Source organism: Clostridium sp. JNZ X4-2, assembly GCF_054889485.1.
The window spans coordinates 344,666-460,008 of the sequence record NZ_CM142685.1; the positions used below are offsets into that span (position 1 = coordinate 344,666).

Below are 115,343 nucleotides of genomic sequence, written 5' to 3' on the forward strand. Positions count from 1 at the left end.
TAAGAAGTCAAAATACAAGTCTCAGTGACATTTTAATTATCCATATGTCTGATTTTGTTATATAATTATATATAGAAATCATAGGATTTACTTAATACTAAAATTTTTATGGAAATTATAGATGTTTTTCGATAGAATGATATATGTAGTATAGTTTTTAGGGGTGATAAATTTTGATATATATTCAATTGCTTGAGAGCATGGCACTTATAGCTTTATCCGCATATATATACAATCAATCTCATGTTTTAAAAAATTTAATTAAGGATGATTTAAAGTTTATAGATAAAATTGCACTTATAGTATTTTTTAGTCTGCTGGGTATTATAGGCAACTATACCGGAGTGAATGTAGAGCCTTATGCAATAAGCAATATTAAACCAATAGGTTCTATGCAGGCAGGGTATATTGGATTGCATGATGCCATAGCCAACACCAGACCTATAGCGGCTATAGTCGGAGGCTATATAGGAGGACCTGTATTTGGAGTAATAGTTGGAATCATAGCTGGAACTCACAGGTATTTTTTAGGGGGATTTACAGCACTTGCATGTGGTATTGCTACTTTGATAGAGGGGCTGATTGGAGGACTTATAAAAAGATACTCGAAAGATGAAAGTTTTAATTTAAAAAGGGCATTTCTTGGAGCAGTAATTGCAGAATGCTGTCAGATGATTATAATTTTAATTATTTCGAGACCATTTAGTTCAGCTCTTAAGTTAGTGGAAATTATAGCAGTGCCTATGATTTTAATAAACTCTCTGGGTACGGTGATTTTTATAAATATAATAAAAAGTGCCAAGGAGGAATATAATAGAATTGGAGCCATAGAAGCACAAAGAGCACTGAATATTGCAAAGAAAACTGTAAATTACATGAGAAGAGGACTTGATGAAGAAACAGCAAAAAATGTTTCTGAAATAATATATGAGATGACTAATGCAGATGGAATAGTTATAGGGGATAAAAATGGATTCCTGGCTTACTCTGGAATTAGCATACATAAAGATGAACTAAAACAAAGAATAGAAAAATACAGCAAAGAGCCCGGCTATAAAATTATTGAGATGGGAAATAAGGGTAACCCCATGTTTTTTGTATGTGCTCCTTTTAAAATACAGAACTCGGGTTTTGAAGGAGTGCTGGGATTAGGGGTGAAATCAAAAAAAAATATCAATCCTTATTTTGTACAGTTTGGCAAGGAACTCAGTGATCTCTTATCCAATCAAATAGAATTATATAAGTTAAATAAATTGGCAAAAGAGGCATCCACAGCGGAATTCAGGGCTTTAAGAGCTCAGATAGAACCTCACTTTTTATTTAATGCGCTGAATACCATATCCTCCTTCTGCAGGACGAATCCTTTAAAAGCCAGGGAACTTATTATAGACTTGTCTAATTATTTCAGGCAAACTTTAAAAAGACAGGAGGATTTTGTGTATTTGAAAGATGAGATAGAATTTATCCAATCCTATCTTTCTATTGAGACGGCCAGATTTGGCAACAGACTGCATTTAATTATTGACATACCGGATGAAATGATGGATAAGAAAGTGCCGGTATTTGTACTTCAGCCAATTGTAGAAAATGCTATAAAGCATGGTATATTGCCCAAACCAGAAGGAGGGAAAGTATATCTTAAAGCATTTTTCGAAAATAATCAAATACATTTTTCCATAACTGATACAGGAGTGGGTATGAATGAAGAGAAATTAAATGAAGTTCTGACTGAATGGCCGGGAATAGGATTGAAAAATGTAAACGAGAGATTGAAATTATTATATGGAGAGGATCATGGGCTGGATATAAAAACTTCTGTAAATAATGGTACCAAAGTTAGTTTTTTAATATCAATGAGGGAGGTTTCGTCAATAAATGGATAAATTAAAATGTATTATCGTGGAAGATGAGAGACCTGCTGCTGAAGAGCTGAATTATATAATATCACAATATGAAAATATATCTGTGGAGGGAATTGCATATGATGGTGAAAGCGGTATGAAACTTGTAAAAGCAAAGAAACCTGATGCTGTGTTTCTAGACATAAATATGCCAGTGGAAAATGGAATTGAGGTGGCAAAAGATATTAGAAAGTTTGACAGGGATATTAATATAATATTTGTCACTGCATATGAGGAACATGCGGTAGAGGCATTTGAATTATATGCTTTGGATTATTTACTTAAGCCCTTTGATGAGAATAGAATAGAGATTACCATAAACAGGCTTATACGTAAATGCAGGGAGAAAAGTGAAGGAAATGAAAAGATACCTAAGGATATTCTAATTGAAATAATAGATAAAATGGATAAAGAAAAAAAACTGGTTAAAAAGATACCTTGTGAAAGGCAGGGAAAGATAATACTGGTAAATGTAAAGGATATCTATTACTGCTATATAAAAGATGATAAAACTTATGTAAAGGTTAAAGATAATAGTTATTTGGTAGGGTATACTCTAGGTCAAATAGAAGAACGAACAGACTTTTTTAGATCCCACAGGAGCTTTTTAGTCAATATAGACAACATTAAAGAATTGTACTCTTGGTTTAATGGAACTTATAAATTAGTTATGGATGACAAGGAAAAATCCGAAATACCAATAAGCCGAAATAATGTAAGAAAGTTAAAGGAACTGCTTAAGATATGATTTGAATATTTATTTTAATTTAATGTATTTTGTATGGGTGATCTATTATAGTATTGGCCTATATAGGAAAAACAAATGACATTTTTCCTATATAGGCTTTATACTTTAAACCTTAAGACAATTTACAGCATCTTTTCCCACATGCTGTATAGAGTGTCTATTTTATTTTGTGTATCTAAAACTTTTTTATTTATTTCACTGCTTTTTTTAGAATCAGAATAAACTTCCTCTAGACATAAACTTTCCTGTAACCTTAACAAAGAATCTTCTAACTTTGATATTTCTTCTTCAATGTGTTTTGTTTTAGCTTTTTCTTCATTCTTGACTTTTTCCAAGTCTCTCTTCTTTTTTTTCTCATGCTGTATCTGAGTTTTAGTTTTTCCGGCATTTTTTTCTTGCATTTCAAACCTTAATGGATTAGTCTTTTTTTCAACATAATAGGAGTAATTACCCAGGTATTCTTTCATGCCATTTTTGCTTAATTCATATATCTTATTTACAGATTTGTTTAAAAAATATCTGTCATGAGAAATTACAAGTAAAGTACCGTTATAGTTTGACAGGGCTTTTTCTAAAGCTTCCCGGGAAGTTATATCCAAATGGTTTGTAGGTTCATCTAAAAGTAAAAAGTTGGATTTGGATAATATTAGTTTTAATAAATTTATTCTGCATTTTTCACCACCGCTTAAAGATGAAATTTTTTTAAACACTTCATCTCCAGTGAAAAGAAAACTGGCCAATGAATTTCGTATTTCTGTAGCAGTTAATTTAGGAAATTTATCCCACACTTCATCTATAATGGTTTTTTCAGGATTCAGGTCAGACTGTTCCTGATCATAATAGCCTATTGACACATTTTTACCTAATGTACAAATACCATAGTCTTCTTTTAGTTTTCCCATAATTATTTTAAAAAGTGTGGTTTTGCCGCAGCCATTTTCACCAATAATTGCTGTCCTTTCACCCTTTTTTATTTCTAAATTTAAGTTTTCAAACAATAATTCATTATTGAAGCTTTTGCACAGATCTTCTATATGGAGTACATCATTCCCACTATTTAACTGGGCCTCAAATATTACATTCTTGATTTCCTTATCTTTGTCAGGAGGAGCTATTCTTTCTATTTTGTTCAACATCTTTTCTCTGCTTTCCGCTGCTTTTATACTTTTTTCCCTGTTAAAAGATCTGTATTTTTGAATAATTTCTTCCTGCTTTTTTATTTCCATCTGTTGTATGTTATATGCTTTTAATTGAATTTCATAATTCTTCTTTTTAAGTTCTAAAAATTTGGTATAATTGCCGCTATAGTGATTTACATGACCATTTATGAGTTCAATGGTGGAATGGGTTATGGCATCTAAAAAATATCTGTCATGGGATATTATTATAACAGTACCCTTATAGCCCTTCAAGTAGTCTTCCAGCCATTCTATGGCATCCAAGTCCAAATGATTGGTGGGCTCATCTAATAAAAGTATATCAGGCCTTGTTAAGAGCAGTTTGCAAAGGGCCACACGTGTCTTTTTGCCTCCGCTTATTACATTTATAGGCCTGTTGTATTCATCTTCAGAAAAACCCAGTCCTTTTAAAACCTTGTTTATTTCTGCTTTGTAAGTATATCCCCCTCTATTTGTATAAAGCTCTGAAAGAGTGGTATAATCATCAATTAATTTATTGTGATAATTTTCATTATGAAGATCATAAGGTTCATTCATCAAGGATTCCAGTTTGCTTAGCCTCTTTTCCAAATTAACCAGATCCTGAAATACAGTATACATTTCATCATAGATTGTATTTGAAGAATTTAAAGAGAGATGTTGGGTTAAATACCCCAATGTCTTAGATTTATCTATATACAAATCTCCATTATCATAATTTGATTTATTTGTTAAAATATCAAACAAGGTAGATTTGCCAGCTCCATTGGGACCTATCAATCCTACTCTTTCCCCCTCGTTTATATTGAAGGTTATATCTTCAAGTATAATTTTTATTCCATAGCTTTTATGGATATTTTTGCAACTTAAAACTATCATAAGTAAAACACCTTCCTTAATCATTAACATTTTACTATGTATGGTGACTTTTTTGTAGTATTATTTATATTATGACAAAATTATAATTATATTTTGTTAAAAATATATAAGCATATAAGAAGACAGTAAATAAAATAATAAAAAAGAAACTATTGACATATGTTATAATTAAATAATAGTATAAATGATAGAACTAGATCATATAAGATTAGTTGCTATAAATAAACATAGTAGTTGATACACTAAATTTTATAAATATGAGGTGCTTTATGGATAGAAAAAAGAATATATCAATGGCTGTTATAAAAAGATTACCGAAATACCATAGGTATTTAAGCGATTTGATGAGAAATGACGTAGATAGGATATCTTCAAAAGAATTAAGTGAAAAAATTGGATTTACAGCCTCCCAGATTAGGCAGGATTTAAATTGTTTTGGAGATTTCGGACAGCAGGGGTATGGATATAATGTAAGTGAATTGTATAGTCAGATATGCAACATACTTGGGCTTACAAAATTATATAGGACGGTAATAATAGGAGCAGGAAATATAGGTCAGGCCATAGCTAATTATACCAGATTTGAAAAATTAGGCTTTGAGTTAAAAGCTATATTTGATATAAATCCTAAACTCATAGGTATTAGGATTAGAGATATTGAAATAAATGATATAGATTATTTAGCTGACTATTTAAAAGAAAATGTTATAGATATAGCATCAATATGCGTACCAAGTAATAATGCTCAAAGAGTCTGCGACATTTTAGTGGAAAGCGGAGTAAGGGGCATTTGGAATTTTGCTCCGGTGGATCTTATTGTACCAGGGGATGTGAAAGTGGAAAACGTTCATTTAAGTGACAGTTTATTGACATTGAGCTGCCTTTTAAATGATGTAGAGTAAAAATGAATTAAAATAGAAAGCTTTAATTTTAGATAATTAAATTAGGCAGTTAAGTTTATTTATATTGAAATGTATAATTTTAAGGTATATAATAATAGACAAAGTAATTCCTTTACTTTACCTATTGTTATGTATATACTTGTGATATTATTAACAATAGTTTGTTAATAAACTGTTTAATTCTAATATAAATATATTTAAAATCTGGGGGGATTAATATGGAATATGGGAATATTATTCTTGAAAAACAGGGGAAATTGGCTTTAATCACAATAAATAGACCTAAGGCACTTAATGCTTTAAATTCGCAGACATTAAAAGAAATAGATAATGCCATAGATGACGTTGGGACGGATGACAGTGTATTAGCTGTAATACTTACGGGAGCAGGGAAATCCTTTGTGGCTGGAGCAGATATAACAGAGATGAAGGATCTTAATTCTGTTGAAGGAAGAAAATTTGGTATACTGGGCAATAAAGTTTTCAGAAAGCTGGAGAATTTGGAAAAACCAGTTATAGCAGCGGTAAATGGTTTTGCACTGGGCGGTGGATGTGAATTATCATTAGCTTGTGATATAAGAATAGCTTCATCCAAAGCTAAATTTGGACAACCAGAAGCAGGCCTTGGAATTACTCCGGGTTTTGGTGGAACTCAAAGACTTGCAAGAACAGTGGGGATTGGCATGGCTAAAGAACTCATATATACTGCAAAGATGATAAAAGCTGAAGAAGCTCTTAGAATAGGATTAATAAATAAAGTAATTGAACCGGAAAAATTACTGGAAGAAGCTAGGAATTTGGCAAACAGCATAGCTGATAATGCACCTGTAGCTGTTAGAATGTGTAAAGCTGCCATAAATAAAGGTATGCAATGTGATATGGATACAGCAATAGCCTATGAATCAGAAGTATTTGGAGAATGTTTTGCTACAGAAGATCAAAAAGAGGGAATGACAGCATTTGTAGAAAAGAGGGAAAAGTGTTTTAAAAATAAATAACTCGGCTGTATTATAGGGATCTTATTTTAAATGTTTACAAAAGCTATATTTTATAGCTTCAAAACTATTTAGGGGGTAAAATAAATGGATTTTGAATTAACAAGGGAACAAGAATTTGTAAAACAAATGGTAAAAGAATTTACCGAAAAAGAAGTTAGTCCAATAGCCGCTGAAATAGATGAAACCGAAAGATTTCCTCAAGAAACAGTGGATAAGATGGCTAAGTATGGCATGATGGGAATACCTTTTCCAGTTGAATACGGCGGGGCTGGCGGAGATACCTTGTCTTATATATTAGCAGTGGAGGAACTTTCCAAGGCCTGTGCCACTACTGGAGTTATATTATCAGCACATACTTCACTTTGTGCTTCATTAATCCAACAGTTTGGTACGGAGGATCAGAAAAGGAAGTATTTGATTCCATTGGCAAAGGGAGAAAAACTAGGCGCTTTTGGATTGACAGAACCTAATGCAGGTACTGATGCTTCAGGTCAGCAAAGTCAGGCTATACTTCAGGGAGATCACTATGTTTTAAATGGACAGAAGATATTTATAACAAACGGGGGAGTTGCGGATATATTTGTAGTATTTGCCATGACAGACAGAAGCAAGGGTACAAGAGGGATATCAGCATTTATTCTGGAAAAGGGAATGCCAGGTTTCTCCATAGGTAAAATTGAGAATAAAATGGGAATAAGAGCTTCTTCTACTGCAGAATTGGTATTTGAAGATTGTATAGTTCCAAAGGAAAATTTAGTGGGAAAAGAAGGAAAGGGTTTCGGAATAGCAATGAAGACTCTTGACGGCGGAAGAATTGGTATAGCCGCACAAGCACTTGGTATTGCAGAAGGTGCTTTAAATGAGGCCGTTGAATATATGAAAGAAAGAAAACAGTTTGGAAGGCAGCTGTTTAAATTTCAGGGTTTAGGCTGGGCAGTAGCGGATTTGGATACTAAAATAGAAGCTACAAAATATTTGGTGTATAAAGCAGCTTTAAATAAAGATAAAGGAGCTCCATATACAGTTGATGCTGCAAGGGCTAAATTAATTGCGGCAAATGTAGCCATGGAAGTAACAACTAAGGTAGTGCAGTTATTTGGCGGATATGGATATACTAAGGATTATCCCGTAGAAAGAATGATGAGAGATGCTAAGATAACTGAAATATATGAAGGAACTTCAGAAGTTCAAAAGATGGTTATTTCAGGAAATATATTTAAATAGGGGGGACACTTATAATGAATATAGTTGTTTGTTTAAAACAGGTACCAGATACCAATGAAGTTAAAATAGATCCTAAAACTGGAACATTAATAAGAGAGGGTGTTCCGTCAATAATAAATCCGGATGATAAAAATGCTCTTGAAGAGGCACTGGTTATAAAGGAAAAGGAAGGCGGAAAAGTTACAGTAATAAGTATGGGACCTCCACAGGCAGAAGCAGCACTGAGAGAAGCCTTGGCTATGGGAGCTGATGAAGCAATACTCATATCGGATAGAGCTTTTGCAGGTGCAGATACTTGTGCTACTTCCTATGCATTGTCAGGTGCACTTAAGAAATTGGACTATGATATAATTTTTGCAGGCAGGCAGGCAATAGACGGAGATACAGCTCAAGTAGGGCCTGAAATAGCAGAATTCCTTCAAATACCACAAGTTACTTATGTAGAAAAAGTTGATGTTGAAGGCGACAAGTTAAAAATCAAAAAGGCATGGGAGGATGGATATGAAACAGTAACGGTAAAAACTCCGGTACTTCTCACAGCCATAAAGGAATTAAATGAGCCCCGATATATGCATATGAAAAATATATTTAAAATTTTCAAAGAGGATGTAAAAGTATGGCATGCGGATGATATAGAGGTAGATAAATCCCTTCTTGGGCTTTCAGGTTCTCCAACGAGAGTCAGAAGATCAGCTACAAAGGAAGCAAAAGGACAAGGAGAAATAGTTAATAAGCCATATAAGGAAGCTGTAACGTATGCACTTTCGAAATTAAAGGAAAAACATTTAATTTAATTAGGGGGGATTTGTAATGAACATAACAGAGTATAAAGGTGTATGGGTATTTGCAGAACAAAGGGACGGAAACCTGCAAAAAGTTGCACTGGAGTTGCTTGGGAAAGGCAGGGAATTAGCAGATAAGTTGGGAGTGGAATTGACAGCTGTACTACTGGGCAGTCATATAGATAATATAGCTAAGGAATTAATTGCTTACGGTGCTGATAAAGTAGTGTATGCTGACAGTCCGCTTTTAAAACACTATACCACAGATGCCTATGCCAAGGTAATTTGTGATGTAATAAATGATAAAAAACCTGAAGCATTTCTTATAGGAGCAACATTTATAGGAAGAGATTTGGGACCAAGAGTGGCAGCAAGGCTTAAAACAGGACTTACAGCTGATTGTACAGGGCTTGATATCGATGCAGAGTCAAAAAATCTACTTATGACAAGGCCGGCATTTGGAGGAAATTTAATGGCTACTATAGAGTGTGCTGAACACAGGCCTCAAATGTCTACTGTAAGACCAGGAGTTTTTGAGAAGCTTAAAAAAGATGAAAACAGAACTGCCAATATAAATAAATTCACAGCTGATTTAAGATCTTCAGATATTAGACTGAAGGTAGATGAAGTGATAAAAATTGCTAAGGATGTAATGGATATAGGAGAAGCAGATGTAATAGTATCCGGAGGAAGGGGACTTGGAAGTAAAGAAGGTTTTAAAGTTCTAAAAGAGCTTGCAGATTTGTTGGGCGGAACAATAGCAGGTTCCCGTGCAACAATAGACAGTGGCTGGATTGACAAGGCATATCAGGTAGGACAAACAGGTAAAACCGTAAGACCTAAATTATATATAGCCTGTGGAATATCTGGAGCTATACAGCATTTGGCAGGAATGCAGGACAGTGATTTTATTGTGGCCATAAATAAAGATGATGGTGCACCTATGATGAAGGTGGCAGATCTGGCTTTAGTTGGAGATTATAGAAAGATCATACCTGAGATGGTGTCTCAAATTAAAGCTATAAAATAATATATTTTACAGTTGAGAATATTGAATTATTAAATCTTAGGGGAGGAATATAAATGAAAAAGGTATGTGTTCTTGGTGCTGGGACAATGGGTTCGGGAATAGCTCAAGCTTTTGCATCAAAAGGTATAGAGGTTATAGTGAGGGATATAAAAGATGAATTTGTTGAAAGAGGACTTTCAGGAATAAAAAAAGGATTTCAAAAGAGAATAGCTAAAGGTAAAATTACAGAAGCAGAAGCAGATGCTGTAATTGCCAGAATTAAAGGAACAGTTGACCTTAAATTGGCAGCTGATTGCGATCTGGTAGTAGAAGCAGCAGTTGAGAATATGAAAATAAAGAAGCAGATTTTTGCTGAATTGGATCAAATATGTAAACCAGATACTATTTTGTCTTCTAATACTTCCTCATTATCTATAACTGAGATAGCATCTGCCACAAATAGACCTGATAAAGTTATAGGCATGCACTTCTTTAATCCGGCACCTGTTATGAAGTTAATTGAAATAACAAAAGGAATGGCTACATCACAGGAGACTTTTGACAAAATCAAAGAAGTCTCTGTCAGTATAGGAAAAGATCCGGTAGAAATAGCAGAAGCTCCAGGATTTGTTGTAAATAGAATATTGATACCGCTGGTAAATGAAGGAGTCTGCATACTTGCTGAAGGGATAGCTTCTGCAGAAGATATAGATAAAGCCATGAGGCTTGGAGCAAATCATCCTATGGGACCTTTGGAATTAGGAGATCTTATAGGATTGGATGTATGCCTTGCCATTATGGATGTACTGTTTAAAGAAACAGGAGATCCTAAATATAGAGCTCATTCATTACTTAGAAAATATGTAAGAGCCGGATGGCTTGGAAGAAAAACCGGAAAAGGATTTTATGACTATAAGAAATAATTTATCTCAAGCTTGTTATTAGAGTCACTTGATAGTTCAAGCTAGAATCTTTAAAAGATCATTAAATTATTTCATAAGTGATTATGAAATTGATTTGATGGTCTTTTTAATTTATTTTGCTTTTTCAATTAAGATAATAGAAATATTTACAATATTCAGGTTATTAATTATGTACTTTTTGAAATAATATGATATAATTATAAAGAATTATTATAGGTCTAATATAAATAAGAGAGGGGTTAGTAACGTCAAAAAACGGAGATATGCAGGCATGTTTACTGATATGCAGGTATGTCGACATGTAGGGTAAACTGTATCCGAATTTACGCCCTTGGAGTGGATGACCAGACGAAAGTAGCTTTTATTGGCTAAATCGACACTATGAAAGGGGAATAGACATTTATTCTGTAGGAACCTATAGAATTTGAATGTTTTAAGTGGCGGAATGATATGTATAAAATAGTACAGAAAAGGGAATTAGCACCCAACATATTTTTAATGGACATAGAAGCACCAAGAGTTGCAAAATCCTGTCTGCCGGGACAATTTATTATAGTAAAAATAGATGAAAAAGGTGAAAGAATACCTTTGACTATCTGTGATTATGATTCAGAAAAAGGTACGGTTACAATAGTATTCCAGACAATGGGAGATTCAACAAAAAGAATGGCTGAGTACAATGTGGGACAATATTTTGAAGACTTTGTTGGACCACTGGGACAGCATTCTGAGTTTGTCAACGAAGATATTGAGCAGCTTAAGAAAAAGAATATAATATTTGTAGCAGGAGGCGTTGGTACTGCACCGGTGTACCCACAGGTAAAGTGGCTTCACAAGCATGGAATAAATGCAGATGTCATAGTGGGATGCAAATCAAAAAATTACCTGCTTTTTGAAGAAGAGCTAAAACCAATTTGTGATAATCTCTATATAGCTACTGATGATGGAAGTTATGGTTACAAAGGCTTTGTTACAGATCTTTTAAAGGAGCTTATTGATAAAAAAACTAAAGATTATGATTATGTAATTGCTATAGGACCTATGATAATGATGAAGTTCATAACCCAGCTCACTAAAAAATATGGAATTAAAACCATAGTAAGCTTGAATCCAATAATGGTAGATGGTACTGGAATGTGCGGGGCCTGCAGGGTTACCATAGGCGGAGAAGTAAAATTTGCCTGTGTGGACGGGCCAGAGTTTGATGGACACCTTATAGATTTTGATGAAGCTATGAGAAGACAGGCTATGTACAAGACTGAAGAGGGAAAGAAAATATTAAAGAAAGAAGAAGGAGATACTTTCGACAGAAAAGGCTGTGAATGTCATGCAGAGAAAATAGACAGGAAGAAAAGAGTTCCTATAAGGGAGCAGGATCCTAAAGTAAGGGCTGCCAATTTTGAAGAAGTATGTCTTGGATATACTGAAGAGGAAGCTGTAAAGGAAGCATCTAGGTGCCTTAACTGTAAAAAACCATTGTGCATAACTCAATGTCCTGTTTCTATAAGCATACCTAAGTTTATTGAACAGGTTAAGAATAAGAATTTTGAGGAAGCTGCTAAAATAATAGCTGAGTCCAGTGCACTTCCGGCAGTCTGTGGAAGAGTATGTCCCCAGGAAACTCAATGTGAGGGAAAATGTGTGCTTGGAATAAAGGGAGATGCTATTGCCATAGGAAAATTGGAAAGGTTTGTAGCAGACTGGTCTAGAAAAAACAATGTGGATTTATCCAATACCTTGCCGAAAAATGGGAAAAAAGTGGCTGTAATAGGCAGCGGGCCATCAGGACTTACTTGTGCAGGAGATTTGGCTAAGCTTGGATATGATGTTACCATATTTGAAGCATTACATAAGGCAGGTGGAGTTTTGGTATATGGTATTCCGGAATTCAGACTTCCTAAAGATACAGTAGTAGGACATGAAGTGGAAAATGTAAAAAAATTAGGGGTTAAAATAGAAACAGATGTAATAGTAGGGAGAACCATTACTATAGATGAACTTGTGGAAAAGGAAGGTTTTCAGGCAGTATTTATAGGTTCAGGAGCAGGACTGCCAAGATTTATGGGCATACCCGGGGAAAACCTCAATGGAGTGTTCTCTGCCAATGAGTTTTTGACAAGAAGCAATCTTATGAAGGCATTTAAAAAGGATTATGATACACCTATAAAGGTTGGCAAGAAGGTTGCTGTAGTAGGCGGAGGAAATGTTGCAATGGATTCTGCAAGAACAGCACTTAGACTGGGAGCAGAAGTATATATAATATACAGAAGATCCGAATCGGAAATTCCAGCAAGGGCAGAAGAAGTTCATCATGCTAAGGAAGAGGGAATAAATTTTCATCTTTTAACTAATCCGGTAGAAATATTAGGAGACGAAAAAGGCTGGGTTAAGGGAATACGATGTGCAAAGATGAAATTAGGTGAACCGGATGCATCCGGAAGGAGAAGACCTGTTAAAATAGAAGGTTCGGAATTTGACTTGGATGTGGATACAGTGATCATGGCCCTTGGAACTTCACCAAATCCACTTATAGCTTCTACTACAAAGGGGCTTGAAATGAACAAGCGCAAATGTTTGGTGGCACAAGAGGATACTGGACTTACTACAAGAGAAGGAATATATGCTGGAGGAGATGCAGTAACTGGAGCTGCAACTGTAATACTTGCCATGGGAGCAGGTAAAAAGGCAGCAAAGGCTATAGATGACTATTTGAAAAAATAATTAAAAAACTGTACTGGAATTTCCTAGTACAGTTTTTTTAGATATTTTGTGGAATAACATAAAGGAGCAGATATATGGATTTTAATTATATAGAGGATTTTAAAGATGGAGTTGTAATAAAGGATGTAAAAAATTTTGAATTACCTCATATATTTGATTGCGGGCAGTGTTTCAGATGGAAGAGAGAAGAAAATGAAAATTACATAGGGGTAGCTTTGGGAAAAGTCATTGAAGTGGAAAAAAGAAATAATGATGTATTATTGTATAATACATCTCAGAAGGATTTTAAAGAAATATGGGCGGATTATTTTGATCTGTATAGGGATTATGATGAAATAAAGAATATACTTGGTGAAGATCCAATCTTAAAAAAAGCTGTAGGGTTTGGAAGAGGAATTAGACTTTTAAAGCAGGATCCTCTTGAGCTTATTATTTCCTTTATAATATCTGCAAATAATAGAATACCAATGATAAAAAAGGATATAAAAAATATAAGTGAAAAATGGGGAGAACCTATAGAATATAAGGCAAAAACATATTATAGTTTTCCCAAACTGGAGAGCTTAAAAGAAGCAAGTCTAGAGGAACTTGCATCCTGTGGAACTGGTTTTAGAAATAAATATATTGTAGATACTGTACAGAAAATTTGTTGTAATGGTACTGCAGGTGAACAAAATTATGATGAATCATATGATATTGATTGGATTGGAAGGCAGGAGGCTGAAGTGTGCCATAAGGAATTGCAGAAGTTTATGGGTATAGGACCTAAAGTTGCAGATTGCATTATGCTTTTTTCCATGCAAAAGTATTCTGCATTTCCTGTAGATGTCTGGGTGAAGAGAGCCATGAATCACTTCTATTTAGCACCAGATGTGTCTTTGAAAAAGATAAGGGATTTTGGAATAGATAAATTTGGTCAGCTATCGGGATTTGCCCAGCAGTATTTGTTCTATTACGCAAGGGAAAATAATATAAAAATATAGTATTTGTTTATGCTTTTTTCATTATATATTAATAATTTACTGGTATATCAATCATTGTTTTGGTAATACTAAGTTTTGTAAATTTTATAAATTATAAATGAAAGGAGACTTATATTATGAATTCACCTAGAATGGAAGTCAAATGTGGTGTTGACTGCTGTAATTACTGGGAAAATAATTGCTGCAATGCTGATGAACTGGAGGTTAATCCCATGAGGGGCAAGAAACCTAATACCAGTGATGATACCTGTTGTACAACATTTAAACCATCTAAATAAAGTAATTCTTAGGTTCGAGTGGAATTTGCTCACAAGAAATGTTTAATCCATTGGAACCTTTTGAAAATTTACTTTGAGGCAGTTTTTTTATAAGGGAAGGGCAGTCCTGGGTTGAACATTGGATTGCTCTTCTTTTGCTGTACCCGGAAAAATACCTTTTAACTTATTTAGGCTTTATTTGCACCTGTACCATTTTTTACAGTTATACTGATACCAATTAAATTTAAAACTAGAACATTGTATACTCTTGCTAATTAAGAAACTAGAAAAATAAGCGCTAATTTTGTAAAACTGTTACATTTAAAACTACAATCTGTTATAATTTAAATAATGGAAAGCACATTATTAAATGTTATGGAGGATACTAGAATGGTAAATTTTGAAACCCCGTTAAAAAGATTAAAATATTTAGTGCTAAAGGAAGTTGCTTCTTTGGCTAGGGAAAATAAATTAAATAAAGAAGAATTGGAAAAGGTGCCATATAAAATAATTCAGGATGATGATAAAGCGGAATATAGATGTTGTGTATATAAAGAAAGAGCAGTTGTATATGAAAGAGCTCTGTTGGCTTCGGGATTTGTTCCTACTAGTAATATTACATTGGATTTAAAACATATTTCAGACAGGGATCATATAATGTATGTTCTTTCAGCTGCCTGTGACAGGTGCCCAATATATAAATACAGTGTAACAGAAGCCTGTAGGGGATGTATACAGCATAAATGTATGGAAGTGTGCCCGGCAAAGGCAATATCAAGAATTAACGGCAGATCACATATAGATCATGATATCTGCAAAGAATGCGGCATGTGTAAAAAGGTATGCCCTTATAATGCCATAGCAGAAGTAATGAGGCCTTGCAAAAGGTCCTGCCCAACGGGGGCACTGGAGATAAATTCAGATAGTAAGAAGGCAATGATAGACAAGAAGAATTGTATCAATTGCGGTGCCTGTATGGCAGCATGTCCATTTGGAGCTATATCAGATAGAAGTTATATTTCAGAAGTTATAAATGCTCTATATGAAAAAAAAGAAGTATATGCTGTAGTAGCTCCTGCTATAACAGGTCAATTTGGAGCTAAGGTTACAGTAGGACAAGCTAAGAGCGCATTGAGAAAACTTGGATTTAAGGATATGGTGGAAGCTGCCTGCGGGGCAGATGCAGTAACTGTAAATGAAGCAAATGAATTTGTGGAGAGAATGAAATCAGGAGATAAATACATGACAAATTCATGCTGTACAGGATTTATGAGTTATATTGAAAACAAATTTCCGGGGGAAGTGTCAAGCATATCCAGCACTGTTTCACCTATGATTGCCGCAGCTAGAATGATTAAAAAGGAAAATAAAAATGCAGTAGTAGTTTTTATAGGACCTTGTACTGCTAAGAAAAGTGAAATAAACAGGGAATCTGTAAAAGGTGCAGTGGATTATGTTCTGACATTTGAAGAAATATCGGCACTTATGGGGGTATTTGGTGCAGAACCTGAAGATTATGAGGATACATCTGTAGATGATGCATCTCTTTATGGAAGAGGATTCGCCCAGGAAGGGGGGCTTACAGCTGCCATAGAAAACTATATAAGTGACAAAAAATGTGACATTTCATTTAAACCTGTGAGGGTAAGCGGAAAAGATGAGATAAAAAAGGCTATGACCATGGCTAAATCAAAAAGGCTTCAGGGCAACTTTATAGAGGGAATGATGTGCCAGGGCGGATGTATTGGTGGATCGGCCGCAATGACGCAAATCATGAAGGCAAAACCACAGCTGGTGAAGTTTAGTAAACAGTCCAATAAGAAATCTGTACTTTCCAACGAAAATTTAAAAAGATTCAGAGAAATTAATTTAAATAGATAACTTAAAAGGGGCTGTGGCACAAGCTAATTGTGCGGCAGCTCTTTTTTATCTTTAAAATTTAATTGAAATTTAACTTAATAATGCAGGTGGTTTGTGTTAGAATTGCTATAAATCATATTTTAGTCCAGAGAAGTATATGATAAAATTAACTGGATATAATTAATATTAAAATACAAGTATGTTATCAGGTGATATAAGTTGAAAACTTATAGTGAAAAATTTAAAAAAAAAATAGCAGAATATAAATCCTATCTAGTATTAGGTGTGATACTGATTATATTGCTTGTTGCAGCTTATGAATATTATCATAAATATATTTATATATTCAGGGATCCTAATAAAATAAAAAATATAGTAATGTCCTATGGCAGATATGGCATATCGGTGTTTTTACTTATTCAAGTTTTACAGGTGGTAGCCTTTTTTATACCCGGGGAAATTATTCAAATTGCAGGAGGATATATATATGGTACTTTATTTGGAAGTATATTGTCCATTATAGGCATAACAGCGGGAAGTATACTCGGCTGTAGTGTGTCCAGAATTTATGGGAAACCTCTTGTAAATAAAATAATATCTAAAAGGCATTTAAGATTTTTTGATAAGATATTGCAGCTGGGAAGTGTGAATTCCATAGTATTTTTACTGTATTTAATTCCAGGTATACCTAAAGATATTCTAGCTTACATATGCGGCATATCCAGTATTAGTCTTAGAAATTTTGTATTATGTTCAACTCTTGGAAGATTGCCCGGAATAATCATTTCCACTTATTTTGGCTCAAATATATATTCGGGAAATAAAATAGTATTGATAATTATAGCTGTAATGATGACTTTATTATTTGTAATAGGTATATTGAAGGGAGAAAAAATAATAGCTAAAATGGTAAAAAAATTTCAATCAGATAGTAATAAGTAAATTTAAAACATTGCTTATTGCTTTTTGTTTAAATAAGTTTTAATTACTATGTATATGTAGGGCTAGTAGGAAAATAATAATATTGGTTTCTTTATGAAATATCTGCATATCAGTATATTTATGAAATTAATAGAAATAGGCTGAAATAGCTATTTAATTAAAGCATATTAGATGTTTTTTATGAAAAATAGTATAATATATGTCAAATTTAAATTTGATAATATAAATGGTATTCATTATTATAATAATTGTATTAGCACTCATAATTAATGAGTGCTAACAAGGAAAGCTAAAAAATAAATTAAAATAAATTTAAAGTATTTTGAAGGAGGGGTTTAGATGAAAATTAGACCACTTGGAGACAGGGTTGTAATTAAAAAAATTGAAGCAGAGGAAACTACAAAAAGTGGTATCGTTTTGCCAGGTACTGCTAAAGAAAAGCCACAGGAAGCAGAAGTTATAGCAGTAGGACCTGGTGGAATAGTTGATGGAAAGGAAGTCAAGATAGGAGTTAAAGTAGGAGAAAGAGTATTATTCTCCAAATATGCTGGAAATGAAGTGAAAATAGATGGTACAGAATATACCATCTTAAGGCAAGATGATATATTAGGTATAATTGAGTAGAAAAGTTGATTTTTAAAAATAAAAGGTATTTATTATGATAAGTAGTTGTAAGGAGGTTTTTTTATGGCAAAGAGTATTTTATTCAGTGAAGATGCAAGAGCAAAGATGCAAGAGGGCGTAAATAAATTAGCAAATACAGTAAAAATCACCCTGGGACCTAAGGGAAGAAATGTAATACTTGATAAAAAGTTCGGGTCACCACTTATTACAAATGATGGTGTTACCATAGCAAAAGAAATAGAATTGGAAGATCCTTATGAAAACATGGGAGCTCAGCTTGTAAAGGAAGTTGCTACAAAGACAAATGATGTAGCAGGAGATGGAACTACTACTGCAACTTTACTTGCTCAGGCTATAATAAGAGAAGGATTAAAAAATGTTACAGCCGGAGCTAATCCAATGCTTATAAGACAAGGTATAAAAATAGCTGTAGATAAGGCTGTAGAGGAAATAAAGAAGATTTCAAGAACTGTAAATGGAAAAGGAGATATAGCAAGAATTGCAGCTATATCAGCTTCTGATGAGGAAATTGGTAAATTAATAGCTGATGCTATGGAAAAAGTAGGCAATGAGGGTGTTATAACCGTTGAAGAATCTAAAACTATGGGAACTGAATTAGAAGTAGTTGAGGGTATGCAATTTGACAGAGGTTATTTAAGTGCGTATATGGTTACAGATACAGAAAAGATGGAAGCTGCACTAGAAGATCCGTATATTTTAATAACAGATAAAAAGCTATCAAATATTCAAGATATACTTCCATTACTTGAGAAGATAGTTCAACAAGGGAAAAAGTTACTTATAATAGCTGAAGATGTAGAGGGCGAAGCACTTACAACTTTAGTTGTAAATAAATTGAGAGGAACATTTACCTGCGTAGCAGTAAAAGCACCTGGTTTTGGAGACAGAAGAAAAGAAATGCTTCAAGATATAGCAGTACTTACTGGTGGTCAGGTGATTTCTGAAGAACTTGGAAGAGACTTGAAGGAAGTAACATTAGAGGATTTGGGAAGAGCTGAATCAGTAAAGATAGATAAAGAAAATACTACCATAGTAAATGGAAGAGGAGATAAAAAGGCTATTAAGGATAGAGTATCTCAAATCAAGGTACAGATAGAGGAGACTACTTCTGACTTTGATAAGGAAAAACTGCAGGAAAGACTTGCTAAACTTGCAGGCGGAGTAGCCGTAATAAAAGTTGGAGCAGCAACTGAAACTGAATTAAAAGAGAAAAAAATGAGAATAGAAGATGCTTTAGCAGCTACTAAGGCAGGAGTTGAAGAAGGTATGGGACCTGGCGGCGGAACTGCTTATATCAATGCAATTCCGGAAGTGGAAAAATTAACTTCTGATATACCAGATGTAAAAGTTGGTATAGATATAGTAAGAAAGGCATTGGAGGAACCAGTTAGACAAATAGCAGCTAATGCCGGTGCTGAAGGTTCTGTAATAATTGAAAAAGTTAGAAATAGTAAAGTTGGTATTGGCTACAACGTATTAAAGGATGAATATGTAGATATGGTTGAAAGCGGAATAGTAGATCCAACTAAAGTTACAAGATCAGCACTTCAAAATGCAGCATCTGTGGCAGCTACATTCTTGACTACAGAAGCAGCAGTAGCAGATATTCCAGAGAAGAATACTCCTTCTCCAGCACCTGGTGCACCTGGAATGGGCGGAATGGACGGAATGTACTAATTCTCAATTAAATATATATCAAGTAATTCTTAGATTCAAAAGGAATGCTTTTCGTATCTGAATCTTAGAAGAATTTATCTAAGGGCGTAGCAGTGTTCATCATACCCATGTTTTCAAGAGAACGGGGTACACTGGCAATGGTAGCCTTTGGGTAAAATGGCCTCATGTCATTAGATATGGGGTCATTTTATATAATAAATTTTGTGCTGCTTTTTGAAATAACATAAATTCACATTGACAAAAGCAAAAAAATTGAATAAAATAGTGTAAATAGTTAATAAGATAGATAGAAATATATCGAAAATAGAATTTTTCCAACTCATATATTTCCTGAATATGGCAGGGAGTATCTACCGGAAGCCGTAAATTTCCGACTATGAGTGGAATTATTATGGCACAACCATATTAATTTCATCATAAATGAATTTAGTATGGATTTTTTATTAAATTAAATAGTATTTTAAGAATTACTATTAATATATTATAATTTTAGGAGTGATTTTAATTGGCAAAGATTTTAAAAGCAGCTTATACTTTTGATGATGTACTCTTAGTACCAAACAAATCTGAAGTTCTACCCAGAGAAGTTTCACTAGCAACTAATCTAACTAAAAAAATCAAATTAAATATACCTCTTATGAGTTCCAGTATGGATACTGTCACTGATTCAAAAATGGCTATTGCTATGGCAAGAGAAGGGGGCATTGGAATAATACATAAAAATATGTCTATAGAACAGCAGTCTATAGAAGTAGACAAGGTGAAAAGACAGGAAAATGGAGTAATTACAGATCCCTTTTACCTTTCACCGGATAATACCATAAATGATGCACTTACACTTATGAGTAAATACAGAATATCCGGTATTCCAATCACTGTAGACGGAAAGTTAGTAGGTATAATCACAAATAGGGATATAGTTTTTGAAACTAATTATGATAATAAGATCTCTCAGGCGATGACCAGCAAGAATCTTATAACAGCACCTGAAAATACTACTATTGAAGAAGCCAAGGAAATATTGAAAACTCATAAAATAGAAAAACTGCCTTTGGTTGATGAAAATAATAATTTAAGGGGACTTATAACTATAAAAGATATAGAAAAGGTGAAGAAATTTCCACGAAGTGCTAAAGACAGTAAAGGAAGGCTTTTATGTGGCGCTGCTGTAGGTGTTACTAGAGATATGATGGATAGAGTGGATTCACTGGTTAAAGTAGGAGTTGATGTCATAACTGTAGATACAGCACATGGTCATTCAAAAGGAGTTTTAAAAGCCGTGGAGACTATAAAACAAAACTACCCTGAATTGCAAATTATTGCAGGAAATGTTGCAACGGCAGAAGCTACCAGAGATTTAATCAAAGCTGGAGCGGATTCAGTAAAAGTAGGTATCGGACCGGGATCCATATGTACAACCAGGGTAATATCAGGGGTGGGCGTACCACAGCTTACGGCAGTAATGGATTGTGTAGAAGAGGCTGATAAATTTGGTATCCCAGTTATTGCAGATGGTGGAATAAAGTATTCAGGAGATATAGTAAAAGCATTGGCGGCCGGAGCAAAGGTAGCTATGATGGGTTCTATGTTTGCAGGTTGTGATGAGGCTCCAGGTGAAACTGAAATATATAAAGGGAGAAGCTATAAGGTCTATAGGGGAATGGGTTCTTTAAGTGCTATGGCTTGTGGAAGCAAGGATAGATATTTTCAGGAGGGAAATAAAAAATTAGTGCCTGAAGGAGTAGAGGGAAGGGTACCTTATAAAGGACCTGTGGCGGATACTATATTTCAGCTTTTAGGAGGAGTACGTTCAGGAATGGGATATTTAGGAGCACCTACATTAAAGGATCTGCATGAAAAAGCTACTTTTGTAATCCAATCCTCGGCAGGTCTTAGAGAAAGTCATCCTCACGATATATCCATGACCAGGGAAGCTCCTAACTATAGTGTCAGACAGGAATAATGAAACCAAAGTATTCATTTTGTGTAATTGGTTTATGTACCATATGTGTTTTTGGGTGATATAATTAAATCAGTTAAAATTATGATAATTATTGCAATCATTTAGGTGGTTAGGAGGAAATTTATGAATAGGCAGATGGTCATTGTAATTGATTTTGGCGGACAATATAATCAACTTATAGCAAGAAGAGTCAGGGAAAATAATGTGTATTGTGAGATAGTTCCTTATACCTGTTCCTTAGATAGTATAATAGATAAAAATCCCAAGGGGATAATATTTACGGGTGGCCCTAAAAGTGTATACGGGAAAAACGCACCAAAAATAAGTGAGGATATTTTCAAACTGGGAATCCCAATTTTGGGTATATGCTATGGACATCAATTTATATGTGCTAATTTAGGTGGAGAGGTTAAGAGCGCTGCAGTCAGAGAATATGGAAAGGCAAATGTAATGTTGGATAACAACAGTGTTTTGTTCCGTGGCATAGATAAAGAGCAGAGCTGCTGGATGAGCCATACAGATGTGGTATCCCGTGCGCCAGAGGGTTTTAAAGTTATAGCTGCTACTGATGAATGTCCTGTGGCAGCTGTAGGAAATGATTCCAAAAAGATATATGGAGTTCAATTTCACCCGGAAGTTCAGCATACTCCTTTTGGTAGAAAAATGATTACAAATTTTTTACTTGAGATCTGCAACTTAAAAGGAGATTGGTCCATGTCTTCTTTTGTGGAGGAAAAAGTAGAGCTTATAAGGGAAAAAGTTGGGGATAAAAAAGTGATATGTGCCATGTCCGGAGGTGTGGATTCTTCCGTAGCGGCAGTTCTTGTACATAGAGCTGTGGGGAAAAAACTTACCTGTATTTTTGTGGATCATGGACTTCTTAGAAAAGATGAGGGAAATCAGGTAGAACATGTATTTAAAAAACAGTTTGATATGAATTTTATAAGAGTAAATGCCAGGGACAGATTTTTGGGAAAATTAAAGGGAATATCCGATCCTGAAAAAAAGAGAAAAATAATAGGAGAGGAATTTATAAGGGTATTTGAAGAAGAAGCTAAAAAACTGGGGGAAATAGCTTTCTTAGTTCAGGGAACTATATATCCTGATGTGGTTGAAAGTGGTCTTGGAACTTCCGATACTATAAAAAGTCACCATAATGTAGGGGGACTTCCAGAAAACATGGACTTTAAACTTATAGAACCTCTCAGGGAATTATTTAAAGATGAAGTTAGGGCTGTAGGAGAAAAACTTGGTATACCCCATAAGTTAGTTTGGAGGCAGCCATTTCCAGGACCTGGTCTTGCAATAAGAGTTTTGGGAGATATTACAGAGGAGAAACTTGAAATAACCAGAGAAGCAGATGCAATATTTAGAGAAGAAATAGCGAAGGCAGGATTGGATGAATCCATATGGCAGTACTTTGCATGCCTTCCCAATATACGTTCCGTAGGAGTAATGGGTGATGAGAGGACCTACTGCTACACCGTTGCCCTCAGAGCCGTCATATCCACGGATGCCATGACTTCGGACTGGGCGAGGATACCTTATCCTGTGCTAGATAAAATATCCAGAAGAATAGTAAATGAAGTCAAAGGTGTAAACAGAATTGTGTATGATATAACCAGCAAACCACCTGCTACTATCGAGTGGGAATAATCTAATCAAAGCCGGAAACCAGCATGAATACTGGGTTTCTGGCTTTAATTAGGGCGTACCTGGATTCGATTTACACAAATCCAGGTACGCCTTGTTTATATAGTTTGCCAGTGCGTGGACTTTTTTTATTCAATATTATTTAAACTGGCTTACGCCTTAAGGTTCTTATTTCAACTTCATGGGCACCGTACATTTCAAGTAGGGATTTGTTTGTTTCATTCAGTGCCTTTTAAAAGCTGTTTTAATATTTTATCAGCATCAGACATTATACTGATTCCCTTCTATAATTAAGATATGATTTTATATAGAATGAATATAATCACGTTTTCAAAAATCATGACATATTATAATCTTATAATAATATACAAGAAAGGAATGGTATGTATAATAATTATAGAAGACATCCATGCTATTACTATTATAACTCATATTTATGCCCTTATTTAGACAATATACCAAAAGGTGATTTGAATTATTGGAGAGGGTTTGATAATACAATTAGTTTCTGTGATAATAGGGTTAAGTATGATTCAAAATTTGACTCTGTAGAAATGGAAAGGGATAACAACTCAATTCAATTGAGAGATTATGGACCACAGCCCTTTGTAGTAAATATAAATGAAGCTACTGAGCAGAATAATAACTTTCGTACTGCATTATGGACAGGAAAACATCTTCAAGTCACATTAATGAGCATAAATGTTGGTGATGACATTGGACTGGAAATGCATCCAAATGTTGATCAGTTTATACGTGTTGAAGAAGGTCAGGGACTTGTTAGAATGGGAAATAGAAAAGATAACTTGAATTTTCAGAGAAGAGTGGAAGATGATTTTGCAATAATGGTGCCAGCTGGCACATGGCATAATGTCGTCAATACAGGCAATAAACCACTTAAAGTATACTCTATTTATGCACCTCCTGAGCATCCTCGAAATACAGTCCATATGACTAAAGCGGATGCGGAAGCTGCTGAAAGGAGTCAGCAGTGATTTAAAAAAATAATTATTTTAACACCGTGTTATTCAAAAAAATTACACGGTGTTTTTTATGTTTACAAAACAAAGATTTTATAAATTTAATAGAGGAATGATAAATGTTATTTCCAGTAATAAGAGTTAAATATAAATAAGCTGATTAAGAATATTGCTGATTGAGAGACTTGGGTTAGTGCAGTTAATTAATATATGCTATAATTTTTATAACATGATAAATGCTGGGAGGTTATGATAATGCAATGATACAATTATAAATTTTGATTCGGCTCTCAGTATAAATCTTTCAAGGTATCAAGAAGATATGGTATCAGATTTAGGAATATTATCATCCTTATTATCCTGTGAATTGGAAAGCTATATGACCGGACTATTACTGAAGAAAAGAAGTCAGCTGGACAAACAGCAGTTCAAACTCAGGTATCTCAGCTTCAAACTCACACAGTTCCAAAGTGAAAAAAGCCGACTACAACAGGAAAGTTTCCTGTTATGACGTAAGGTGGATCTTTCCAAGTTGTTTAATATTTTATGTGAAAGTACAATAATTATAAATATCTATTTTAGTTTGAGGGTGTATGTAAAATGAAAATTACCGCAGAAAGAAAAGCTTTAACTGCAGATCTGTCTCTTTTATTAGTTGCATTAATATGGGGAGGAGGTTTTATAGCTGCTAAAGTGGCCCTGTCAAGTATTACCCCCTTTTATTTGCTGTCATTTAGATTTTTGTGTTCGGGATTTATTTTATATGTAATATTTTTTAAAAAAATGATAAAAATAGACAGACAAAGTTTGATTGCTGGAATTGTTCTGGGATCAATCTTGTATGCAGGACAAACTTTTCAAACTATTGGACTTAAATATACCACACCAGGCAAGCAATCTTTTTTAACTGCTTCCTATGCTGCAGTAGTACCTTTTGTATCCTGGCTGTTAACTAAAAAAAAGCCTCATGCTTGTTCGGTGTTGGCAGGTCTTTTAACTTTAATGGGAATAGGCTTTTTAAGTTTACAGCAAAATATATCTATAAGTTCTAGTGATAGTTTGACGCTGCTCTTTACAGTTGTGTATTCTTTTCAGATAGTTTTAATCGGAGTCTATGCTGAAAAAGATATAAATCCTATACAATTGACAACAGTGCAACTATTATCTGCAGGTGTACTTACATTGATCAGTGCATTAGTATTTGAACCGCATATTCAAGCTGTAAATAGTGAAGGTATTATTGGAGTATTGTATCTTATAATACTTAATACTACTGCTGCATTTTTGGTACAAAATATAGCACAAAAATATACATCTGATACTCATGCTTCAATAATATTGTCAATGGAATCGGTATTTGGGTGTTTTCTCTCCATAATTTTAATGGGAGAAGTATTTACAAAAAAGATGGTCATTGGATGTATAATTATATTTATCGCAGTGGTTTTATCCAAAAGTAATCTTAATAGTCACAGCTTTAAATTTAACAAGAACTGTTAATCAGTGCTTATCTTTTATAAAATATATAATAGGGTCAAAAATATTGGGCAATATAAATTATAAATGATTATTTTAAGATACATTTAATAATAGTAATATAATATTAAAATAAGCTAAATTGACGGAGGTGGAAATCAATTGTGTTGAATGGAGGTATAAAATTAGATTTGAGCAAGGTTTTCCCATACATACGGGAAAAGGAAATTATAAGTTGCCAGCCGGCAATATCAATTGCCCATAATATGATAGAAGATAAAAATGGCCCGGGAAATGATTTTTTGGGATGGGTTGATTTACCGGTAAATTATAATAAAAGTGAATTCAATAGAATAAAAATTGCAGCACAAAAAATACGAAGGGACTCTGATGCTTTGATAGTTATAGGAATAGGAGGTTCCTATTTAGGATCCAGAGCAGCTATAGAAATGCTTTCACATAATTTTCACAATAGCTTGCTGAAATATAAAGGGAAAAAGTTAGCGGTTTTTTATGCAGGCAATAACATGAGCTCAAATTATATGTGTGATTTGCTTCAGGCTGTAGAGGGAATGAATTTATCAGTAAACGTTGTCTCAAAATCTGGAACAACTACAGAACCAGCCGTTGCCTTTAGAATATTTAAGAGGCTGCTGGAAAAAAAATATGGAAGAGAAGAAGCTAAAGACAGGATATATGTAACCACGGATGAGAAGAAAGGTGCTTTAAGAAAACTGGCAGATAGGGAAGGCTATGAAACTTTTAACATACCGGAGGATATAGGTGGAAGGTATTCCGTACTGACAGCTGTGGGACTTTTGCCCATAGCAGCTGCAGGTATAGACATAGATGAAATGATGCGTGGTGCAGGAAATGCACGAAAAGCCTATAAGGCTGAGGACCTGAAAAAAAATCCAGCATATCAATATGCTGTAGTCAGAAGCCTATTGTATGAAAAGAAAAAGATCACTGAAGTCATAGTGAATTTTGAACCATGTCTGCATTATTTCGGAGAATGGTGGAAGCAGCTGTTCGGAGAAAGCCAGGGGAAGGATAACAAGGGTATATTTCCTGTTTCATTGGATTTTTCAACGGACCTCCATTCAATGGGTCAATATATACAACAGGGAATGAGAATAATGTTTGAAACCTTTATAAATGTAGAGAAACCCAGAAAAGAAATGTTTATAGAAAAAGAAAATGAAGATCTTGACGGGCTTAATTTTTTGGATGGAAAATCCATGGACTTTGTAAATCATCAGGCCTTTAGGGGAACAGTTTTAGCTCATAATGATGGAAATGTACCGGTTATAATTTTAAATGTACCTGAATTGACTTCCTATTACTTCGGATATATGGTGTATTTTTTTGAAAAATCCTGTGGAATCAGCGGCTATTTAATGGGAATAAATCCATTTAATCAACCGGGAGTTGAGGCTTATAAGAAAAATATGTTTGCCTTACTTGGGAAACCGGGTTATGAGGATAAACAGATGGAATTGGAAAAGAGACTTAATTCATAAGCTGATCTTGACTGCTTTATGATGCCCCTGGAATGAAGCAGTATTATTTTAATTATAATTTTGCAAGACAGCTGCTTGTTGCAGCTGCTGCACGCGTTGACAGTTATTTATATCATGTCTATAATGATAAGTATAATGAGACCCTGTTTGATAGGAGGAATTTTATGAAGAAGGTGTTTGTTAAATCATTAATAATATATGTGGTTTTATTTTTTATGATAAATTATGCCAACACTTCAAGTCTTAATCCATTATCAATAGTAAAGATTTTGGTTATTTCTGTTTTGTGCGCACTGGCGCTTTCCGGCCTTACAGTTTTATTAAAAGCAAATTTCCTGAAAAACAATAAAGATAAGTTAAAAAATAGTAAAAAACATGAAAAATAGAGGAGAGTATAATAGAAAATATGAAAATATTGGTAGATGCAGATGCTTGTCCAGGAAGGGATATAATAGAAAGTATAGCTAGAAAAAACAATATACCGGTGATAATGTACTGCGACTTAAATCATATTTTAAATTCTGACTACAGCATTGTAAAATATGTAGACAGTGGATTTCAAAGTGTGGACATGGCACTTGTAAATAAGACTGACAGTGGAGACATAGTGGTGAGTCAGGATTATGGAGTTGCAGCCATGGTACTTGGTAAAAATGCGTATGCCATAAGCCCTAAAGGATATATATACGACAATGATAATATAGATAAGCTTCTTTTTGAAAGACATATATCTTCCAAAGTCAGAAGAGCCGGCGGAAGAACATTTAACCCCAGGAAGCGCACTAAAGAAGATGACTGCAGGCTCAAAAAAAATCTACACAAATTAATAAATGAATGTCTTTGATTTTGTTATCTGGATTGATCCCCGGAGAATAATTTATCCGGAAGTGCAGAGGCACTTATTCTTCACTTTATGAAGTTGAGGGGTATTAGCAATGACAGCTATGGGATAAAATATTGAAATAAATACATAAAAAGTGCTATTACAAAATATGGAATTATAGTATAATATAAGTTAGTAGAAGTCTAATCCAGGGAATTATTTTACATAGGGGATGATTTAGATGAATGAATTGACTATAAATTGTAGTTTAAAAAGTCCACAGGCGAAGGAATCAAGGATTGTTATAAATGTAGATAATAACTTAGAACAAAAACTTATTTATAAGTATATGATAGGATGTAATGGAATATGGGACACCTTAAGAGATTTTACAAGTGACGAAAAGGTAGAGTGGATTCCAGAGGAAGACGGGAAATATATATTAATGGTACAAGCTAAAAAAGTAGGTGGAAATAAAAGCTTTGATTATATATCTAAAATGGATTATATAATAGGAAGGGCAGAGGAAAAATTAATAAGCCGCATTTATATAGATAAAGATAAACTGGAATTAGGTGACAAACTTAATATAACAGTGGAAACCACTAAGTTTCCTGTTATATTTAGGTATTGGATAAGAATAGAGGATGAGTGGGAAATGATAAAAGATTACTCGGCGGATAATATACTCTCCTGGGTAGCTAAAAGTGAGGGAGCAGGTGAAATATTGGCAGAATGCAAGAATATTGATTCAAAAAATGATTTTGATGATTTTAAAAGTGTAAAGTTTCAGGTGCTCCCTTTAAAAGATATTGTAATAACAGATTTTAAATGTTTAACCTGGGATTTGGTGAAAGATTCGGAATTGATCTTTAAAGTGGACTCAGAACACGATAATGACAGGACCATACTTTATAAGTTTTTTAAAATAAATTCCAATGGAAAAACAGAATGTGTTCAAGATTATTCCACAAAAAGGATAGTAAGTTATATGGAGAAGGAAAGTGGTGAATATAAGCTTTTATGTCTGGCAAAAGATATATATTCCATGAATAAATTTGATGATAGGGCTGTTCTGAATTTTAAGGTGAAGAAATATGATAAAATTTATATAAAAAATTTTACTACAGATATAAATTACCCGCAATTATGCGGAACAAAGGTTACTTTAAAAGCAGAAACCATAGGTGGAAGAGAACTTCTATACAGATATGTAATTGAAGGAAACTGCAGTGAGGATTCCGGCTATATTACCTGCAATAATTATGTCTGGGAAAGCAGGCAGCCAGGTAAATATAAGCTTATTTTAATGGTAAAAGATAGATCCTTTCAGGGAAATTATGAGGCAATAGAGTATTTAAACTATATTGTAGATGAAAAAAGCAGAGAACCGGTTAAGATTGAGGGAGTAATTTTAAATAGAAATAATCCCATATTGAAGAATGAGGATATCAGTATGAAGGTAAATGCTTCCGGCGGAATGGATCTTAAATATGGTTTTTTAATAAGGAAAGACGGAACTGAATTGGAAAAGATAAAATATAGCAGCAATAATTTTATGGAATTTACTCCAAGCCAAAAGGGAAAGTATGAACTGGAAGCCAGAGTAAAAGACAGGTATTCAGATAGAGAGTATGACTGTCATTCAATAATAAGCATAGACGTTTTAGACTATATTCCCGCTGTAATTGATTACATATTATATCCTGCAAAAGAGCACTTTTTAGTAGGGGATGAAATTGTCATAAGTTCTGTAGCACAAAATACCAGAAGTATTGTTATAAAATATGTGCTCAGTATAAATGGGCATAAGGTAGAAGAAACAGATTTTGTTACACAAAAAATATATGCCTTTGTTCCCAAATACAGCGGTACATATAAAGTGGAAATTTTTGCAAGGAATATTAAAAGCTGTGGAGAATTTGATTGTAAAAGAGAAGTATGTGTAGAAGTTAATGAAGCACTTCCAGTGACAAATACCAGAATAACCTGTGATAATTTGAAATTTGTCTGCAATATGCCTGTCACCTTTACAGCCCATAACCAAGGGGGAAAAGATGTACTTTATGAATTTTACATAATGGAAAATGGAGATTGGAATTTAGTTCAAGGTTACAGCAAGAAAAATTATTATACTTTTATTCCATTTAACAAAGGTGAGTATAAAGTATTAGTTCTTTGTAAAAGCCAGCACAATAAGGTGTCTTACGAGGACTACAACATGCTTTTATTTAGAACTGAATAGTAGTAAACTTAAGTTGACACAGTTTAATACGATAAAAAATTGTAATATATTTTTAAGCGGGTGAAAAAATGAGTGTAAATAACGTAAGTTCTGCAGATCAGGATAAAGATCTTGAAAAAGTCCTACAACTTCAAATGATGACTGAAATATTTAAGCAAGCTTTTGGTAATGAAGACTCTGACTCCTTTCAGCTTGTCATGGAGAGTTTGACAAAAGCATTGACTGATAGCAATGGGAATATAGATATATCTAAATTATCACTGGGTGATGAAGATCTAAGTAAGTTAGGATATGGAGGCGGGCAGAGGCTAAATACTATCTATAATAGTGTAAAAAGTGATATAAAAAGTGGAAATTCAAGTATTGATGAAGCAGTGGAGAATGCTTCTAGAAAATACGGAGTGGATAAAGATCTAATAATGGCGGTTATAAAACAAGAGTCTGATTTTAATCCTCAGTCCAAGTCTCCTGCCGGAGCTATGGGGCTTATGCAGCTTATGCCTGGAACGGCCAGTGAATTAGGTGTAACCAATCCATATGATGTAGATCAAAATGTAGATGCTGGTACGGAATATTTAAAAAATATGCTGAATATGTACGGAAATTCCAAAGAACTGGCATTGGCGGCATATAATGCAGGTCCGGGAACCTTAAAAAACAGAGGTGTAGCTAGTAGCTCGGATATTGCTAAACTGCCTTATGAAACAAGAAATTACGTGCAAAAAGTTATGCAGTATTATGCATAATGACAAATACAAATATTTAGGTTTTAAATATTTAAGTACAGCTTTATATCTGAAATTTATAATTGTGAAATGCAGAACTGTAAAACCTTATGGATTGATGTTCTGTATTTTTATGCATGGATTTATTTAATTGTGTGAATCCTTAAATATTGATTTGCATAGTATTATTTTATGTCAAATGGAAAAATACTATAGTATTGTTAAAAGAACTGTAAATTGTGAATTAAAAGGGAGGCAATGAAGTGGATAGATTAGATAAGATATTGGCTAATTTAGGTTACGGTACCAGAAAGGAAATAAAATCCACAGTAAAAAATGGAGAAGTTAAAGTGGACGGGATAGTTGTAAAAGACAATTCTATAAAAATAGATCCATACAATTGCAAGATAGAGGTTTGTGGAAATAATATAGATTATAGGAAGTACATATATATCTTAATGAACAAACCGGATGGAGTCGTATCTGCAACTTTTGACAATCTTGATGAGACGGTTATAGATATTCTGGAGCCTAGGTATCAGGCATTTAAGCCTTTTCCTGTAGGAAGGCTGGATAAGGATACCAGGGGATTATTACTGATTACCAATGACGGGGACTTAAATCACAGGTTAATATCCCCCAAAAATCATGTGGATAAGGTATATTATGCTGAAATAGATAGGCCTGTGTATAAATCTGATATTGATAAATTTGAAAAGGGCATAGTATTGAAAGATGGGTATAGGTGCCTGCCTGCCAGGTTGAAAATTATAGAATCCGATGAAGATGGTTCAAGAGTGGAAGTAACCGTACAAGAGGGAAAATTCCATCAAATTAAAAGAATGTTCAATTCTTTAGAAAAAAATGTGGTATATTTGAGAAGAATACGATTTGGACCAATAGAATTAGAAGAAGGTTTAGAGGAAGGAGAATATAGAGAATTGTCTAAAGAAGAAATTGAAAGTATGAAAAAAATTTGAATGTGAATTTTTTTCATGCATATAAATATAAATTTTACTTGAAATTTTATTTAGACTTTACTATAATGAAAGTGCAAGGATAAATAAAAGGATGATAGCCCCCTTTTTATTTATGAGCAAACAGTCCATGCCCCAATGGGCTGTTTTTACTTTTTGCAGATGTATTTTTTCACATATACTAAAATTTTATGAATAACTCTTAGGCAGGGAATGGCAGCAGGTGGATAAATGTAATATAATATGCTGTATTGTAAAAATATTTGCAATTTTATGGATCAGTAGTTTAATACGTGATAGAATTAAAGAAGAGGCGTGTTAACAAGTGATTCTTCAGTTCAGCTGGAGTTTTGTTCATAAGGAATGTTTCTTTCAGCTGAACATTAGAAGGAACTTATCCAGTGGTATAGCATTGCTTATTCCCATTTTATTGAGGACTTTAGCAATGACCACAGCCATGGGATAAATATACATGAATAAGGAGTGACGTTCATGGGAGAATATAAATCCAAATTGGAAAGCAAAGAAATGGATTATTTATGCGAGGCGGTATTATGCTTAAAGACAAAAGAAGAATGTTATAGGTTTTTTGATGATATATGCACTATAAACGAAATAAAATCTTTGGAGCAAAGGCTTCAGGTAGCTAAAATGCTCAGCAATAAAAAGACCTATTTAGATATAGCTGCTGCAACGGGAGCTAGTACTGCTACTATAAGTAGAGTGAATAGATGTCTTAATTATGGAAGTGATGGATATAAGGTAGTATTGAAAAGATTGAAATAAAATATTTTCAGTATAAGTAAAATTTAAAGGTGCTGATGAATAGTCAGCACATTTTTTTATGCCTTCTATGATTAAAGTATTGCTGAAATGTTATAATATTAGACATAAAGCAGATGTATATAATTATAGTTTAAATGGAAATATAAGTTGATATTTATAACAGTATAAATATAAAAATAGGAGTGAATTTTATGGATTTAAAAAACCTTTTGAACAAGGAACAGTATGAAGCAGCGGTAACAATAGATGGTCCTCTGTTAATTTTAGCTGGGGCGGGATCCGGTAAGACAAGAGTTCTTACTTATAGAGTAGCTCATATGGTTAAAGATTTAAATATCTATCCCTCAAAGATATTGGCCATAACTTTTACCAACAAGGCAGCAGGAGAAATGAAGGATAGGATAAGAGAACTTGTTGGAGATGAAGTGGACAGTATGTGGATATCCACATTTCATTCAAGCTGTGTGAGGATATTAAGAAGGGAAATAGACAAACTTGGATATAATAAAAATTTTGCCATATATGACAGCTATGATCAAAAGGTGCTTATAAAGCAGTGTATGAAGGAATTGAATATAAATGACAAGGATATAACCGATAGAGAAATAATAAGTAAAATTAGTGGACAAAAGGATGATTTAGTGCCTCCGGAACAGTTCAAAAGGGAAAATGAAGGTAATTTTAGAATTAATAAAATTGCAGATGTATATTTGTTATATCAAAAAAAACTGAAAGATAATAATGCCCTGGATTTTGATGATCTCATATATAAAACTGTACAGCTTTTTAAAAGTCATTCCGATGTGCTGGAATTTTATCAGAGAAAATTTAAATATATAATGGTGGATGAATACCAGGATACTAATAGATCCCAGTATGAGTTTGTTAGGTTATTGGCTCAAGGACATAATAATATATGTGTGGTTGGAGATGATGATCAGTGTATTTATGCCTGGAGGGGAGCAGATGTAAGAAACATTTTGGATTTTGAACAGGATTATCCAAATGCAAAAGTAATAAAGCTGGAACAAAATTACAGATCAAAGGGAAATATATTAAAGGCAGCCAATGATGTTATAAGCAATAATGCTCATAGAAAGAGAAAAGTGCTTAGAACTGAAAGCGAAAGCGGAGATAAAATAAAATTGTATAGAGCATATTCCGATATTGATGAAGGAAGATATGCGGCATCCAGGATAAAAGAGATGTTAAAAGAAAATGGAAAAAGACAGTATAAGGATTTTGCAATACTTTATAGAACAAATGCCCAATCCCGTATTTTTGAAGATGTATTTATGAAATCAAATATACCTTACAGAATAATTGGAGGCCTTAAATTTTATGATAGAAAAGAAATAAAAGATATCATGGCGTACCTGAAATTTATAAATAATCCTTTGGATGACGTGAGCCTTAGAAGAATAATAAATGTACCAAAGAGGAGCATAGGAAATTCTACAGTACAGAAGATACAAAATTTTGCTGATTCCATGGAGGAATCTCTGTATAATGTGATTTTAGACGTGGACGAAGTGCTGAACTTACCAAAAAGAAGTGTTAATTCCATAAAAAAATTTGTAAGTATCATAAACACTTTTATTAAGAATAGGGATAAAATACCGGTATCTGCTTTGATAAAGCAAATATTGGATATTACCGGATATTTGGAGGAGCTTAAAATCAACAAGGAAGCAGACAGTATAAGCAGGGTGGAAAATCTTAAGGAACTTGTATCAGCTGCTTCTGAATTTGAAGCTGCATCAGAGGATACAACTCTTTCTGCATTTTTGGAAAAGGTAACCCTGGTTTCAGATATAGATAATTTTGATGATAATGCGAATTCAGTTGTATTGATGACTGTTCACAGTGCAAAGGGACTGGAATTTCCAGTAGTATTTATGGTGGGAATGGAAAATGGTATATTTCCAGGTATGCAGTCATTAGACAATGCTGAGGAGATGGAAGAATCCAGAAGACTTTGTTATGTGGGTATAACCAGGGCTAAAGAACAACTTTATATGACCTCTGCTGAAACCAGACGGGTATTTGGCAGGGTAGTGGCATATGAACAGTCTAATTTCATAGATGAGATATCCCGTGAATTAAGGGAATATGATACATTGAAGAAAAACAGCATAAATAATTTTTCAGATAAAGTTCTGGATAAGAACACTTTTTCGTGGACAAAAAAAGTGACTTCTGATAATTTATCAAAGGCAGTGAGGACTCCAGCTGCAAATAGTATTTCTAATGAAAATTGTCTGAAACCTGAAGGCATAAAAGAGGGAATAAAGGTTAAACACAGTAAATTCGGGGTGGGAACTATTGTCAGCATATCAAAGAATGGAAGTGATATAAAACTCACTATAGTTTTTGATAAAATGGGAATAAAAAATTTGATGTATGGAATAGCTCCATTGGAAGCCGTATAGGTCATATGTTAAATTTATTTATGAGGTGATGTAATGAGTGATGATATTGTATGCAAGATGAACAAAATTATAAAAGAGCTAAATAAGTACGCCTACGAATATTATGTAGAGGATAATCCAAGTATTTCAGATAAGGAATATGATATAAAGTATGATGAACTTGTAAAATTGGAAACTGAAACGGGAGTGGTTTTTCCCTATTCTCCCACTCAGAGAGTGGGAGACACTGTGTTGTCTCAATTTCAAAAGTATGTACATCGGGGCAGGTTATGGAGCCTTGATAAGGCCCAGAGTGTAGGTGCCATAGAGGAATGGCACTTAAGAAATGAAAAAATCATAAGTGATTATAATCTAACCCATGAAGATAAATTGCCGCAGTTAAGGTATGTACTAACCAAAAAATTTGATGGACTTACTATAAATTGTACTTATGATGAAAATGGATATTTAGCAAAAGCTGCAACCAGAGGTACAGGTATTGTGGGAGAGGACATAACAGCTCAGGCAAAAACAATAAAGTCCCTTCCTCTTAAAATAGATAATTATAATTTGGTTGAAATACATGGGGAAGCTATTATGACTAAGAAAGCTTTTGAACAGTATAATAAAAAAGCCAAGATCCCTCTTAAAAACTTGAGAAATGGTGCAGCTGGAGCTCTCAGAAATTTAAATATAAAGGAAACAGCTAGAAGAAACCTTTCGGCATTTTTTTATGATGTAGGATATAATGAGGGAAAATCCTTTGAAAGCTATGTGGAAATGATGAATTTTATAAGAGAAATGGGCCTGCCCCAGGACAATTATCTTAAAGTATGTACCAATATGGATGATATAAAAAGCGAGCTGGAGTATATACACGGCATAAGGGAGGAACTTCAATATGATATAGATGGTGTAGTAATAGTGGTGGATGATATGAGAACCAGAGAGGTTATTGGATATACTGTTAAATTTCCCAAATGGGCTATAGCATACAAGTTTGAGGCAGAAGAGATTACCACAAGGCTTTTAGGTGTTGAGTGGAATGTAGGCCGCAGTGGAAGGGTAACACCCACTGCCATTCTGGAACCGGTGGAACTAGCCGGGGCTACGGTAAAAAGGGCAACCTTGAATAATATGGATGACATAAAAAGAAAGGGAATAAAAATAGGCTGCAGAGTATTTGTAAGAAGATCCAATGATGTAATACCGGAAATCACATCGGTTGTAGAGGACAATTTAGAGGAAGCCAAGACAATAGAAGTTCCTAAAAAGTGTCCATACTGTGGAAGCCGGCTCATAAAAGACGGAGTTCACTATTTTTGTGAAAATACACTTTCATGTAAACCGCAAATGGTAAAAAGTATAGTTCATTTTGGAAGCAGGGAGGCAATGGATATAGAAGGATTTAGCGAAAAAACTGCAGAGCAGCTTTTTGAAAAATTAAATATAAAATCCATAGCTGATTTATATAGAATTCATAAAGAGGATTTAATGACTTTAGATAAATTTGGAGAAAAAAAGTCTCAAAACCTTATAAATGCCATAGAAAAAAGTAAAAACTGTGATTTGGCTTCATTTATATATGCACTTGGAATACCCAATGTGGGCAAAAAGACTGCTGCTGATTTATGTAAAAAATTCAATAGTTTGGAAGACATTCAAAAAGCTGAATTGGATGAACTTGTGTCCATTAAGGATATAGGAGAAACAGTGGCAAAAGGTGTAATAGAATTTTTTAAGCTGGATAATATAATAGAGAATGTAAATGAATTATTGAAGCTGGGAATTAAGCCTTATTTTAAAAAAGTTAACATAGAGAATAATGTATTTGAAGGAAAGACAATAGTGGTTACGGGAACTTTGAAAAACTATTCAAGAGTGGAAATAAAAGAAAAATTGGAATCCCTGGGCGCCAAGGTTTCCGGCAGCGTAAGCAAAAAAACAGATTATGTCATAGCAGGTGAATCCACTGGAAGCAAGTACGAAAAGGCAGTTCAATTTGGAGTTGAAATAATTGATGAGAATCAATTTGAAAATATGCTATAAATATTTACAAAATAATTAAAGAGAGTTATTATAAAAATAGTTTTATTTTATATCATAACTAAACTTCAGGTAAAAACCTGTGGAGGAAAAAATGAAAAAGACAATAAGTTTATTGGGATGGATAGGCGTTATATTTACTATCATTGCATTGGTATTAACACTTCTTACTACATATCATTTTACATATGTAAAGTATTTTAATGACTACTGTACACTGCAGTGGAGCATATTTGGCACTATGATGATATGGGCCGTAAATATGATGGTTTTTAGAACTAATTTCAAAAATATAGTGTATCCTATAACTTGTGTTATAATAGCTTGTGCAACTATGTTTTTTATGTATATGAAGGTTTATTAGTATGGAAAGACAATCTTTTTAGGATTGTCTTATTTTTTTGTAATTATATGTACGTATTGAGTTAATTTTTCCAGAAGGTAATTTTTATATTTTAGCTGTGACAATATCTGTTTGATAATTATAAATCCCCATATTAAAACAAACATTACGGTACACATAGTCAGGATACCTAAAATTTCTATTACAAGTAACATCTTTACATTCCTCCGTATAGATGAAATTTCAAGGATACAAAAATATTTAAAATATACGTGAACATTATAGCATAAAAAAGCTATATTAAAAATATTATAACATAACTTGATTATTTTTATAATAACTGACAATAATTTAAATTGTATTCCATTATAATGAAAATAAGGAGACATATATGAAGAAACTTATTTATATGATATCCATTATATTGATAATTTCAATAATTACAATAACCTTAATAGGTGGTTCTCTTGAAAAAAAAGTTCAGGAAACTGAAAGCAATGATTATAAAAATAGTTTAGTATATAATTTGGGCGAATTGCCTAAAGATTTAGTAATGCTTGATTCTGATAATATAAGACAAAAAGATATACTTGCCAATACCTTCCAGGGACTTGTAGACAGTGATGAAAATGGCAGGATAATTCCTGCACTGGCAGAAAGCTGGAAGGTGGATGAAGGTGGAACCAGTTATACTTTTAAAATAAGAAAAAATGCAAAATGGAGTAATGGCTCCCATATTACTGCATATGACTTTGTAAACTTTTTTTCTGATGTATTAAATGCGGATATGAACAATATATATTCCCAGCAGTTGAATTGCATATTCGGGGCAGAAAAATACAGACAGGGAAAATGTGAATTTAAAGATGTTGCCATAAACGCCATGGACAGTAAAACATTATGCATAAGATTGAATTATCCCTGCAATTATCTGCTTAATATACTGGCACAACCTATATATTCGCTTAGAAATATTGATTATAAGATTGTGAATTGGAAAAAGGATTATAAGTCAATATTGTATTCAGGAAGCTTTACCATAGATAATGTATCCAGTGACGGAAATATTACCTTAAAGAAAAATCTTAACTACTGGAATAAATCCCAGGTGAAAAGCAGCAAGGTAATACTCACCTGTTTAAAAACCAGTGAAAGTGCATTGGCAGCCTTTGAAGATTATAGAATAAATGTATTTGCAAATCCTCCATTAGGAGAAATTAAAAATATAAGGAATAAGGTAAATTATATAACTGTACCTAGATTAGAGGGAAAGGGCATAGCTTTTAATATGAAGGAAAAGAATATTGTAAGCAGTATACAATTCAGGAATTTCGTGTCTATGGTTATTGACAGAGAAAATATAGTTGAAAACATATTGTACGGCACTGCATCATCGGCTGCTTCATATGTACCTGATTACGTAAGTGATGGATTGAATGGTAATTTTATAAATAAGGTATATTTTCAGAGTACAGCACAAACAGAAGGTGCTGCCGATATGATAAAAGGTTTGAATTATAGTGAGGACGAGGGCCCTTTAAATCTAATATATGTTGATACAGTTGAAAATAAAAAAGTATGTCAGGATATAGCCCAGCGTATAAAAAAGGCTGCTGGAATAACTGTAGACTGCCGGGGATATGAACTGTCCCAATTTAATGAACAGCTGAAAAAAGGAAATTATGACATGGCGGAAATAAATTATAGAGGGGACTATGATTATCCATCTGCATTTTTGGATATGTGGAAATCCTCCTCCATATATAATTTATACGGATATAAAAATATACAAATTGAAGATAAATTGATGAATGCAGTATTTGAAAAAGATGGGAGTCAAAAGATAGAAATGTTTAGGGATATAGAGAATACTTTGGCTCAGGATATGCCTATGGTACCTTTATACTTTAATGATACGGTGATTATTTCAAAAACCTATGTGACAGGTATTTATGCCAACAGGATGGGAAATATAAAATTGGATAAGGCTTATTTAACTCATTGACTTGGCAAATATATGGATTATATTAAAACAGCATGATAACAAGAAAGGTCCCATAAATTATGGAACCTTTCGGTTAAGTCTTATTTTAAATTAGGTTAAGTTTTTTACCTTAAAGAGGAAGAACTTTATTTCTTATCTGATTCTTTGGAGAAAAGTACATGCAGTTTGTTTGTAGGGATGAAAAGTTTGTAATAGTATTAATACGATTCAAGGTGCATTTTCCATTCCTTTCATGTATACATTTTTCAGAACAATTAATATCCATCATTGCCTATCACCTTCCTTGTAAGAATCAGAATGAGCTTTAAAATCAACGATAAAATGCTTGTACTGGAGTGATATTATTATATCCTAAAGGTAAGAAATTTATCCTTGGAATAATGATGGTATTTTAGGTTGTAAAAAGTGCAGTATAATAAAGAATGAAAACATGTTTTTGTATGTGTCAAAGGAAGTTTTTACAGATTTAAATTTTTGCTTTTTCATGCTGTAAGTCACATATTTGCAAAAAACAGGGGCTATTTCACAGACTTCAGGAGAAGGAATGGAAGTTGTTCTGAAACTTTGTTCATCTATTAAATCCTCTGATTTAAGAGAAAAATTTTTATATCGTTCCACATTATTCAGATCAGGAGCCTCAGGCCAGCTTAAAATTATACCTGAATCTATAAGCTGATGGTTGAATATGTCCAATGCTATTAAACTGTTTTTATCCCTGTTATTATACATTTCTGTATTTATCAAAAAAACCATAAGATATAACATAACTTCCAAGCATGTAAATTCAATATTTTTTTTAGAGGTATTTTTTATAAAAAGCCCCTTTTCCGAATCATAAAGTTTTAAAAGTCTTTCAAATATAAGGTTTGCATTGTCTTTATATTTTATAAAATTTGTATATTTATATATCATGATAAAGTTTATATAATTTAATGAGTCGTTTTCTACATCCACTTCTTTTGCCATATTGCACTGGGAATTCATATGATAAAATTTTTCAAACAGGAGTTCCGATATATCAAGTATTAGATCCTTGCATTTATCATCTTTGGAATAGCTATAAAATATATTTAGTGCAAAACATAATTTTGTAAGTTCTTCAAAAGATAATTCATATAAATCATTTTTAGAATCAATAAGCATATTTAAGATGTCAAATGAAAAATTTTTGAAATCTTCTTTACTCTCATCCTCAGTTAAAGTATTGCATTTATAGTATGCAGCCATTAACAGTGCCTGAGATGAGAATTTGAATTTTTTATCTTTGTCTGTAAATTTAACCTCAGCTGTATTTGATCCGGCCTCACATTTCTTATCTATAAATACACCTTCAGTGTTTCTGAAGTAAGATGCATAAAACTCCAGCTGCTTTTTACATAAAGAGATATACAGTTTTCCCAAATTGTATTTATTTTTATCTATGTTGTGAAAAGAATTGTAGTAATCTGAAAGTTCCATAAGACACAAGGTCATAAATGCGTTGCTGTCTATGTTTATTTCTTTTTTGAATTTATCGTCGTTCCAGCATAACTTATTATCCATATTTATAAGAATAGGATTTGCTTTTCTATAAATACATAAAAGTGGAGAAAGATCTTTAAATGTGTTAATATCAAAATTAGATATATTTTTGGAGCCTATTCTGCTGGCTGAAGTGGAAATTCCACATTTTGAGTGTAGTACAATATCTTTTAAAGATTCTTTTGAAAAATAAAATAACTGTTGTTTAACATCAATAGGTTTTATTTTATTGATTTTTAAAAAAGGCCCTATATATTTCAAAATATTTACACCTACCATAAATTAATCCCTATATAAATAATATGAAATAGGATGTAAAATAGTGCTTATTTATTTTAGAAAGGAAGAAATTTTATGAAAATCGGAAAATTGGATTGGAATGATTTAAAAGCAATAATAGATAAAAATAGAACAGTTGAGAGAAAGGATGTTAGAATAAGAAGCGGTATAGGAGAGGACTGCAGTGTAATAAATTTTGGAGACAAAGAATGTATCGTTTCTACGGATCCTATTACGGGTGCTGATTTAAATAGCGGTGTACTTGCAGTACATATAAACTGTAATGATATAGCATCCTGTGGAGTTGAACCAGTGGGAATTTTAGTTACAATTCTTGCTCCTGAGAATTGCTGTTTGGAAGATATAAATAGAGTTATGAGAGAAATAAGCCTGGAGGCAGGTAAGCTGAATGTAGAAATATTAGGTGGACATACAGAAGTAACTAAAGCAGTCAACAAAATGGTTATTTCCTGCACTGCAATAGGGAAAGGGGATAAAGGCAAAGCCGTATCCACTTCAGGGGCAAAAGAAAATGATGATATAGTAGTAACAAAGTATTTGTGCCTGGAGGGAACCAGCATTGCAGTTAATGATTTTGAGAAAAAGCTTAAGGGCATACTTACACTTGAAGAAATAAATGAAGCAAAGGATTATATAAAGCATATAAGTGTAGTTAAAGAAGGGGTGTTATCCGGGAAATTTGGAGTGAATTCCATGCATGATATAACTGAAGGAGGCCTTTTAGGGGCACTTTGGGAAGTAGCTGAAGCAAGCAAAGTTGGCTTTAAAGTATATGAAGATAAAATACCGCTTACTAATATAACTAAAAAAATATGTGATGAATATTCCATAGATCCCTTAAGGTTTATTTCCTCTGGAAGTATGCTTATAACCACTGAGAATGGAAGTGGATTAGTTGATATGTTAAAGTGCAGCGGTATTAAGGCAAGTGTTATAGGAAAAGTTACTAAAAAAGAATGTATTCTGGTTTCCGGTGAAAAGGAACGAAAGGTAATGCCTCCTAAAAGTGACGAATTATTTATATTGGAGGAAAAATTAAAATAATTGATGTATAATTAGTTTATTAAAATATAGTTTTGATTCTGGAGGTAAAATATGCGAGTTGACGGTAGAAAAAATGATCAAATTAGGCCTATAAAAATAACAAGAAATTATACAAAATATGCGGAGGGATCTGTACTGATGGAAACTGGGGATACAAAGGTAATATGTACTGCATCCATAGAGGATAAGGTTCCTCCTTTTTTAAAGGGAAGAGGGGAAGGCTGGATTACCTGTGAATATAATATGCTTCCCAGGGCCACTCAGGTCAGGAAGGTAAGGGATATAACCAGAGGGAAAATTGATGGCAGGACTATGGAAATACAGAGGCTTATTGGCAGAGCTCTTAGATCTGTAGTGGATTTGAAAGCTATAGGTGAAAAAACCATATGGATTGATTGTGATGTGATTCAGGCAGATGGAGGCACTAGAACAGCTTCTATATCCGGAGCATTTGTATCGCTGGTGGATGCAGTAAATAGACTTCATAAAAGATCTCCTTTTAAGGTTTATCCAATAAGAGATTTTGTAAGTGCCATAAGTGTGGGAATTGTAAATGATGTAAGAATGTTGGATTTATGTTATTTGGAGGATTCAAGAGCCAAAGTAGATATGAATATAGTGATGACAGATTCAAATGAATTTGTGGAAATACAAGGTACAGGAGAACAAAGTCCATTTACAAAGGAAGACTTAAGTGAACTTATGATATTAGGAGAAAAAGGTATAAAAAATATGATCCATGCCCAAAAAAATAGCTTGAAGATGGATTCCCTGTGGATAGGGACAGGTGATAGATAGTGAAAAAATTAGTAGTGGCAAGTAATAATCATAATAAGATAAGAGAGATTAAACAGATATTTTCAAAATGTCCTGTAGAAGTTTTATCCATGAAAGAAGTTGGAGTGAATATAGATATCGAAGAAGATGGAGTTACATTTTTGGAGAATGCTTATAAGAAGGCCGAAACCGTATACCGCCTTCTTGAACAAAAGGTCATGGTATTGGCAGATGATTCAGGCCTCATGGTCAAAGGATTAAATGGAGAACCAGGAGTACATTCTGCAAGATTTGCAGGTGAACATGGAAATGACAAAAAAAATAATGAAAAACTTTTAAAACTTCTTAAGAATATGGATAGGGAAAGCAGAAAGGCAAAGTTTTTATGTACTATTGTATTGATAGAAGATTTGAATAAGGTAATTCAGGTTCAGGGAGAAGCAGAGGGGTTAATATGTGAAGAAGAAAGAGGAATCAATAAATTTGGCTACGATCCTCTATTTTATGTACCAGAATATAATATGACTTTTGGAGAAATGCCTGCTGAATTAAAAAACTCTATAAGTCATAGGGCAAAAGCATTGGAAAAATTAAGGAGAGAAATGAAAAAAATATATAGAGAGGGAGATATAAGGTTTGCAGATAGGAGTAATAAGTGATACGCATAGAGACAGGAAGTTTGCTGATAGGGTTAAAAATGTTTTTTCTGATATGGATATGATTATTCATTTGGGAGATAATGTTCAGGATGTTTTGAAGATAGAAAAGTTTTATACCGGGCCTATTATCAATGTAAGGGGAAATTGTGATTTTTCGGTAGGCGTTCCCAGTGAAAAAATTGAGACCATAGGCGGTAAAAGGTTTTTTATAACTCATGGGCACAGGTATGATGTGAAATATGATCTGTCCAGATTGAAATATAAGGCTGTGGAGGAAAATGCGGATATAGTTTTATTTGGACATACACATCTGTCTAAAATAATTTATGAAAATGGAATATGGTTTGTTAATCCTGGCAGTCCATCCGTGCCTAGAGACGGTTTTAATAGTGTGGCAATAATAAGTTTGGAGGATGGAAGTATAAACCCTGAAATTAAAGGAGTGTAAATAAAATAAAAAAAATCTTCAATTAGGTATTGACGAATTCATATATATCGTGTAGAATAATTTATGTCGTCAAGAGTTTAAAAAGATTTTTAATATAAGTGAAATTAGCTTTTAATGTCGGGGTGTAGCGCAGATGGGAGCGCGCGTGGTTTGGGACCATGAGGTCGCAGGTTCAATCCCTGTCACCCCGACCATTTGAATTTAATTTAGGAATCTATAAATTCATGATATATTAAATTCACTTATATAATGATAGGAATTGTGCGGGTGTAACTCAATGGTAGAGTGCTAGCCTTCCAAGCTAGTTATGAGAGTTCGATTCTCTTCACCCGCTCCAAGCGTGCGTCTTTAGCTCAGTTGGATAGAGCAACGGCCTTCTAAGCCGTGGGCCGGGGGTTCAAATCCCTTAAGACGCACCAATATGCGCCATTAGCTCAGTTGGTAGAGCATCTGACTCTTAATCAGGTTGCCCGGGGTTCGAGTCCCCGATGGCGCACCAAATATGGTGGACGTAGTTCAGCTGGTAGAGCGCCAGATTGTGGTTCTGGTTGTCGTGGGTTCGAACCCCATCGTTCACCCCAGTGTTGGGATGTAGCCAAGTGGTAAGGCAATGGACTTTGACTCCATCATTCGTAGGTTCAAATCCTGCCATCCCAGCCATTTAATGGTTTACTAGCTCAGTTGGTAGAGCACATGACTTTTAATCATGGTGTCCGGGGTTCGATTCCCCGGTAAGCCACCAATACAATATATAAGTTTTATTTATATTGTAAATTTGATGTAGTAAAATTCTAGTATTTATTTTTATATATGCAGGTGTGGCGGAACTGGCAGACGCACTAGACTTAGGATCTAGCGCCTATGGCGTGGGGGTTCAAATCCCTTCACCTGCACCAAACCATAAATGTGGGATTTTTTTATTATGCGGGAGTGGCTCAGTGGTAGAGCGTCACCTTGCCAAGGTGAACGTCGCGAGTTCGAATCTCGTCTTCCGCTCCAAATATGAAGTAGGGAATATTGCGGGTGTAACTCAATGGTAGAGTGCTAGCCTTCCAAGCTAGTTATGAGAGTTCGATTCTCTTCACCCGCTCCAAGGAATACGCGTCTTTAGCTCAGTTGGATAGAGCAACGGCCTTCTAAGCCGTGGGCCGGGGGTTCAAATCCCTTAAGACGCACCAGATAAGCGCTATTAGCTCAGCTGGTAGAGCATCTGACTCTTAATCAGGTTGCCCGGGGTTCGAATCCCCGATGGCGCACCACATGATTAATATATATGCCGGGGTGTGGCGCAGATGGGAGCGCGCGTGGTTTGGGACCATGAGGTCGCAGGTTCAATCCCTGTCACCCCGACCACTTGAATTCAACAGATAAAGAATTAATGTTCTAAATATATGTGTATTATGATTATGCATCAATTAATAACAGATTTGCGGGTGTAACTCAATGGTAGAGTGCTAGCCTTCCAAGCTAGTTATGAGAGTTCGATTCTCTTCACCCGCTCCATTTGTATTTTAAAAATAATATAATAAGCACCCATAGCTCAGCTGGATAGAGTGATGGACTTCGAATCCAGAGGCCGGGAGTTCGAATCTCCCTGGGTGCACCATAAACCATTGATAACACTGACTTTCAGTGTTTTTTATTTTGTCTAAAAATAAAATTTGCCCTCTTTTTTGCCCCTTATAGATTTTCAAAAATAAAAAGGAACTATTTTGTCCCCATGAATTTATACAGATCATTCAATTTGGATGCTGCTTTTTTCTTCATGCCTTCCAGTACATGAGTGTAAATATCCAATGTGGTTGATACATTGCTATGGCCAAGTAATTCCTGGACTGTTTTAGGTTCTTCACCCAATTCAAATAACCTGGTAGCAAAAGTGTGCCTCAGATCATGAAATTTCCTATCTTGTAATCCCATCTTATTAAGTATTCTTTTAAATCTTTTACGTACATTGCTACTATCTAAATATTTACCGTATATACTGCAGAATACTAAATTATTATCTTCATATAGATTAGCCATTTTCAATTTTAATTTTCTTTGACGTAATTGGTATTGCTGCAGCCTTTTAGTCAAAAATATAGGTATTGACACAATTCTATTACTATTTTCACTTTTAGGTGTCTGCAGTGCTATGTGGCAATTCTTACGGCCGTTCTTATCCACATCACTGATATATTTTACGGTCTTATTTACTTGTATAGTATCATCCTCAAAATTAATATCATCCCAGGTTAAAGCCAATAATTCACCCTGCCTCAATCCTGAATTAAGTGCAGTTAAAAACAATACTTCCAGGTCATTCCCTTTTATGGCTTCAATGAATTTTTGCTGTTCTTCTAGAGTAAATGGCTTTACATCATTAGCCTTATTCAATTTGTTTTCTTCATTATCTTTGGGCAGGACTATTGCCCGGGAGAAATCTTTTATAATCATGTTGCTATCATAGGCATATCTGATGGCCGGAGCTATTAATTTGTGCAGATTTTTTATGCAATTTACTGACTTGCCATTTTTAAATAATTTGTTGTAATAGTCTTGTATATCCTTAGAAGTGAGATCTTTTAGTTTTATATTTGTTATTTCACTATCTTTGATATAATTTCTGTATACACCTTCATATCTTTCTCTAGTGGATGGCTTTATATCTATAAAATGCACATCAAAGAGCCAGTCAATTATAAAATTTCCAAAGAATTCCTTATTGTTGATGCCATAGTCAAGTTCTTTGGTAGCAGCTTTTATCTTGGATTCAAGTTCCTTTACAGTGCTCCCATATATGTCTTTTGGCTTTTTAAGATTTTTATGTCTCAATCTATAGAAGTAATATTCCCTGCCATTTTTAACTTTTTTCTTGTAAATTGTTTTGGCCATGATTTACTCCTTTCCTTAGTTTATTGTAGTTACTATCAAATATTATAAAGTACCTACACATCTAAAGTATTGAAATCAATTTCTAAATCATCATATATCCCAACTTTTATTTTATCTGTAAATGAATAAGCTTTAGGAGCTCCATAATGCATGGTATCGTCAAGTTTGTATATCAATATACTTTTATCCATAGGATTTACTATCCAGTATTCACGTACTCTAAAATGCTCATATAGGCCCAACTTACGTACATAGTCATTGGATTGATTAGAGGGTGATACTATCTCAATAATTAAGTCTGGTGTACCCACACAGCCTTTATCATTCAATTTATTCTTGTCACATATTACGGATATATCAGGCTGAACAATGTTCTTACAGTTTTCAATGTTATTATCATCAGTGAGAAATACGTCAAAGGGTGCTATATCCACTTCACATGATCCATTATTGGATTTTATATAATTGTTGAAGATGGTTGATATCTCTACAATTAACCTCTGGTGTATTCTTGATGGTGCAGGGGACATGTCATATATAGTGCCTTCTATAAGCTCTATTCTGGTACCTTCAGGGTAATTCATGTAGTCGGTGTAGGTATAAGTCTTATTCTTAGCTGTATTAACCATAATTCTTATCTCCTTTCAATAAATTTCGGATATTGAATCCATAGGCTGATCCCGTTTAAAAGGGTGCAGCAGGTTTGACGCAAGGTTATTTGTCGTTATTTTTATCATTATTAGAATTGCTTGATTTAATATTGCCATAATGTCTTAGTCTATTGAGAGTGACATCTTTAATTAAGCCTGAAATATCTACTAAAGCATTGGTATTGATTATTTTGGATAAATCGTATTTGTTCATAGTGTAATTTTCATTGACATACTCAATAACTGAATACATAGTATCAATTTCTTTTTTTGCAGTTTCTTTAGCCATTGATTTAATATATTCAGTTTGGTTTTCATCTCCTATTAATTCAGCAGTAGTTACTTCAAGAGCTTTAGCTATTTTATCTATTATTTCTATATTTGGTTTTCTATCTCCACGTTCATAATTTCCAATTCCTTGTTCTGAAAGTCCAACTTTATTCCCGAGTTCTTTCATTGTTAGACTTTTACTTTTTCTTATTTTTCTTATAGATTCTCCAATATTCAAATAATATCACCTCTATTTTAATTATAATCAATATATAGTAAAAGTAAACAAAATGTTTAGAAATTTTTAAAATACAGTTGACATTAAACAAAACGGGGTGTATTATAGATATATACTAAACAAAACGGGAGGTAATTATGAATTGATTAAAATAAATCATAATAAGTTTTTACTTGAATTTGCAAGATCTGAAATGACTACAACTGAGCTTAAAGAAAAATCAGGAGTAGGAAGAAATACTATATCAAGGATTATTAATGGAGATTGCACTGTTAGACCTTTAATAATTGGAAAATTGGCCAAGGCTTTAAATGTTGATGTAGAACAAATTATTGATATTAAATGATAATAAATGATAATAAAAATTTATCACATCCGAAAATTTCAAAATGACAGCTCATGTACGAGCATTAAAAAGTGTCGGCGCTTCAATGATTGTAGGATAGAGAGGGAAGCAATTGAGTAAACATATTTTTGAAGTAGAGAAAATTCAGGCAGGTGAACTACTAAGTTTTAATATTCCTGCAAATAGCAAAGTAATAGTGAATCATTTCCAGCTCAAAAAGGACAAGGTTTCAAGGGTAGAAGTTGAAAAGATTAAGGATCTACCGAATACGATTTTTATAACCCTTAGTGGTAATGGCAAAGAAATTGGTACTGTAGTAGCTGAGCAATCCTATGTATTGGATTTGGAAGTTGACCAGGGCATGAAATATTACGACATAAGGCCCGCAGGCAAATATGATAGGGAGGATGAAGATTAATGGAAGAATGTAAAATATCTGAAAGTCAGGATAAAAAGAAAAAGACTATATTGATAAGCCCTACAGAGGCCATAGAGTTTTTAGGGGTAAGCCGCAATAGAATGTACGAGGATCTATTGAAAAGAGAGGATTTTCCTGCATTCAGGATAGGCAGTAAGTATTTTGTAAATCGTGAATTGTTACAGGATTGGGCAAATAAGATGTGTGGAAAATAAAGACTGTAGCAAGGCTAAAAAGTAGGTGGTGAGGTGTCTAAAGGGAAACAAAATTATCAAAGTTTTCAGAGTAGTAATGGTGGTAGGTTAATAGCTTTATATTTCGATATGGTAGATTCTAAGGCATGGAGTGAATTAAAAGGCAATGATATTAAAGTTTATTTATACATGCTTAGAAAATACACAGCTAGTTATACAAAAGGTATGTTGGTCAGTTGTAATAAGGATAATATAAGCATCCCTAAAGATGAATATTTAGGTAAAGATGCAAAACAAACGTGGATTATAAAAATGAATCAGACTTCATTTATGAATTGTATAGACCATTTAATTGATTTAGGATTTATCAAAGTTGTAAAGGATGGCTATGCTTCAAGAGAGTGTAATATATATGGCTTTAATGATATGTGGAAAAAATATGGAACTAAAGATTTTTATATTAAAGATGAATGGAAAAGAGCGGCAAAGAAATCACGTTAAAATATTTCTAGTATACGAAAGTGCATACTTCAAGTATACGAAACTGTATACTTCAACGCCTAATATTTGTAAAAATAGAGTATTTGAAGTATACGAAAGTGCATACTTCAAATATTGACATTAAGTTAGCTTAATTGCTTATAAATCAAGACTTATACCATTTGATTTATGTTTATTGCTAAATAATGGGTGAAGTATACGAAAGTGTATACCCTTTATATATATACCATATTAGTACTTTAAAAAATAAAAAAAGAAGAGAAGAAAATTTATGACTATAGAAAGGCAGGTGTACTATATGGCAAATAGAAGAATATTTAGTTTAGATGTGGTAGATACAGACAAGTTCTTGGAATTACCAGCTACATCACAAAGCTTATATTTTCATTTAGGTATGAGGGCGGATGATGATGGGTTTGTTTCGTCTCCAAAGAAAATTGCAAATATGGTTAATTGTAGTATTGATGATTTAAAGCTATTAATTGCTAAAAACTATTTAATTCCTTTCAATAATGGTGTTGTAGTTATTACAGATTGGAAAGTTAACAATTGGGTCAGACCTGATAGAAAGCGAAATACAAGGTTTGCAAAAGAATTATCAATGTTACATTTAGAAGATGATGTATATAAATTGACAACCAAATGTCAACCTAATGTCAACCAACTGACAACCGAATGTCATACCGAGGATAGATTAGGTAAGGATAGGTTAGGTAAGGTTAATAATACTATATCTAAAGATATAGTTAGTAGTGCTGAAGTACAACAAATAATAGAAAAATGGAATCAATTAGGGCTATCTAAAGTTGTTACTATAAACAACAATACCAATAGATATAAAATGTTAAAGGCACGTATTAAGGAATATAGCATTAATAAGATATTTCAAGCTATAGAAAACATTAATAATTCTAGTTTCTTAAAAGGTCAAAATGAAAATGGATGGACAATTACTTTTGATTGGCTTATAAAACCAAATAATTTTATAAAAGTTCTTGAAAATAATTATATTGATAAGAGAAAGAGTAATGACAGTATAGAGGACCTAAAAAATTTTTAATATTGAAGGGAGTTAATATTTAATATGTTAAACAAGGAAGTATTTAAAAAGGAATTACTAAAACTTATTATTGAGTTTAGAGATAAAGGGTTTAAAATGCCAAAAGAAAGGATAGAACAATGGTATGACTATTTAAAAACTATGTCAGATGATGAGCTTACTCAAAAAATAGATTATGTTATTAAAAATTGTTCTTATGCCCCCTCTATAGCTGATGTATTTAAAGCAAATATTGATAATGGAAGTTCCTATAAACCTTTTGATTTTAGTGACCTATAAAAATATAAGGAGTGGTGAAAATGTTAGATAAAAAAGTATTTGAAAATGAGGTTAACAAAATAGTTATTGAATTTAAGGATAAAGGATTTGAAATGACCAAAGGAAGATCCGAGCAATGGTATGACTACATGAAAGACATGTCAGATGATGAATTTACCGAGAGAATAGACTGTGTTCTTAGGAATTGTTCGTACAAACCTTCAATGGCAGATGTATTTAAGTCATATGACAGGATTAAATGTATACCCAATGCTGAGGCATTTCAAAAAATTAAATAATATGATTTATAAAATAGGAAGTGCTAAATATGGATGTTAGAAGAATGGCAAACCTTGAGGCAGAGGCAAATATTTTAGGATCGATACTCATTGACAATAACAAAATATTGACAACTGCTGATACCTTAGAATCTAAAGATTTTTATGATATGAAAAACAGAAGTATATACTCTGCAATGATTATACTTTATAAAGGTGGTAGAAATATAGATATTACAACACTAAGTGAAACATTGGGTAAAAAATTGAAAGATGTAACTATATCGTATCTTTCACAACTTGTTGAAAGCTATGTTATGGGTAGCATTAAAGATTACTGTACTATAGTAAAAGAAAAATCAAGAATGCGTTCATTAACCAAAATTGTGAGAAATACACTTAACGAAATTGAAAATGGAAGTAAAGCCACAGACATAATACTTGAAGGTTTAGAAAAACAGCTTATAACAACAACATACGAAAAGTCAAAACTTATTACTGATACTGAACTTATGAATAATACCCTTGATGTTATTCAGAGAAATTATGAGAAAGGTGGCGTAATTTTAGGTATTAAAACAGGGATAAAAACTTTAGATGAAGTGCTGAATGGGCTACAAAGAAAAAGGTTATATGTAATAGCAGGAAGGCCGGGGATGGCGAAGTCGGCGTTTGCATTGAATCTAGCACAAAATATTTCAAGAAATAAAAATGTATTATATTATTCACTTGAAATGGGAGCAGATGAACTGGGTATAAGGCGTTTGGCTATGAAGTCATATATTGATACCTTGAAGCTTGAAAAAGGCAAAATGAGTGATAGTGAGTGGAGTAAGATTGCTGGTGTCTCAGGGCTAATAAGTGAAGGTCATTGTTATACTGACTGTGCTCCAAGGAGAGGTATAAATACAATTAAACTACAGTGTAAAAAACTGAAAATGCAAAATAAATTGGATATTTTAATTATAGACTACATAGGCATAATGTCACTAAAAAATATGGGTGACAATAGACAAGAACAAATTAGCAGTGTATGCATTGAATTAAAAAATATGGCTAAGGAATTTGATATACCAGTAATTGCACTAGCTCAAATAAATAGAGGAGCAGAGGCAAGAAATAATAAAAGACCTATGCTGTCAGATCTTAAAGAGAGTGGAGGAATTGAAGAAAATGCTGATGTTGTAATGCTTCTGTATCGTGATGAATACTATTATAAAAGTTCAAAAGAGAAAAATGTTATAGAGGTCAATATCGCTAAACAACGTGGTGGAAGGACCGGAACTATAAAACTTGCATGGCAGCCTAAATATCAGCTTATTACTGATAGAGCCCTATATGTGGAAGATGGAAACTATGATCCGAGTATATTTAAACATAAGGAGGCATGAATGAAGGACAAGCTATTAGTTGTGATTATAGATAGAGTGAAAATTAAATACCTGGAATGTGATGATATTGAACTCAAGAAATATATTGGTGAAATTTTAGCAGGTGATATTGATAATGTGCATAGAGAATTAATTGAAGATTCAAAAAATAATGGAGGTGTAAAGTGAGATGGGATCGGAGTATTTAAAAGTTAAATACAGGGGAAATAGATTTTTTATCCTCATAAGAGATTTAGGAAAGGTAAAAGGTATGAGATATAGAGTCAATGGTATTACATTTATAGTGATTAATGAGGGAAAAACAAAAAAAGAAAGGAGCAAGATATTTCATTCATTAATCAAAAGGAGAGATAGCATTTTTATAAATGCATGAAAGGTGGTTAGAGGGTGATTAAACTAAGGGCTTCATATGATACAGAGGAAGAAAAAGACAAGCTTATAAGACTTATAAAATATGGATTTACGTTCAAGAAAGGTCCAAAAGTATACAAAAAAGAAGGCCCATATAAAAAATTATACCTGGACCTGTTAAATAAATGTGCTTACCAAAAGAAGTAAACTTATAACCTCGACAATTATAAGTCTACTTCCTGAATAAGCGGTATGTCAAGGAGGTTATTAAATTGAAGAAAAGTATGAAAAAGGTATTATGCAGGCAAAAGTATTATTATAGCTATCTTGATGATTTATTTGAGATAATTAATAAAGCACAGCCGGAATGTTTTGGGCTTTCTCTTATAGCCATAGATTATTTTAACTATGGTGTTATGATAGGGAAACGCCAAGAGAGGGAAAGACATAGGAAGTGTGATATAAAATGAGTTTGCCAATATTCATGGCGTATATAGACTATTGTAAAATAAAACATAAAGAGCCTGATACTGAGGAGTTACAGCAGTGGAAGAAAAAATATAATCATAGATAAATGAAATATGTGGTTACTGTGTAAATATGTATAGTAACCACGTTTATATTAAGGTGATGAAAATCATTGTACTGCGTAATACAGAAAGTTTTTAATAAAAAGTGTAATTCACTTGGAGAGCCAAAAAAAATTGAGGTAACAGAGTATAACTGGGGTATTGGAGATAATAAACTTAATATACATTATGGTTATAAGTGTGCTGGACATTTTGATAGAACTCACAGGGAAGCATTTAAGATAAGTATTCATAAAAGCTATAGGAAAGATGGCAAAGTTAAGAAAAAACAATGGGTATTATGTACCATGGGATATTATGATTTACTGGATTGGTCTTTGTATGACTGTGCTGGTGGCAAAATAGATAAGGCTTCAGAGGAGACAGATGTCAATGCTGATGATATATATGACATGGTATATAAGAAATTAGATCCTATAATAGCGGCAGTAGAGAAAGAATTCAAGACTACACCAGAGTATAAAGCCAAGAAAAAACATAAAAAAATACTGGATAGATATTTGAAATCAAAAAATGAGTTTGAAAAGAAATATGGCCAGGATACTTATGATTATTGCTATGATGTATTTGGGGTATTGAGAAATAAAGAATATTTGAAAGAGATCCTGGATTCATATAAAGCAAAACAGAAATCCTATGAATATTATAGTAGTTATTATGAAAATTTCAAGAGTAACTACAGTAATGGTAATAGCAGTGGTTACTTTAATAGTGGACATAGTGCCTACACAGAAGATGAAAAAGCCAAGCTTAAGAGGATATATAAGGTACTTGCATTGAAATTTCATCCGGATATGAATAATGGGGATGCTGATATGATGAAATTTGTAAACAAATTAAAAGAGAACTGGGGAATATAAAGTAGGTATTATAAATAATTGTATAGTAACTACGTTAAACCATTGATATTCTTAGTATTAAAGGGAATTCTGTGCTATAATATAAATATAAAGATGAATATTGAAAGTACTGCACTTTTTATAAGTGTAAGGCATTAGAAATAATGGCCGCAGGAAAATATATCGTTATACCTTTTGGTATATGAGTATTATTCCCGCGGCTTTTGTTTTTAGAATGAAAGAGGTGAAGTCAATAATAAATGAGTGAATATAAAAGTTTTAAGTATAATAAATCAATGGTTTATGTTAAGGAAATGCCACTTGAGGAGCCAGTTATAGGATGCATGGTTAAAAAAGAGGGAGATATATTCATAACTGTTGATAATTCTATAAAGACACAGAAAAAGCGTCAGACTATAAATGAACTGCTCAGGAATAAAAATACAATACAAGTTGATAATTATACGGTAAGGATTGATGAAAAATGGCGGAAATAAGGGCAAGGTTAAGTTTAGAGGATGATTTTTCAGCACAGATAAATAAAATAAATGGCGGACTAGATGATTTTACTAAATCCTTGGCAGCTTCTAAAACTGGAATGAAAGATTTCACATCTCAAAAATTTGAAACAACCATTAAAGTGAAGGATGAAGCTACAAAGAAAATAACTGAAGCTAGAAAAGTTATGGATAGTATGAAAAAAAATGTAGCCGTAACTATAGCTGCCAAAGATGCTGCTTCTGAAAGTATTCGGAGAGTTGGAGGGAATTTGAGGTTACTTGGCTCAAAGACTTTTTCACCTATTATTAGGGCTAAGGATGAAGCAAGCAGTGTAATAAAAACTGTGAGTGATAAATTATTTAACTTAAAGACAACAGCAGCCGGAATTATGTTAGGAGTTGGAGCAAAGCAGGTTTTTGATAGTACTGTAGGTGCTGGTGCAAGACTTGAACAAGAACAGGTGGCCATGAAACATTTCATAGGAAATAATAATAAAACAGCCAGTTCATCAAAAGTTCAAAGTATGACAGACAGCTTCATAAATCAGCTTAGAGTAAATGCCAATGTAACACCATTTGGTACTAATGAAGTTTTAGCTGCAGGTAGAAGAGCAGTAAATATTGTGAATGGCGATACAAGTAAATCCATGGGGCTTGTAAATCTTGCTGAAAATATGGCAGCATTGAACCCAGGTAAAAGTGTCATGGATGCAATGGAAGCCTTGGCAGACTTAAAAACTGGTGAATTTGAAAGAATGAAAGAATTCGGATTTAAATTTAGTGCCCAACAATTTAATGGTCTTGTAGGAAAAGGACAAAACGATACTTTGACGGATAGTGAAATGAATAAAGCCTATGATATGACAGTAAAAAATAAGTTAAATCCTGTTTTTGCTGGAGGTGCCAAAGAACTAAGTAAGACTACAGCAGGGCAGTGGAGTACTACCACTGGAAATGTGGAATCAATACTTTCAGATGTAGGTATGGTATTCCTTCCGGCTATAAACAAGACATTAATACCCATAAATGCATCTCTTGATAAATTAGGTAAATCTAAAGTTTTTGCAGGTTTACAAAAAGAAATAGGAGGCTTGGCTAATGCAGGCGGTCAAAAACTTCAAACATTTATAAAATCTTTTGATAATCCGGCAAAAGTAAAACAATATGCCAATACTATAAAAACTATAGGATCAGATATAAAAGCAGTGGGAACAGTGGGTATTTCCTATATAAAGGGAATGTCTACAGTATTAATGCCACTTATAAAAACAGCTGCAGCTCATCCTAAGGTGTTAGTGGGGTTGTTTGCAGGATTTACAGTCGGGAAAGGTGTTTTAAATGCAATTACGACCTTTGGAGCTATACGTAAAGAGCTACCATTACTTAATACGGCAATAAAAACTTTTACTTCAGGTGCAACAGGTACTCTTGGAAAATTCTTTGGATTTCTAAAAGCTAATCCAACTATATTGATTATAGGAGCTATCATAGGGGCTTGTGTACTGCTGTATCAAGCATGGAAAAATAACTGGGGCGGCATAAGAGATATGACACACACAGTGGTTGAATTTATAAAAGGGAAAATTGATAGCATCAAAGATACATTTGTAGCTGTCAAACAACATGCGGCTGACTTTGTAGAATCAATTAAAGAAAAATGGCAGGCTCTAAAAGATTTCTTTGCCAATCCAATTCAAGGGACTTTGAAATTGGCTCAAAAGGTATTTGGGAAAGGTGTTGATAAAGGTAATGCTCTCGGAACTAGCTATTATGAAGGAGGAGCAACTTGGGTAGGCGAAAAAGGTCCCGAAATACTTGTACCACCTTCAGAGAGTAAAATACTTAGCAATAGGCAGTCCATGAATATGTTAAATGTATCTAAAAATACAATGCTTCCTAATATGAATACTGCCTCTTGGGGAAAAGATATTCCTATAGGTATGGCAAAAGGCATCCGGGATAATACAAAGCCTGTCACTGATTCGGTTACCCTTATGGCCAATAAAATAAGAGAGCTTATACATTTTACTTCCCCGGATAAAGGGCCTTTGGCTGATTTTGATACTTATCCTGTGGATATGATGAAAACATTTGGAACAGGCATCCAGAATAATACTAAGCTTGTAACTACACCTACTACTAATATGAGTGGAAATGTAAAAACTATATTTGGAAATCTTACAACACAAAGTTTGAGTTATGGCCAGCAGGTGGTTCAACAATTAGGGTTTGGTGTTCAGGCAAGCGCATCAAATTTAACCGCCATAGTCAAGACACTTACAGACAAGGTGATAAACGAATTTAAAACTGGATTCGGTATACATTCACCTTCTTTAGTAATGTATAAAATGGGTGATTTCTTGATGCAGGGGCTTGTAAATGGAATGAGTTCCAAAGATGTTGGGGCCTTTATCAAGAATTGGATAGGAGATATAACAGGAGCTGCAGGAGGTGCCATGGGTGGAAATGTAACTGGATGGTTAAGTACTGCTTTAGCTTTAACAGGCACACCTATGAGTTGGCTTCCAGGATTAATTCAATTAGTCAAGAGGGAATCTGGTGGAAATCCAATGGCCTATAATGGGATAAGCGTAGGCGGGGAACATGCAACCGGACTTATGCAGATGCTTGGCAGCACATTTAGATCTTATGCGTTGCCTGGATTAAATAATATACTTAATCCTATAGCCAATGTTGCAAGTGCCATTCGATATATAAAGGCTACTTATGGAAATGTGATGAGTATTCCCAATTTGTTCTCCGGCAACTATAAGGGTTATGCCGTAGGGCTTACAAGGGTGCCGAAAGACAATTTTCCTGCACTTTTACATGAAGATGAAAGGGTGCTGACAGCTAATGAAGCACGTAACTATGATAAAAAGAATAATAGTAAGCCTAATATAATTATTAATATGTATGGAACTACCATAAGGAAAGATAGCGATATAGATAAAATAGCAACAGCACTTGTTAAGAAGTTAAAAGCTGCAGCCTATAATATGGCATAAAAAAGTATTAAATGGTGTGGAGTTTATAAAATATTGCTTAAAGAAGGGAATGTAAGATCATGAATGATAAAGCTAAAAAAGTAAGAAATGATTATATGAAACGCTGGCGCGCTAAAAATAAAGAGAAAATCAAGGCAATACAAAATAGATACTGGGAGAAAAAAGCCAGGCAAATTGACATGAATAATTAAAAAAGAAGGGATGATTTAAGTGTTTGGAAAAAAGTTTGATATTGGAGATATATATGGTGGTACATTGGGGCGTATGGATGATGAATATAATGCTATTATAAAAGAATTTAATTCTAAAAAAGCATTAATTCAGGATGATGATAAATTTACCAGGGACTATCAAATTAAGCAGTTGGAAAACCTGCAGAAAGAATATATGGATAAGATAAATTCATTGAAAAGTAAGTATCATGACAAGATTATATCTGATATTGACAAGAGAATTGATGATGAAAAACAAAAATCTGCAATGAATCAAGATCCTCTTATTTCAAGTATAGAGCGTAAATTACAGGCTTCTAAAGATGCAAATTGGGTAAGTGAATCAGATGTTACATCTTTATTATTGTATAAATTGTGGCAGTCAGTTGAGACAAGCAATAAACTTGCTGTATTGCCAGGCAAGCTCAAAAATATGAATGCGGAGCAGGTAGGAAGTTTATATGAACAAAATAAGAATAATGATGCTATAAAATCTTTTATTGAAAATCATGTAAATAGCAAAGTCAATGAACTTAAAAGTAAAAATGATATAAATGCATTATCACCTTTTTTAACATTGTTAGATGGAATAAATGATGATAAGGTAAATACCCCTCTTAAACAGCTTGAAACAGCTAAAGCGCAACTACAGATAAGAATGAATAATAATGAAAGATATATTGGACATGAGTTGCCACGTGATATAAAACAGGATCTGGGAGTTTATGAAATCCAGAAGGCCAAGTATTTTGAAGGTAATGCAGGTGATGAAAGTACATCAATAGAAAATTGGGATAAAGGTATTGTCGAAGATAATACGGCTAAGGAATCAAAAAAGTATGAAACTATAAAAAATATTATGTCTAAATATCAACAGGATAAAAAGTGATAATATTTGTAAATAAAAACAGTATAAAAGTGCAGTATACAAATGTCATTAAAGTATTGAAAATGCTGGATTTGAAGGGAGGGTATACCCTATGGCCAAAAGAAGAATGAAATTAAGTACTCCGGAGGAAGTTAGAAAGTCACTGGCAAGAGTGGCCAATATGATTATAAATGATGAATTGGATACTAAAAAGGCCAGTACCTTCACTTATGTATGCAATGGAATTTTACAGAGTATAAGAGCAGACGATCAGGAAAAAAGATTGGAGGAGCTTGAGCAGTATGTCAATGTTCTTAAGGACCAAGATAAACAGCATAAAAAGTGAATTGAAAAAGAGAGTCCAGGATGAAAATAATTTTAAGGCTATAGTAAAAGCCAGAGAAGGATTATTTTTATTTGATTTAAACAAGGGTCTGAATGTTGAGGGTAAATGTATCCCTATAGAAAAGGGGATACAAGGAATAGAGATTAATGATTGCTCTGATCATCCTATTGGAAATATTGTTGCTACTTATGATGATACGAATAATCAGATAGATGTGAAGGTGGTGCCTGAAGACATACCATATTCAAAGAGAATTGCAGCTGGATACTTGAATAATCCCCAAAGGCCTTTTGAAAGCTTTACCGATTCAGAACTTGAGAAGATCATAGAATATGTTGAAAAAGAATGAATTTGAGATTCAATACCTGGGAGGCTAACATGGATGCATTAAAATCGATTGAAGAGAAACTTATACACTACTTTAATAAAGATAAAAAAATTTATGTATTAAATAAAAAATTAGAGGTTTTAAAAAATCAGATATCTGAAATAGATTATAAACTTCAAAATGTAGATGTAGACCTTCCAGAAGAATCACTTTCAATTAGATATGAGGATAAAGTTCAGGCAAGCCGCTTAGAGTGTGGATATGCAGAAAAAGCTATGATTAAAATAACTGATAGATTATTGGATGAAAGGGCATGGAAGAAAGAAGAAATTGCAGATATAGAAAAAGTTCTAAGAGATATGGAATTGGATAGTGTGACTATTGATGATAAATTAAGTTCCATAGATCCGGAAGACCAGGAATTTTTAAAACAGAAATATAGGTATGGGAAAAAGGATTGGCAGCTAGGTATGATATTCAATATGTCCCAATCTGCAGCTACAAAGAGGAAAAATAAGCTCATAAAAAGTATCATGGATGAATTTTATATAAGTACTCCATAAAATATAATTTACAAAACAAAACGAATAAATGCAACGTTACCTTTAAAGCATTGGTATTACTATAATTACACATTATGCAATGATTGGAGCACTGTACCCATTTTGCACCCTTTTATGGAACGTTGCTATTTAAAGTATCCGTCCTTTTTGACTGCCCTAAAAAAAGGGTATCTTGAGTTTTCTGAATCCATAAAAAGGATCATCCGGAGTTTTTGAAGTCCCTAAAAAAGAAACTATTCATACTTTTTGTACTCCCTAAAAAGGATCTGCAGTTTATTTGTATCTCATTAATTTGTAAGGAGGAGCAATATATGGACACAGAGACATTTAAAAATATAGAAGGACAATTATATGGACACTTTATAAAATTGAAGGAAATAGCCTATTTGGAGCAGGAATGTGAGGATCTCGAAGCACAGGCTAAGGACATTGAATGTGATATAGAACACTGTAATGTAAGTGTTGATCCTGAAAGCCATATGAGCCCTAGTTTTGGAGAAAAGGTACAAACAAGTCCTACAGGTGAAGGAGTAGCTGAGAAGGGCATTATACGAGAAATTGAAAAGCTTGAAGATGAACTTGACTATGCAAGAAGGAAGATATTTAAAAATAGATCCAGGATAAGAGAATTAAATAGGGAAACAGCTGGATTAAAGAGAGTGCTTATGGCTCCACCGCTGCCAAAAGAATTTATGAATTTTATTATTTATAGATACAAGCTAAATAAGAGTATTACATGGATAGCGGCTGAAATGTATGGAGGGGTCAGGAGCACCGCTTACAGGAGAAGAAAAGAGATTATAAATTACATATTTGAGTTAGGTGTAATTAAAATGACTATACCTGATGTTATATAGTAAGAATTTGTGAAATGCGGATTCTTTTATTTTGCAAAAATTAGAAGGAATATATAAATTTATGGAGAAATACATATATATCGTGAAGATTAGAGATAAAAATATGGGATTGAGATAGGATATGCGGTAGGTAAATTACTAAATTGTGAAGTACAATATTTTATAAAAAGGTTGTATAGAGTAGTTAGTTACAGCAAATGCAAAAACTATTGTAAAAATTAAAACACAATAGCTAATAAAAGTATAGTTATAGGCAAAAATTTAAATATAATCAACTTATTATATTTAAACCATAGTATAATATAAATAAACTAGGGCAAATTTTATAAGGTCCAGTAGGAGGTGAAAATTGTGGGTGGCCAATATAAATTATTTAAAGTATTTGAATATCAAAAAACATTAAAAATATTAAATGAACTATTTGACAAAGAACAAATACTAAATATAAATAATAAATTAATAGGAATATATTACGATTATAACAAGAATCAATATATGGATGTTCTTAGAAAAGTAAATAATTTAAATATAGGCCAAAAAATAATCACTTCTAGAACCTTTATAAAGATGTTGAAAATTTGTATAGAAAAATGTTATTTTGTAAAAAGAATGGAGACTATTGAATCATTGCCTAAAGATATACAACAGTTTATTGATGATAGTATTGAAAGTATAAATGCTGGGAATGAGTATGGTTGTAAAACAGCATTAACTAATACAGATAAAGCAAATTGGTTGAAGTATACTGAGTTAGTTGATTCATTTATAGATAAGTTAAATTGGTTGAGGTATGCAGATGGAATAGATGTTAAATCTCTGGCTTTTAGAATAAATAATAAAAAAAATATAAAAGTAGGTGTTAGTGTATACAATAATGGGGTTATATCTTTAGATAACGATAGTATTCTTAGCGAAGTAGTAGAACTAATAGATAAAATAATGGAATAAGGATAGTTCAAATGGTTAATATAATTAAATTCAGAAATTTGATAACTGAAGTTTTGAAAATTTTATCACCAGTATATAGTGTTATATTAGTATATTTTTTAAATATAATGCCAGTATCATTTGCAATGAATTTATTAAAAATAAAAAGTAAATCTAATATTGCTCCTACTATAGAGGTTACTGTTACTACTGTAGTTGTTTCGAGTATAGTTACATTAATGTTTAATAAATTTTCTTTCAAGAATTTTTTTATGATTGAAATATATGATAATTTTAGAGAAAATGAATTAACTCTTCCTCTTGGAATGTATGGGTCTAAATATTTAGATAAAAAATATAAATTATATATTAAAATAAAATCCAAGTATAATAGTTCATCCTTAAGAAAGTTTATGGAGTTTCAAGACGATTTATTTCTAAGAGTATGTTTGCCAAAATGGGTTTCTTATGAAGTAGAAAATAAAGATGATTTGGGAGAAGACGTTGTAATAGAGAAATCTAAAGAAATATTTTATATAAATGTATCAAAATATATGGGTGATGTAAGTGCACAAAAAGAAGCATCTTTCAGAGTTGTACTAGAGCTTATTTCAAATTCATTAGAAACAAGAACTAATGGACAAGTAATTGCTAAATATTGTTTGATAAAGAGGAATAGTAGCCATTGCAAAATAATTTCATTTATTTTAACAATTATAAAGTTTATAACTATTTTTTTGAAATTTGATATAAAATATGATGATAAAAGTATTTCGACAAAATGAATAATCATTGGAGGGGTTATATGGATAGTTTTTCAGTATGGGAATTTAATGAGGTAAAACAATTAGAAACGGCACAAAAAAAGATTAGTGACAACAAAAACATAAGTGAAGAGATAAAATGGGATGATGAGCCACTTAATATGGAAATTAAGCAAACTAGTGATGGTGATGATTTTAGTGAAATTAAAACTTTAAATATTAACAATGAAACGATAAAGTATATTTCGTTTGCAGTTTCTGTTGATAAAGCAAAAAATGTAATGTCAACTGAGAAATGGTATTTACCAAATGGTGATCTTAGACCAAGAAGTGAAAGGGTAAGAACTATAAATTCAGACACAATATTGTTTGAAAAAGATAGTAAGATGTATGGAATATTTTTTTCAGGAGTTACTATAGCAAAACAGATAATATCAAAATTATTTCCCAAAACAAGTTGGGGGAAAATTTCCAAATTACAATTAGGAATAGATGACGATATGTTGTTTTGGATGTTTAAAAGTTTTATAGATTTTGAATCAAGACAATTATCTGATAATGTACCTATTTCCATAACGGCAATAAGAAGTTATTTGGCTAAGACGAGAGATACACTTAATACATTAAGAGGTAAAGGTGAAAAAATTTCAGCTATATTAGGAACTTTAGCCTTTCTTTTTAATAACGACAAATTAAAGTCAATTAGTCCTGAATTGCAATATAATGGGGAAGTTATTGTGACTGAAATATCTTTAAATGGTACATATAAATTAGATCAAAGTCAATATGATGGACAGTTTATTTCTTTAGAAAAAAATGAAAAAAGAAATGCTATAGTAATATATCTAATTATAGTTTTATTGCCTAAATTAGTTGAAGCATATAGAGAAAATAGAAATAATGGTGGATGGTCAATGGAATTAAAAGTTGATTTTATAAAAAGGTTAGGTGTTATGATAAAAGAAAACGTTGATTCCGAGCTTGAAAGGATGAAAACCTATGGATATAATGAAAAAATAAATTTTATAGATGAAATTGAAACTCAAGATTCAAGTGATAATTTGGATGATGAATTGGAACAATTTGAAAAAGATCTAGAAGAATTGGATGAATAACAAACGGATATTTTGCCCCTCTTTTTGCCCCCTATAGTTTGAGATAATCAAGTATGGGCAGGCATATACTAAAAATTAAAATGGCTATATAGTAGGGATTGAGGGGTATTAAAATTATCAAAATGTGCCCCTCGAAAATCCAGAGGCCGGGAGTTCGAATCTCCCTGGGTGCACCAGTATCAATGCTTTCACCATATCGTGAGGTCTTTTTTATTGCCAAATAACACAACCGTCATAAAAATATATAAACACAAATCATTTAACCTATCTACAGCTTTAGTTATGAGATACAGAAAATCCAAGTTTATTTCATACTGATTTTTTTCATTATTAAAATTTGTAAAAATATCGGAAGTATAACTTGAGAGCAAAAAATACACTGCTTTTTTTCATATTGTCAGGATAATTTCTTATAAGCTTTTCAATATTTTGCTTTGAAAGATATTTAGAAAAATACTCAAAGTTAATTTCATCTATACTTGCAGAGTCAGTTTTACCAAGCAGGTAATCTGTAGGAATGTCAAAATGGGGAATCTATATGATTAAAGAAAGGCTAAATGAACTTCCAACGCTTATAACTGTAAAAAAATAGTATAGATACTTAGGATAGAAAGAAGTACTGCTAACAAAATTATTTACAGGGAAAACCTTACTATAATTATGCTTAAATCCAGGAGGACAAGGATACTTAAAGAGGAGTTGATTAACTGGTTTGAAAATAATACAGGCAAATATAAATTTAATGGGTAGAAGAGGCATTATTATTTAGGAGGTTATTATATGCCTATCTTCTGTGAAGATACCTAACTTTTAGCTGGGTGACTTTAAAATTTCATAATGTTTACAAATAGTTAACCAATATGACATTAAGACGTAACAAATACTATATATACTTATAAGTGTTCTAAGGAAATAATCCCTTAGTTTACATAGATGAGTCATAAATTAATATCCCTTTTGAGATTTAAACTATAATTAGTGCCTGCGGTTGCAGGGCACGATAAACTTAAGTGCAACCTTCAACAGATTCTTAATTAAATTGTTATCCCCTTGAAATTATATTGCAGAGTAGGCATCCTAAATGGCGGATGCTTATTTTGCGTAAAGGAAATGCACTAATAATATTGTATTTGAATATAATAATTGAGTAAACAATAAAATGAAAGATGATTAAGATGAAATGTGCTTTCTATAATAATTTATGGGATAATTATTGGAGGCAATACCGCATAATTGCTGAAACAGCTATACAAATTGCATTGCAAAGAGTACCAGGGCAAGTATTAAGGGTTGAAGTAGATACTGAAGATGGTTTATTGGTATACGAAGTTTACATTAGAACTACTAATGGGATAATATATGAAGTTACAATAAACGCTAATACAGGAGAAATACTTGATGTAGATAGGGAAAACGATTAATAAAAGAGCTCATAACAGAGCCCTTTTATGATATTGAAAAACTTATGCACTATGACTGCTGTCGGAGTGTAAAGGGTGCTATTAGGACAGTGAGGTAAATTATAGTGTTGAAGAGAAGGTATTAAAGTCATAAACAAAGAAAAAGTCCAGGGGTGAAAGTCCCTGGAATGAGGTTTATTACAATATAAGTTTAAATACTGAGGATTCATCATCCCCAGTATAAAGTAAATACCAACATATTAAAGAACAAATATCTTGGGTTATATGAAACTTTAAATATTTTAATATCTTAAATAAATTGATATCCTTATGTGAATAGGATGTGCAGAATTCAAGTTATTATTCTGGTAATTTTAGGAATCATGCCATTGAAGTATTAATGTATTTTGTAATTATATATTTGATATTTAATATGACTCAATCAGCAGTGAGCAAGAGAAGATACGGACTGATTAAAAGTATTGCCCATTGGGAAGCTTGGGTTAGTGCAGTGAATTGATATCTTTTATAGGATATCTGGATTTTAGCTGGGCATCATTAAATTTCATAATGTTTACAAATAGTTAACTGATATGACATTAAGACGTAACAAATACCATGTATACTTGTAAGTGTCCTAAGGAAATAGCCTTAGCGAAATTGAAAATAATAAATTTACATAAATGAAAAGAGTAATGGTAATTACCAAACTGGTGTCTGCGGTTGCAGGGCACTATAAACTTAAATGCAACCGCCAATAGACACTATATAAAATTGTTATCCCCTTTAAAATTATATTATACTGTAAAGTAGGCACCTGTCATTTAGGGTGCTTATTTTGCGCATACAGCAGATAAAAAGTCTTGAAATCAGTATATTTTAAATTTTTAATTGTGTAAATAATTTCAGCAAAACCAATGGAGAAATTATTCTGATTTTTATATAATTTTTTCTTTAAATTACCCTCCTTTATCAAAAGAAATTTTTTAGCAGATATATAGTTAGGTCAATAAATAATACTTAGGTACCTAAAAAAAAGTATTGACAGTTATAAAATAAATTGTTACACTAAAATAAGTTAGGTACCTAACTTTAAATTATATAAAAGATTATATTGATTATATGTATAAATAAGCCATGGCAACAGGCTTATAGGAAATATTTAGGAGGGGTTTTATATGTCAAAAACGAATTTAAATAATTTATACCGCGCTCTGCATCGGTTAAACCGACAGATGCACCGCACAGCTCATGGTGGGATTCACAGTAAAGGGGGTTTTCACCATGGACAGGCTAATTTACTCACTCTCATTCTTAAAAATGATGGAGCCAGTCAAAGAATTTTGGCAGAACAGTTAGATGTAAGACCATCTTCAATGACGGAAATGCTGTCAAAAATGGAGCAGAGTGGTTTGATTACACGAAAACAAGGTAAAGATGATCAGAGGGTAATGCACATTTATTTGACTGAAGAAGGAAGAAAAGCTGCTAAGGAAATAATTGAGAATACTAATGCATTTACAGAATCAATTTTCAGTGCTCTTACAGAAATTGAAAAGGAACAAATGCTTGCGATTACAGAAAAGCTGTGTACAAGTTTGGAAGCAATGGATAAATCTGATGAAGAAATGCATCAGGGACATGGTGAATTTCTCCATGATCACCATTGCCATCATAGAAGACAATACTGTTTACATGATGAAAAGCAAAGACACCATTATTGCAATGGACATCACAGTGACTATTTTATTTAATATAAAATAAGAGTGAGCATTAAAATGATTAATATAGAACAGAATTCAATAAAAAAATTCGAGGAATTGTTTAAAAAAAGGGGATATAAGTTTACTGAACAGCGAAAAATTATATGTAGCATAATGATAGAAAATTCAAGAAGGCACTTAAATGCAAGGGAAATATGTGATATGGCTAAAAGGAAAGGGCATACGATAGGAACTGCTACTATTTATCGTACTCTTTTAATTATGGATGAATTAAGGATTACCACAAGTTTTAGCAAAAAAAACGGCACCAATAAATATGAACTATATGAACTAAATACAGATGGGGAAATGTACAAACATATTCATCTTATTTGTATGAACTGTGAAAAAATTATAGATATAAATGAAAAATTATTTATAGAGAGTTTGATGGTCAGGATTCAGGAGAAATATAATTTCAAAATAGAGGATATGCAGATTGAATTCTATGGAATTTGTAAAGAGTGTGGACAAAAAGATGCCCTATAGGTATTGTTTCATTCTGGGAGAAGGACGAATGTCAATTACAGCAGATCCTTTACAGCTGATTTTCAGCAAATTATTGATTTATAAAAGTTCAACATATGAAAAAAGTTTTGTATTATATTTGACATACAGATGATCAGAAAATTTTCAACCAAGCATAATATTTTATTCAACCCTCAGCATATCTTTTACTAAAAGCATATATTTTTTTATTTTAAAGTTGAGGGGGTAATATTATAATGAAAGAACAATTATTAAGTTTGCTGGTAGAATTTATTCTGGGTGTAGTTGGAATTATAGGAAGTTATGTACTTAAGAAAGTTTCGGATGTAGTGGAAGAACAGAGACAATCCCTTATAGCCAGGAAAGGTGTAGATGATTATAATCATGCACTTACTGTGGCAAAGGGAATGTATTATGTTTTGGAAGGTGAATTTAATTCTGTAAAAAAATCAGGAGATACCAAGAGAAATGAAATGAATAAAAGGCTGCTGCAAATATCACCAAACCTTACCCAGTACGAATTGGATGCCATAAATAAACAGGTATGCAATACTGCAAATAAGGAAATAGACCAGCAATTGTTTCAGCTTGCAGAGTTGAAAGAAACACAATCCAGAGTGTGGCAGCAGCTGACGCAATTGCAGCAGGAGAATATACGGCTGAAGCAGACTATAGCTAATATACAAAAGCAATAAGCAATAAGTTAAGAATGGAGATAAGCATATATTTGTGGTAAAATTAAATAAAACACCTGAAAGGAGTTGGCTGATATGTACAGGGAATGGTTAGAAGTTTTAGAGAAGGGTAAAGGGGAAGTGGAAAATAAGCTTAATGAATTATTCAGGCAGGTGATTTTAAAAGAACATGAAAAAGGAAAAGAAGGAATATTAACCATTGATACCCGGGGAAATATTGATATATATTTTGAAAATAAAGAATATGTATTGAAGGAAGTTTCTAAAGGAATTGAATTGGAAATCATTAGAATTGACTGTGATCAATACAAAAATTTAAAACGTAAGGAAGATATTGAGCAGAAAATGGATTATTTAAAAAACAAAGTTATACCTGATATTATAAATAAACTGTATGAAGATGTGAGAGGATGGGCACTAGAAGAAAGTTAAAAGGATATAGGTGAAAATTGGCTGTGCATTTTAAAAATAGATTATCTTAAAAATTTTTTAAGATAATCTATTTTTATTATTTTTTCTAATTATAGGAATTAAAGTATATAAGAAATATTTCGTTCATTAATTTAAAAAATGTGACATAAATATGTTAATAAGATTATAAAAATTAAATTGTATAAAATAAATTTATATGTTATTATAGACTTGCAATAAGAAATAATATATGCATAAATTACATTTCGATATATATGTAGTAAATATACAAACATAAAAAAATATGAAAACGTTTATCAATATAGTATATTTAAGCATCTGCTTTAATAATCTATTTTTAAATGTATAAATTTTAAGAGATAATTGAATTTTTTATGTCTAAATTAAATTAATATGAAGGTTTTATAGCGAAATAAGAATATTAGTTGGGGGGAATAAATTATGGAATTAAACTTAGAAAAAATTAAAAAGGCTGGAGAAAACATTAAAGATGTAGTAAGAGAAACTCCTCTTTTTTACACAAGCACTTTTTCCAAGAAATGCGGATGCAGTTTATACCTGAAATGTGAAAACAAACAAAAAACTGGAGCTTTTAAATTAAGAGGTGCTTATAACAAATTAGTTAATCTCAGTGAAGAGGAGAAAAAAAGAGGAGTTATAGCTTCTTCTGCAGGTAACCATGCTCAGGGAGTTGCCTATGCATCAACAGCTTTCGGAGTGAAATCTACAATAGTTATGCCTGCTACCGCACCTCAGGCAAAGGTCAAAGCTACCCAGGGATATGGAGCTGAGGTTATTCAGGCAGGTCAGGTATATGACGAATGTTATGCCAAGGCAGTAGAAGTTCAGAAAGAGACAGGAGCTACCTTTGTTCACCCTTACAATGATGTGGATGTAATGGCAGGGCAGGGAACCATAGGTCTTGAAATACTGGATAAATTACCGGAAGCAGATATTGTGATAGTTCCAATAGGCGGAGGCGGATTGATATCAGGAGTTGCTACAGCAGTTAAATCCATAAAACCTTCTATAAGAGTTGTGGGAGTACAGCCTGAAATTATTGCTTCTACTAAAGTTTCCATGGAGCAGGGAAGAGTAGTCACCCTTCCGGGCGCAAAGTCCCTGGCGGATGGTACATCTGTCAGTGCACCTGGAGATAAATGTTTTCAGTATATCCAGAAGTATGTAGATGAAGTGGTATCTGTAAGCGAAGAGGAAATAGCTTTAGGAATGTTTTCATTAATGGAAAGAAACAAATTGATAGTTGAGGGAGCCGGTGCATTACCTGTGGCAGCTTTATTGGCAGGGAAGATAAAAGGAATAAAGAACAGAAATGTAGTGGCATTGGTAAGCGGCGGAAATGTAGATATAGCCAATGTTGCCAAAATAATAGAAAGAGAGTTGGTCTTAATAAATAGAAGAATAAGATTTACTGTGGAAGTTCAAGAAAAAACAGGCACATTGTGCAATTTGGTTTCCAAAATTGAAAAATTAGGGGGGCAGATTGTTACTATAACCAAAAATAACAATTGGAGTGAAAAAGGACTTGATTTTTCCGATGTATCTTTTGAAATAAATGTGGAGTCGGAAGAACATGGAAGAAAGATAATAAGTGAATTGGAAGACAACAGCTATTCATTGGAATGCGGACTGCTGGAGTGCAGCAGAAATCATTGATATAGAGTTTAACGGCAAAATATGAAATGTGATATAAATATCAGGAAAATTATTTTCCTGATATTTTTTAAAAAATTTTAAATTTATTGCAGAATAATAAGTCTCCTGTATTCCTTATTTGATATTAGGTAATAAAATGATTAATAAATGGAGTATCATATAATGCGATAAATGTAATTAATTATTTATGATAGTATAATAGGTGTATTGAGCAAATAAATACAGATCTTATATTTAGAACAAATTTTATATGGTTGTGAACTTGTGCAGTTAGGCTATACCAAATAAAAATGAGGAGGAATAATATTGGCAGATTATAGAGAACTTTGGAGTAAACTTGGAATTGATTTGGAAAAACACGATAAATTGTGTGCCGTACTTCCTGAATTATACGGGGGTACATATCTTACCCAAAAGAACAGGCCTGAGGGAATGAATTATTTTAATTTTGTTGTGGCCGAAGTACACGGCTTGAGAATAAAAGAATTGGACGAGCATAAGAAAAGTGGAGGCAAGGTAGTAGGAACATTTTGTGTATTTGTGCCGGATGAAGTTATATTTGCAGCAGGAGCAATAGGAGTGGGACTTTGTGCAGGATCTCAATTTTGGGTTGAAGATGGTGAAAAGGTTTTACCAAGAAATATGTGCCCTTTAATAAAAGCATTTATGGGAGCAAAAGTGGGAGGAACATGTCCTTATTTTCAATCCTGTGATATGGTAATAGGGGAAACAACTTGTGATGGAAAAAAGAAGGCATGGGAGATATTGGATGATTATGTTCCGGTACATGTTATGGAATTACCTCAGATGAAAAAGGAAAAAAATTATGGCCAGTGGATAAAAGAAATAGAAGAATTTATAAGTAAGATGGAAGAACTTACTGGCAATAAAGTGACAGTAGATACTCTGAGAGAAGGTATAAGAATTGCCAATTTAAAGAGAAAGGCATTGAAAAGGTTGTATGATTTGAGAAAGTATAAACCATCCCCAATAAGCGGATTAGATGTTCTTCTAATATCACAGATTGCTTTTTATGACGATCCGAAAAGATTTGTAGAAAAATTAAATGAATTATGTGATGAATTGGATGAAAGGGTTAAAAATGGAGTGGATGAAGGCAAAAAAAGACTTATGATAACAGGAACTCCCATGGCACTGCCGAATTGGAAGCTTCATTCTATTATAGAAGGATTAAATGCCCAGGTGGTAGTTGAGGAAACTTGTACCGGCACAAGATATTTTGAAAATGAAGTGGATGAAAAAGGAGAAACCATAGATGACTTAATTAGAAATATAGCAGATAGGTATATGAAGATAAATTGTGCCTGTTTTACCCCGAATACAGGAAGAATTGATGATATAATAAAATATGCAGATGAATATAATGTAGATGGAGTAATCGATTTTAATCTTTCATTTTGTCATACCTATGCTGTAGAACATAAGGCTGTAGAGAAGTCCTTAAAGGAGAAAAATATACCTGTTATGCAGATAGAGACAGATTATTCCACAGAAGATTCAGGTCAGATAAAGACCAGAGTGGAAGCATTTTTAGAGATGATTTAGCTTGCTTCAGTATAATTAAGAAGTGTAAAAAATGCCTGTAACTCTTTTTTAAGAAGTGTTATGGGCATTTTAAAAAACTGATTCATATATAAATATAACCATGACAAGGCCTTTGTACCTTGTATATGAGATATTATGAGGAGCTGATGACATGAATAGTATAAGGTATTATATACTATTTCCCTGCCATACGGAAGGTATAAAGATGGAAAAGTTGTTAAAAGAAAATAACATCAAACATACAATTGTACCTACTCCAAGAGAAATTTCATCTTGTTGTGGGATATCTATAATGTATAATAAAGAAGATGAAAAAAAAATAAAAGAACTGATACATCATTACAATGTAAAAACTCTTGGATTACATTCTGTAAACAAAGAAATAGTTAATCCCTATTTATAGGCGAAGGTTTTATGTTGTACCAGCCACAGCTGAAAGTTGTTGTAATGATATGTTCTTGTAGATAAAGGCGGGGTTTTATGACTTACATAGGTATAGATATAGGCTCTACAGCTTCAAAAGTCTGTATATTTCATAAGAAAATTGAGAAGTTATTTGTACTTCCAACAGGCTGGAGCAGTGTTAAGGTTGCCGGTGATATAAAGCTTGAATTAGAAAAGTTCGGGTTAAAGAAAGATAATTGTAAAATAGTTGCCACAGGTTATGGAAGAGTATCTGTGCCATATGCCGATAAAACTATAACTGAAATTACATGCCATGGAAAAGGAGCTTACTATCTTCTGAAAGATGATTGTACAGTAATTGATATAGGTGGTCAGGATACAAAGATAATTACTGTAAAAGGCGGGAAAGTTACTGATTTTACTATGAATGATAAATGTGCTGCAGGTACTGGAAGGTTTTTGGAGCTTATGGCCAATACACTGGGGCTTGAAATAGATGAATTGTGTGAAAAAGCAAAAAGTGGCAGCGGTATAACTATAAGTTCTATGTGTACCGTATTTGCCGAATCTGAAATAATAGGATTAATCAGCAATGGAAGTAAGAGAGAGGATATAGCTTTTGGTATAATAGATTCTATCACAGGTAAAGTGAAATCTCTTTGTCAGAAACATGGAGAAGGGTTCAATTATTTTTTAACGGGAGGTTTAAGCAATAATGAATATATAATGAAAACACTTTCCAAAAAACTTCAGCTGCCCGTTAAAAGTCACAAATATGGTAGATACGCAGGTGCCATTGGAGCAGCTCTTGCAGCTGTGGAATTGAAATCCAATTGGTAAATTGCCCTGGTTATATATGAAATTAAAGTATTTTTTTAATTAGCGGGTTGTCCTGCAATGGCATCAAAGCCATTAGATTTTTGGGCCTTTCCATCTATTTCTATTATAAGCTTATATGGTATACATATGACACTCTGACCCGGCTCCGGTATCCATGCCATTTTCATGCCTATTTTCTGTGGACTGTCTGAATCGGAAATACGTATTCTGACCTTCTGTATCTTGATTTTATTGAAATGGGATTGATTGTATCTTACAGTAAATCCATAAGAATTCTCAACTTTATTTAAGTCAATGCTTTTTATTACGTGAAAAAACTATCGCACTAATTTTTTAGTGCGACAGTCCCATAAAATCAATATGATTTTTATTTTTGCCAAAAGTATTTCCTTAAGACAATTAATATTATATTATTATTTGTCAAAATGCAATATTGTATTTCTGCTGAGAATGTGTTTTATTGGCCCATTAATTGGGATTTAACCTGCTGAACGTCACTGTTGTCGGCCATCATTGCAGGTTTATAGAAACCTTTTGACTGGGCAAGCTTATAGAGCTCATATTGAGATGTCTCACAGTTGTTCCTGATCTGTTGAATTGTTGATCTCAGATTGGGATTAGCACATTCAGCTATTACATTTGCATAAGTTGTTAATTCACCTTTAACCATTGAAAGTGTGTCATTGATCATTACTTTATCTTGCATGTTTTCCCCTCCTAATTTAAGAATGACAGCAATTGCTGTTTTGTTTTTTGAGCATCCTGGGCAGATTTTTGAAAATATGATTTTACCTCCGGATCAGTGCAGTCCTGTAAGTATGTCTGCATTTTTTCACAAGCTGTGTCGTGTGCTCCGATAAGGTGCCTGAGATTTTGAAGTTCCTGTTGATTTAATTGTGACATAATAAATGCCCCTTTCATACATAATTTTTTAACCAGTAATTATTATCTTTAATTTTAATTTAATTATGCAGAAATATAAAAAATATTTAAAGGATTTTATATATATGTATAGAATTATATAATTTAAAATATATAAAGAGGAGATAAGTGATATCATGATTAAAGTTATATCTAAAAGCTATGTTGAATCAGGTGAAATAGAGAAATATAAGGATTTGGCTTCTGAATTAATTGAAAAAAGTAAAAAAGAAGAATCAAATATATCTTATGGATTGTATCAAGACATTGATAATCATCAAGTTTTTACTTTTATAGAGGAATGGAAGGACAAGGATAGTTTATATAGACATATGAAAACAGATCATTTTATGAAAATAGTTCCTAAACTTGCTGCACTTCGGGAAAAAGATGCGGATATGAATATATATACTAAATGCCTTTAATGATTTTAAGTGCTGCAATATATATATATTGCAGCAGGAAATTAAGTAAAAGCAGCTGAATGTTGAATGAAAATCAGCTCCCTATGAAATCACCGCCATTTACATGTATAGTTTGACCGGTAATAAAAGAAGCTTCAGGGGATGCTAAAAATACATAAGCAGATGCCAGCTCAACTGGCTGACCAGGCCTGCCTATGGGAATAGCACCGCCAAATTTTCCAACTTTTTGCGAGCTGTAAGAGGAAGGGATAAGAGGTGTCCAGATTGGACCTGGCGCCACTGCATTTACCCGTATATTCCTTTCTATTAAAGATAACGCCAGAGAACGGGTGAAGGATACAACTGCACCTTTTGTAGAAGAGTAGTCAATCAAGTCTTTGCTTCCTTTATATGCGGTTATGGAGGCTGTATTTATTATGCAGCAGCCTGGCTTGAAATAAGGCAATACTGCCCTTGTAATATAAAACATACTGAAAATATTTGTTTCAAATGTCTTCTCCAGTTGTTCATCTGTTATATCTTCAAGGCTGTTCTGGGGAAATTGTACTCCGGCATTATTTATGAGAATATCTATTTTATTATATTGCCCTATGGTTTTCCCGATGGCAGTTTTGCAGAAATTGTGATCCGTAATATCTCCCGGAATGAGAAGGCATTTTCTGCCTAGGTTTTCTATGGCCTTTTTTGTGGTTTCCCCATCTGCATGTTCATTATAGTAAATTATGGCCAAATCTGCACCTTCTTTGGCAAAAGCCAGGGAAACAGCTTTCCCTATTCCACTGTCTCCTCCCGTGATTAAAACGGTTTTATTTTCTAATTTAGAGGATCCCCTGTATTCAGGATCTTCAGTTACTGGTTTTGGATTCATTTCGGATTCTATTCCAGGCTGGGTATTCTGTTTTTGCTGGGGAATAGACTTTGGAAAATTCAAGTAAAAATTGCTGTTCATATTTAAAACCTCCTGATAATATTTTATGTACAAGGTAATATAAGCCCCTTGTCATGGCCGTCTATACATAAAGTCTGCATATAGACAATGCAAGCTGTAATACTATCAATAATAGTATGGATAATTATAAGAATAATATCCTTTAGTATATTTAAACTGAATAAAGGAAAACATAAAATTAAAATGTGTATAGGAGGTAAAAGGGCCAATATGGAAAGTAGATCCTTATTTCAGCCTATTAAAATAGGCAAAATAGAAATAAAAAATAAAATATCAATGGCTCCTATGGGGGCCTTCGGCCTTGTAGACAATGAGGGATGTTATAATCAAAGGGCCATAGACTATTATGTAGAAAGGGCGAAAGGGGGAACGGGTCTTATTATAACCAGTATCACCAAAGTTGAAAATGAGCTGGATAAAGTTGTACCCGGTGTAATTCCGATTATTTCAATAAATCCTGGAAGATTTATAATGACATCAGCGGAGATGACAGAAAGAGTTCATGCTTATGGTGCAAAGATATTTCTACAGCTTACAATGGGTTTTGGAAGAAGCGGTGCACCAGGCACACTCTTAACCTCACAGCCTGTTTCTGCTTCAGACATTCCAAATTACTGGGATCCCACTGTTACCTGCAGGGCACTTACTACTTCAGAAGTAGAATGGATAGTTACAAAATTTGTTGAAGGTGCTGAAGTGGCAAAACAAGCAGGGTTTGACGGCGTTGAAATACATGCAGTACATGAAGGGTACCTGCTTGATCAGTTTACACTTTCCATATTCAATAGGAGAACTGACAAATATGGCGGGGATTTAAGGGGAAGGCTTCAGCTCCCAATAGAAATAGTACAGGGAATAAAGGCCAGAGTGGGAGACAGTTTTCCTGTAGGGTTGAGATACAGCGTGAAAAGCTGTATAAAGGACTGGAGACAGGGCGGACTTCCAGATGAAGAGTATGTGGAAAAAGGCCGTGATCTGGAAGAAGGACTTGAAGCTGCAAAAATTCTTGAATCTGCAGGATATGATGAACTCAATACGGACTTGGGTACATATGATGCATGGTACTGGTCCCATCCGCCCCTTTATCAAAAAGATGGATTATATCTTCCATATACCAGGGAACTTAAAAAAGTTGTTAAAGTTCCCGTTATAGTTGCAGGTAAACTTGGCATTCCAGAGGTGGCTGAAAAAGCCCTTGATGATGGGTCAGCAGATATGATCGGACTTGCAAGACCACTTCTCTGTGATGCATACTGGCCTAAAAAAGTTCTGGCAAATCATCCGGAAAGGATTCGTCCCTGTATTGGGTGCCATACAGGATGTCTTGGAAGGGGGTTTGAGGGAAAACCATTGAGCTGTACAGTAAATCCTGCTGCCGGAAGAGAAAGATATTATGAAATAAAGCCTGTACAAGAGCCAAAGAAAGTGATGGTTATAGGAGGAGGAATGGCTGGAATGGAGGCAGCCAGAATTGCAGCTATGAGAGGCCATAAAGTTACACTATATGAAAATAAGGGGGAGCTTGGCGGGGAAGTTATTCCAGGTTCGGTTCCTGATTTCAAACTGGATGACAGAAGGCTCCTTGACTGGTATAGAAATGAAATGAAAGAACTTAAGATTAAAATAGTTTTAAATACAAAAGTAACAGAAGATATTGTCCAAAAAGAAAATTCTGATGTGGTAATTATTGCAACTGGCGCAAAAGATATTAAACTTGATTTGCCCGGTATAGAAAAAGATAAAGTTACAACAGCAGTTGAAATTTTAAATGGGAAGAAACAAGCTGGAGAAAATGTGCTTATGGTCGGCGGCGGACTTGTTGGATGCGAAACGGCCCTTTACCTTGCAAAACAGGGGAAGCAGGTCACAATTGTTGAGGCCAGGGATGGTATATTAAAAGCAGGCAAAGCAGTTCCCCATATGAACAAAATAATGCTTATTGATCTTCTAAAAAAGTACAATATAAAAACTATTACGGGAAATTCCCTGCTTGAGGTAACAGATGACGGTGCCGTACTAATTGACAGTGAATTTAAAAAGCAAAATGTACCTGCTGATACTGTTGTAATTGCCATCGGATTTAAATCTGACAGGGAATTGTATGATAAACTCAATGGTAAAATGGCCGATTTATATATAGTTGGCGATGCGTACCAGACTGCTAATATAATGGACGCAATATGGAGCGGAAATGAAATTGGTCTCAACTGCTGATTGCGGAATTCAATGCCTGTCTCAAAATTTATTTTGAGGCAGACATTTTATATGATAAATAAGTAATAGCTGGTAGTCAACTGCCCATTGTCCGCTGTCAATTGTTATTACTTTTCCAGCCTTGCACTTATTATGAGTCTGTGTGTGGCAACCCTGATAGGTGTACAAGTAACAAGTGTCATGGTTGAGTCCTTTGTTGCATTTAACACCTCTACCTGCTGGGGAAGAACCACCTTGGTGTTGAATATCTTATATTTATAATTTCCTTTGATTGTTTCTATGGTTATTTCATCGCCTATTTTTAATTCTCCCAGTCTGTTGAAATATTGCCCAAAAGTATAGCTCCTATGACCTGCTAGGGCAAAATTTCCATTTTCACCGGGCATGGCCGTACCTTTAAAGTGCCCTACTGCATATCTGAGTGTAGCCATATCGGTTCCCTCACCTATTGAAACCTTTAAATCTATTTTTGGTATGATGAGGATACCTATTGTACCGTAATCTGTCTTTGAATCCTTGTCTGAATTTTTTTTGCTCACCTTTGAACCTTTATTCAAAGGGTTGGTGTTTTTAATTTTCTGCTCATAATTTTTTATCATATTATCCTGCTTATACCTTGTCCAATATTTGGCCCCAAAGGCATATAAAAGTATTAAAATTCCTATGAGTATAAATATGAGACCTATTATTCTGACTCTCTTCAATAGATTTTCCTCCAATATTATTTCAAATTCTAAATAAAAACAATAATTGTATTAAAAAAATAATAATATTATCAATGTTAATAATAAATTTAATGTGATAAAATTTTGAGTAATATAATTGGTATATTATGTACTATATTTTAATGCTTGAGTATAAATTAGTCAATGTATTTTTACTATAAATGAGTGATTAACTTCATTATAAAGTATATAATAAAAGTATGAACAAAAAATAAAAATATATATTATTTGTAATAAAATGGTATTAAGTAATGATGAAATTATTGAATATTCAAAAGGAGTACTAGTATTTAATGAAAAACCTATTGAGATTTATTATAGTTTTGGGTATGCTTGCAATTTCATTTTTTATATCATTTTCAGATATAAGTTCAACTGAAAAACCTGCTCCTGCACTTAATGGAAGGATGGATCTTTCAAAGTGGAATTTTTCAAAAAACGGTACTGTAAATCTTGATGGACAGTGGGAACTATATGATCATCAACTGCTCACCCCGGAAGATTTTACTGAAAAAAGCAGTGTCAGACCCAGGCTGACAGGGTACATAAAACTTACTTCCACCAGGCAGAATGATAGAAATAGTAAATATATGGAACCTGAAGGTATAAGAACCTATAGATTGGTTATGAAGGTAAGACCTTCAGACAGGGTATTTGGTCTAAGTTTGGGAAATATTAGGATGAGCAGCAGGGTGTATGTAAATGGTATTGAGAGAGGATCAAGTGGAAACCCCGGTGAAAAAGCCAGGGGATATTATGCAGGGACAACACCTTATGATACATATTTTGGTATAAATGGAAGCAAAATTGAAATAATTCTTCAATGTGCTAATTTTGGATACCCCTTTAAAGGAACAATGTATAAAATATGTTTTGGACTGCAAAGAAATATTAACCTTAGGACTATTATGAATTGTTCTATTGAATTGTCTGCAATTACATTAATGCTGCTATTGGCCCTATATAGTATATATATATATCATGTACGAAAGAAGAAGGTTTACCTATATTTTGGGATAAATTTTCTAACTGCTGTAGTTAACTTGCTTTTAAGCGGGGAAAAAATATTTGCTCAATTGATTCCTGCAGTGCCCTTTGAATTGTTATGTAAGACCCAGGAGATATCTGTTGTTCTCACTGTAGTGTCTTTAATGGGAATTATAAAAGAACTGGATAAAAATATACTGCCAAAATTTATAATAAACTTCACTAATATTTTAAGTTCCTTTTACATAGCTTTGGTTTTAACAACTGGATATGCTGTATATATGTATTTAAATGCGGCACAGTTTGCTTTTATTACGGCATTTTTATTTACAGTTATTGCAAGAATATTGTTCATAATTAAGATGAATGCATATGATTCCAGGAAAAAAGAGGAGACCGTTATTTTTTTGGAAGCAATCATCTATTTGTCTATCTGTCTGATAAATAATTTTCTCTGTTCCTTGAACTTGATAAATAAAAGATTCATGGGAGATCTGGCTATTTGCGGATTTGTAATACTTTTGGTAAATATTTTTTCGTACAGGTCTATCGTGGCTTATAAAGACATGGAAAGAATGTCTGCAAAGCTTATAAAGATGGACAGGGTAAAAGATGAATTTATCAGCAGCACATCTTATGAACTCAGAGCGCCGCTGTATGGAATTATCAATATAGCTGAAACTATAATTAAAGAAAATGGTGCTTATTTAAAAAATAAAAATATAAAGAACATAATAATAATAAAGAACATAGCATTAAAATTATGCAATGTGGTAAAAGATACACTGGATGTAACCCTTCTAAAAAACGGACAGTTGAAAACCAGCATATGCACAGTGGATATAAAAGTCTGCAGCAATATAGTGGTGGAAAGTTATAAATACATAATGCAGAAAGGAAATATAAAAATTGTCAATAATATAAAAAAGTCCATATTGGTAAAAGCGGATGAAAACAGGGTAAAGCAGGTTTTATTTAATCTTATTGACAATGCTGCCCAGAATATGGATAGAGGAACAATAAAAATAGACTGCAGAAGTAAAGATGATATGGTTTATGTATCAGTGGAAGATACAGGATCCGGCATACCTGAGAATAAGCGGGACACAATTTTCAAGCCCTATGAATCATTAAATTCAGAAAAAATTGGATTGGGCTTGTATATAACTTATCAATTAATTGAACTTATGAAGGGAAAAATATATCTGGATTGGTCAGAGGAAAACAAGGGAAGTCGTTTTGTGTTCTCACTGCCTGTTTCAAAAGAAAAAAACAGTTTATATAAAAAAATACAGAAAAAAAATACAGAGTATTTTGATAGTATATCTTCAGTAGACTGTTCTGATGCAGTAAAAGATGAAAAATATCAAAGCACAATTTTAGTAGTAGATGATGAAGTATTCAATATTCAAACGGCTCTTAATATATTTTACAGGGAAGGGTATAATGTGTTAACTGCACTGTCGGGAGAAGAGGCATTGAAAAAAGTAGAAGATAATAAAATTGATCTGGTACTTCTGGATGTAATGATGCCGGGGATTTCAGGCATAGATGTATGCAGAAAAATCAGAGAAAAATATTCGGTTATTGAACTTCCAATACTTATATCCACCTTAAAGGATACAAATTATGATCTGTTTCTTGGATTTGATGCAGGGGCAAATGATTTTATAACCAAGCCTTTTGAAGAGAAGGAAATAACTGCCAGAGTCAAGACCTTGATTCAAATGAAAAGATCCATGGAAGATGTACTGAAAAATGAAATGGCCTTTCTCCAGGCACAGATAAAGCCTCATTTTTTGTACAATACTATAAGCACTATAATTTCTTTTTGCTATACTGACGGGGAAAAAGCAGCCAGACTTCTTACCAATTTCAGCAAATACCTGAGGTTGGCTTTTGACGTAGACAATAAACTCATGACTGTGTCCTTAAGGCATGAAATCGAGATGGTATATGCCTATGTGGAGATAGAAAAGGCCCGTTTTGAAGACAAGATAAATGTTGAATATGATATCCAGAAAGACCTCATGGGTGAGGAAGTCCCTGTACTTTGTATTCAGCCCCTGGTGGAAAATTCCATTAAACATGGATTACTTGGAAAAAGCAGTGGAGGAACTGTATATGTTTCCGTACGAAGGAGTAATCATACAATTTATATTATAGTTAGAGACGATGGAATTGGCATGACCCGGGAAAAACTCAAGGAATTGAGAAACAATGAGGGTGGAAATACCGGAATAGGATTTTCTAATATCAGCAGGAGGATTAAAAAATTAAGAAAAGGAAATATAGAAATATATAGTACTGCGGGAAAGGGAACAGTTGTGACTATATCTATTGAAAGTTTAGCTTATGATTAGCTGCTGAAACATTTCATTGATAGCTTAATATTTTATGGGGGAATAATTGATGAAAACTGTAATTGTAGAAGATGAAAAACCAATTTTGAAGTTGATGAAATTGGTTATAAGCAGAAATAAACATCTGAAAATAGTAGGACAATTCACTGATTCCAGAGAAGCTCTTAAGGGTACATCAAAACTTTTACCAGATGTTGTTTTTGTGGATGTAGAGATGCCTTTTATGAATGGACTTGAACTTTCAAGAAAAATAAAGAGCTTTAATGAAAATATACAGATAGTTTTTGTAACTGCCTATGAAAAATATGCACTGGAAGCTTTTAAAGTCAATGCGGTAAACTATATCTTGAAACCAATTACGGAAGAGGATTTAAATGCAACTGTAGATAGACTGCTTAAAAATCAACATACAGAAGAAACCACCTCAAAGGATGACAAGAAAAACAAAATATTTATTTTAGGATGTTTCAAGGTATATGGCAGTTCAGGAGATGAAATTATCAAGTGGTCTACTGCAAAGGTTCAGGAATTGTTTTCATATTTTGTTTATAAAAAGGGTGAAGATACGGATAAATGGCAGCTGTGTGATATACTCTGGCCGGATTCACCCCCTAAAAAAGCTGAACATAATCTGCATAGTTCCATATATAGGATGAAAACTGTTTTAAAAAGTGTGGGAATAGAGAATATAGTGCATTATGAAAACGGAAAATACGGAATGAATTTAAAGGAATTTTACTGTGACAGCTGGAGGTTTGAAGATTTTATTGAAAATAATCCTGTTGTCAATGAGAAAAATATAACCGCCTGTGAAAAAAATTCAGCACTTTATAAGGGAATATTATTTGGAAATGAAGATTATTTATGGGATGCAGATTTAAATGAAAAACTCAGGAGATATTATTCCACCAGTGCTAAAAATATAGCTGAATATTATATGAAGGTAAAACTTTACAACAAATCAGAAGAATATTTAAAAAAGGCAATTGAAATGAATCCTTTTGATGAGATAGCTCATGAGCTGATTATGAAGGTATATTTTTATATGGGAGACAGGATAGGATTGGTCAGCCATTATAAAAAGTTAAATACATTGTTTAAAAGGGAGCTTCACATACCACCTAAAAAATCCACTGTAGAGCTTTATAAAAATTTGTTTGTGAAATTATAGGAATGGATCTGTAAAGTTGAAAATTAATGCCTAAAGGTTCTGATGGATTTTCGGAGTTTGCCGAAAATCTTTTATATCAGGTTTTTTATATATTGTGAGAAACTTGTGAGTTTTTTGTGATAGATGTGTGACAAAAATATATTATCATTAAAATTATAAAGTAAAAATTATTACTTAATAGTATTGATTTTTCTTTATACAATGGCATTTGCAGGATAGGTTTAAAAAATCAGGTTATAAAATCATAAATTTAAAATACTCTTATTTGTGAAGGCCATTTAATTTTATTATAAAGGGGGGATAAAATGAAAAAGAAAAGAAAAAAAATCTCAGCAATTGCAGTGGCCATACTTTTTGTACTGCAGATATTTTCATCCTTTGGCCCCATAGGAAGTGTCAAAGCAGATGAAGGTTCAAGCCCATCAGCTTCTGTAGATCTTACAGATACACTTAAATTTATAACTGGAGTCACCCTTAAGGATGAAGAGGGAAATGATATTAGTAAAGCAGAAAATGTGGACAAAAGCTCGGCAGTTAACGTAAATTATACATTTTCCATTCCAGGTGGTACAACCGTAAATAATGGTGATACCTATAAAATTCAGCTGCCTGAGCAAATCAAGATCTCAAGTGAACAGACAGAGGACATTAAAGATTCTACTGGCAATATAATAGCAAGTGTGGATGTGGATACATCGGGGAAGGCATTGATTACTTTTAATGATACAGCAGCTTCTGCTTCTGATGTAATCGGTACTTTTGCCATATCCGCCGGATTCAATGAGGATAAAATAGGAACAGAAACTTCTGCATCCATTGATTTTAAAATTGATGGACAAAGTCCTGTGACGGTGAATTTCAAGGAGGATGCGGCTTCGGAGGATACTGGCAAGCCAAGTACAATTGGATAGACAGTTTCTTCGAGTGATGTCTCAGCATCTGCCGATGCAACTACTGGTACTGATATTACAAATTCATTTCCATTTATAACAGGTGTCAGTATAAAAGATGCAAGTGGCAACGATTTGGGTAATGATGTGGATAAAAATTCGGAAATTCACGCTAACTATACCTGGAGCATTCCAAATTCAGTAGATGTCAATTCAGGTGATTATTATAAAATGCAGCTGCCGGCTCAGATTCATATTGCAGCACCTATTGATCAGCCAATAAATGATGATAATGGAACAAAGGTAGCGGATATGCATGTGGATAAAAATGGGCTTGTAACACTCACGTTTACAGATTATCCAAGTACACATTCCAATGTAAGTGGTTACTTTTATATTGACTGTCATTTTGAAGAAAGTGAAATAGGTAATAATAATCCGGTGACCATTACTTTTACTATTCCGGGTATATCGGATCCTGTTATAGTTGATGTTGATTTTGAGCAGCCCGAGCCGTCTATTACAAAAGATGTAGTGAATAAAGGTTATGATGCGGCGACAGATGAAATTACATGGAAGTTAACGGTAAACAAGGAAAATGTAAATGTCAAGAGTGCAAGTGTTGAGGATATCATAAATGCAGGACAAGTATTTGTACCAGGTTCTGTTACAGTTAACGGTTCTCCGGCGGATACTTCGAATTATAGCTATGATTCCAGCAGTAAAAAGTTTATTTATAATTTTGGAGATATAACTGCACAACAGGTTATAACTTTCAAGACAAGTATCCATGATGATTTGGCCACTAAAGGTCAAAGTACTGGAGATGGATGGCCTTATAGTAATAAAGCCGTTCTAAAATATAATGATAACGGAACTCCACAAACCATAATTTCCAACACGAAAACTGTTGATGTACCTGTGAAGTTGATCAGTAAAGATGGAACATATAATTCTTCAACTAAGCAAATTGATTGGACAATCACCGTAAATGAAAGTGGAAGGGTAATTGACAATGCAGTAGTTACTGATATAATTCCTGAAGGTCTTACTTTAATTGGTGCTTCAGTTAAAGTAGATGGAAATGCTGGTTCAAGTTATACAATGTTAGGACAGCTTTTTACCTATAGTTTAGGAAGTATAACTGAAAAGAAGGTAATTACTTTTTCAACTTCTGTGGATCAAAATGTATATAATAGTAATAATTCTCCGACCTACAACAATACTGCTGCATTAACAGGTGATGGAGTTACAGATGGAACATCTGCCAGTAAGGGCGTTGGAGTTCCAACAAATATCATTCGGAAAACCGGATCAAGGTATAATGCTGCTACAGGTATCATTACCTGGACAATTACTGTGAACGACAATAAAACAAATGTTGCAGCCGGTGCAGTGGTTACAGACAACATTCCTGCTGGACAAACTTATGTAGCAGGCAGTGCTGGTATAGATGACACCTCAAATGGTTCTTTTACTACATTGTCAGATGGAAAAGTTGTCTATACGTTCAACAATGGTTTTAGTAAGACCTATACTATAACCTTTCAAACCCAGGTAACTGATCCTACACACTATAGGGCAAATTACAGTGATATTTACAGTAATCCCGTTAATTTGACTGCCGATGGTATAAATCAGGACACTAATGGAACCCAGCAGGTAACCAGTAATGTAATCACCAAAACAGGTGAGGGATATGACTATTCCACAAGAGAAATTACCTGGAAAATTGTAGTGAACAAGAATGCAATGCCCATAACCAATGCAGTGGTTACTGATGTTATCCCAGAAGGGCAGCGGTATGTAGCTGGTTCTGCAAGTATAGATGATGGTGCAAATGGTTCATTTACTACATTATCGGATAATCAGGTTATTTATACTTTTAACGGTACTATCAATAAAACTTATACTATAATCTTCAAGACAAAGCTTACTGATTTGAGTATTTTCAATACCAGCGGAAATAAAATATTAAATAATACTGCATCTATTACTGGGGATGAAATACCTACAGATGGAGATGCATCAAGTACAGGAACACAGACTGTTAAAAATTCAGTAGTTACTAAAAAATCTACCTATACAAGTGGTAATTCCTATATCGACTGGACGGTGAAGGCAAATGCCAACTGGAGTATTCCTTTAGCCGGTACAACTATAACCAGTGCAACTATAACTGATAAGCTGCAGGATGGGCTTTCATTGGACACGGACACTGTGGAATTGTACAAAGCTACTGTAAATGCTGATGGAAGTCTTGCACAGGGAGATAAAGTTGCTCTTACTGCTGATAATGTAAAATACAATCCTGACACCAGAGAATTTGATTTCACATTTCCACAGGATGCAGGAACTGGGGCTTTTATTTTGAACTTCAGGACTAATGTAACCAAGACAGGAGATTATACAAATTCAGTGGAATTTGTGGGAAGCAGAGTAGATGAAAATTCTACTACTACCCAAAATGGTGTCTGGTTTTCACAAGGCGGCGGCGGTGCCACTGGAGAAACCGGAAGCATTAATGTTGTAAAGGTTAGTGATGATGGTGATACAAAATTATCAGGTGCAGTATTCCAGCTTCTTGACCAGTATGGAAATGTCAAGGAAACTTCTGCTCCTACAGGAGCTGATGGTGCTGCGTTGTTTGACAAGCTGAAATATGATACCAATTACTCCGTCAAAGAAATAAAAGCACCTACAGGATATAATTTGTCAAGTGAAATTCATACTTTCCAGATTTCCAATGCTTCAGCCCAGAAGGATATTACTTATAATTTTGAAGACACCAGAAAGACAGGAAAGGTAACATTCACCAAGACAGGTGAAGATTCAGATTCAACTGTACTTTCAGGAGCAGAATTTACACTTTATAAACCTGATGGTATTACTCCGGTTAAAGATGAAAATGGTAGCAATATAACTGCAACCAGCGATTCGGATGGAAAAGTGACATTTAACTGTGACGTTCCTTATGGATACAAGATAATAGAAACCAAGGCACCAACAGGATACAGTATAAATTCAAATCCTTTAACTGCAACTGTGGATGGCAGTGGAAATGTTGTACTTGATAAAAATACTATATCTGATAGCAAGATCAGAAATGATGTACAATTCACCAAAGAGGATCAAAACGGGAATCCACTTCAAGGGGCGGTATTTAAGCTTTATAAGAATGATGATGCAGACTTTGAAAATCCTATACAAACTGCAACAAGTGATGAGAATGGCATTGTCAAGTTCACTGATGTGGCATATGGTTACAAAATAAAGGAAATTACTCCTCCAACAGGCTACAATCCTTCTGATAAAGTGCTGACTGTAACCATGAGTCAGGATGGAAAGTCTGTGCAATTAGATGAAGATAATAATACTGTTACTGATAACATTATGACAGGTAATATAATATTTACCAAAATAGGAGAAGATTCAGATGCAGCCGGACTGAAAGGAGCAGAATTTACACTTTATGATGAAGATGGAGCTACTAAAGCTGTGGATTCATCAGGTAATGTTATAGCTCCTGTGATAAGTGATGTCAGTGGAGTTGTGAAATTTGAGAATGTACCATATGGTATCTACAAAATAGTGGAAACTAATAGACCAGACAACTATAATCCTTATGAGGGGAATATAGTGGCGGACTTAACACAAATAACACAAAACGGGCAGGATGCAGTTATTACTGTTGATAGTGCACCTATATCTTCTAATAATACTATTTCCGACACAAAAATAAGAGGAAATATACAGTTTAAGAAGACAGATCAAAATGGCAACCCTCTTAAAGGTGCAGTGTTTACACTCTACAAAATTGGTGAAGATGGCAAAACTCTTACAGCGGTTAAAGGTGCTGACGGCAAAGATTTAACTGCAGTCAGCGGAGCAGATGATGTGGAAGGTGCTGCTGTTACAGACGGACTTGTGACCTTTAGGAATATTGAATATGGAAGTTATGCCATAAAAGAGACCACACCACCATCAGGGTATTACCTTTCATCTAAAGTATTGGATGCAAATATAACTGAAGATGGAAGCACCGTATATGCACGACCGGCAGGAGATACTGAAAGTGATATTTACAGTCTTTCCGATACCAGGATACCAGGCGGCGGAGGTTCCATACAGGGAAATATAACCCTGAAGAAAACCGATGAAGGTGGAAATGCTTTGAGCGGAGCGGTGTTTACACTGTATAATTCCAGCGGAAATCCGGTTCAGACTGCTACTTCAGATGCCAGCGGAGCTGCCCAGTTTACCAAAGTACAGCCAGGCAAATACACTGTTAAGGAAACAGTGGCTCCTGCAGGATATGTTCTTTCCACCCAGGTAATTCCTGTGGAGATAAATATGAGCAAGACCTATGACATTGGAACTGTGAAAGATACTAAAAATGCAGCAGCAATTGAAGTGAAGAAGACCGATGCCAACGGAAATGCTTTAAGCGGAGCAGAATTCACATTGTATAACAGCGGTGTAAAAGTGGCTTCAGCAGTAAGTGGTCAGGATGGAATTGCCAGATTTGATAATGTAGTTTACGGAAATTACACTATTAAAGAAACCAGGGCACCTGCTGGATATGATTTGAATCAGGATACATTGAGTGTACAGGTTGACTCTTTAAAAACCTATCAGTTTACTGTGGTAGATGAAAAGGGAACTCCGGGTCCAAATAATCCGGGAGGAACACCTAATCCAAATAATCCGGGTGGGGGAACCCCTGATTCCAACAATCCTGGAGGTGGAACACCTAATCCAAATAATCCAGGAGGTGGAACTCCTGATTTAAGCAATCCACAGGGAGGAACTCCTGGCAGTATATCACAAAGCCTTCCTAAAACAGGAAGTATGGTAGATACTGCAGTATTGCTGGCAGTTGGAATCATGGCAATACTTGCAGGAATTTGGATGATGATTAGAAGTAAAAGATCAGAAAAAACATCTAGATAAAATCAAGTGACAAAAAAGATGGTGTTTCCAGGAATATTGGGGGCACTGTCTTTTTTGTATGTTATATTAAATACATAATTATAAAATAACGGGATAAATAATTGATCAAGTGATTATTTGCAATACTGAGGAGGGTATTATTTATGGAGGAAAATGTTGTACTTAATATTTTAAACGGGCAGATGATGTATGATTATTTCAAACAAAGTCATCTTGATGAAGACGGCATATATGTGCCTTTTAATGAGGCAATGTGTTCAGGTAAGGTTACAGAACATATTTTTTCTCATGAATTTAATAAATGCCGCTGTAATGTTCATAATATAAGTATGGATAAATACAATGAGATTACATTAAAACCCTTGAAACCATTATTTGAAAATGAATTTTCATCTGTTGTGCTGTGGTTTGATGAAGACATGTTCTGTCAGATCAATCTTCTCACAATTCTTGCCTATTTGGATCAGAACAGTTATGGCAGCAGGGTGGGTTTTAATCTGGTAGGCCGGGACTTCAAGCTAATTCATGGTTTCGAATTTTATGCACAGGGGTATCTACAGATCTATAAACAGGTTATGTTATGCAGATTCATGCCTGAAAGTATTTATCTGGGTACATTGAAGAAGGGTGTTGAACTTTATCTGGAATATCTGAAAAAGGATAACGCCATAACCAAATATATAAGACAACAGGGCAATTTGGAGGAAAGTGTTTTGATAAGCAATTTGCTGAGCAAATTTTCTCAATATGGCTTGACTGATACCCAGTATTTAAAACTGATTAAAGAATGTAGGAAATAAGGTATGGGTTGTGGCAAATTTAAGTTGCTTTTACCACAATCCATGCCTTTTTAATATATTCCTCTATTGGTAAAAAAAATATTTGACTAAACTGAAATATTGAACTAAAATATATTTTGTGTACGAAATATATTTATACGAAGTATATACTTATTTAGAAAGAAGAGAGGATATGAATGATGTAGAAGATGGAATCAGATTACTTAGAACAATAAAAAGAGTGATGAAAAATGCACATAAGATTATGGGGCAGCGCTTTAAGAATTTTAATCTGACTGGACCGCAGCTGTTTGTTGTCATTGCTTTAATTCATCACGGAAAAATGAAAATAAGTGATTTAAGTGAAAAGATGAGTTTATCCAATAGTACGGTATCTGGAATTATTGATAGATTGGAAAGGCAGGGTTCGGTAAAGAGAGTTAGAAGCAAAGAAGATAGAAGAATAGTTTATGTGGAGGTTACTTCTGAATTCAGGAAAATTGCTGAAACCAAACATGGAGAAGTTGAAAACACATTTCAATCCATGCTGGACATGGCAACTCCGGAGGAAATAGATATAATAAACAAAGGTTTTGATACATTGGAAGAAGTAATGGATAGACAAAAAATGAACAAGGAGTGAAAGAGACAGCATGCTTAAATTGATGAAATATTTAAAACCATTTATTGTGCTTATTATAAGTGCGGTAATTTTACTTTTTGTACAGGCAATGTGTGATCTGTCACTGCCGGACTACATGTCTGATATCGTAAATACGGGAATACAGCAGGGCGGTATTGAAAATGCTGTGCCAAAAGCAGTGAGAGCAAGTGAAATGAATAAACTCTCCATATTTATGGATAAAAATGCTAAATCAAAAGTTGAAAAAAATTACACACTTGTTGATAAATCAAGTTCAAATTATGATAAATACCTTAAAGATTATCCTGAATTGGAAAATCAGCCAATATATGTTTTGAAAAATGTGGATGAGTCAGAAATTCACAAGATGAATCCTATAATGGGAAAGGCCTTTCTTGCTGTTTCTGGTGTTGAAAAAATGAAAACCTCTGCCAGAAACGGAGTGATAAATTTTAATGGACAGAAGATACCTGCAAAAACTGACTTATTTGCACTATTTTCAAGATTGCCTGAAGGTCAGCGTTCGAAAATAAGCGAAGATATGAATAAAAAATTCACTTCACTGGGTGATAATATGATAACTCAGGCTGCAGCGGGGTCAGTGAAGGCTGAATATGCTGCAGTGGGAATGAATACGGATAAAATTCAAAGCAGATATATTGTTCATATAGGAATAATTATGCTGCTTATTTCCCTGTTGACTGCGGCCTGTACTATTGCAGTGGGACTTCTGGGTGCACGAATTGCTGCCGGATTATCAAAGAACCTTCGTAGAGATTTATTCACCAAGGTGGAGAGTTTTTCAAATGAAGAATTTAATAAATTTTCTACAGCATCATTGATAACCAGAACTACTAATGATATTACTCAAATACAGCTGGTTGTTTTTCTTGCTGTAAGGATGCTCATATACGCTCCTATTTTAGGGGTAGGCGGAGTCCTGAAGGTTCTCAATAAGAGTACATCCATGACCTGGATTATTGCCCTGGCTGTGATAATTCTGCTGGGACTTATCGGCGGCATATTTGCAATTGCTTTTCCAAAGTTTAAAATTGTCCAGAAGCTGGTTGACAAATTGAATCTTATTACACGTGAGAATTTGTCAGGAATGATGGTAGTAAGGGCATTTAATACACAGAAGTTTGAAGAAAAAAGATTTGACAGGGCAAATAAAGATTTAACGGATACCAATTTGTTTATAAATCGTGTGATGTCTGCCATGTTCCCGGCCATGATGCTTATAATGAATGGTGTTACAATACTTATAGTCTGGATTGGCGCACATCAGATTGCAAATTCCAGTATGCAGGTAGGAGACATGATGGCATTTATGCAATATGCAATGCAGATTATATTTGCTTTTCTTATGATGTCTTTTATGTTTATTTTGATACCGAGGGCTTCAGTATCTGCCCAGAGGGTCAATGAAGTTTTAAGAATGGATCCGGTTATTGTAGATCCAAAGAAACCTGTGCATTTTCCTGATAAAGTTAAAGGTGTAGTTGAATTCAAAAATGTTTCTTTCAGATACGATGGTGCAGAAAAGGATGTACTGAAAAATATAAGTTTTAAGGCCCTGCCAGGTAAGACAACTGCTTTTATTGGCTCTACCGGTTCAGGTAAATCAACTCTTGTTAATTTGCTGCCCCGTTTTTATGATGTGACTGAGGGACAAATTCTTGTTGACGGAGTTGATATAAGAAGTGTAACCCAGCATGAGCTGAGGGATTTAATCGGTTATGTGCCTCAGAAGGGGTCATTGTTTAAGGGTACTATTGAATCCAATTTGAAATATGCCAAAGATGATGCATCGGATAGTGATATGGAAGAGGCTGCAAGAATTGCCCAGGCTGAAGAATTTATTGATGAAAAACCGGAAAGATTTAAAAGTGAAATTTCCCAGGGAGGATCAAATGTATCCGGAGGTCAGAAGCAGAGATTGTCAATTGCCCGTGCTCTTGTTAAAAATCCGAAAATCTATGTATTTGATGACAGTTTCTCCGCCCTTGATTTTAAAACTGATTCCGCACTGAGAAAAGCCCTTAAAACCGAAACAGCATCAAGCAACCTTCTCATAGTTGCACAGCGTATTTCTACAATTAAGAATGCTGAACAGATCATAGTGCTTGAAGAGGGAAGCATAGTTGGAATGGGAACCCATGATGAACTTATGGAAAATTGTGAAACTTACAGGGAAATTGCATTATCACAGCTGTCTAAGGAGGAATTGGCATGAGTGAACACAATAATAGACAAAGACCTTCTTTAAGGAGAAACAAGGGGCCAAGGGGTATGATGGCGGTTGGGGAAAAAGCTCATAATTTTAAAGACACAATGAAAAAACTTATGGGTTATTTAAATGTTTATAAAATATCAATTGTAATTGTACTGATTTTTGCCATTGTAAGTACTGTATTTTCCATAGTAGGTCCTAAGATACTGGGAAAAGCCACTACAAAATTATTTGAAGGTGTTATGGCAAAAATATCAGGTACAGGGGGTATAGATTTTACCTATATAGGTAGGATAATTGCATTATTGGCAGTTTTGTATGGAATCAGCGCATTATTTTCATATGTTCAGGGATGGATTATGTCCGGAGTGTCAATGAAAGTAAGTTATAAGTTCAGAAAAGATATTTCAGAAAAAATCAACCGCATGCCCCTGGGATATTTCGACAGAACAAATCATGGAGAAGTGCTGTCACGTGTTACCAATGATGTGGATACTTTAAGCCAGACCCTTAACCAGAGCCTGGGGCAGATTATTACATCAGTTACCATGGTTATTGGAGTGCTGATCATGATGCTTACTATAAGCTGGCAGATGACTCTTGTAGCACTTTGTATAATTCCAGTGTCCATGGGACTTATAATGGTTATTGTGAAACATTCACAAAAATATTTCAAACAGCAGCAGGATTATCTGGGAAATTTGAATGGCCATGTTGAAGAGATGTATGGTGGTCATATTGTAATGAAGGCCTTCAATGGTGAAAAAAACAGCATTGATAAATTTAACAAGATGAATGGAAAGCTCTTTGGATCAGCATGGAAGTCACAGTTTTTATCAGGTATAATGATGCCTATGATGAATTTTGTAGGCAATTTAGGATATGTGGGAATATGTATTTTGGGGGGCTGGCTTGCAGCAAAAAAAACCATTGAAGTTGGTGATATTCAGGCATTTGTTCAATATGTGCGTTCATTTACACAGCCTATTTCACAGATTGCCAATATTTCAAATATACTTCAGCAGACAGCAGCTTCAGCAGAGCGTATTTTTGAATTTCTGGAAGAGAAAGAGGAAGTTCCTGAAACTTGTGATGCTGTAAGACTTGAAAACATACAGGGCCGTGTGGAATTTAAAGATGTTCACTTTGGATATGATCCGGATAAAATCATTATAAATGACTTCTCAGCCTCTGTTGTGCCAGGACAGAGAATTGCCATTGTAGGCCCCACTGGAGCTGGGAAGACTACAATAATCAAGCTTCTCATGCGTTTCTATGATATAAATGCCGGACAGATACTTATAGATGGTCATGAGATAAGAGAATTTACCCGCAGAGACCTGCGTTCAATATTTGGCATGGTTCTTCAGGATGCATGGCTTTATAATGGAAGCATAATGGAAAATATCCGATATGGGCGTCTTGATGCAACTGATGAAGAAGTTGTTGCAGCAGCAAAAGCAGCTCATGTTGACAGCTTTGTTCATACTCTTCCGGAGGGATATAATATGATATTGAATGAAGAAGCTTCAAATGTATCCCAGGGTCAGAAACAGCTGCTCACTATTGCAAGAGCCATACTTGCAAACCCCAGGATACTTATTCTGGATGAAGCTACAAGTTCTGTGGATACCCGTACTGAGCTGCAGATTCAAAAAGCCATGGATAATCTGATGAAAGGGCGTACAAGTTTTATAATTGCCCACCGGCTTTCAACAATTCGTGATGCTGATTTGATACTTGTTATGGATCATGGTGATATTGTGGAACAGGGAAGTCATAATGAACTTCTTAAAAAAGGCGGAGTATATGCCAAACTTTATAACAGCCAATTTGAGGTAGCTTAAATTTTAAAATAAACAGGGTCAAAAATGATTTCAAATTATTTTTGACCCTGTTTATTTTGGATTTATGCATTTTTTTCAATTTAACATACAATATATGCATACCCTTTCAATACAACAAGTAACTATTTTAATAAAAACTTTGACAAAAATATAACTTTGTAATAAAATATGCCTGTATATATTTATAAATTTCTATAATTCCACGTATATATTTAAAATTGATGTATCCGCCAAGGAGAGACAATTATGCATAAATGTATTCTTAATATTCATAATGCGTTGGATAATAAACATATAAAACATAGGGGGCATATAGGTATGAATGCTGAAGAAATCAAAAAATTAAAACAGCTGGTTTGTAAGACAATTGATGACAACTCCGAAAGGATAATAAATTTTTCAAAATCCGTAGAAAAAGAACCGGAGCTGGGATTTAAGGAAAAAAAGACATCCGGGAAAGTAAAAAATATCTTTGATGAAATAGGGCTGGATTATAAAGATGGACTTGCTATCACTGGAGTAAAAGCAAAATTGAAGGACAAGAATCATGGTATAAATGTAGCTGTCCTTGGAGAACTGGATGCAGTCATATGCAGGGGAAATAAGAATACGGATCCTGAAACAGGAGCAGCACATACCTGCGGACATCACTTACAGCTTGGGGCTTTAATTGGTTCAGCCATAGGCTTGAAATTGTCTGGGGTTTCTGAAAAATTAGATGGAAATGTGACTTTTATGGCAGTGCCCTCAGAAGAATGCATTGAATTTGCCTATAGACAAAAACTTATGCAGCAGGGAAAAATTCATTTTTTAGGTGGAAAACAAGAGCTTATATACCAGGGTGAATTTGATGATGTTGATATAGCAATGATGATGCATTCCATGAAAAATTGTCCGGATCCGGCTGTAGTATTGGGAAAGTCCAGCAATGGATTTCTGGCAAAGACAATACAGTATATAGGGAAGGCGGCCCATGCTGCCGAAGCACCGGAACAGGGAGTAAATGCATTAAATGCTGCAGTTATTGGACTTATGGGGGTAAATGCCCTTAGAGAAACCTTTAAAGATGAAGATTATATAAGATTTCATCCTATTATCACAAAAGGCGGGGATGTGGTGAACAGCATTCCGGATGATGTGAGAATTGAAAGCTACGTTCGTGCAAGAACCATAGATGCCATGGTGAAGACAAATGAAAAAGTTGACAGGGCGCTTAAAGCCGGAGGAGATGCAGTGGGTGCAAAAACTGTTATTAAAACTATACCGGGATATCTGCCCCTTGAATGTTGCCAGGAGTTAAGTGATGTATATAGGAATAACTGCAGTGGGCTTTTACCTGAAAATAGTATTTTAGACGGCGGGCATTTTTTTGCTTCTACGGATATGGGTGATGTATCCCAGTTAATACCCAGCATACACCCCTATATAGGAGGGGTCAGCGGAAGTCTTCATGAAAAAGATTTTAATGTGGAGGACTATTATGCAGCTTGTGTACTTCCTGCTAAATTATTTGCAATAACTATAGTGGATTTGCTGGTTGATGGCGCACAAAGAGGAAAAGATGTAGTTAAAAATTTTAGACCTAAATTATCTAAAGATGAGTATTTAAAGGTAGTAAATGGATTCAATAAGGTCACAGAAGGAGAGGGACAATGGTAAAAAAATATATAAAAATTTTCATATTGGCTTTTATATTGGTTGTAATATCTGAGCTTATTGGCGAAAAAAAGATTAAAGTAGGTCCTGGATATCTGGTGTTTTTGCCAATGCTCTTTGCTTTGGTCATGGGATTAATTATAAGTTTACCTAAATTAAAAATGATTTCCAATAAAGAAATGAACTTGTCCAATGAGATTATGGGAATTGCTGTAATATTATTTGTAGCTAAAATAGGTGCCACTATGGGGCCTTCTATTGTCATGCTGGTTGAGTCCGGCTGGGCACTCTGTTTTCAGGAGCTTGGGCATTTCTTTGGAACTGTAATTTTAGGCCTTCCCATTGCTGTTTTACTGGGGCTTGGACGTGAAGCGGTAGGAGCTACTTTTTCAATTGATCGTGAACCCAATATCGCTATTATTTCGGAAAAATATGGCATGGATTCTCCGGAAGGACGTGGAGTCATGGGAATATATATCTGCGGGACATTATTTGGTGCAGCTTATATTGGACTTCTTGCAGGGTATATGGGATCTCTTAAAATATTCAATCCTTTGGCTCTAGCCATGGGTTCAGGCGTAGGATCCGGAAGTATGATGGCGGCGGCTTCAGGTGCCATTGCGGCTGTATTCCCATCAGAGGCCAAGGAGATAGCAAGTTTTTCAGCAGCTTCCAATTTACTGACCTCCATAATTGGAATATATTTTACTTTGTTTGTCTCTTTGCCAGTTGCAAATAAATTATATGACTGGCTGCAGCCTAGGATTGGCAGAAACAGAAAAAAGAGAGGAGAAGCATAAAATGAAAAAATTAGCTCAGGAAACTGTTATTCTGTTGGGAGTCGGAGTAATTGCACTCATTGGAAATACTATAAACGATAAAGTACCTTTAAAAATTGGATTTATTGGAATGGCTATACTGGTGGCCATTACTCTGGCCGGAATCATTATAAAAAAAATTATTCCCCTTAATCTGCCCATGGTATTTTGGGTATCAATAATAGCTGTTTTGGTTACATGTCCCCTTAACCCATATGGTGCATATTTAGATAAACAGTATTTAGATAAAATAAATATGCTTGCCCTCACCACGCCGGTATTGGCTTTTGCAGGTCTGTCACTTGGCAAGGATTTGAAACTTTTCAAGGAATTGAGCTGGAAGATAGTAATTGTGGCCCTTACTGTTTACACTGGAACTTTTGTTTTTGCAACTTTAATTGCACAGATTGTTTTAAAAGCCACTGGAAGAATATAGGATAAGGCAGTAAAGATTTGAAAACTTCCATACAGTATGCAATTAAAACAGAGGAACTTACGGTACAGGTATATTCTCATATGTATGATGGGGTTTCTAAAAAAGATGCCAAAGATATGTTGGCTGTTATAATAGAAGAAAAAAGGGATATGCAGCATATTTTTCAAAATTACTTAAGGAAATGGTGGACTGATTAGGACAATACTTAGAACATGAACTCAAAGAATTGATGTCATAAAACTGAAAACATGAAAATTTTAATGCGTTAAAGAGAATATTAAAATTCTTTATTTAACGCATTTTTTTATAAATTAATTTAGGACAAAGTGGAAACGATTGTATGCCTGCTTGTGCCTAAAAATACATATGATAATATAACCCTTTAAAAATAAATAAATTAATAAAATTTTAATATTACTATTGATAAATTGATTAAAACTTAGTATTATATAAATAAGTTTTTTTAAGACCCCGGGGCAATATATTTTTTATATTCTAACTAGATTTTAATTGAGGAGGTATTTTTTATGAATGCGATAAGTGGATCAGATACCGTATTTGTGCTTATATGTGCAGCTCTGGTATTGTTAATGACCCCAGGATTGGCTTTATTTTATGGTGGTATGGTAAGAGGAAGGAATACTTTAAACAGTACGCTTCATAGTTATTCAGCTATGGCAGTTATATCTATTCAATGGATACTTATAGGATACACCATAGCTTTTGGAACAGATATTGGAGGCTTTATAGGCGGATTTAATTTTGCAGGATTAAAAGGCGTTGGTTTTGCAGCCAACCCGGATTATGCGTCGAATATTCCACAGCAGGCATTTATGTTTTTCCAGATGATGTTTGCACTGATAACGCCGGCACTTATATCAGGAGCAGTTGCAGAGAGAATGAAATTTTTACCCTGGGTTGCATTTGTCATACTTTGGGCAACTTTTGTGTATGATCCTGTTGCACATTGGGTATGGGGAACAGGTGGATGGTTAAAAAGTCTCGGAGCGCTGGATTTTGCAGGTGGTAATGTGGTTCACATAAGTTCAGGTGTATCAGCCCTTGTCCTTGCCATTATGCTTGGTAAAAGGAAAAATGTTGGCAAGCCCAGCAACCTGCCAATTACCTGTCTTGGAGTTGGAATACTGTGGTTTGGATGGTTTGGTTTTAATGCAGGAAGTGCGCTTGGAATAAGCAGTGTGACATTAACCGCTTTTATAACTACCAATACTTCTGCAGCAGCTGCTGCTGTAAGCTGGAGCATTTGTGAATATATAAATAGAAAGAAAATAACTTCTCTTGGAGTTGGAAGTGGTGTACTTGCAGGCCTTGTAGCTATAACTCCAGGAGCAGGTTTTGTAAGTCCTTTAGCTTCAATAATTATTGGATTTATAGGCGGAGTTATCTGTTATGTTTCTGTTACTTTTGCAAAATCCAAATTTGGATATGATGATGCTCTTGATGCTTTCGGATGCCATGGTGTTGGCGGAATGTGGGGAGGAATTGCAACTGGAATATTTGCATGGAAAGGCATAAATGCAGCTGGTGCAAATGGACTAATACATGGAGAACCAAAACTGGTCTTAATTCAGCTTATAGCTATTGTATCCACTATAGTTTACTCCGCAGTAGTCACATTTGTCATAGTTAAAATAATCAATGCTGTAAGTAAAATAAGGGTAAGTGAAAAAGTTGAAGATTTGGGAATCGATGTTGCGGAACATGGTGAACAAGGTTATGGAGGATTAAACAGCTGAATTTTTTATTTTAAAGTGGTTGATTCTTTTAATTGGAATATTATAAAATTATACCATAACAATATATATTAAGGGAGGTAAAATGTAATGGCTGACAAACTTAGTAGAGTTGATATTATTACTTCCAGTGGAAAACTGGATGAATTGAAAAAGGCTCTGGGGGATATTGGCATTGCGGGAATGACGGTTACCAATGTGCTTGGGTGCGGAATGCAGAAAGGGCATAAGGAATATTATCGCGGCCTTACCATGGATATAAATTTAGTACCGAAAATAAAAATTGAAATAATAGTTTGTGAAGTACCTGTAGGACTTGTGGTAGAAACTGCCAAAAAAGTTCTCCACACAGGTGAAATGGGTGATGGTAAAATATTTGTCTATAATGTAGAAAACGTCATACGTATAAGTACGGGCGATGAAGGAAAGGCAGCTCTCCAATATGGTGATAAAAACAAATAAAAAGGTAAGGACGCTGGATTTTATCCGGTGTCTTTATTATATTTAGAACAATCTGGGACAGATTAGGGTCTGGCTCCTGCCTGTCTGAATTGTTCACTGATTACTGTCAATTCTTATCTGCACCTTAATTGTCCGGAATTTTTAAACTTTAATAAATTGTATATTGTAATAAATGTCACCTTTGATACAATATATATAATATTATGGTTTATTGTAATTAAATGAAGGGGGTATACATGTATGAATATAGATAGATGTATTAAGGAAGTGGAGATAGACAGCAGAGTTGTTGCCAGAGCTTGTAGAATTCCTTATTTTCCGCTGGTTGTGGAAAGCATAGATGGATCTACCGTAAAAGATATAGATGGCAATGAGTATATAGATTTACTGTCCAGTGCCGGTTGTATAAATGTAGGTGGGGGAAACGAACAGATTAAAAAATCAATAAGTGAACAGGTGAATAAATTTGTACACTATACTTCTGCCTATTTATATAATAAACCTATGATTGATCTGGCTGAAAAACTTGTGAAAATTACACCGGGAAAATTCCCCAAGAGAGTTGCATTTGGGCTTTCAGGTTCGGATGCCAATGACGGAGCCATTAAATTTGCAAGGGCCTATACCGGAAGAAGTTCCATAATTACTTTTATTGGGGCATATCATGGAGCTACATACGGGTCTATGTCCATGTCTGCCATTACCACTAAAATGAGAAGAAAAATGGGACCTTTTTTACCTGGAGTTTACAGTTTCACATATCCCAATTGTTATAGATGTGACTATGATAAAAAGGAATGCTGCTGTAATCTTGAATGTCTTCACCAGATTGAAATTGCCTTTGACAGTTATTTACCTGCAGATGAAGTAGCGGCAGTGGTAATTGAGCCCCTTCAAGGAGACGGCGGGATTATTGTCCCTCCTGGAAAATATATGGAGAAACTCCGTGAAATGTGTGCTAAAAATAATATTTTGTTCATAAGTGAAGAAGTTCAGCAGGGATTTGGACGCACTGGCAAGTGGTTTGGCATTGACAATTTTAATTTGATTCCGGATGTAGTGATTTTGGGGAAATCTATTGCCGATGGAATGCCGTTGAGTGCAGTTGTGGGAAAAGAGGACATAATGCAGAGTCTTGATCCTCCTGCCCATGCATTTACTACAGCTGCCAATCCTGTATGCTGCTGTGCTGCATTGAGTACCATTGACATAATCTCTCAGCACGGATTTTTAGCACAGGTAAATGATACGGGTAATTTTATCAGGGACTATTTAAATAATTTAAAAGACAAGTATCATATTATAGGTGATGTAAGAGGACTTGGAATGTCTGTAGGAGTGGAACTTGTAAAGGACAGAACCAAAAAAGAAAAGAATACAGAAGCAGCTTTAAAAATATGCTATAGATGTTATGAAAAAGGGGTGCTGCTTGTAACTTTAAATGGCAATGTGCTCAGGATTCAACCGCCTCTTATTATTACAAAAGATGAAATATCCAGGGCGCTGGAGATTATAAAATCTTCTATTGAGGATTATTTGCAGGGAAATATATCTGATGATGTATTGAATTTTATAAAAGGATGGTAATGAAGAAGAATTTATCCAGCGGTACAGTGCTGCTTATCATACTGAATTTTGAGGGATATAGTTGGGAGCGGCAGGTATGGTAGGATTGATTGCATTATCTGTGCCGGACTGCTGCAGGAGGCAGCTGAAAGTAAAAAGCCTGCTTGTTATATGCAGGCTCCTGTTTTTCAGACACTGATTTTTATCTTTCAAAAAAAATAGTTGCTGGTTTCCTTTTAGGAGGTTTTTGCTGTGGGGCATTGGGGTAGCCAGCTATCATTGTACTTACCAGTTCATAGGAATCAGGAACATTGTGTTTTGCTTTGAACTCCGGAGTATTGCATATATGTTCTGCAAATCCAATCCAGCAGGTACCAAGCCCAAATTCACTGGCGGCAAGCATGATATTACCGGCTGCCAGTGAACAGTCATAAATATACCAGTGAGAAAGGGTATTACCGTAAATCACTATTACACAGGGAGCACCGTAAAAAACACTGAAGTTTTCATCTTTCAGCCAGCTTTCATATTGCTTGAAATAAGGGTAATCCGTAATGTTTTCCAACAGATATTTTTTTATTTCATCCGACAGGGATTTTATTTCACTTTTATTCCGTATAATTACAAATCCCCAGGGCTGACCGTAGGAACCTGTGGCAGCTTTTGTTCCAAGTGTAATCAGTTCATGAATTGTATTTGAATCCACTTCTTTGTCTGTAAAGGATCTTGCACTTCTTCTTGTGTTTATTTTTTCAATTATATTCATAAGATGGCTCCTTTCCATAATATAAAATATTCCTTTTATATTGAATAATACTTAAATATGAAACTATTGTCAACTATTTAATTTAGACGATAAAAGAGGTAAAAAAGGACAAACAATCGGATATACAATGGGTAAATGCAATATTGATAATAGTCAGAAAATGCAAAGGCCCCTTGTATTGTTCATAATTCAGAAGAGTTATTTAAAAAAATTATTTTCTCATGGCAGATAATCTGAGATCAATGTATATTGACATAAAGAAAATTCAAAATTATAATAAAATTAGATTAACTAGTTAATATAAAAATTGTTGTTGTGTGTTTGATTATGAAGTGAAAGTACATGGTATTTAAGAGGAGGTGGCAGTTTAGTGAAAAACACGTATGCAGTCAAAGGCAACATTATTTTTACTAAAACCTTTGGCAGGTTTGAGGTGTTTGAGAATGGATATGTTATTGTTGAGGAAAGGAATGTTAAAGGGGTGTATCATTATATCCCTGAAGAATTCAGAGGCATAAAAGTTGTAGATTATGGAGATTCAATTATAATCCCGGGATTTGTTGATCTGCATCTGCATGCCTCTCAGTATGGAAATTTAGGGCTAGGGCTTGATAGGGAACTGATGCCCTGGCTGCAGGCATATACTTTCCCTGAAGAAGCAAAATATTCCGATACCAATTATGCAAAAAAAGTATACTCAGCTTTAATAAGGGAATTATGGCGGTTTGGTACTACCAGATCCTGCATTTTTGCAACTATGCATAAGGATTCTACAAAACTGTTGATGGATTTATTTGCTGAGTCGGGATTATCGGCATATGTGGGAAAGGTAAATATGGATAGAAATTCTCCTGAATATTTAATGGAAACTGAGGAAAATTCAATTGCCGACACGGAAGAAATATTAAAAGAGTATTCAGATAAATATGAACTGGTAAAGCCGATAATTACACCAAGATTTGTTCCAAGCTGCAGTTTTGAGCTGTTAAAAAGCCTGGGAAATCTGGCAAGGGAATATAATGCTCCCGTACAATCCCATTTATGTGAAAATCACGATGAAATCGGTTTTGTAAAGGAATTACACCCTGAGTACAATAATTATGCAAGTGTATATGACGGAGCCGGACTTTTTGGAGATGTGCCCACAGTTATGGCCCATTGTGTTTTGGTGGATGAAGCTGAAATTGAATTAATGAGAAAAAAGAATATTTTTATTGCACACTGTCCTAGTTCAAATTGCAATCTGTCAAGTGGTATTGCCCCTGTTAGAAGGCTTGCTGCAAGAGATATTCCTGTGGGACTTGGAAGTGATATAGCTGCTGGACATAGTTTGTCTATGATGGATGTAATCGTAAACAGCGCTCAGGTATCTAATTTGAAATGGCTTCAAAGCGATAGAGTAGACAAACCTCTTGATACTGCAGAGTTGTTTTATATGGCAACTAAGGGAGGAGGAAAATTTTTTGGAAAAGTAGGAAGCTTTGAAAGAGAATATGAATTTGATGCTCTTGTTATTGATGATAGTAGTTTGTCTATATTCAAACCATTATCTATAGAAGAAAGATTGCAGAAGTTTATTTACACAGGGGATGACAGAAATATAAAAGTCAGGTATGTAAGTGGTAAAAAGATAGAACAACCCATATGTTATTGATTTTAAATATAATTTTGGCAGGGGGAATTTTAGATGGAAAGTAAGATTAAAAAAGAATCTTTTCTTGAGTCATTTTTTAAGCTGAAGGAAAACAATACAAATGTTAAAACGGAAATCATTGCAGGAATTACTACTTTTATTACAATGGCCTATATAATATTTGTCAATCCAAGTGTTCTCAGAATAGCAGGCATGAATTCAGCTAATGTAGTGGGGGATGCAGCTTCAAAATTTAATGTAGGCAGTGATCCTGTTGTATCCGCTGTATTTGTTGCTACCTGTCTGGCTGCCGCCATTGGAACTTTTATAATGGGATTTTATGCTAATCTGCCTTTTGCACAGGCTCCGGGAATGGGACTCAATGCATTTTTCACATATACCGTATGTCTTACCCTGGGATTTACATGGCGTCAGGCACTGGCTGCAGTATTAACTTCAGGTATTTTATTTATAATTATTACCGTGACCTCTATACGGGAAAAAATTGTTGATGCCATACCTCAGAATTTAAAATATGCTATGTCTGCAGGTGTAGGTCTTTTTATTGCACTTATCGGATTAAAAAGCGGCGGAATAATAGTTGCAAATAAATCAACCCTTGTGGGTTTTGGAAATTTTGCATCACCAGGGACCCTGCTTACCATAATAGGGGTTTTGATAATTGGTGTGCTTATGGCAAGGAATGTGAAAGGATCTATTTTACTTGGCATTGTTATAACCACTATTATAGGTATTCCATTTAAGATCACTTCACTTCAAAATCTGCATGTTTTTAGTGCACCGCCTTCACTGGCACCTACTTTTGCGTCGTTTGACTTTGCAGGACTCCTCACAAAAGGCGGCACTACTGTGGCGGGTGCAATCATGAGTTTTGTCATGGTTGTAATAACCATTTGTCTGGTTGATCTTTTTGATACTATAGGTACTCTTGTGGGAACTGCTACAAAAGCTGGAATGATAGATGAAAATGGAAAAGTAATCAGAATGAAGAAAGCCCTTATCTGCGATGCAATAGCTACAACCGCAGGTTCATTTCTTGGAACGAGTACTGTGGGAACTTATGTGGAATCCACTGCTGGTGTTACAGAAGGAGGAAGAACTGGTCTTACAGCTGTTACAGTAGGTGTGATGTTTTTGCTTTCCTTGTTTTTTTCAGGGCTTGTAGGTGTAGTTCCTGCACAGGCCACGGCACCCGCACTTATTATAGTGGGAGCTTTGATGATGGGAGTAATCAGAAATATAGATTTTGATGATTTTACAGAAGCATTACCTTGCTTCTTTGCTATTTCATTAATGGCTTTCAGTTATAGCATAGCAAATGGAATTGCAGTTGCCATGATTGTTTATCCCGTGGTAAAAATAGCTACCGGCAGGTACAAGGAATTGAATCCAATAGTGTATATACTTGGGGCATTGTTTATTCTGAGATTTATAATGCTGCCATTTGAGTAATTAATATATATAAAACATATGTAATGATTTAGAGGGAATAAAGCTTTATTTCCCTCTGAAATTGCTTTCTATAGAAAGAAGGAGTTTTAATGAGTGGTATTATAATAATTATAATTTCATTTCTAGGAGCCTTTATAATTACTGCCATTATTGGAGTAAGAGATATTCGTGGTATTTTACTGTTTGGTGCAGTGAATTCAATACTTGTATTAATGGGAACTCATTTTATAAGTGAAAAGAATTCAGCTGACAGTGACAGCTTCAGTGAGGGATCATCAGTTAGTTCCCGTAATTACATGGAAAACGGGGAACTTAAAATTTACTTTAAAAATATTTTAAATAATGCCATCAAATTAAACAACATCCTGCAGAATATTAAGTCATCAGCTGAAGAATGTGGAGCAGCAGCAGAAAATATTGCTTTGAGTACCCAAAGTATTGTTGAACAAAATGGCAGAACAGTTGGGAGTAAATGAAATTGATATAAGTGATACAGATGGAGTAATACGTTTCTCAAATGTGAAAGATGCACTGGATCTTAATTTGTATAAATTGATACTTGAAAATAAAAAACAGGATGTCAGGAAATATTTATTTGATGATAAAAATAATTATTATGTTACTCCGCTAGAAATTAGCACTCAGACTGGAGAACTGTTTAAATTTATGATTGTTCCGGATTATGAAAAGAAAATTATTTATCAGGTAGCTCTGTCCTATGAATCTTTGCTTAAATTATTGGATTGATTTAAAAAACTTCAGCTGTAGTTAAAAATCATGAAAAGGGGTAATAAATGATGTTGGATATTCTCATAAGAAATGGATTAATTGTAGATGGAACAGGTAATGCTGCCTATAATGCAGATATAGGTATTATAGATGATAAAATAGTAAGAATTGAAAAAAACCTATCCGTAGAAGCTGAAAAAATTATTGATGCTTCTGGATTAATAGTGTGCCCAGGTTTTATTGATGTCCACAGTCATAATGATCTGGTTACTTTTATGAGCGAAAAGATTCGGGGCTTAAAGCTGATGCAGGGAGTCACCACCGAGTTGGTTGGTCAATGTGGATTGGGAGTTATACCCTGTGTGAACGGTAAAGATGCTGGATGGAAGAACTACATTAAAGGGGTAGTGGGAAATCCGGATTTAAAGTGGAGTTTTCATGATCTTGATGAATATATGGATAGTATCGGTTCCAGGGGATTGAAAAATAATTATGCTATACTGATCTCCCATGGTGCTGTCAGAACAAGCGTAATGGGATTTAACAGCAAGATACCGGATGAAGAGCAGCTTCAGAAAATGTGTCATCTGGTAGATGATGCCATGAAAAAGGGTGCTTTTGGAATGTCTCTCGGGCTTCAGTATGTTCCTGGTATTTTTAGCTGTAAACATGAATTGACTGCTTTATGTAAAGTAGTGAAAAACTATGATGGAATTGTTATGGTCCATGTGAGAAATCATGACAATACCATGAAAAAAGCCTTAAACGAAATTATATCTGTAGCTCGGGAGTCAGGTGTAAGACTTCAGATTTCACATATGAGATCCTATAATTCTAAAGAACTTGGATGCAGTGCAGAATCACTTATTGAAATTGTAGAAGAGGCAGCTGAAAGAGGGGTGACTATTACCTTTGATGAACACCTTTATCTTTCAGGAAGTACTCTTATGACCCAGCTTCTACCGCCATGGATTACGGAAAAGGGAACCGGCGAACTCATTAGAATGTTAAAGGATGTTAAGTCACTGGACAGAGTTAAAAGGGAAATTGCAGACACTTCCATAAATTATACTGGCTGGGATAACTACAGTGCAATAGCAGGCTGGGATGGAATACTCATTACTTCCCTGAAAAAACCTGAAAATTTGAAGTATATAGGGAAAACCATAGGGGAAATCTCTAAAAGTCTAAGTATTCATCCGGTGGATTTTATGGCCGGACTTCTCATTGAAGAAAATACAGGAGTGGGAATAGTGACTCTAAATATATTTTCGGATGAAGATACTGTTGAACTTATAAAACACCCTCTCCAGATGGTGGGATCCGACAGTATACCTGCAGGAGTGCCTCATCCTCGCCTATATGGCAACTATCCTCTTTTTATAGGTAAATTTATAAGAGAAAAAAAAGCTGTTAGTCTTGAAAAAGGCATATATAAATCAACACTGTTCCCGGCAGCAACACTGGGCCTGGAAGACAGGGGACAGCTGGCTGTTGGGAAGACAGCGGATATTACTGTATTTGATTTTAATGAAATTTCGGGATATGAGGATTACAGCAATCCAAGGAAAGATCCTGTTGGAATAAAGCAGGTTGTATTAAATGGTAAAATTGCTGTGGAGAATGGAATTCCATGTAAGGAAGATTACGGAATAACCATCAGGCATCATTTTTAAAATAGTTAAAGAATAAATCTGATGTAAATGTTTTATTTAAATATTGACAAAATAAAGTTGATATTATAATATTAGATTAACTAGTTAATTAACAAACAAATGATGAGTAAGGGAAGCCTTTAAACACCTAAAATTAAAAATATAATAAATGGATGGGAGAGATTTAATATGGATTTAAATGCAAGCAAGGAAAAAATATTAGAACTGGCAAAAAAATACAAGCCTGAAATATCCAGGTTTTTAAGAGATATGGCTGCTATTCCAAGTGAAAGCTGTGGAGAAGAAAAGGTAATACTTAGAATAAAAGAGGAAATGGAAAAGGTAGGATTTGATAAAGTTGATATAGATCCTATGGGAAATGTGCTGGGATATATAGGACATGGAAAACATATTATTGCCATGGACGCCCATATAGATACAGTTGGTATAGGAGATAGAAACCTTTGGAATTACGATCCTTACGAAGGGTATGAAGATGATGAAATCATAGTGGGAAGAGGTGTATCCGATCAAGAGGGCGGAATGGCATCTATGGTTTATGCCGGAAAAATAATTAAGGATTTGGCACTGGAAGATGATTATACACTTATAGTAACAGGTACTGTCCAGGAAGAAGATTGTGACGGCCTGTGCTGGCAGTATATAATTAATGAAGACAAAATAAAACCTGAATTTGTTGTACTTACAGAGCCTTCCTCCACAAATATATATAGAGGTCACAGAGGAAGAATGGAGATAAAAGTTACTACACATGGGATAAGCTGTCATGGATCTGCACCAGAAAGAGGTGACAATGCAATATTTAAGATGGCTCCTATATTAAATGAACTGAAAGACCTGAATGAAAGACTTATTGATGATCCCTTCCTGGGTAAGGGCACTTTAACTGTATCTGAAATTTTCTTCTCGTCACCTTCAAGATGTGCTGTAGCAGATGGATGCACTGTTTCTATTGACAGAAGACTTACCAATGGTGAAACCTGGGAATATGCAATTGAGCAAATCAAGGAATTACCTTCCGTTAAAGCTGTAAAGGCAGATGTTGAAATGTATACTTATGAAAGACCTTCCTATACTGGATTAAAATATCCAACTGAGTGTTTCTTCCCTACATGGGTACTGCCTGAAGATGATAAAGTATGTCAGAATGCTGTAAGCTGTTATAGGGATTTATTCAAGAGTGAGCCAAAGGTAGACAAGTGGACATTCTCTACAAACGGAGTTTCAATAATGGGAAGATACAAAATACCATGCATTGGATTTGGACCGGGTCATGAAGATCAAGCTCATGCACCTAATGAGAAAACGTGGAAAGATGAACTTGTAAAATGTGCAGCAATGTATGCACTTATTCCAATATCTTATGTAAATAATTTTATTAATAAATAGAATTATAATTAGTACAGGGATAGCACATATTAATTTATAGATTAGATGAATCATTAAAAAAAGTATAATAAAATTTGTGGAGGAAATATATAATGGGATTTTGTAAATTAGTTATAGCATTGGGGGGAAATGCACTTCAGGAACCTGGAACTCCTGCAACGGCAGAGGCACAGCTGGAAGTGGTAAAAAAAACTTGTGAATATATTGCTGATATAAGCTGTAAGGGATATGAAACTGCAATAGTTCATGGAAACGGACCGCAGGTTGGAAGAATTCTCATGTCATCCGAAGCAGCAAAAGATGTTACACCATCTATGCCCTTTGATGTATGTGGTGCTATGAGCCAGGGTTATATAGGATATCATATACAACAAGCTTTGAGAAAAGCATTGGACAGGAGAAATAAGAAAGTGCCCGTAGTAACACTTATAACTCAGTCTGTAGTTGACAAAAATGATGATGCATTTAAAAACCCCTCTAAACCTATAGGACCTTTTTATACTAAAGAAGAAGCTGACAAGCTTAAGGATGAAAAAGGATATACAATGAAAGAAGATTCGGGAAGAGGTTGGAGAAGAGTTGTAGCTTCACCGGTTCCCAAAAGGATAGTAGAACTTCCTGCCATTAAGGTATTATGGGACTCCACTATATGTGTGGCAGCCGGCGGCGGCGGCATTCCTGTTGTTGAAAAAGAGGATGGATCACTGGAGGGTGTAGCAGCTGTTATAGACAAGGATCTTGCTGCTGAAAGGCTGGCTGAGGACATGAATGCGGATATTCTTATGATATTGACAGAAGTTGAAAAGGCAGCAATTAATTTCAACAAGCCAAATCAGATCAACCTGGCCCATATTACAGTGGCAGAAGCTGAAAAATATATGGAAGAAGGTCATTTTGCAGCAGGATCCATGCTTCCAAAAGTAAAAGCTGCCATAATGTTTGCAAAAGCAGATCCTTCCCACAAGGCAATAATTACTTCACTGTATAAGGCAGTAGATGCACTGGAGAATAAGACGGGAACCATTATTACCATGGATAAATAAAACACGCTTTTAAATGATACAGGTTTCATCAGATGAAAATTGCCCCGCAAATTTTACATATGATGAAACCCATTTTAATTCTTATAGTATTCCCTGGGAGAGAGCCTGAACATTTTTTTAAATGCCCTTAGAAAATTTGAATAGTCATTGAAGCCGGATTCCAAACAGGCATCTGTTATGCTTTTTCCCTTTTTTATCAGCAGATTTGACATGATGAGTCTTTTCTGCAGTATATAACTGTGAATTGTATAACCGGTTTGTTCCTTGAATTTATGCATCAGATAATATTTGCTCATGTAGAATTTTGAGGAAATATTATCCAGGGTTAAATTTTCCTTTAAATTTTCATTTATATAATTTAAAATATTGGTTATATTTTCATCACATTTGATATCAGACAATTCCTTTATATCTTTTTGACTTAAAAATAATCTGTTTGTATAAACCATGAACTGCATGAACAGGGAATCCGTAAGTACTTTATATCCCAGCTCTTTATTATCCAATGCAGTTTCCATGGCAAAGAGTAAATTTTTCATAATATTAAGATGACTGCTTTCCAGCCTAAGCAGGTTAAAATGCTGTTTTGATGCCAGCTCAAAGCAGCTTAATAAATTGCATTTATTATTGCGGCTTATTAAAAAATCAGGGTTTATCCAGAGAATCATCCGTTCATAAACCTCATCCGGGTTTATCAGGGCTTTATGTATATCATTGCTGCTTATCAGAAGTATATCCCAGGGCTTTAACTTGTAGGAGCTGCCTTCTATTAAATAAGTCACATCACCGGATATGAAAATTACTATTTTGTTAAAATCATGATAGTGAAATTGAAAATTAAGGGATATCTTATCTCTTAAATGAAATATTCTAAAGTCATTGTTAAGATAACCTTTCTTTATTTTTACAATTTTATTTTCACACATTGATTATTTCTCCCTATTTACACTATAATTATAGATTAAAGCATTTTTTACAATGTTTCAAGCAGTTTTAGCAGTAAAAACCGCAAAAAATTAATATATAATAAGATATAGACTAAACTTTAATTTTATAATATAAATAAGATTTGGGAGGTATTAATGTATGAAGGCATTTTTAAAAACCTATAGATTTTCCATCTTATTATTGGGTTCAATAATTTTAGGTGCTGTCATAGGTATTCTTGGTGGATCCAAAACTATAGTGTTAAAACCTTTTGGGGACTTATTTTTAAATCTGATGTTTATGATAATAATACCGCTGGTGTTTTTTAGTGTTGCTTCTGCTATAGCAAACATGAAGGGAATGAAAAGACTGGGCAGGATTATGGCAAGTACATTTCTTGTATTTTTATGTACTGCTCTTATAGCATCTGTAATTGGATTTATAGGTGCACTTATAGTAAATCCTGCTAAAGGCATAGATTATAGTATGCTGAAAAAGATTGTATCCACTGGCGGCAATACAGCACAGCAGGTTAAGCAGGGTGGAGTTTTGGAACAGCTTGTAAATACTGTTACTGTTTCGGATTTTGCATCTTTACTTTCCAAGAGCAATATGCTCCAGCTCATTGTGTTCTCAATACTTTTTGGAATTTCAACGGCCATGCTTGGAGAAAAGGCCGAACCTGTCACAAGGTTTTTGACGGCAGCATCAGAGGTCACCATGAAAATGGTAAAAATAGTAATGTACTATGCACCAATAGGTCTTGGATGCTATTTTGCTGCAGTTATAGGTTCTCTGGGACCTCAGATACTTCAGGGATATTTAAGGGTATTTATTCTCTATATAGTCATAACTGTTATTTACTATTTCGGATTTTTTACTATATATGCTTTTCTGGCAGGAGGGAAAAAAACCATCAATATATTCTGGAAAAATGCCATAACGCCTACTATAACAGCACTGGCTACATGCTCAAGTGCAGCCAGTATTCCAATCAATCTGGAATTTACGAAAAGGATGGGAGTCCCCCGGGATGTGGCTGAAACTGTAATTCCACTTGGTGCCAACATCCATAAAGATGGATCTGCCATTGGCGGAGTCATGAAGATCACATTTTTGTTCGGGCTCTTCGGAAAAGATATGACCAGTATTTCATCCATACTGTCTATAATTTTTGTGGCCTTTTTAGTGGGGGCTGTAATGGCTGCTATTCCCAGCGGCGGTATGATTGGTGAAATGCTCATATTGAGCGTGTATAATTTTCCACCTGAATTACTGCCCATAATTGCGGTTATAAGTGTTATAATAGATGCACCGGCTACTGTACTGAACTCTACTGGAAACACGGTATCCAGCATGATGATATCCAGGCTTGTGGAAGGAAAGCAGTGGTTCTTTAAAGCTTAAACTTCCCCGGGGTACTAATAAATTTACCCTTTGCCTCCCGGGTGGTGACAGATATGGCTGCTTCCCTGAGGCAATAACCTGGGGTAATAACTTGAAGGCAGGGACTGTATATGAATAAGAAACTATATTTTTGGGATTTTGTACTTTTATGGTGCGGTGCTTCAATATCCATAACTGAAATATTAACAGGCAAACTCATAGCATCTGCCGGTTTTGAAAAAGGATTACTGGCTGTTGTACTGGGAAATCTTGTAGGAACCATTATACTTGTACTTGTAGGGATAATTGGAACTCGTGAAAGAATATCTGGTATAGATTCTACCAGGTATTCTTTTGGTGTATACGGATCCTATGCTTTTTCAGTTTTAAATATACTTCAGCTTGTGGGCTGGCTGACCATAATGATAAAATATACGGCCCAATATATAAATGAAATAAGTACTATGCTGTGGTCTTTAAATAATATATTTTTATGGACTGTTATAACCAGTGTGCTGATTATAATATGGATAATCTGCGGCATAACCAACTATAAAGATGTAAATAATGTAACAGTTGTTGTTCTTTTTATATTAACTTTTATTTTAGCTTATGTTATGTTTAAATATAATAAAATGCCAGTCAGTGCCGGTGAGAGTAAAATTCAATTTGGAAGGGCATTTGAATTAGTTGTCATTATGCCATTATCCTGGGTATCAAAGATCTCCGACTACACAAAATTTTCTGTAAATACAAAACAGGGTATGTGGGGAAGCTTTACAGGATACATATCAGGAAGTTCACTTATGCTGATTATAGGACTTGGAGTAAGTTGTATATTTGGAAACATGGATATAATGGGGGCACTGTTCTCAAGAAATGCGGCACTTGTCACATTTGGAGTTATCATATTATCCACTATCACTACTGCATTTATGTATGCCTACTCTGCAGGTGTAACATTTGTGAACATGATACATGGATTTTCCAGAAAAACAATAAATGAAAAGACAATAGCTGTAATTATAACCATAATAGGAACTGCCATTTCTTTAATGTTCAATGTGAATAATTATGAGAACTTCCTCTATAGTATAGGCATTGTGTTTGCTCCGTCCTTTGCCGTATTGCTCACTGATTATTTTATAGTAAATGCTCATGTCAAAAAACAAACAAATATGCTTTCAAAGGCAGCAGCCTTTATAGTATGTGTTTTCGGCATGTTTGTATATTACATATTTATCAGAACAAACTTTATATTTGGTGCCACTGTACCAAGTATGGTAATAGTTTCAATAACTTATATTGGAGCTGTTAAACTGGTTAAACTTTTCCCGGGACACTAGGGATACTGGACTTTCCCTGAGGTGCCTATAGATATTGTAAGTTCCTCTGGTACGCTTATATATAATGGGAATACGCCGGATATGGCATCCAGCATTAAAATATATACGAGATATTATAGAAAGAAGGAGATAGTATGAGTTATAAGGTTTTGATCACTGAAGATATAGATAATGAGGGCAAAGAATATCTTGAAAAGTATGGTTATGAGATAAAAATGGCATCAGGTATCAGAGAAGATACACTTACAGGGGAAGTCAGGGATTGCGATGCAATATTGGTACGTATGGCCCGCATTACAGAAAATGTTATAAATTCTGCGCCTAAATTAAAAGTCATATCAAAATTTGGGGTAGGTGTGGATAACATAGATATTAAAGCTGCAGCTAAAAGGGGAATACAGATTACCAATTCTCCACAGTCAAATAAAAATTCAGTGGCTGAATATACCATGGGACTTATCATAGCCCTGGCTAAAAAGCTTTTTATATATGACAGGGAATTGAGAAATGGGAATTTTGATATAAGAAAAACTCTCGGATTGGATCTTGAGGGGAAGGTTCTTGGAATCGTGGGAATGGGCAGTATAGGTGAACTTGTTGCTTCCAAGGCCTCCGGAGGATTTGGAATGAAGGTTATAGGATTTAGGCGTCATATTGATTCAGTGAAAATGGAAGGTGTTCAACTTACGGACAATCTGGATTATGTTCTTGAAAACTCGGATTTTATAAGTTTAAATGTACCCTTGACGGATTCAACCAGAAATATTATAGGCAGGAGGGAAATTTCTCTCATGAAACCAGGAGCCTTTCTCATAAATACAGCCAGGGGAGAAGTGGTAGACAGGGATGCTCTCATTGATGCCCTGCTGCATAAAAAAATTGCAGGGGCTGCCATTGATGTGTTTAATGGCGAAACCCCGTCAAAAGACAATCCTCTTTTTAAACTTGACAATGTAATTGTAACACCTCATGCTGCAGCACACACCGAAGAAGCTGTAAAAAGGATGTCTCTTCATTCTGCCATTGGCATACATCAGGTTTTAAGCGGAGTAAAACCTTCCTGGCCCGTTCCTGTTTCTTCTATGTGCTGACAGATAGTGTAAGCGCCTCCGGGGCACCTGACATACAAATGGAAAACTAATGCCCATAACTGCTGTTATAAATGTTATAATAAATGCATGGATTTTTTCTCCGGGACAGCGGAAAATGGTGAACTGTGAATTGTGAACTGCGAACTGTGAATTGTGAATTGTGAACTGTGAATCATGAACTGTGAATTGTGAATTGTATAATAAGGAGGGTGTAAATTATGGCTGTAAGGGAAATATTATTATTGGGCAATAAAGATTTATACAAGACTTCCAGGGAGATTTCTGAAGATAATATGGATAAGGCAAAACAAATAGTGGGAGATTTGAAGGATACAATGCTGGATTTCAGAGAAAAGTATGGATTTGGCAGGGCTATAGCAGCACCTCAGATTAATGAGCTCTTTAGGATAATATACATGAATTTTGATGGCAAATCCATAGCTTTTATAAACCCTAAACTTGAGTTCTATGACAATGAGAAATTTAAAATGTGGGATGACTGCATGAGTTTCCCGGGTTTGGAGGTAGAGCTGTACAGATACAAAAAGTGCAGAATACATTACAGGGACTTGCAGTGGAAACATTGTGTAATGGAAGCTGAAGGTGACTTGTCAGAATTAATACAGCATGAATATGATCATCTGGATGGCATATTAGCTGTTCAAAGGGCAGTAGATAATAAGTCATTTAGAATAAATAAAGATAAGTCAGGGTGTTTTTAATATGGACTTGTATATTTCAGACTTAGATGGAACTTTGCTGA

The 115,343-nt window shown here is 34.1% G+C and carries 108 protein-coding genes, 15 tRNA genes and 1 riboswitch (1 of these 124 cut by a window edge); of the genes, 111 read left to right on the forward strand and 12 right to left on the reverse strand.

Going from position 1 to position 115,343, the window contains the following annotated elements; genetic code table 11:
• Positions 1 to 173 precede the first annotated feature (173 nt).
• Together ACYUJ6_RS01765 and ACYUJ6_RS01770 are read left to right on the forward strand one after the other, a co-directional pair.
• Positions 174 to 1,883 carry a LytS/YhcK type 5TM receptor domain-containing protein gene (locus ACYUJ6_RS01765; RefSeq protein WP_461844178.1) on the forward strand — a complete coding sequence of 570 codons (1,710 nt, stop codon included), beginning with the start codon at positions 174 to 176 and terminating at the stop codon, positions 1,881 to 1,883.
• The gene (locus ACYUJ6_RS01770; protein WP_461844179.1) at positions 1,876 to 2,649 is read left to right on the forward strand and encodes a LytR/AlgR family response regulator transcription factor; all 774 of its coding nucleotides are present in this window, start codon (positions 1,876 to 1,878) and stop codon (positions 2,647 to 2,649) included. The genes ACYUJ6_RS01765 and ACYUJ6_RS01770 overlap by 8 nt, the downstream gene beginning before the upstream one ends.
• 122 nt (positions 2,650 to 2,771) lie before the next feature.
• Here the strand turns inward: ACYUJ6_RS01770 and abc-f are convergent, their stop codons facing one another.
• Positions 2,772 to 4,685 carry a ribosomal protection-like ABC-F family protein gene (gene abc-f / locus ACYUJ6_RS01775; protein WP_461844180.1) on the reverse strand — a complete coding sequence of 638 codons (1,914 nt, stop codon included), beginning with the start codon at positions 4,683 to 4,685 and terminating at the stop codon, positions 2,772 to 2,774.
• A gap of 269 nt (positions 4,686 to 4,954) precedes the next feature.
• Here abc-f and ACYUJ6_RS01780 point away from each other — a divergent pair, with 269 nt between their 5' ends.
• From ACYUJ6_RS01780 to ACYUJ6_RS01915, 28 genes are all read left to right on the forward strand, one after another.
• A complete protein-coding gene (locus ACYUJ6_RS01780) occupies positions 4,955 to 5,587 on the forward strand; it encodes a redox-sensing transcriptional repressor Rex (protein ID WP_461844181.1) in 633 nt (210 codons plus the stop codon).
• Positions 5,588 to 5,805: 218 nt separating this feature from the next.
• The gene (locus ACYUJ6_RS01785; RefSeq protein ID WP_461844182.1) at positions 5,806 to 6,585 is read left to right on the forward strand and encodes a short-chain-enoyl-CoA hydratase; all 780 of its coding nucleotides are present in this window, start codon (positions 5,806 to 5,808) and stop codon (positions 6,583 to 6,585) included.
• 84 nt (positions 6,586 to 6,669) lie between these two features.
• Positions 6,670 to 7,809: an acyl-CoA dehydrogenase gene (locus ACYUJ6_RS01790; protein ID WP_461844183.1), complete on the forward strand. Its 1,140-nt coding sequence runs from the start codon at positions 6,670 to 6,672 to the stop codon at positions 7,807 to 7,809.
• A 14-nt stretch (positions 7,810 to 7,823) separates the two neighbouring features.
• Positions 7,824 to 8,603: an electron transfer flavoprotein subunit beta gene (locus ACYUJ6_RS01795; protein WP_461844184.1), complete on the forward strand. Its 780-nt coding sequence runs from the start codon at positions 7,824 to 7,826 to the stop codon at positions 8,601 to 8,603.
• A gap of 16 nt (positions 8,604 to 8,619) precedes the next feature.
• Positions 8,620 to 9,621, forward strand: a complete 1,002-nt coding sequence (locus tag ACYUJ6_RS01800) for an electron transfer flavoprotein subunit alpha/FixB family protein (RefSeq protein WP_461844185.1) — start codon at positions 8,620 to 8,622, stop codon at positions 9,619 to 9,621.
• Positions 9,622 to 9,674: 53 nt separating this feature from the next.
• Positions 9,675 to 10,523 carry a 3-hydroxybutyryl-CoA dehydrogenase gene (locus ACYUJ6_RS01805; protein WP_461844186.1) on the forward strand — a complete coding sequence of 283 codons (849 nt, stop codon included), beginning with the start codon at positions 9,675 to 9,677 and terminating at the stop codon, positions 10,521 to 10,523.
• Positions 10,524 to 10,973: 450 nt separating this feature from the next.
• A complete protein-coding gene (locus ACYUJ6_RS01810; protein ID WP_461844187.1) occupies positions 10,974 to 13,244 on the forward strand; it encodes a bifunctional dihydroorotate dehydrogenase B NAD binding subunit/NADPH-dependent glutamate synthase in 2,271 nt (756 codons plus the stop codon).
• 74 nt (positions 13,245 to 13,318) lie between these two features.
• The gene (locus ACYUJ6_RS01815; protein WP_461844188.1) at positions 13,319 to 14,227 is read left to right on the forward strand and encodes a DNA-3-methyladenine glycosylase family protein; all 909 of its coding nucleotides are present in this window, start codon (positions 13,319 to 13,321) and stop codon (positions 14,225 to 14,227) included.
• Between the two features lie 116 nt (positions 14,228 to 14,343).
• On the forward strand, positions 14,344 to 14,505 hold the full coding sequence (locus ACYUJ6_RS01820) for a DUF1540 domain-containing protein (RefSeq protein ID WP_461844189.1): 162 nt from the start codon (positions 14,344 to 14,346) through the stop codon (positions 14,503 to 14,505).
• A 369-nt stretch (positions 14,506 to 14,874) separates the two neighbouring features.
• Positions 14,875 to 16,365 carry a 4Fe-4S dicluster domain-containing protein gene (locus tag ACYUJ6_RS01825; protein WP_461844190.1) on the forward strand — a complete coding sequence of 497 codons (1,491 nt, stop codon included), beginning with the start codon at positions 14,875 to 14,877 and terminating at the stop codon, positions 16,363 to 16,365.
• Between the two features lie 198 nt (positions 16,366 to 16,563).
• Positions 16,564 to 17,286 (forward strand): TVP38/TMEM64 family protein, encoded by a 723-nt coding sequence (locus ACYUJ6_RS01830; protein WP_461844191.1) that lies wholly within the window; start codon positions 16,564 to 16,566, stop codon positions 17,284 to 17,286.
• Positions 17,287 to 17,625: 339 nt separating this feature from the next.
• The gene (gene groES, locus ACYUJ6_RS01835) at positions 17,626 to 17,910 is read left to right on the forward strand and encodes a co-chaperone GroES (protein ID WP_461844192.1); all 285 of its coding nucleotides are present in this window, start codon (positions 17,626 to 17,628) and stop codon (positions 17,908 to 17,910) included.
• Positions 17,911 to 17,973: 63 nt separating this feature from the next.
• Positions 17,974 to 19,608, forward strand: coding sequence for a chaperonin GroEL (groL, locus tag ACYUJ6_RS01840; protein ID WP_461844193.1), 1,635 nt, complete (start codon positions 17,974 to 17,976; stop codon positions 19,606 to 19,608).
• Positions 19,609 to 19,907: 299 nt separating this feature from the next.
• Positions 19,908 to 20,005, forward strand: a riboswitch (purine riboswitch).
• Positions 20,006 to 20,113: 108 nt separating this feature from the next.
• The gene (guaB, locus tag ACYUJ6_RS01845; RefSeq protein ID WP_461844194.1) at positions 20,114 to 21,571 is read left to right on the forward strand and encodes an IMP dehydrogenase; all 1,458 of its coding nucleotides are present in this window, start codon (positions 20,114 to 20,116) and stop codon (positions 21,569 to 21,571) included.
• A gap of 123 nt (positions 21,572 to 21,694) precedes the next feature.
• A complete protein-coding gene (gene guaA / locus ACYUJ6_RS01850) occupies positions 21,695 to 23,227 on the forward strand; it encodes a glutamine-hydrolyzing GMP synthase (protein WP_461844195.1) in 1,533 nt (510 codons plus the stop codon).
• A gap of 380 nt (positions 23,228 to 23,607) precedes the next feature.
• Complete coding sequence (locus ACYUJ6_RS01855) at positions 23,608 to 24,219, forward strand: cupin domain-containing protein (protein WP_461844196.1); 612 nt, start codon at positions 23,608 to 23,610, stop codon at positions 24,217 to 24,219.
• Between the two features lie 585 nt (positions 24,220 to 24,804).
• Entirely contained in the window at positions 24,805 to 25,704 is a 900-nt protein-coding gene (locus ACYUJ6_RS01860) for a DMT family transporter (protein ID WP_461844197.1), read from the forward strand.
• Positions 25,705 to 25,847: 143 nt separating this feature from the next.
• Entirely contained in the window at positions 25,848 to 27,203 is a 1,356-nt protein-coding gene (locus ACYUJ6_RS01865) for a glucose-6-phosphate isomerase (protein WP_461845412.1), read from the forward strand.
• Between the two features lie 164 nt (positions 27,204 to 27,367).
• Positions 27,368 to 27,589, forward strand: coding sequence for a hypothetical protein (locus ACYUJ6_RS01870; protein WP_461844198.1), 222 nt, complete (start codon positions 27,368 to 27,370; stop codon positions 27,587 to 27,589).
• A 20-nt stretch (positions 27,590 to 27,609) separates the two neighbouring features.
• A complete protein-coding gene (locus ACYUJ6_RS01875) occupies positions 27,610 to 28,047 on the forward strand; it encodes a YaiI/YqxD family protein (protein ID WP_461844199.1) in 438 nt (145 codons plus the stop codon).
• A gap of 220 nt (positions 28,048 to 28,267) precedes the next feature.
• Complete coding sequence (locus ACYUJ6_RS01880) at positions 28,268 to 30,271, forward strand: triple tyrosine motif-containing protein (RefSeq protein WP_461844200.1); 2,004 nt, start codon at positions 28,268 to 28,270, stop codon at positions 30,269 to 30,271.
• A 68-nt stretch (positions 30,272 to 30,339) separates the two neighbouring features.
• Positions 30,340 to 31,017 (forward strand): lytic transglycosylase domain-containing protein, encoded by a 678-nt coding sequence (locus tag ACYUJ6_RS01885; RefSeq protein WP_461844201.1) that lies wholly within the window; start codon positions 30,340 to 30,342, stop codon positions 31,015 to 31,017.
• A 242-nt stretch (positions 31,018 to 31,259) separates the two neighbouring features.
• The gene (locus tag ACYUJ6_RS01890) at positions 31,260 to 31,976 is read left to right on the forward strand and encodes a pseudouridine synthase (protein ID WP_461844202.1); all 717 of its coding nucleotides are present in this window, start codon (positions 31,260 to 31,262) and stop codon (positions 31,974 to 31,976) included.
• Positions 31,977 to 32,465: 489 nt separating this feature from the next.
• Positions 32,466 to 32,759 carry a YerC/YecD family TrpR-related protein gene (locus ACYUJ6_RS01895; RefSeq protein WP_461844203.1) on the forward strand — a complete coding sequence of 98 codons (294 nt, stop codon included), beginning with the start codon at positions 32,466 to 32,468 and terminating at the stop codon, positions 32,757 to 32,759.
• 191 nt (positions 32,760 to 32,950) lie between these two features.
• Entirely contained in the window at positions 32,951 to 35,191 is a 2,241-nt protein-coding gene (pcrA, locus tag ACYUJ6_RS01900; RefSeq protein ID WP_461844204.1) for a DNA helicase PcrA, read from the forward strand.
• 33 nt (positions 35,192 to 35,224) lie between these two features.
• The gene (gene ligA, locus ACYUJ6_RS01905; RefSeq protein WP_461844205.1) at positions 35,225 to 37,219 is read left to right on the forward strand and encodes an NAD-dependent DNA ligase LigA; all 1,995 of its coding nucleotides are present in this window, start codon (positions 35,225 to 35,227) and stop codon (positions 37,217 to 37,219) included.
• Positions 37,220 to 37,310: 91 nt separating this feature from the next.
• Positions 37,311 to 37,580, forward strand: a complete 270-nt coding sequence (locus tag ACYUJ6_RS01910; protein ID WP_461844206.1) for a hypothetical protein — start codon at positions 37,311 to 37,313, stop codon at positions 37,578 to 37,580.
• A 370-nt stretch (positions 37,581 to 37,950) separates the two neighbouring features.
• The gene (locus ACYUJ6_RS01915) at positions 37,951 to 39,564 is read left to right on the forward strand and encodes a peptide ABC transporter substrate-binding protein (protein ID WP_461844207.1); all 1,614 of its coding nucleotides are present in this window, start codon (positions 37,951 to 37,953) and stop codon (positions 39,562 to 39,564) included.
• Between the two features lie 366 nt (positions 39,565 to 39,930).
• Here ACYUJ6_RS01915 and ACYUJ6_RS01920 read toward each other — a convergent pair whose 3' ends face one another.
• Positions 39,931 to 41,346, reverse strand: a complete 1,416-nt coding sequence (locus ACYUJ6_RS01920; protein WP_461844208.1) for a hypothetical protein — start codon at positions 41,344 to 41,346, stop codon at positions 39,931 to 39,933.
• A gap of 93 nt (positions 41,347 to 41,439) precedes the next feature.
• Between ACYUJ6_RS01920 and ACYUJ6_RS01925 the strand changes: the two genes are divergently transcribed.
• The 19 genes from ACYUJ6_RS01925 (at position 41,440) to ACYUJ6_RS02015 (ending at position 45,919) form a co-directional block, all read left to right on the forward strand.
• Positions 41,440 to 42,429 carry an AIR synthase family protein gene (locus ACYUJ6_RS01925; protein ID WP_461844209.1) on the forward strand — a complete coding sequence of 330 codons (990 nt, stop codon included), beginning with the start codon at positions 41,440 to 41,442 and terminating at the stop codon, positions 42,427 to 42,429.
• Positions 42,430 to 42,480: 51 nt separating this feature from the next.
• Complete coding sequence (gene rph, locus ACYUJ6_RS01930) at positions 42,481 to 43,227, forward strand: ribonuclease PH (protein WP_461844210.1); 747 nt, start codon at positions 42,481 to 42,483, stop codon at positions 43,225 to 43,227.
• A complete protein-coding gene (locus ACYUJ6_RS01935) occupies positions 43,227 to 43,865 on the forward strand; it encodes an XTP/dITP diphosphatase (protein ID WP_461844211.1) in 639 nt (212 codons plus the stop codon). The genes rph and ACYUJ6_RS01935 overlap by 1 nt, the downstream gene beginning before the upstream one ends.
• Positions 43,843 to 44,313 carry a metallophosphoesterase gene (locus ACYUJ6_RS01940; RefSeq protein ID WP_461844212.1) on the forward strand — a complete coding sequence of 157 codons (471 nt, stop codon included), beginning with the start codon at positions 43,843 to 43,845 and terminating at the stop codon, positions 44,311 to 44,313. The genes ACYUJ6_RS01935 and ACYUJ6_RS01940 overlap by 23 nt, the downstream gene beginning before the upstream one ends.
• A 118-nt stretch (positions 44,314 to 44,431) precedes the next feature.
• Positions 44,432 to 44,507 (forward strand) — tRNA-Pro (locus ACYUJ6_RS01945).
• Between the two features lie 69 nt (positions 44,508 to 44,576).
• Positions 44,577 to 44,650: transfer RNA gene (locus tag ACYUJ6_RS01950), tRNA-Gly, on the forward strand.
• Between the two features lie 5 nt (positions 44,651 to 44,655).
• Positions 44,656 to 44,732, forward strand: a tRNA-Arg gene (locus ACYUJ6_RS01955).
• Positions 44,733 to 44,736: 4 nt separating this feature from the next.
• Positions 44,737 to 44,812, forward strand: a tRNA-Lys gene (locus tag ACYUJ6_RS01960).
• A 6-nt stretch (positions 44,813 to 44,818) separates the two neighbouring features.
• Positions 44,819 to 44,894, forward strand: a tRNA-His gene (locus tag ACYUJ6_RS01965).
• A gap of 4 nt (positions 44,895 to 44,898) precedes the next feature.
• A tRNA-Gln gene (locus tag ACYUJ6_RS01970) sits at positions 44,899 to 44,973 on the forward strand.
• A gap of 6 nt (positions 44,974 to 44,979) precedes the next feature.
• Positions 44,980 to 45,055: transfer RNA gene (locus ACYUJ6_RS01975), tRNA-Lys, on the forward strand.
• Between the two features lie 70 nt (positions 45,056 to 45,125).
• Positions 45,126 to 45,209, forward strand: a tRNA-Leu gene (locus ACYUJ6_RS01980).
• Positions 45,210 to 45,237: 28 nt separating this feature from the next.
• Positions 45,238 to 45,312: transfer RNA gene (locus ACYUJ6_RS01985), tRNA-Gly, on the forward strand.
• Between the two features lie 20 nt (positions 45,313 to 45,332).
• A tRNA-Gly gene (locus tag ACYUJ6_RS01990) sits at positions 45,333 to 45,406 on the forward strand.
• Between the two features lie 8 nt (positions 45,407 to 45,414).
• Positions 45,415 to 45,491 (forward strand) — tRNA-Arg (locus tag ACYUJ6_RS01995).
• Between the two features lie 5 nt (positions 45,492 to 45,496).
• Positions 45,497 to 45,572 (forward strand) — tRNA-Lys (locus tag ACYUJ6_RS02000).
• 18 nt (positions 45,573 to 45,590) lie between these two features.
• Positions 45,591 to 45,666, forward strand: a tRNA-Pro gene (locus ACYUJ6_RS02005).
• 76 nt (positions 45,667 to 45,742) lie between these two features.
• Positions 45,743 to 45,816, forward strand: a tRNA-Gly gene (locus ACYUJ6_RS02010).
• 26 nt (positions 45,817 to 45,842) lie between these two features.
• A tRNA-Arg gene (locus ACYUJ6_RS02015) sits at positions 45,843 to 45,919 on the forward strand.
• A 101-nt stretch (positions 45,920 to 46,020) separates the two neighbouring features.
• Here the strand turns inward: ACYUJ6_RS02015 and ACYUJ6_RS02020 are convergent.
• The 3 genes from ACYUJ6_RS02020 to ACYUJ6_RS02030 all read right to left on the reverse strand — a co-directional run bounded on the left by ACYUJ6_RS02020 (position 46,021) and on the right by ACYUJ6_RS02030 (position 48,348).
• A complete protein-coding gene (locus ACYUJ6_RS02020; RefSeq protein ID WP_461844213.1) occupies positions 46,021 to 47,190 on the reverse strand; it encodes a tyrosine-type recombinase/integrase in 1,170 nt (389 codons plus the stop codon).
• 53 nt (positions 47,191 to 47,243) lie between these two features.
• A complete protein-coding gene (locus ACYUJ6_RS02025; RefSeq protein WP_461844214.1) occupies positions 47,244 to 47,819 on the reverse strand; it encodes a Uma2 family endonuclease in 576 nt (191 codons plus the stop codon).
• Between the two features lie 85 nt (positions 47,820 to 47,904).
• The gene (locus tag ACYUJ6_RS02030) at positions 47,905 to 48,348 is read right to left on the reverse strand and encodes a helix-turn-helix domain-containing protein (RefSeq protein ID WP_461844215.1); all 444 of its coding nucleotides are present in this window, start codon (positions 48,346 to 48,348) and stop codon (positions 47,905 to 47,907) included.
• A gap of 142 nt (positions 48,349 to 48,490) precedes the next feature.
• Here ACYUJ6_RS02030 and ACYUJ6_RS02035 point away from each other — a divergent pair, with 142 nt between their 5' ends.
• From ACYUJ6_RS02035 to ACYUJ6_RS02195, 33 genes are all read left to right on the forward strand, one after another.
• Positions 48,491 to 48,694, forward strand: coding sequence for a helix-turn-helix domain-containing protein (locus ACYUJ6_RS02035; RefSeq protein WP_461844216.1), 204 nt, complete (start codon positions 48,491 to 48,493; stop codon positions 48,692 to 48,694).
• Positions 48,695 to 48,806: 112 nt separating this feature from the next.
• On the forward strand, positions 48,807 to 49,112 hold the full coding sequence (locus ACYUJ6_RS02040) for a hypothetical protein (RefSeq protein ID WP_461844217.1): 306 nt from the start codon (positions 48,807 to 48,809) through the stop codon (positions 49,110 to 49,112).
• Positions 49,112 to 49,327 (forward strand): helix-turn-helix domain-containing protein, encoded by a 216-nt coding sequence (locus ACYUJ6_RS02045; protein WP_461844218.1) that lies wholly within the window; start codon positions 49,112 to 49,114, stop codon positions 49,325 to 49,327. Before ACYUJ6_RS02040 ends, ACYUJ6_RS02045 begins: the two co-directional genes overlap by 1 nt.
• 33 nt (positions 49,328 to 49,360) lie before the next feature.
• A complete protein-coding gene (locus ACYUJ6_RS02050) occupies positions 49,361 to 49,807 on the forward strand; it encodes a hypothetical protein (protein ID WP_461844219.1) in 447 nt (148 codons plus the stop codon).
• 298 nt (positions 49,808 to 50,105) lie between these two features.
• Complete coding sequence (locus tag ACYUJ6_RS02055; protein WP_461844220.1) at positions 50,106 to 50,867, forward strand: hypothetical protein; 762 nt, start codon at positions 50,106 to 50,108, stop codon at positions 50,865 to 50,867.
• Positions 50,868 to 50,891: 24 nt separating this feature from the next.
• Complete coding sequence (locus ACYUJ6_RS02060) at positions 50,892 to 51,146, forward strand: hypothetical protein (RefSeq protein ID WP_461844221.1); 255 nt, start codon at positions 50,892 to 50,894, stop codon at positions 51,144 to 51,146.
• A 20-nt stretch (positions 51,147 to 51,166) separates the two neighbouring features.
• Complete coding sequence (locus ACYUJ6_RS02065) at positions 51,167 to 51,424, forward strand: hypothetical protein (protein ID WP_461844222.1); 258 nt, start codon at positions 51,167 to 51,169, stop codon at positions 51,422 to 51,424.
• A 29-nt stretch (positions 51,425 to 51,453) separates the two neighbouring features.
• On the forward strand, positions 51,454 to 52,794 hold the full coding sequence (gene dnaB, locus ACYUJ6_RS02070) for a replicative DNA helicase (RefSeq protein WP_461844223.1): 1,341 nt from the start codon (positions 51,454 to 51,456) through the stop codon (positions 52,792 to 52,794).
• A complete protein-coding gene (locus ACYUJ6_RS02075; protein ID WP_461844224.1) occupies positions 52,795 to 52,962 on the forward strand; it encodes a hypothetical protein in 168 nt (55 codons plus the stop codon).
• Between the two features lies 1 nt (position 52,963).
• The gene (locus tag ACYUJ6_RS02080; protein WP_461844225.1) at positions 52,964 to 53,167 is read left to right on the forward strand and encodes a hypothetical protein; all 204 of its coding nucleotides are present in this window, start codon (positions 52,964 to 52,966) and stop codon (positions 53,165 to 53,167) included.
• Between the two features lie 14 nt (positions 53,168 to 53,181).
• Entirely contained in the window at positions 53,182 to 53,352 is a 171-nt protein-coding gene (locus ACYUJ6_RS02085) for a hypothetical protein (protein ID WP_461844226.1), read from the forward strand.
• A gap of 65 nt (positions 53,353 to 53,417) precedes the next feature.
• Positions 53,418 to 53,615 carry a hypothetical protein gene (locus tag ACYUJ6_RS02090; protein ID WP_461844227.1) on the forward strand — a complete coding sequence of 66 codons (198 nt, stop codon included), beginning with the start codon at positions 53,418 to 53,420 and terminating at the stop codon, positions 53,613 to 53,615.
• A gap of 170 nt (positions 53,616 to 53,785) precedes the next feature.
• Positions 53,786 to 54,595, forward strand: coding sequence for a hypothetical protein (locus ACYUJ6_RS02095; protein WP_461844228.1), 810 nt, complete (start codon positions 53,786 to 53,788; stop codon positions 54,593 to 54,595).
• 239 nt (positions 54,596 to 54,834) lie between these two features.
• Positions 54,835 to 55,071: a hypothetical protein gene (locus tag ACYUJ6_RS02100; protein WP_461844229.1), complete on the forward strand. Its 237-nt coding sequence runs from the start codon at positions 54,835 to 54,837 to the stop codon at positions 55,069 to 55,071.
• The gene (locus ACYUJ6_RS02105; RefSeq protein ID WP_461844230.1) at positions 55,059 to 58,082 is read left to right on the forward strand and encodes a transglycosylase SLT domain-containing protein; all 3,024 of its coding nucleotides are present in this window, start codon (positions 55,059 to 55,061) and stop codon (positions 58,080 to 58,082) included. The genes ACYUJ6_RS02100 and ACYUJ6_RS02105 overlap by 13 nt, the downstream gene beginning before the upstream one ends.
• A gap of 59 nt (positions 58,083 to 58,141) precedes the next feature.
• Positions 58,142 to 58,273, forward strand: coding sequence for a hypothetical protein (locus tag ACYUJ6_RS02110; protein ID WP_461844231.1), 132 nt, complete (start codon positions 58,142 to 58,144; stop codon positions 58,271 to 58,273).
• A gap of 19 nt (positions 58,274 to 58,292) precedes the next feature.
• Complete coding sequence (locus ACYUJ6_RS02115) at positions 58,293 to 59,183, forward strand: hypothetical protein (protein ID WP_461844232.1); 891 nt, start codon at positions 58,293 to 58,295, stop codon at positions 59,181 to 59,183.
• Positions 59,184 to 59,274: 91 nt separating this feature from the next.
• Positions 59,275 to 59,508: a hypothetical protein gene (locus tag ACYUJ6_RS02120; RefSeq protein WP_461844233.1), complete on the forward strand. Its 234-nt coding sequence runs from the start codon at positions 59,275 to 59,277 to the stop codon at positions 59,506 to 59,508.
• On the forward strand, positions 59,465 to 59,857 hold the full coding sequence (locus ACYUJ6_RS02125; protein ID WP_461844234.1) for a hypothetical protein: 393 nt from the start codon (positions 59,465 to 59,467) through the stop codon (positions 59,855 to 59,857). Before ACYUJ6_RS02120 ends, ACYUJ6_RS02125 begins: the two co-directional genes overlap by 44 nt.
• Before the next feature lie 29 nt (positions 59,858 to 59,886).
• The gene (locus tag ACYUJ6_RS02130; RefSeq protein ID WP_461844235.1) at positions 59,887 to 60,399 is read left to right on the forward strand and encodes a hypothetical protein; all 513 of its coding nucleotides are present in this window, start codon (positions 59,887 to 59,889) and stop codon (positions 60,397 to 60,399) included.
• A gap of 311 nt (positions 60,400 to 60,710) precedes the next feature.
• Positions 60,711 to 61,256, forward strand: a complete 546-nt coding sequence (locus tag ACYUJ6_RS02135; protein WP_461844236.1) for a transcriptional regulator — start codon at positions 60,711 to 60,713, stop codon at positions 61,254 to 61,256.
• Positions 61,257 to 61,607: 351 nt separating this feature from the next.
• Positions 61,608 to 62,204, forward strand: coding sequence for a hypothetical protein (locus tag ACYUJ6_RS02140; protein WP_461844237.1), 597 nt, complete (start codon positions 61,608 to 61,610; stop codon positions 62,202 to 62,204).
• 11 nt (positions 62,205 to 62,215) lie between these two features.
• Positions 62,216 to 62,968 (forward strand): hypothetical protein, encoded by a 753-nt coding sequence (locus tag ACYUJ6_RS02145; protein WP_461844238.1) that lies wholly within the window; start codon positions 62,216 to 62,218, stop codon positions 62,966 to 62,968.
• Between the two features lie 20 nt (positions 62,969 to 62,988).
• Positions 62,989 to 64,062: a hypothetical protein gene (locus ACYUJ6_RS02150; protein WP_461844239.1), complete on the forward strand. Its 1,074-nt coding sequence runs from the start codon at positions 62,989 to 62,991 to the stop codon at positions 64,060 to 64,062.
• A 1,175-nt stretch (positions 64,063 to 65,237) separates the two neighbouring features.
• Positions 65,238 to 65,483 (forward strand): PepSY domain-containing protein, encoded by a 246-nt coding sequence (locus ACYUJ6_RS02155; RefSeq protein WP_461844240.1) that lies wholly within the window; start codon positions 65,238 to 65,240, stop codon positions 65,481 to 65,483.
• A gap of 1,157 nt (positions 65,484 to 66,640) precedes the next feature.
• A complete protein-coding gene (locus ACYUJ6_RS02160) occupies positions 66,641 to 67,216 on the forward strand; it encodes a MarR family winged helix-turn-helix transcriptional regulator (protein WP_461844241.1) in 576 nt (191 codons plus the stop codon).
• Between the two features lie 24 nt (positions 67,217 to 67,240).
• Positions 67,241 to 67,714, forward strand: coding sequence for a Fur family transcriptional regulator (locus tag ACYUJ6_RS02165; protein WP_461844242.1), 474 nt, complete (start codon positions 67,241 to 67,243; stop codon positions 67,712 to 67,714).
• Between the two features lie 236 nt (positions 67,715 to 67,950).
• Positions 67,951 to 68,409, forward strand: coding sequence for a hypothetical protein (locus ACYUJ6_RS02170; protein ID WP_461844243.1), 459 nt, complete (start codon positions 67,951 to 67,953; stop codon positions 68,407 to 68,409).
• A gap of 75 nt (positions 68,410 to 68,484) precedes the next feature.
• A complete protein-coding gene (locus ACYUJ6_RS02175) occupies positions 68,485 to 68,841 on the forward strand; it encodes a hypothetical protein (RefSeq protein WP_461844244.1) in 357 nt (118 codons plus the stop codon).
• A 441-nt stretch (positions 68,842 to 69,282) separates the two neighbouring features.
• Complete coding sequence (gene ilvA / locus ACYUJ6_RS02180; RefSeq protein ID WP_461844245.1) at positions 69,283 to 70,518, forward strand: threonine ammonia-lyase; 1,236 nt, start codon at positions 69,283 to 69,285, stop codon at positions 70,516 to 70,518.
• 306 nt (positions 70,519 to 70,824) lie between these two features.
• Positions 70,825 to 72,084, forward strand: coding sequence for a double-cubane-cluster-containing anaerobic reductase (locus ACYUJ6_RS02185; RefSeq protein WP_461844246.1), 1,260 nt, complete (start codon positions 70,825 to 70,827; stop codon positions 72,082 to 72,084).
• 151 nt (positions 72,085 to 72,235) lie between these two features.
• The gene (locus tag ACYUJ6_RS02190; protein WP_461844247.1) at positions 72,236 to 72,487 is read left to right on the forward strand and encodes a DUF3343 domain-containing protein; all 252 of its coding nucleotides are present in this window, start codon (positions 72,236 to 72,238) and stop codon (positions 72,485 to 72,487) included.
• 77 nt (positions 72,488 to 72,564) lie between these two features.
• Complete coding sequence (locus ACYUJ6_RS02195; protein WP_461844248.1) at positions 72,565 to 73,329, forward strand: acyl-CoA dehydratase activase; 765 nt, start codon at positions 72,565 to 72,567, stop codon at positions 73,327 to 73,329.
• 35 nt (positions 73,330 to 73,364) lie between these two features.
• Here ACYUJ6_RS02195 and ACYUJ6_RS02200 read toward each other — a convergent pair whose 3' ends face one another.
• The 3 genes from ACYUJ6_RS02200 to ACYUJ6_RS02210 all read right to left on the reverse strand — a co-directional run bounded on the left by ACYUJ6_RS02200 (position 73,365) and on the right by ACYUJ6_RS02210 (position 74,232).
• Positions 73,365 to 73,634, reverse strand: a complete 270-nt coding sequence (locus tag ACYUJ6_RS02200) for a NusG domain II-containing protein (protein WP_461845413.1) — start codon at positions 73,632 to 73,634, stop codon at positions 73,365 to 73,367.
• Positions 73,635 to 73,786: 152 nt separating this feature from the next.
• A complete protein-coding gene (locus tag ACYUJ6_RS02205; RefSeq protein ID WP_461844249.1) occupies positions 73,787 to 74,035 on the reverse strand; it encodes a spore coat protein in 249 nt (82 codons plus the stop codon).
• Positions 74,036 to 74,046: 11 nt separating this feature from the next.
• Positions 74,047 to 74,232 carry a hypothetical protein gene (locus tag ACYUJ6_RS02210; protein WP_461844250.1) on the reverse strand — a complete coding sequence of 62 codons (186 nt, stop codon included), beginning with the start codon at positions 74,230 to 74,232 and terminating at the stop codon, positions 74,047 to 74,049.
• 155 nt (positions 74,233 to 74,387) lie between these two features.
• Here ACYUJ6_RS02210 and ACYUJ6_RS02215 point away from each other — a divergent pair, with 155 nt between their 5' ends.
• The gene (locus ACYUJ6_RS02215) at positions 74,388 to 74,675 is read left to right on the forward strand and encodes a putative quinol monooxygenase (RefSeq protein WP_461844251.1); all 288 of its coding nucleotides are present in this window, start codon (positions 74,388 to 74,390) and stop codon (positions 74,673 to 74,675) included.
• A gap of 73 nt (positions 74,676 to 74,748) precedes the next feature.
• On the opposite strand, the gene ACYUJ6_RS02220 is transcribed toward ACYUJ6_RS02215, so the two are convergent.
• Positions 74,749 to 75,624 carry an SDR family oxidoreductase gene (locus ACYUJ6_RS02220; protein WP_461844252.1) on the reverse strand — a complete coding sequence of 292 codons (876 nt, stop codon included), beginning with the start codon at positions 75,622 to 75,624 and terminating at the stop codon, positions 74,749 to 74,751.
• A 210-nt stretch (positions 75,625 to 75,834) separates the two neighbouring features.
• Here ACYUJ6_RS02220 and ACYUJ6_RS02225 point away from each other — a divergent pair, with 210 nt between their 5' ends.
• Positions 75,835 to 77,838, forward strand: coding sequence for an oxidoreductase (locus ACYUJ6_RS02225; protein WP_461844253.1), 2,004 nt, complete (start codon positions 75,835 to 75,837; stop codon positions 77,836 to 77,838).
• Between the two features lie 107 nt (positions 77,839 to 77,945).
• Here the strand turns inward: ACYUJ6_RS02225 and ACYUJ6_RS02230 are convergent, their stop codons facing one another.
• A complete protein-coding gene (locus ACYUJ6_RS02230; RefSeq protein WP_461844254.1) occupies positions 77,946 to 78,542 on the reverse strand; it encodes a class D sortase in 597 nt (198 codons plus the stop codon).
• A 314-nt stretch (positions 78,543 to 78,856) separates the two neighbouring features.
• Between ACYUJ6_RS02230 and ACYUJ6_RS02235 the strand changes: the two genes are divergently transcribed.
• The 15 genes from ACYUJ6_RS02235 (at position 78,857) to ACYUJ6_RS02305 (ending at position 101,142) form a co-directional block, all read left to right on the forward strand.
• The gene (locus tag ACYUJ6_RS02235; protein WP_461844255.1) at positions 78,857 to 81,913 is read left to right on the forward strand and encodes a sensor histidine kinase; all 3,057 of its coding nucleotides are present in this window, start codon (positions 78,857 to 78,859) and stop codon (positions 81,911 to 81,913) included.
• A 49-nt stretch (positions 81,914 to 81,962) separates the two neighbouring features.
• Positions 81,963 to 83,084 (forward strand): response regulator, encoded by a 1,122-nt coding sequence (locus ACYUJ6_RS02240; RefSeq protein ID WP_461844256.1) that lies wholly within the window; start codon positions 81,963 to 81,965, stop codon positions 83,082 to 83,084.
• A 305-nt stretch (positions 83,085 to 83,389) separates the two neighbouring features.
• Positions 83,390 to 83,995, forward strand: a complete 606-nt coding sequence (locus tag ACYUJ6_RS02245; protein ID WP_461844257.1) for an Ig-like domain-containing protein — start codon at positions 83,390 to 83,392, stop codon at positions 83,993 to 83,995.
• A gap of 114 nt (positions 83,996 to 84,109) precedes the next feature.
• Entirely contained in the window at positions 84,110 to 88,927 is a 4,818-nt protein-coding gene (locus ACYUJ6_RS02250) for a SpaA isopeptide-forming pilin-related protein (RefSeq protein ID WP_461844258.1), read from the forward strand.
• 143 nt (positions 88,928 to 89,070) lie between these two features.
• Positions 89,071 to 89,727, forward strand: coding sequence for a hypothetical protein (locus ACYUJ6_RS02255; protein ID WP_461844259.1), 657 nt, complete (start codon positions 89,071 to 89,073; stop codon positions 89,725 to 89,727).
• A gap of 172 nt (positions 89,728 to 89,899) precedes the next feature.
• Positions 89,900 to 90,349: a MarR family winged helix-turn-helix transcriptional regulator gene (locus ACYUJ6_RS02260; protein ID WP_461844260.1), complete on the forward strand. Its 450-nt coding sequence runs from the start codon at positions 89,900 to 89,902 to the stop codon at positions 90,347 to 90,349.
• A gap of 10 nt (positions 90,350 to 90,359) precedes the next feature.
• Entirely contained in the window at positions 90,360 to 92,585 is a 2,226-nt protein-coding gene (locus ACYUJ6_RS02265) for an ABC transporter ATP-binding protein (protein WP_461844261.1), read from the forward strand.
• Positions 92,586 to 92,641: 56 nt separating this feature from the next.
• The gene (locus ACYUJ6_RS02270; RefSeq protein ID WP_461845414.1) at positions 92,642 to 94,429 is read left to right on the forward strand and encodes an ABC transporter ATP-binding protein; all 1,788 of its coding nucleotides are present in this window, start codon (positions 92,642 to 92,644) and stop codon (positions 94,427 to 94,429) included.
• Positions 94,430 to 94,747: 318 nt separating this feature from the next.
• A complete protein-coding gene (locus ACYUJ6_RS02275) occupies positions 94,748 to 96,088 on the forward strand; it encodes a peptidase dimerization domain-containing protein (protein ID WP_461844262.1) in 1,341 nt (446 codons plus the stop codon).
• Positions 96,082 to 96,885, forward strand: a complete 804-nt coding sequence (locus tag ACYUJ6_RS02280) for a DUF3100 domain-containing protein (RefSeq protein ID WP_461844263.1) — start codon at positions 96,082 to 96,084, stop codon at positions 96,883 to 96,885. Before ACYUJ6_RS02275 ends, ACYUJ6_RS02280 begins: the two co-directional genes overlap by 7 nt.
• A 1-nt stretch (position 96,886) precedes the next feature.
• The gene (locus ACYUJ6_RS02285; protein ID WP_461844264.1) at positions 96,887 to 97,339 is read left to right on the forward strand and encodes a hypothetical protein; all 453 of its coding nucleotides are present in this window, start codon (positions 96,887 to 96,889) and stop codon (positions 97,337 to 97,339) included.
• 17 nt (positions 97,340 to 97,356) lie between these two features.
• A complete protein-coding gene (locus ACYUJ6_RS02290) occupies positions 97,357 to 97,536 on the forward strand; it encodes a hypothetical protein (RefSeq protein ID WP_461844265.1) in 180 nt (59 codons plus the stop codon).
• A gap of 330 nt (positions 97,537 to 97,866) precedes the next feature.
• Positions 97,867 to 99,096, forward strand: a complete 1,230-nt coding sequence (locus tag ACYUJ6_RS02295) for an ammonium transporter (RefSeq protein WP_461844266.1) — start codon at positions 97,867 to 97,869, stop codon at positions 99,094 to 99,096.
• Positions 99,097 to 99,183: 87 nt separating this feature from the next.
• The gene (locus ACYUJ6_RS02300) at positions 99,184 to 99,555 is read left to right on the forward strand and encodes a P-II family nitrogen regulator (RefSeq protein WP_461844267.1); all 372 of its coding nucleotides are present in this window, start codon (positions 99,184 to 99,186) and stop codon (positions 99,553 to 99,555) included.
• A gap of 240 nt (positions 99,556 to 99,795) precedes the next feature.
• Positions 99,796 to 101,142, forward strand: coding sequence for an aspartate aminotransferase family protein (locus ACYUJ6_RS02305; RefSeq protein ID WP_461844268.1), 1,347 nt, complete (start codon positions 99,796 to 99,798; stop codon positions 101,140 to 101,142).
• 181 nt (positions 101,143 to 101,323) lie between these two features.
• On the opposite strand, the gene ACYUJ6_RS02310 is transcribed toward ACYUJ6_RS02305, so the two are convergent.
• Positions 101,324 to 101,887 (reverse strand): nitroreductase, encoded by a 564-nt coding sequence (locus ACYUJ6_RS02310; RefSeq protein ID WP_461844269.1) that lies wholly within the window; start codon positions 101,885 to 101,887, stop codon positions 101,324 to 101,326.
• Positions 101,888 to 102,257: 370 nt separating this feature from the next.
• Between ACYUJ6_RS02310 and guaD the strand changes: the two genes are divergently transcribed.
• From guaD to arcC, 7 genes are all read left to right on the forward strand, one after another.
• Positions 102,258 to 103,541 (forward strand): guanine deaminase, encoded by a 1,284-nt coding sequence (gene guaD / locus ACYUJ6_RS02315; RefSeq protein ID WP_461844270.1) that lies wholly within the window; start codon positions 102,258 to 102,260, stop codon positions 103,539 to 103,541.
• A gap of 33 nt (positions 103,542 to 103,574) precedes the next feature.
• Positions 103,575 to 104,993 (forward strand): NCS2 family permease, encoded by a 1,419-nt coding sequence (locus ACYUJ6_RS02320; protein ID WP_461844271.1) that lies wholly within the window; start codon positions 103,575 to 103,577, stop codon positions 104,991 to 104,993.
• 89 nt (positions 104,994 to 105,082) lie between these two features.
• Positions 105,083 to 105,469, forward strand: a complete 387-nt coding sequence (locus ACYUJ6_RS02325; RefSeq protein ID WP_461844272.1) for a hypothetical protein — start codon at positions 105,083 to 105,085, stop codon at positions 105,467 to 105,469.
• On the forward strand, positions 105,444 to 105,740 hold the full coding sequence (locus ACYUJ6_RS02330) for a hypothetical protein (RefSeq protein ID WP_461844273.1): 297 nt from the start codon (positions 105,444 to 105,446) through the stop codon (positions 105,738 to 105,740). Before ACYUJ6_RS02325 ends, ACYUJ6_RS02330 begins: the two co-directional genes overlap by 26 nt.
• Positions 105,741 to 105,787: 47 nt before the next feature.
• Entirely contained in the window at positions 105,788 to 107,398 is a 1,611-nt protein-coding gene (locus tag ACYUJ6_RS02335; protein ID WP_461844274.1) for an N-acyl-D-amino-acid deacylase family protein, read from the forward strand.
• Between the two features lie 168 nt (positions 107,399 to 107,566).
• Positions 107,567 to 108,787 carry a YgeY family selenium metabolism-linked hydrolase gene (locus ACYUJ6_RS02340; RefSeq protein WP_461844275.1) on the forward strand — a complete coding sequence of 407 codons (1,221 nt, stop codon included), beginning with the start codon at positions 107,567 to 107,569 and terminating at the stop codon, positions 108,785 to 108,787.
• A 92-nt stretch (positions 108,788 to 108,879) separates the two neighbouring features.
• Positions 108,880 to 109,830 carry a carbamate kinase gene (gene arcC / locus ACYUJ6_RS02345; protein WP_461844276.1) on the forward strand — a complete coding sequence of 317 codons (951 nt, stop codon included), beginning with the start codon at positions 108,880 to 108,882 and terminating at the stop codon, positions 109,828 to 109,830.
• Positions 109,831 to 109,904: 74 nt separating this feature from the next.
• On the opposite strand, the gene ACYUJ6_RS02350 is transcribed toward arcC, so the two are convergent.
• Positions 109,905 to 110,756 (reverse strand): AraC family transcriptional regulator, encoded by an 852-nt coding sequence (locus ACYUJ6_RS02350; protein WP_461844277.1) that lies wholly within the window; start codon positions 110,754 to 110,756, stop codon positions 109,905 to 109,907.
• Positions 110,757 to 110,916: 160 nt separating this feature from the next.
• Here ACYUJ6_RS02350 and ACYUJ6_RS02355 point away from each other — a divergent pair, with 160 nt between their 5' ends.
• The 5 genes from ACYUJ6_RS02355 to ACYUJ6_RS02375 form a co-directional block, all read left to right on the forward strand.
• Positions 110,917 to 112,164: a dicarboxylate/amino acid:cation symporter gene (locus ACYUJ6_RS02355; RefSeq protein ID WP_461844278.1), complete on the forward strand. Its 1,248-nt coding sequence runs from the start codon at positions 110,917 to 110,919 to the stop codon at positions 112,162 to 112,164.
• Between the two features lie 110 nt (positions 112,165 to 112,274).
• A complete protein-coding gene (locus ACYUJ6_RS02360) occupies positions 112,275 to 113,489 on the forward strand; it encodes a cytosine permease (RefSeq protein WP_461844279.1) in 1,215 nt (404 codons plus the stop codon).
• Positions 113,490 to 113,623: 134 nt separating this feature from the next.
• Positions 113,624 to 114,580 (forward strand): hydroxyacid dehydrogenase, encoded by a 957-nt coding sequence (locus tag ACYUJ6_RS02365; protein ID WP_461844280.1) that lies wholly within the window; start codon positions 113,624 to 113,626, stop codon positions 114,578 to 114,580.
• A 218-nt stretch (positions 114,581 to 114,798) separates the two neighbouring features.
• Positions 114,799 to 115,302 carry a peptide deformylase gene (locus ACYUJ6_RS02370; protein WP_461844281.1) on the forward strand — a complete coding sequence of 168 codons (504 nt, stop codon included), beginning with the start codon at positions 114,799 to 114,801 and terminating at the stop codon, positions 115,300 to 115,302.
• A 1-nt stretch (position 115,303) separates the two neighbouring features.
• Positions 115,304 to 115,343, forward strand: partial view of an HAD family hydrolase gene (locus tag ACYUJ6_RS02375; RefSeq protein WP_461844282.1) — the 5' end (the start) only. It continues 809 nt past the right edge of the window; 40 of the gene's 849 nt are visible here — the first part of the coding sequence; it begins with the start codon at positions 115,304 to 115,306; its stop codon lies beyond the right edge, outside the window.

Coding starts and splice junctions, on each gene's coding strand:
- ACYUJ6_RS01770 (WP_461844179.1), top strand. CDS start 1,876: ATGGATAAATTAAAATGTATTATCGTGGAAGATGAGAGACCTGCTGCT.
- abc-f (WP_461844180.1), bottom strand. CDS start 4,685: ATGATAGTTTTAAGTTGCAAAAATATCCATAAAAGCTATGGAATAAAA.
- ACYUJ6_RS01780 (WP_461844181.1), top strand. CDS start 4,955: ATGGATAGAAAAAAGAATATATCAATGGCTGTTATAAAAAGATTACCG.
- ACYUJ6_RS01785 (WP_461844182.1), top strand. CDS start 5,806: ATGGAATATGGGAATATTATTCTTGAAAAACAGGGGAAATTGGCTTTA.
- ACYUJ6_RS01790 (WP_461844183.1), top strand. CDS start 6,670: ATGGATTTTGAATTAACAAGGGAACAAGAATTTGTAAAACAAATGGTA.
- ACYUJ6_RS01795 (WP_461844184.1), top strand. CDS start 7,824: ATGAATATAGTTGTTTGTTTAAAACAGGTACCAGATACCAATGAAGTT.
- ACYUJ6_RS01800 (WP_461844185.1), top strand. CDS start 8,620: ATGAACATAACAGAGTATAAAGGTGTATGGGTATTTGCAGAACAAAGG.
- ACYUJ6_RS01805 (WP_461844186.1), top strand. CDS start 9,675: ATGAAAAAGGTATGTGTTCTTGGTGCTGGGACAATGGGTTCGGGAATA.
- ACYUJ6_RS01810 (WP_461844187.1), top strand. CDS start 10,974: ATGTATAAAATAGTACAGAAAAGGGAATTAGCACCCAACATATTTTTA.
- ACYUJ6_RS01815 (WP_461844188.1), top strand. CDS start 13,319: ATGGATTTTAATTATATAGAGGATTTTAAAGATGGAGTTGTAATAAAG.
- ACYUJ6_RS01820 (WP_461844189.1), top strand. CDS start 14,344: ATGAATTCACCTAGAATGGAAGTCAAATGTGGTGTTGACTGCTGTAAT.
- ACYUJ6_RS01825 (WP_461844190.1), top strand. CDS start 14,875: ATGGTAAATTTTGAAACCCCGTTAAAAAGATTAAAATATTTAGTGCTA.
- groES (WP_461844192.1), top strand. CDS start 17,626: ATGAAAATTAGACCACTTGGAGACAGGGTTGTAATTAAAAAAATTGAA.
- groL (WP_461844193.1), top strand. CDS start 17,974: ATGGCAAAGAGTATTTTATTCAGTGAAGATGCAAGAGCAAAGATGCAA.
- guaA (WP_461844195.1), top strand. CDS start 21,695: ATGAATAGGCAGATGGTCATTGTAATTGATTTTGGCGGACAATATAAT.
- ACYUJ6_RS01855 (WP_461844196.1), top strand. CDS start 23,608: ATGTATAATAATTATAGAAGACATCCATGCTATTACTATTATAACTCA.
- ACYUJ6_RS01860 (WP_461844197.1), top strand. CDS start 24,805: ATGAAAATTACCGCAGAAAGAAAAGCTTTAACTGCAGATCTGTCTCTT.
- ACYUJ6_RS01870 (WP_461844198.1), top strand. CDS start 27,368: ATGAAGAAGGTGTTTGTTAAATCATTAATAATATATGTGGTTTTATTT.
- ACYUJ6_RS01875 (WP_461844199.1), top strand. CDS start 27,610: ATGAAAATATTGGTAGATGCAGATGCTTGTCCAGGAAGGGATATAATA.
- ACYUJ6_RS01880 (WP_461844200.1), top strand. CDS start 28,268: ATGAATGAATTGACTATAAATTGTAGTTTAAAAAGTCCACAGGCGAAG.
- ACYUJ6_RS01885 (WP_461844201.1), top strand. CDS start 30,340: ATGAGTGTAAATAACGTAAGTTCTGCAGATCAGGATAAAGATCTTGAA.
- ACYUJ6_RS01895 (WP_461844203.1), top strand. CDS start 32,466: ATGGGAGAATATAAATCCAAATTGGAAAGCAAAGAAATGGATTATTTA.
- pcrA (WP_461844204.1), top strand. CDS start 32,951: ATGGATTTAAAAAACCTTTTGAACAAGGAACAGTATGAAGCAGCGGTA.
- ligA (WP_461844205.1), top strand. CDS start 35,225: ATGAGTGATGATATTGTATGCAAGATGAACAAAATTATAAAAGAGCTA.
- ACYUJ6_RS01910 (WP_461844206.1), top strand. CDS start 37,311: ATGAAAAAGACAATAAGTTTATTGGGATGGATAGGCGTTATATTTACT.
- ACYUJ6_RS01915 (WP_461844207.1), top strand. CDS start 37,951: ATGAAGAAACTTATTTATATGATATCCATTATATTGATAATTTCAATA.
- ACYUJ6_RS01925 (WP_461844209.1), top strand. CDS start 41,440: ATGAAAATCGGAAAATTGGATTGGAATGATTTAAAAGCAATAATAGAT.
- rph (WP_461844210.1), top strand. CDS start 42,481: ATGCGAGTTGACGGTAGAAAAAATGATCAAATTAGGCCTATAAAAATA.
- ACYUJ6_RS02020 (WP_461844213.1), bottom strand. CDS start 47,190: ATGGCCAAAACAATTTACAAGAAAAAAGTTAAAAATGGCAGGGAATAT.
- ACYUJ6_RS02025 (WP_461844214.1), bottom strand. CDS start 47,819: ATGGTTAATACAGCTAAGAATAAGACTTATACCTACACCGACTACATG.
- ACYUJ6_RS02045 (WP_461844218.1), top strand. CDS start 49,112: ATGGAAGAATGTAAAATATCTGAAAGTCAGGATAAAAAGAAAAAGACT.
- ACYUJ6_RS02055 (WP_461844220.1), top strand. CDS start 50,106: ATGGCAAATAGAAGAATATTTAGTTTAGATGTGGTAGATACAGACAAG.
- ACYUJ6_RS02060 (WP_461844221.1), top strand. CDS start 50,892: ATGTTAAACAAGGAAGTATTTAAAAAGGAATTACTAAAACTTATTATT.
- ACYUJ6_RS02065 (WP_461844222.1), top strand. CDS start 51,167: ATGTTAGATAAAAAAGTATTTGAAAATGAGGTTAACAAAATAGTTATT.
- dnaB (WP_461844223.1), top strand. CDS start 51,454: ATGGATGTTAGAAGAATGGCAAACCTTGAGGCAGAGGCAAATATTTTA.
- ACYUJ6_RS02075 (WP_461844224.1), top strand. CDS start 52,795: ATGAAGGACAAGCTATTAGTTGTGATTATAGATAGAGTGAAAATTAAA.
- ACYUJ6_RS02080 (WP_461844225.1), top strand. CDS start 52,964: ATGGGATCGGAGTATTTAAAAGTTAAATACAGGGGAAATAGATTTTTT.
- ACYUJ6_RS02100 (WP_461844229.1), top strand. CDS start 54,835: ATGAGTGAATATAAAAGTTTTAAGTATAATAAATCAATGGTTTATGTT.
- ACYUJ6_RS02105 (WP_461844230.1), top strand. CDS start 55,059: ATGGCGGAAATAAGGGCAAGGTTAAGTTTAGAGGATGATTTTTCAGCA.
- ACYUJ6_RS02110 (WP_461844231.1), top strand. CDS start 58,142: ATGAATGATAAAGCTAAAAAAGTAAGAAATGATTATATGAAACGCTGG.
- ACYUJ6_RS02120 (WP_461844233.1), top strand. CDS start 59,275: ATGGCCAAAAGAAGAATGAAATTAAGTACTCCGGAGGAAGTTAGAAAG.
- ACYUJ6_RS02125 (WP_461844234.1), top strand. CDS start 59,465: ATGTCAATGTTCTTAAGGACCAAGATAAACAGCATAAAAAGTGAATTG.
- ACYUJ6_RS02130 (WP_461844235.1), top strand. CDS start 59,887: ATGGATGCATTAAAATCGATTGAAGAGAAACTTATACACTACTTTAAT.
- ACYUJ6_RS02135 (WP_461844236.1), top strand. CDS start 60,711: ATGGACACAGAGACATTTAAAAATATAGAAGGACAATTATATGGACAC.
- ACYUJ6_RS02145 (WP_461844238.1), top strand. CDS start 62,216: ATGGTTAATATAATTAAATTCAGAAATTTGATAACTGAAGTTTTGAAA.
- ACYUJ6_RS02150 (WP_461844239.1), top strand. CDS start 62,989: ATGGATAGTTTTTCAGTATGGGAATTTAATGAGGTAAAACAATTAGAA.
- ACYUJ6_RS02155 (WP_461844240.1), top strand. CDS start 65,238: ATGAAATGTGCTTTCTATAATAATTTATGGGATAATTATTGGAGGCAA.
- ACYUJ6_RS02160 (WP_461844241.1), top strand. CDS start 66,641: ATGTCAAAAACGAATTTAAATAATTTATACCGCGCTCTGCATCGGTTA.
- ACYUJ6_RS02165 (WP_461844242.1), top strand. CDS start 67,241: ATGATTAATATAGAACAGAATTCAATAAAAAAATTCGAGGAATTGTTT.
- ACYUJ6_RS02170 (WP_461844243.1), top strand. CDS start 67,951: ATGAAAGAACAATTATTAAGTTTGCTGGTAGAATTTATTCTGGGTGTA.
- ACYUJ6_RS02175 (WP_461844244.1), top strand. CDS start 68,485: ATGTACAGGGAATGGTTAGAAGTTTTAGAGAAGGGTAAAGGGGAAGTG.
- ilvA (WP_461844245.1), top strand. CDS start 69,283: ATGGAATTAAACTTAGAAAAAATTAAAAAGGCTGGAGAAAACATTAAA.
- ACYUJ6_RS02190 (WP_461844247.1), top strand. CDS start 72,236: ATGAATAGTATAAGGTATTATATACTATTTCCCTGCCATACGGAAGGT.
- ACYUJ6_RS02195 (WP_461844248.1), top strand. CDS start 72,565: ATGACTTACATAGGTATAGATATAGGCTCTACAGCTTCAAAAGTCTGT.
- ACYUJ6_RS02205 (WP_461844249.1), bottom strand. CDS start 74,035: ATGCAAGATAAAGTAATGATCAATGACACACTTTCAATGGTTAAAGGT.
- ACYUJ6_RS02210 (WP_461844250.1), bottom strand. CDS start 74,232: ATGTCACAATTAAATCAACAGGAACTTCAAAATCTCAGGCACCTTATC.
- ACYUJ6_RS02215 (WP_461844251.1), top strand. CDS start 74,388: ATGATTAAAGTTATATCTAAAAGCTATGTTGAATCAGGTGAAATAGAG.
- ACYUJ6_RS02220 (WP_461844252.1), bottom strand. CDS start 75,624: ATGAACAGCAATTTTTACTTGAATTTTCCAAAGTCTATTCCCCAGCAA.
- ACYUJ6_RS02225 (WP_461844253.1), top strand. CDS start 75,835: ATGGAAAGTAGATCCTTATTTCAGCCTATTAAAATAGGCAAAATAGAA.
- ACYUJ6_RS02235 (WP_461844255.1), top strand. CDS start 78,857: ATGAAAAACCTATTGAGATTTATTATAGTTTTGGGTATGCTTGCAATT.
- ACYUJ6_RS02240 (WP_461844256.1), top strand. CDS start 81,963: ATGAAAACTGTAATTGTAGAAGATGAAAAACCAATTTTGAAGTTGATG.
- ACYUJ6_RS02245 (WP_461844257.1), top strand. CDS start 83,390: ATGAAAAAGAAAAGAAAAAAAATCTCAGCAATTGCAGTGGCCATACTT.
- ACYUJ6_RS02255 (WP_461844259.1), top strand. CDS start 89,071: ATGGAGGAAAATGTTGTACTTAATATTTTAAACGGGCAGATGATGTAT.
- ACYUJ6_RS02260 (WP_461844260.1), top strand. CDS start 89,900: ATGAATGATGTAGAAGATGGAATCAGATTACTTAGAACAATAAAAAGA.
- ACYUJ6_RS02265 (WP_461844261.1), top strand. CDS start 90,360: ATGCTTAAATTGATGAAATATTTAAAACCATTTATTGTGCTTATTATA.
- ACYUJ6_RS02270 (WP_461845414.1), top strand. CDS start 92,642: ATGATGGCGGTTGGGGAAAAAGCTCATAATTTTAAAGACACAATGAAA.
- ACYUJ6_RS02275 (WP_461844262.1), top strand. CDS start 94,748: ATGAATGCTGAAGAAATCAAAAAATTAAAACAGCTGGTTTGTAAGACA.
- ACYUJ6_RS02280 (WP_461844263.1), top strand. CDS start 96,082: ATGGTAAAAAAATATATAAAAATTTTCATATTGGCTTTTATATTGGTT.
- ACYUJ6_RS02285 (WP_461844264.1), top strand. CDS start 96,887: ATGAAAAAATTAGCTCAGGAAACTGTTATTCTGTTGGGAGTCGGAGTA.
- ACYUJ6_RS02295 (WP_461844266.1), top strand. CDS start 97,867: ATGAATGCGATAAGTGGATCAGATACCGTATTTGTGCTTATATGTGCA.
- ACYUJ6_RS02300 (WP_461844267.1), top strand. CDS start 99,184: ATGGCTGACAAACTTAGTAGAGTTGATATTATTACTTCCAGTGGAAAA.
- ACYUJ6_RS02305 (WP_461844268.1), top strand. CDS start 99,796: ATGAATATAGATAGATGTATTAAGGAAGTGGAGATAGACAGCAGAGTT.
- ACYUJ6_RS02310 (WP_461844269.1), bottom strand. CDS start 101,887: ATGAATATAATTGAAAAAATAAACACAAGAAGAAGTGCAAGATCCTTT.
- ACYUJ6_RS02320 (WP_461844271.1), top strand. CDS start 103,575: ATGGAAAGTAAGATTAAAAAAGAATCTTTTCTTGAGTCATTTTTTAAG.
- ACYUJ6_RS02325 (WP_461844272.1), top strand. CDS start 105,083: ATGAGTGGTATTATAATAATTATAATTTCATTTCTAGGAGCCTTTATA.
- ACYUJ6_RS02330 (WP_461844273.1), top strand. CDS start 105,444: ATGGCAGAACAGTTGGGAGTAAATGAAATTGATATAAGTGATACAGAT.
- ACYUJ6_RS02335 (WP_461844274.1), top strand. CDS start 105,788: ATGATGTTGGATATTCTCATAAGAAATGGATTAATTGTAGATGGAACA.
- ACYUJ6_RS02340 (WP_461844275.1), top strand. CDS start 107,567: ATGGATTTAAATGCAAGCAAGGAAAAAATATTAGAACTGGCAAAAAAA.
- arcC (WP_461844276.1), top strand. CDS start 108,880: ATGGGATTTTGTAAATTAGTTATAGCATTGGGGGGAAATGCACTTCAG.
- ACYUJ6_RS02350 (WP_461844277.1), bottom strand. CDS start 110,756: ATGTGTGAAAATAAAATTGTAAAAATAAAGAAAGGTTATCTTAACAAT.
- ACYUJ6_RS02355 (WP_461844278.1), top strand. CDS start 110,917: ATGAAGGCATTTTTAAAAACCTATAGATTTTCCATCTTATTATTGGGT.
- ACYUJ6_RS02360 (WP_461844279.1), top strand. CDS start 112,275: ATGAATAAGAAACTATATTTTTGGGATTTTGTACTTTTATGGTGCGGT.
- ACYUJ6_RS02365 (WP_461844280.1), top strand. CDS start 113,624: ATGAGTTATAAGGTTTTGATCACTGAAGATATAGATAATGAGGGCAAA.
- ACYUJ6_RS02370 (WP_461844281.1), top strand. CDS start 114,799: ATGGCTGTAAGGGAAATATTATTATTGGGCAATAAAGATTTATACAAG.